Origin of the sequence: Winogradskyella pacifica (genome assembly GCF_013403915.1) — a bacterium.
Taxonomy (GTDB): domain Bacteria; phylum Bacteroidota; class Bacteroidia; order Flavobacteriales; family Flavobacteriaceae; genus Winogradskyella; species Winogradskyella pacifica.
The window spans coordinates 115,343-230,685 of record NZ_JABFDI010000002.1 but is presented as its reverse complement, the minus strand read 5'-3'; the positions used below and the strand labels follow the sequence as shown (position 1 = coordinate 230,685).

Sequence of the window (115,343 nt, the reverse complement as noted above, 5' to 3'; positions counted from 1 at the left end):
CATTAATCAACATGCTAACTGATAGAAAAAGTTTAGCAAAAACTTCTGGCCGACCAGGAAAAACGCAGTTAATCAACCATTTTCTTATTAATGAGAATTGGTACCTAGTAGATTTACCAGGTTATGGTTATGCACGCGTGTCAAAGTCCTCAAAGAAGAAATTTCAAAAGTTTATTACCGATTATTTTGAAAAACGTCAACAATTGGTTTCTGCTTTTGTACTCGTAGATATTAGACACAAACCGCAACCCATAGATTTAGAATTTATGAAATACATGGGAGAAAGCGAAATTCCTTTTGGTATCATATTTACCAAAGCTGACAAGTTAAAACCAAAAGCTATTGAACGTCATGTAGATGAATACTGCCAAGAGCTACTTAAATTCTGGGAAGAATTACCACCTTACTTTGTAACGTCTGCTTCTAACTACATAGGTAAGGATGATGTACTAAACTTTATTGAAGACACCAACGAAGAAATTGAACAACTGAGGTCAAATAATTAAGATTTCACATCCAAAGCATCACGCAAAGCATTACCCACTAACATAAAAGCCATAACCAATAGCATAATACACACTCCAGGAATGAGTGCTAAATACGGTTTACCTAAAATGATATAATTGTAATGGTCTTTTATCATAGCTCCCCAACTTGCCATTGGCGGTTGCGCTCCAATACCCAAGAAACTAAGGCCACTTTCTATTAAGATAGCTGCTGCAAAATTTGCTGCAGAAATAACGATTAATGGTCCAAAAATATTGGGTAAGATGTGTTTGGTGATAATTCTATAGTCATTATAGCCCAAAGCTCTAGCAGCTGTGACGTACTGCATTTCTTTAGCACTGATGATTTGCCCTCTTACCACTCTTGCTACTTCTACCCACATAGTTAAACCTACGGCTATAAACACCTGCCAAAAGCCTTTTCCTAAAGCCAACGTAATAGCAATCACTAATAATAAGGTTGGGATAGACCAGGTTACATTGATAACCCACATAATAAAAGTATCAATCTTTCCTCCATAGTAACCTGCTAAACTCCCCATTATGAGTCCTACAATTAATGAAATAAAGACTGCTACAAAGCCAATAAAGAACGAAATACGAGAACCTATTAAGATACGACTCAAATAATCGCGTCCATATTTATCAGTACCAAAAACAAAACTTTTAGTAGTTATATAAGATTCGTAATTCGAACTTGGAAAACGTGACACCGCAATTTTCTTTTCTTCACCTTGTAGTCCATCTGAAGCATATTCTACATAAGCTAAAACACCATTTTTCACATTATGAGATTGAATAGGAATCTCGGTATCTGTGTTATTATAACCAAAGAATAATTTTGAAAAAAAGTTTTGTTCTGATTCAATACCAGATGGAATCGTTAACATCTCCACTTCAAAACCAGGCGATTTTGAATGAATAGCTAAATGCATTTGATTGGCGTTTTTTGAAGCATCTGGCGCGAATAAATAAGCAAACACAGAAACCAAACCAATACAAATAATAATACTCAAACTAAAAACGCCCCAAAAGTTTTTTTTAAACTTTTGAAGCGCTAAGCTTGTTAATGACTTATTTTGATTAGACATTCATCTTAATTAATTAGTAGGCATCTTGTTTCAGTCATTTAGATTTCACTAAGTAGCACAAAACAAGGCTCTTTTATTACTTTAATTCTTTACAGAATTAGCAACTTTATTTTTTATCTCGTAAGTCATTTTCAAATCATGAAGCACATTAATTGCTTCCTCAACATAGACATCCTTTGCTAAAGCTTTATGCCAACGATCACGTTTTTCTAATAATACAGAATCTTCGTTCATTAGCTTTACTTCGTAAGGCAATGAGCTGAATGTTAAATTCGTTTGATATTCTGAAAGTTTTGTAAAACGCTTCGCTTCCTCTTCATTAATCTCCATTTCCTTTTTATAGGTATCATAGTTTAACGAGTACGACTCACGGTCTCTTATTTTCTTCACCCATTGTGCATTGGCATCAATAAGCTTCAACTGCTCATTACCAGCCATTCTTGCTTTACTTTTACTAATTGTAGTATCGTAATCAAAGTAATTACTCCAAACTTCATAATCAGCAGCATCAATTTTATCCCACGCTAATGGATTGTCTTGATCTTTTTCTCCAATATTAATATAACTGTAACGGTCTGGCACAACAACATCACTCTTTACACCTTCTAACTGTGTTGAACCTCCATTAATTCTATAAAATTTCTGAGTGGTAAACTTTAAAGCCCCCATATCTCCTTTGGTGTTGTTTTTTACCATTCGGTTTAGATCCATCACAGTTTGCACTGTTCCTTTACCGTAGGTTTGCTTGCTACCAATAACAATTCCTCTTTTATAGTCTTGCATTGCTGCTGCTAAAATCTCAGAAGCAGAGGCCGATAATTCATTTACTAAAATCACTAAAGGTCCGTCCCAAACTATAGATGCATCTTTATCACTAAGTACTTCTTTAGCTTCTCCTGTTGTTTTAACTTGTACTACTGGTCCTTCTTCAATAAATAAACCAGCAATATCTACAACAGTTTGTAGAGAACCACCACCATTATTTCTTAAATCCATTACTAAACCTTCAACCCCTTCTTCTTTTAATCTTAAGATTTCTTGTTTAATATCTGAAGCTGCATTTCTTTCATTATAATCTTCAAAACTGATGTAAAATTTAGGAAGATTAATAACACCAAAGGTTTTCCCATCTTTTTCAACTATTGAAGATTTTGCGTACGTTTCTTCAAGTTCTACGATATCTCTTTTTATAGAAACATCCTGAATCGTTCCATCTACCTTTTTTAAGGTTAATGTCACCACAGTTCCTTTTGGCCCTTTTATAAATTTAATAGCATCATCTAATCGCATACCAACAACGTTGATAGCTTCTTTCTCATCTTCTTGTCTAACCTTAAGAATTTGGTCACCCACTTCTAACTCATTAGCTCTCCACGCTGGTCCGCCGCTGATAATTTCATTTACCATAATACCGTCTACTTTCTTTTGTAAACGCGCACCAATACCTTCAAATTTACCTGAAATATCTCTATCAAAGCGCTCCTTATCTTCTGGTGCGAAATAAAATGTATGCGGGTCATACCCTTCTACAATAGCATTTATGTACATTGCAAACCAATCGTTACGTGTTCTATCATCAATGTAATCGTAAAGCTCATCGAGTGATTTTTTTGTCAACAAACGTGCGTCTACTTCTAATTCTTTATCTGATTTTTTAGCTTCCGATTTTTTAGCCTTTGGTTTTTCATTAGCTTCTGAAAAATCAAGATCTGCAGCTGTTTCCGAATCCCCATCAATATCTTGTTGCGAAACCACATCATCAAAATTAACGATGGTAGAAAATTTCAATTGTTGTCTCCAACGCTCTTTCATTTCGCGCTTATTAGACACATAAGTAAGATTCTCATAATTCGCATTGTAGTCTTCGTCTTTAGAGAAATTGAAAGGTTTATCTAACAAATCCTTATACATTTCTTTAGACTCAGCAATACGCTGCAACAACCGTTGATGTGTAAGGTTAAAAAACGACACATCGTAAGCTTTAATTTGATCGTCAATTTTATCCTTGTACGCTTCAAATTCCTTAATATCCGATTCATAGAAATAACGCTTAAACGGATCTAAATTATTTAAATAACTATCATAAACATGTGATGAAAAATCATCGTTAATGTCTTTAGGCTCAAAATGACCTTGACCGAGCAGATACGAAATAAGTTGGATTAACAATTTATCTTTATCTGGATCCTCGAATTTTTTACTCGTAAAACTGCATGAGGCAAATGCTATCAATAAAGCGAGTAACAAAAATTTATAATTCCCTTTCATTTTTCTTTTTTTTATTGTTTTAATTTGGAAAAAATGTGTTCGCCGTGTACACTAATTCTTCAATTGAAGGTTCATCTATGGCTCGGTTCATTTTTCTTTTTTTTATTATTTTAATTTGGAAAAAATGTGTTCGCCGTTTACACTAATTCTTCAATTGAAGGTTTATCTATGGATCGACTCATCTTTTTTTTTACTTATTAATTAAGTAGGTTCTCAATTTTTCACTAAAATAGAAGAAAAAACCGTGCCATAAAAAATAGGTACCCTATTTTTTTGTTAAAGGTGAGTTTGCTTATAAATCGATACCTTTTTTAGTATTTTTACAATTCATTAAATTTTTTGAACAAAATGTCTGCACGCCCTTTAATTTTAGTTACTAATGATGATGGAATAACGGCACCGGGAATTAGAATGCTAATTTCGGTAATGAACAAAATTGGAGATGTTGTAGTTGTGGCTCCAGACAGCCCACAAAGCGCCATGGGACACGCTATTACTCTAAATTCTACATTACATATGGAGAAAATTACAGTGGATGGTAAACAACCAGAGTATAGTTGCTCAGGAACGCCTGCCGATTGCGTAAAATTAGCTGTAAATGAAATTTTAGAAAGACGACCAGACATCTGTGTTTCAGGCATTAACCACGGTTCAAACTCATCCATTAATGTTATTTATTCTGGTACAATGAGCGCGGCTTTAGAAGCTGGTATTGAAAGTATTCCTGCTATTGGATTTTCGTTATTAGATTACAACTGGAATGCTAATTTTGAACATTGCGCGTCTTTTGTAGAAACAATTACCAGACAAGTATTAGAAAACGGGTTACCTGATGGTGTGGTGTTAAATGTTAATTTACCAAACCTAGAAAAAGACGCTATAAAAGGTATAAAAATATGCAGGCAAGCTCGTGCCAATTGGAAAGAGGAATTTGACAAGCGTACAAACCCGATGGGCAGAGACTATTATTGGCTCAGCGGTAAATTTGTAAATATGGATAACGGCGAAGATACTGACGAGTGGGCTTTAGAACATGGCTATGTTTCCGTAGTGCCTGTTCATTTTGATTTAACCGCACACCATGCCATACAGAACTTGAACACTTGGAAATTAAATAATTAAAAAACTATAAAGCTTAGAAACAACAGCATATGAAGAAGGAAATTTTAATAGGTTTTATTGTAGGTGTAATCGCTACAGTTTTCGGGTTTATTTTTGCAATTCAGTTTTTTGGACAATCTGATGATTGGGGAATTGTTATTGAACAAGCCATAGCCGAAGGTTTTTTTACGAAACTTATGAGTATCGGTGCCCTTTTAAACTTGGGAGCTTTCTTCCTTTTCTTAAAGAAAAATAAAGACCATAGAGCAAAAGGTGTTTTAATATCTACAGTTTTAATACTCATTACGACAATGATCATTAAATTTATGAATTAAAATGAAGTATTATATCATTGCTGGTGAAGCCTCAGGTGATTTACACGGTTCTAATCTTATGAAAGCCCTGTTTAAACAAGATGAACAGGCTGAAATTAGATTTTGGGGTGGTGACCTTATGCAGAATGTTGGAGGAGAATTAGTGATGCATTATAAGGAGCGCCAATTTATGGGTTTTGCTGAAGTGATTCTAAATCTTAGAAAAGTCTTAGGACACATAAAGTTCTGTAAATCTGATATTGAAAAATTTCAGCCAGATGTGCTTATTTTTATAGATAATTCTGGTTTCAATCTTAGAATTGCCAAATGGGCAAAAGCACTTAATTACAAAACACATTACTATATATCTCCACAAGTTTGGGCATCTAGAGCAAGTAGAGTCGAAAAAATAAAACATGACGTTGATGCGATGTATTGCATTCTTCCCTTTGAAAAAGAGTTTTATAAAACGTACAACTACGACGTTAATTTTGTAGGCCATCCATTAATCGATGCCATTGCGGATCGGCCACAGGTTGAAGAAACTGTTTTTAGAAAAGAACATAAGCTTAGCGACCAACCTATCATCGCATTACTACCTGGAAGTAGGAAACAAGAAATAACGAAAATGCTTGGTGTGATGCTAAGTTTAGTTGATGATTTTAAAGACTACCAATTCGTCATTGCAGGAGCTCCTAGTCAAGATTATGAATTTTACCAAGGCTTTATAAAAAAGAAGAATATTAAATTCATTTCTAACAGAACATATGATTTACTAAGTATTTCTACTGCTGCTTTAGTTACTTCTGGTACTGCGACATTAGAGACAGCACTATTTAAAGTACCGCAAGTGGTGTGTTACAAAGCCAATGCTATTTCTTACCAAATTGCAAAACGTATCATAACACTCAAATATATCTCATTGGTGAATTTAATAATGGATCGCGAAGTGGTTACAGAACTTATTCAAGGTGATTTAAATAAAAAGCGACTAAAAAAGGAATTAACTTCAATTTTACATCCCGAAAGACGAGAACAACTCTTTTTAGATTATTATGAATTAGAGAAACTATTAGGAGGACGTGGAGCTAGTGAGAATACGGCAAAATTAATTTTCAACGCTATTAGAAATTCAAAATAACAACGACTTAACCTAAATTACACAAATAAACAGCTTACCAAATCTTAATAAAAAATGAAACAACTATTACCCCTTATTTTACTCCTCTTTATTGTTAGCAGTTGCAAATCGAAAAAAACATATTCTAATAAAAAAAACCAAACACATTCTGTAAAGGTTAATACGACTGCAAAACCCACTGCTGAAGCCGAAAGTATTGTTAAATATGCTAAAACTTTTGATGGCACACGTTACAAGTATGGGGGTACTACTAAAAGCGGTATGGATTGTTCTGGCTTAATTTATACGAGTTATAAAAAACATGATGTTAATTTGCCTAGAACAACATCTGGATTAAAAGGTACTGGAGAGTGGATCGATTTAAAAGAGGTTAACGTTGGTGATTTAGTGTTTTTTGCTACTAATAAAAATAGCAGAAACGTAAACCATGTTGGTATTGTAACCAATGTTAGAACTGGGAATGTTGAGTTTATCCATGCCTCAACCAGCAGAGGTGTTATGATTTCTTCTATTGCAGAGAAGTATTGGTACTTTTCTTTTGTGCAGGCACGACGCGTATTGTAATTACAATTTCGCTATCTTAGTAACTCACAATCATGAAGTTACTAAATTTCACCATTATAAAATTAACCATTTGTTTGGTTATTGGGATCCTTCTAGCGCATTTTATTAGGCTAGATTTCCATGTGGTATTATATACAACCATAGGTTTAGTCTTTTGCCTTGGCGTTTACTGGTTACTAATAAAATCTAAAATTAATCGCTCAGCATTTTTCGGAATCCTAGCTTACCTATGTATGGCAGGACTCGGAATGACCTCATACAATCTTCAAGATGAAACACTAAGACCGCAACATTATATTAATCAAAATTCATCTGACCATTATAATGCTATTATTTTTACAATTGAAGAACGACTTAAACCAGACACCTATAATGATAAATATATTGCTTCTGTATTAACTTTTAATAACAAAGACGCCATTGGACATGTTTTGGTTAATATTAGACGTGATAGTGTTCCTGTTCAATTTAATGTTGATGATGTACTCTATGCCAAAACGGAATTAAAAACAATTCAACAACCATTAAATCCCTATCAATTTGACTATAGCAAGTATTTAGAATTAGATCAAGTGTATCATCAGATGTATTTAAATACAGATAACATCTTACAACTTTCAGATTCTAAATCTACTATCTATGGCTATGCTGATGCATTAAGAACTAAAATAAATTTAAAGCTTATCGAAGCAGGATTTAAAAAAGACGCACTCAGTATTATGAATGCGCTTTTACTTGGTCAACGACAAACTATTGATAAGGCTATTTATAATAATTATGTTGACTCTGGTACCATCCATATCCTCGCAGTTTCTGGTCTCCACGTTGGTATTATTTTATGGATTCTTAATTTCTTATTTAGACCACTGCTCTATCTTAAATATGGACATTTTATTAGACCTTTTATTTTAGTTTGCATATTATGGAGCTTTGCTGTAATTGCAGGCCTGTCGCCTTCTGTAACACGAGCGGTAACTATGTTTAGTGTTATAAGTATTGCTATGCACCTTAAACGACGCACTAATATTTATAATACTTTGGTGATATCGGCATTTATTATATTACTGTTTAAACCTACATTTTTGTTTGCTGTTGGATTTCAGATGAGTTATCTAGCCGTGCTAGGTATTGTGAGTGTACAACCAATCATTTATAGACTTTGGAAACCAAAATATTGGATTATTGACAAGCCTTGGCAAATATTTACCGTGACTTTAGCTGCACAGGTTGGAGTTGTGCCGATTAGTTTGTTTTACTTTCATCAGTTTCCTGGTTTGTTTTTTATCTCGAATCTAGTTGTAATTCCGTTTTTAGGTTTGATTCTAGGTTTTGGTTTATTGGTTATTGCTTTAGCTCTGTTAAATGCATTACCCGATTTCTTTGTAATTGTTTACAGTTATATAATTGATAGTTTGAATGGCTTTATCGCTTGGGTAGCTCAGTTTGAAGATTTTCTATTTAGAGATATTCCGTTTACACTACTTCAGGTTATTGTTTGTTATATAATAATTGTGGCTTTGATTCATGTTTATAAATTCCGGAATTTTAAATGGATAGCCATTAGTTTAATTGCTATAATTGGACTTCAAGGTGTTTATTTTTATAATATTTATCAAACGCAACATAATGCTTTAGTGGTATTTAATAAAAGTCGCTATTCAATGATTGGATTAAAAGAAGGTAAAAAAATGACCGTATATCATAATTTAGATTCCGCAAAGCTAAAATCAGAATACGCTCTAACAAATTATAAAGTAGGCGAATCTCTAGACATTATAATTTCGGACAGTTTACAATCTGTTTACCAATACAAGGACAAGATTATTTTAGCCATAGATAGTTTATCTATTTATAAAGGATTATCGTTTAAACCTAATTATATCTTATTGCGGAATTCCCCAAGATTAAATCTTAATAGAGTTATTGATAGTTTAAAGCCACAATTAATCATTGCAGATGCTAGTAATTACAAGTCCTATTTAAAACGCTGGAAGGCAACTTGTGAGCATGAAAAAATCCCTTTCCATCAAACGAATGAAAAGGGAGCTTTTATAATTAAATAATTCGGTTTACTACTCTTTAAACGCTGGAGTAAACGACTTAAAATATTCATTAAACTGTTCTTGCGACGTCATTTCTTTATGTTTATCACTTTGAAAAAGTTTTAAGTACAACTCCAATTGCTGTGGTTTTAAATATCCAGTGATTGGGGAAATAAATCCACCTTCTTCATCAAAAAAGACCATCGTTGGATAGGCTTGTACTTTTAAGTATCGAGAAAATTCGTGCGAACTGTTGCGTCTATTTGCTTTTGTAGCGTCGTAATTTGGATTCTTAAATGTTTGATCCTTGTAAGTCACTTCTTCATTTCCCTCTGCATTAAATTTAACCGCATAATAATGTTCATTGACATAAGCTGCGACATCGGGATTCTGAAATGTATTCTTATCTAACATTTTACATGGACCACACCAATTGGTGTAAACGTCCATAAATATTTTTTTTGGCTCCTTTTCTTGAAGCTCTAAAGCCTCCTCTAAAGTTACCCAATTAATCTCTTGTGCTACTGCTGTTAATGACAATGCAAAAACAGCGATTAATCCTAAGGTTATTTTTTTCATCATATTCGATTTGTTGCAAATAATGAGCCGAACTTACAAAAAATGCTCCTAAACAGGAGCATTTTAGATGTTTTTAACGGTTTTTGTTAACGTACACCGTGCATTAGTTTTTTAAGTAATGGATTTAAAACTACAGAAATTAAACCGACTGCAATCGGAATCACTGCGAAGATTAAAAAGAATACTCCTAAGGAATATTCTTCTGAAATTTTATCAATCATTCCACCCATAGTGTTTGCTACTTTCTGTCCGACAGCAATTGCCAAATACCATACACCAAACATAAACCCAATCATTCTTGCAGGTACTAATTTACTTAGATAGGATAATCCTAGAGGTGATAAACAAAGTTCACCCATAGTATGGAATAAGTAAGCTAATATCAAAAATATCATACTTACAGATGCTGTTTTTGCTCCAGACGGAATATCTGACGCACCATAAGCTAAGATGGCAAATCCTAAACCTAACAGCACTAATCCAATAGCATATTTCATAGCTGCACTAGGATTGTATTTACTTTCCCACCATTTTGAAAACAATGGTGCTAATGTAATAATAAAGAAAGAGTTTAAGATCCCGAACCAAGTTGCATCAACTTTTAAATCTTCAGAAAACGATTTATCATAAATACGATATATCACTAATGCCCAAACACCAATAAAGGCAACAGCCAACATAATATTTGATGCTCCAATTTTAGTAAATGTCTTTTTAAATATTAAGATGATTACATACGTAATGATTATTAGCGGAATCGTAGTTAACAGTCCATCAATAATTTTAAATATGGTAGCTGTATTTCCTACTAAATCTCTATTGGTATAATCACTTGCAAACAATGTCATAGAACCTAAAGACTGTTCAAAGAAAGCAAAAAAGAATACTGTAAACAACGCAAAAATAGAAACTGCAACCAAACGATCTCTAACGATAGGAATATAGCGAGATATACGTCCAATTAATAGCACTAAGAAAAGTACTAAAGCGGTAAGAACAACAATGTTTGAACCACTCATTCCCATAATCTCAAAAGGCAATAGAGAAGTTCCTCCAATCTTCTCTAAAGGATCATTAAAAAGGTAAATAAGTCCACCAACAGATGATAATAATATTAATATTTTATCAAACATGGTAAAAGGATTGAGCTTTATAGCCGCTTCTACTTCTTCTTTAATCACCTCTGGATCTGTAGTATCTTCTCCATCATGTAAAACAACATCGATTTGTTTTGAAGGTGCAGCACCTACTTTACCAAATATTTTATGTGCTAATAAAAACTGAAGCATTCCTAATAACATAAATATTCCGGCCAATCCAAATCCATATGCCCATCCGTAATTTTCAGCTAAATAACCACAAAGCATCATTCCAAAAAAGGCACCTGCATTTACACCCATATAAAAAATGGTGTAAGCTCCGTCTTTTTTAGATTCTCTAGTTTTGTACATCTCAGAAATTATAGATGTAATATTTGGCTTAAAGAAACCAGTTCCAATAACCAATAATGCTAAACCTAAGTAAAATGAAGCAGTTGTTTCAAGCGCCATTGCGGCGTGACCAAGCGTCATAATAACACAACCTATAACTACAGCAATACGATATCCCGTCCATTTATCTGCTATCCAACCACCTAAAATTGGTGTCAAATATAAAAGTGACGCATACGTACCAATTAATGAAAGGGCATGCTCTCGTGGCCAATCCCATCCAGGATTATCACTCATCATTGGAGCCGTTAAAAACAGTATAAGAAGTATACGCATTCCGTAGAATGAAAAACGTTCCCACATTTCTGTAAAAAACAGAATAAATAATCCTACAGGATGTCCAAGAACCGTGTCTTTAAATAGATTTTCAATGTCAGTCTTCATTATTCAAAAGGGTGTAAATAAATTAGTTGCAATTAATCATTAATTAATTCCGTGCATCATTTTCTTCAATTTCGGATTTAAAATCAATAAGATTACCGCAGCGAACATTGGTATAGCAGCAATAATTAAGAAAAAGGTAGACATAGAATACTTCTGCGAGATTTCATCAATATAAGATCCTGTCATACCTGCTATAAAGTTGGCAATTGCCGAAGCTGTAAACCAAAGTCCAAACAGTAATCCTGCTAAACGTTTAGGAGATAGTTTAGATACATACGAAAGTCCTACTGGTGACAAACATAATTCGCCTGTTGTATGAAAAAAGTAAGCCATTATTAACCATACCATACTAACAGATGCACTAGTCGCCCCTTGAGGAATACTATTAGATCCTATAGATAAAACTACAAACCCAATTCCTACTAAAGCCAATCCCATTGCAAATTTCACAGGTCCTGAAGGATTCCATACTTTCTCCCACATTTTACTAAATGAAGATGCTAAAGTGATAATGAAAAAAGAATTCAAAATTTGAAACCAAGACACCGTTACTTCAGTCTGCTCAAGGCTAAATTCTCTATATACTTTCCAGCCACCTAAAAACCAAATAATTAAAAAAGATATCCCTGTGAATATAATGGTTAATGGATAGGTCTTATAAATTTTCTTACCTAAACCATATAGCACCCAAGACACTATTATAATTGGAAAAATAGTTAAAATAGCATCTATCCATTTAAAAATAACACCTGAATTACCTTCTAAAACTCTCTGTGTATAATCTTTTGCAAAAACAGTCATAGATCCACCAGCTTGCTCAAAAGCAAAGAAGAAGAAAATACTGGCAACCATTAGCACACCAACAACCACTAATCTATCTCTTACAATATGAGCAGGAGTTTCAATTTCATCTTCATCATCTGCAATTTTATCTAACTCAGCTTCAAATTGCTTTTTAGGTGTTTCACCAACAACACCAAATATATTACGTCCAAAATAGAATTGTAACATACCAAAAAGCATAAATACTCCAGCCAATCCAAATCCATAGTGCCATCCTATTTTTTCTCCAATGTATCCACAAAGTAACATCCCCAAGAAAGCACCTGCATTAATACCCATATAAAAAATAGTATAACCAGCATCTTTTTTAGAACTTGAATCTGGATATAGATTTCCTACCATTGAAGAAATATTTGGCTTAAACAAACCATTTCCTAAAATCATCATTACAAGACCTGCGTAGAAAAAATTAGGACTAATACCTTCTAAAGCCATGGACGCATGTCCTAAAGTCATAATTAATGCTCCTAATAAAATAGCTTTTCTAAATCCTGTAAATTTATCCGCTAATATTCCACCTAAAAGTGGTGTTAAGTAAACCAAACCAGTGTACCAAGCATAAAGTTGCATAGCATCTGCATTAGTCCATTCCCAGCCTCCTTTACCAATTTCTGTTATTAAAAACACAGTTAATAGTGCTCGCATTCCATAATAACTGAAGCGCTCCCACATTTCTGTAAAAAATAGCACGAACAATCCTGCTGGATGTCCCATTACCATTGCATCATCAATACCTTTTCTATTCAGATGCTTGATTAAAGCTGGATCATTTTCTTGGTTCATAAGTTTAGTTTTTAGGTTTGTTTATTAGTTATGTTTTTATTCTGTCTTTAAAATGTTTTCTGGTAAAAAAAATGAATCAGCACCATCACACTCTCAAAGTTGCTTTTACTTATTTAATTTATCGCCCAATGTACGATGAATAAAATCTGTCATCTTCTTATATAAATGTAATCTTGTGTTTCCACCGTAAATGCCGTGATTTTTATCTGGATAAATCATCCATTCAAATTGTTTATCTGCCTGAATTAATGCTTCAACCATTCTCATGGTATTTTGCACATGTACATTATCATCTCCAGTACCGTGAATTAACAGAAAATCACCTTTAAGTTTATCTACATGATTTATTGGTGAGTTCTCATCATAACCCGTTGGGTTTTCTTGAGGTGTTGTCATATAACGTTCGGTATAAATAGAATCATAAAACCTCCAGCTCGTCACTGGCGCGACCGCAATTGCCATTTTAAAGACATCATTTCCTTTAAAAAGTGCATTACTACTCATAAAACCGCCATAGCTCCAGCCCCAAATCCCAATTCTTGAAGCGTCTATATAATCTAACGCCCCCAATTGTTTTGCAGCTTCTATTTGATCTTCAACTTCAAATTTTCCTAATTCATTTTGAGTAACTTTCTTAAACTCGGCTCCTTTAAAACCTGTTCCTCGTCCATCGATACAAACTACAATATAACCTTGCTGCGCTAGCATCTGATACCAGTAATCATTTGTACTATTCCAGCGGTTAGCCACTTGCTGCGAACCTGGACCTGAATATTGATACATAAATAAAGGATACGTTTTATTCGCATCAAAATCTTTAGGCTTAATCGTCCACATGTTTAAATCATTTCCATTTACGGAAATAGTGCTGAATTCTTTTTCAGACATCACATAGCCCTCGAGTTTCTTGGCTAATTGATCATTATCTTTGATTTGTTTAACAACTTTACCAGATTTAGAACTGTATAACGTGTATTCTTGAGGTGTTGCTGAACTTGAGAACGTATTAATAAAATAGGTGAAGTCAGCACTAAAAGAAGCACTGTTTGTTCCTGCTTTTTCCGTCAAACGTTTTTTGTTTTTTCCGTTTAACTGTATAGAATATACATCTCTATTTATAGAACCATTTTCTGTAGATTGGTAGTAAATAGTATTTGCCTTTTCATTAAAACCATAGTAGTCGGTAACTTCCCAATTGCCTTTAGTAACTTGGTTAATGAGCTTGCCCTCTTTTGAATAATGATAGACATGATTAAAACCATCTAACTCACTCGTCCAAATAAAACTATTATCTTTTAAAAACGTTAAATTGAAAGTCACATCAATATAGGCTTTATCTTTTTCTGCTAAAACTACTTTTGAAAAGTTCGCTTTGGTATCAATCATCCAAAGATCTAATTCATTTTGATGACGATTCATAAACTGAACACTTAACACATTAGCATCGTTTGTCCATTCTAATCTAGGAATATAAAAATCCTCGTAATCTTTAGTAACACTTAACTCCGTAAGTTCTTTAGAATTCAAATCGTACAAATACAAAGACACTTTAGAGTTCGCTTCACCTGCCTTTGGGTATTTAAACACATGTTGTGTCTGGTATAAATCTGAACCATACACGTCCATAGAAAATTCAGGGACCTCAGATTCATCAAATCTTATAAATGCAATTTGGTTGCTATCTGCATTCCAATCAAAAGCTCTTACAAAGCTAAATTCCTCTTCGTAAACCCAATCCGTAATACCGTTAATAATCTTATTCTTTTCGCCGTCTGTAGTTAACTGTTCTACGTTTCCTGATTTTAAATCCTTTACGAATAAATTATTTTCAAATCCGTAAGCCACTTTAGTGCCGTCTGGTGACAATGTTGGTTCTTGTACCAAATCATCCGATACTTTAGTTACATCTTTCGAAGCTATATCATATATATAATATTCACCCAATGTAGAACGTCTAAAAACGGGTTGTGATTTTGTAGTTAGAATTATTTTAGATTCGTCAGCATTAAATGAATAATCAAAAAAACCTTGAATCTCAGAAATATCAGCAGAAGACACTAAGGTTTTTACTTTTTCTAACGTTTTATAATCGTAAATATCTATGGTAGATGTTCGGCTTTGCCTATCAAAATTTAAAACTGAATACTGATTTCCATTCTCCATTGAATGTAAAGCTTGCATGCCTTCTGTTCTAAAAGTTCCACTCCAAATGTCTTGAAGCGTGATTTGTTTTTCCTGACAAAAAACTAATGAGGTCATTAAAAAGCAAAAAACAGCTGCAAGATGTCTCAAATTCATGTGTTTATATTTAGTATTTATAAAAGCTTAGAACCTGCTCGTTATTGATTATTTTCTGAATCAATACTATTTTTAGCATGTTCTTTTCTTAAATTTCATGTTTTAATAAAGCAATGCCAAGTTTACTAAAAATTATGCAAAAAATCGCTATTATTAACAGTAAATCGGCATTTAAAATCGATTAAGGAGACATTTTACACCAATCCTAGTATCTTTGTTTTTACAAAAATAAGAACCTATATGCCTCATACCATTTCTGGCTTTTCTAAGCTTTCTAAATCCGAAAAGATTGAATGGCTTTTAAACACGTATTTCACAGATAAAGATAGCGCAAGAGCACTCGTTAAACAGTATTGGAATACAGATGATAAACTGCAGAAGTTGCACGATGAGTTTATTGAAAACACCATTACTAATTACTATTTACCACTAGGTGTTGCTCCTAATTTTTTAATTAATGAGACGACGTACACCATTCCAATGGCAATTGAGGAAAGCTCTGTTGTTGCTGCAGCAAGTAAAGCTGCTAAATTTTGGTTGGATCGTGGTGGCTTTAAAGCAGAAGTATTATCTACTGAAAAAATAGGTCAAGTTCATTTTATATATAAAGGCGATTTTGATAAACTCGAAGCCTTTTTTAAACATGTTAAGCTAAAACTAATTAGTGAGTCAGCTTTCATAACTAAAAACATGGAACGTAGAGGCGGTGGAATTTTAGATATTCAATTACGAAATAAATCTGAAGATTTACCAAACTATTATCAGCTGCATGCCACTTTTGAAACCTTAGATGCGATGGGAGCCAATTTCATCAACTCTTGTTTAGAGCAATTTGCAACTACTTTTAAAAATGAAGCTTTAGTGTTTGAAGACTTTACGGAAGAGGAAAAGCATATTTCTGTTGTAATGAGTATACTTTCTAATTATGTACCGCAATGTTTGGTACGCGCTGAAGTCTCTTGTAAGATTGAAGATCTAAAAAGTAAAGACATTCCTAATCCAGAAGAGTTTGCAGTAAAATTTAAGCAAGCCGTAAGCATAGCGGAAGTTGAACCTTATAGAGCAGTAACGCACAATAAAGGGATTATGAATGGTATTGATGCCGTTGTTTTAGCTACAGGAAATGATTTTAGAGCTGTTGAAGCTGGTGTACATGCGTATGCCGCAAAAGATGGCAAATATTCGAGCTTGACACATTGTTCAATTGAAAATGGTGTTTTTAAATTTTGGATTGAAATTCCTTTAGCTTTAGGAACCGTTGGCGGCTTAACAAACTTACATCCTTTAGTAAAATTTTCAATGGAAATGCTTCAAAAACCAACAGCAAAAGACTTAATGAAAATTGTCGCTGTTGCAGGGTTAGCGCAGAATTTTGGTGCTGTAAAATCTTTAACGACAACAGGTATTCAAGAAGGGCATATGAAAATGCACCTTATGAATATTTTGAATCAGTTTGAAGCTACAGATGCTGAAAAAATTACTTTAATCGAACATTTTAAGACTAATGTGGTAACGCATAGTGCGGTTGTTGAGGCTATAAAACAAATTCGCGAACAGGAAAATTTCAAATAGTAAAAACTAAATTCCAATGCTTACTCGGATGGAACATCTCGCAAAGACGCAAAGTCGCAGAGCTGCAAAGCCTTAATAACTTAATTACTTAATTTTTTGAACGCTAAACTTTGAACCCACAACCGACAACATACAGAAGTAACGGAAAGCTATTACTCACCGCAGAATATGCTGTTTTAGATGGCGCCAAAGCTTTGGCTATTCCAACTAAATATGGGCAGAGTTTAGTTGTTGAGCCTAATGACTCTAACGTAATTAATTGGAAGAGTTATAATGAACTCAATGAGGTTTGGTTTGAGTGTCGCATATCATTTAATGAGATTACGACGACTGACGAAAAAAGCCAACAGAACAATGACGTTAAAAAAAGGTTGTTACAAATTTTAAAAGCAACTAAAAGTTTAAATCCTGAATTTTTAGCTTCAGATCAAGGTTATGATATTACCACACACCAAGACTTTAATCGCCTTTGGGGTTTGGGTACATCTTCAACTTTAATTAATAATATAGCAGACTGGGCTAATGTTGATGCCTATCAATTACTTCAAAAAACATTTGGAGGCAGTGGTTATGATATTGCTTGTGCTCAAAATAACACGTCAATTACATTTGAATTACAACCCGAACAAAAACCGTTGGTCACATCAGTCAATTTTCAACCCGAATTTAAACATCAACTCTACTTTGTATATCTTAATCAGAAACAAAATAGTAGGGATGGGATTTCAGCTTATAAAACACTTGGGAAAATTAATTCTGATACCATAACAAAACTCAATACAATTACTGATGATATGACTTCTTGTACGTCACTTTCAGATTTTAAACAATTAATTGAGACTCATGAAACTATCATTTCTAGCCTCATAGAACAAAGTCCTATTAAAACCCGCCTATTTTCTGATTTTGAAGGAGCCATAAAAAGTTTAGGCGCTTGGGGAGGTGATTTTGTACTGGTGGCTTCTAAAGAAGACCCAACTGCTTATTTTAATGCCAAAGGTTTTGCTATTGTTTTAAACTATAAAGACATGATTTTATAGCACAAAAAAATGGCTTCACATTTCTGCAAAGCCATTTCAACGTATTCTAATTGCTATAAGGTTAGTAAACCGTTTTAGCTCTATTATCTTCTATATCTGCAGCTTTTTCTAATGCTGTAAACACTTTAGTCTGTACTGTATTTCTACGCTCAGCATTTAATCTGTTTACAATAGCTCCGTAGTTATCTAACTTCGTAGCATCGTTAACTTTAGTTACTCGCACAACATAAACACCTTTTTCACCATCAATAGGTTTAGACGTTGCTCCTTCAGCTAATCCAAATGCTGCACCTACAACTTTAGGCTCAACACCAGCACCTGATAAGGTAGTGTTCTTAATAGTAACAGCAGCTGCTGTTCTAACAGTTTGACCTTGATTTTTAGCGACATCAGCTACAGTCGTTGCTGTAATCTTCTCACGAATCATTTTCGCTTTCTTCTCTTTTCTTATTTCTGGTAATGCAGTAATTGAAGCATCTTCTGTACTCATTAAACCTTTTTCTCTCTTCTCTACAACCTTAGCTACGATAAAACCAAAATTAGATATAGGGAAATTTTTAAAATCACCAGCTTCTGTATCGCTATCAAAAGCCCAACGAACTACTTCTCTTTGACTTCCTAGACCTGGAATATTTTCATCTAAAGCTTCAAATGTAATCGGTTTTACAGTTAAATCACCTTCTTTAGCTAAGGCATTAAAATAACCATCTTTAGCAGCGATTTCAAACTTAGACATTACGTTAAACACATCTTGAAGTGTTTGATCTGAAGGCTCAATTTTACTTGCTATTGTTGCAACTTTCACTGCACTATTAAAACTCTTCTGCTCTAATACTTCAATAATATGGTAACCGAAAGAGGTTTGTACAACATCGATATCACCTTCTTTATTATCAAAAGCAAATGCTTTAAATTCTGGTGCCATTCCTGCTAAATAGTCAAATTCAATTTCACCATCTTGCTCATTACTTACTTTATCAGAAGACAATTCTAATAAATCCATAAATTTAGTACCTGCTTTAATTTGTGCAAAAATACTGTCTGCAGTTTTCTTAGCTTCTTCTGGTGTTTTAGTCACAGACGCATCTGCTCTTTGTCCACCTACAAAAGGAACTAATATATGACGAACTTTTACCGAGTCTGGTAATTGTTGAGTTGCAACAATTTTAGACAATTTATAAAACTCACCATCTTTATAAGGTCCGTAGTAACTACCAACACCTAATTTCATTAACGTGTCTTTAGCTACAGCTGGTAATTGTGCTGCTCTTAAAAAAGCATCATTGTATTTAATAGCTGAATTTGAATTTACAAATTCTTCAACATCAGTAGCAGAATCAAAACCTTGAATCTTTTCTGTATTCTTACTGTTTTCGTTATATTCTGTTCTATCCGATTTTAAAGCTAATAAATCTGCTTTTATTTTATCTTCATCGGCTTTAGAAGCTCCCTCCTTAAATTCTACATAAACAACTTCTGTAGTCGCATCCGTTTTGTATGTATCCTCATGCTTTTTCATATAAGCAGTTATTTCGCTTTTAGAAACAGCAACCGAACTATCTGCAATAGTTGTATAAGGTACTTGAACATAACTAATATCTACTGTTTTAGAATCACCTAAATAATCTTCTTCTGCTTCAGAAACTGTTGTACCGATACCAGCTTTAACCATATTATAATAGGTTTGCTGAATTGCATTTGCAGCAATAGTTTGTTCATTGCTTGTCCAACTTTCATAGTTCACTAAGAAGTTTCCTAAAGGAGCAGTGTCACCATTTAAATCTCTTAAGTTTGCAATAAATGCATTTAAACGATTAACATCAAAGTTTCCGTTTGCATCTTGAAATTCTGGATATGAAGAAAAACTAGTTTTCAATAAATCTCTCATTTCGTCTTTTTCGACAGACAATCCTAATTCATCAAATTCAGACTGTAATACAATTCTACGCACTTCTTGGTTGTAAATAGCATTCATAGATTGTGTAGATGTTTGTCTTCCACCTGATCTATCTTGATAGCTTTTTACTTTTTGCTGAAACTCATTTCGGTTGATATCTGTTCCGTTAATAGTCGCAACCACATCTTGTGATCCTCCTGTTAGGGCATCAGAATTTTTGAATAAATCTCCAATTACGAATGAAAATAACGCTAATGCAATTACTAATATTAATACTAGTGAGCGTTGTCTAATTTTATTTAAAACTGCCATAGTCTTTTGTAATGTCTTTAATTTGGTGTAAATAAGTCTGCGAAAATAGTATATTCTACTAAATAATAAAAGGAGAAGCGTAGTTTTTATAAGCGGAGGAAGCTTTATTCAAAATTTCATTAAAATGTACCTAAATAACTTCACTATAATATGAAGAAATAACTGTAAGATTTTAATTTTTGAAACGCTAAAAATTGATTAATCCACATCGAGAACCTTTAGTATAACTTCATCAATTTTTGTAGAAGATACTTCAGTAATTGTAAACTTGAAATTTTCAATTTGAACGTCGTCATTCTCTTGCGGAATACCTTCTGTAGCATGTACGATTAACCCACCTAAGGTTTCATAATTTTCGCTTTCCGGAAGATTCAACTTATAGGTTTCGTTAATGTAGTCGACTTCTAGTCTTGCTGTAAATTTATAAGTATTGTCATTAAGTTGCTCTTCGACCATTTCAATCGTATCGTGCTCATCTTCAATTTCACCGAATAATTCTTCAACAATATCCTCAACAGTCATAATTCCAGAGGTACCACCATATTCATCAATAACCACTGCTATGCTTCGACGTTTCTTGGTTAAGATATTCAACACATCTTTAATAAGTATGGTTTCGGGCACAAAAGCAACACGAATAATTATAGATTTAATGGTTTCGGGTTTTTTAAACAGCTCAAAAGAATGGACATAGCCTAAAATATCATCGATACTGTCTCTATAAACAAGAATCTTAGTTCTACCAGTTTCTATAAAAAGTTGTCTTAAATTTTCAATAGAATCTAAAATATCTACAGCTGTGATCTCTGTACGTGGCACCATTACCTCACGTGCCTTTACTTCTGAAAACTCTAGAGCATTCTGAAAAATCTGAATTTCACTATCAACATCATCATGATTTTCCACCGACTCCATTTGTTCAGTAATATAATTACCAAGCTCTACTTTAGTCATTGCCAAAACAACATCTTCTCCTTCTGCTTTAAATATGTATTTTAAAACAGCATCCGAAATCCAAATAATAAAATCTGAAACCCACGAAAACAAGATGTAGAAGATATACGTTGGAAAGGCTAATACCTTTAATAAGGTGTTAGCGTAAATTTGAAAGAATACTTTAGGTAAAAATTCTGCTGTAATTAAAATTACTAGAGTTGAAATCACCGTTTGAGTTAACAACTGCAAATCGACAAGCATATAAGTTAGTGCCGGACTATCTGAAGGCAACTTGGTCTGAAACCAACTTACCAAAACCTCACCCATTTTAAAACCATAGATAACCAGTGCTATATTATTTCCAATAAGCATGGTTGCAATATATTTTGAAGGTTTAGCCGTAAGTTTACCCAAAATTCTCCCTAAGAAATCTCCTTGCTTCTTCTCTAACTCAATATGAATTTTATTGGAAGATACATAAGCGATTTCCATACCAGAGAAAAAGGCTGAAAGTATAAGTGTAGTTATAATAATGACTATGTCGGAAGTCATGAATTATTGGTTATTACGATCTTCAAACTTTTTGCTGAAGCGTTTTCTAAAGAAAAACATAAACGTTGCCAAAGCAGCGAATACTAATGACATATAAGCACCGTTTCTATTATCAGACCATTTAGTAATGGCATCGTATACAAATAGCACTGCAAAAATAATATAAGCGTAATGAAAAATCTTCTGTATTTTCATGTGTTGATCTTTATTGGTTTTTATTTATTACATGGAGTTTGCGCATGTCTTCTTTATAAAACATTAGGATTGAGTTTAGCGCTTGGCTCATGTATTAATTAAGCAAACTAATGATGGTGCAAAGATAGTTAATTATCAAATTGATAATCCCCTCCCATTTCTAACATCTGAAACTTCTTAAAGTCTTTATCCGAATCAAATCCAACACCATGTAATGATCCATACAGCCAAGGTTCATTAGTAAATAACCACTCTAACTTTTGGTTGTAGTATAGTTGTTCTGTAAATAACGTATCTCTTTGGTGGCTTGCAATTTGCACATTGCCTCGCAAATCAATGATATCCGTTTCAGAATAGACAATGGCATAATCTGAGGTTATTGTAGTCTTATTTTTTTTATCATCGTAGACATAAAGCACAACTCCATCCGGAAACTCATTAAATGCAAAATTCCGATTAGAATAATCTAACATTTTCGGACTTAGTAAATTGGCGAGTAACCTAACCGTATCTTCTTTTATCTCAGTATATTTTAAATCTATGTTTTCAGCCTCACCAATAGGCTGATTTTGTAATACACCAACTTTTTGAACTTCGTTAAAGTCATTATTACACGAAAAAAACAAAGTCACAACGATTGCTGTGACTAAGTTTTTAATGATATGTAAAAAATGTTTTCTCATTAATTTTTAGGAACCGTTACCGAACGCCCTATCCAACAACCGATTTGGATAACTTCACCTGCACATGTACAGTTAAAAATATCTGTTTTTGAAGGAGCACTTGCTCTATAACTAGTTGCTGACTGAGCTGCTGCACTTCTTAAACGACTATCTACTCGTCCTGCTTTTTCAGCTTCAAGTGCTGCTAACCAAAACACCGCTCTTTTATTAAAGTTAGTATCTCCACAGTTGTTTGCGCTTTTAGCATACATGCTAGCAATTGATAAGTGCGGAGAACCATCTGAAGGGTTAAGTTTTAAAGCTTCCATGTAATATTGTCTTGCTTTTCCGTAGCTTCCTTTAGATTTAAGCTCATTAGCTAAACCTTTGTATAACTTCGCCTTTTTTAAAGGATCTGTTGACAAAGCAATAGTCTGATCTAAATACTTTTGCTCACCTGTAAGAATATAAAGGTAATAAGCAGTATCAGCATTTGGCTCAATAGTATTCTTTTGTTGAACTAATTTTAAGAATAATGGATCTTCTTTACATTCTTTAGCATACATTCTGTTCATAGCACGTTGTAACCACTCGCCATTAGTTTTGTTTGCTTCAAAATCTTTTTCATATAATGGAATTAATACTTCACAAGTTGCTCTTTCCCCAACTTTTTGATCCATACTAGACTTCACTTTATCAAAGGCCGCTAAATTAGCTTCGAAATTAGCTTTGTACTTTGGTTCGTTTTTAGTCAATGCCGTACCAGCTTCCTCCTTTTCTACTAATTTGTTTAGTTTTTCCGTATAAGATTCTTCTATAGATTCAATCATTCCCATAACATCATCATACTTATCAAACATTTGTTGCGCCGTTTTCTTTTGCGCATCAAATAAATCTACTGCTAATGAAAAATAAGTATAAAGCCCGATTGAACTATCAAAATTTTTAGCATCTTTTTTAAACGCTTCATCAAACATGTTATAGACTTGTTCGTCTGACATATTTAACTCTTTTCTGTATTTGTAAGCTAAGTTAGCTTTATCCACTAAGATTTCACCAAGATCGTATCTAGACTCAAAATGCTCTCTACTCTGATCATATAACAACATTAAATCTTTAATGTGTGCTACTTGTTCTGCTCCAGACGAGTTTTCAACTTTATGCTTTAGGATTTTTTCACCATGTACATATATCGCTCTATTAAACTTTGGACATTTTTCTCTAACTATTTTCCATGGTCCATAAGCATCATCGTATTTTTTGCTTTTTACATAACTATCAAAAATTGATAGGTTATTCATACATTCTTCATCTTGCTGAGCAAACCCTAAATTAACACTCATAAAAAGTGCTAAAAAAAGTATTGTAATTCTCGTCTTCATCTTTAGTTAATTTTGTTATTTATACTTCCTTTGTTCAAACCATCGAGAGTTCAAAGATAAACTTACATTTAAATTTATAAAATTCTCTTGAATTAAGTTTTGATTAGTTGTTCCTCGTTTTCCAAATTCTAAGCCTAAATTGGCATTAGAGAACATATTACGAGTCCCTACTGGTAAACCTAAACCAAAAGATATGCCAAACTCCTTTATGGATTCATCTTTTACAACTAAACCAGTATTTGCAAAGTTAAATCCAGCCCTGTAAACTACTCGTTTTAAGTATCCTGAAAACGCATTGTAGTCTGGAATAAAAAAACCACCAACAGCAATCCTTGAAGAATTTTCGAAAGTAGAATTTTGATTAGGAAAAACAGGATTAGAAAAATCAGCTGAGCTTTGATAAGTATATTCTGTACCTACAAACCATGATTTTGGATCTCCGACACCTACACCAAAAGACACTGTTGCTGGTAAAGTTAATTTTGTGCTTTTTTGTTCGCCAAGGTCTGCTTCAATTGTATTAGATACTGATGTGGTTTGAAGCGTAGTAGCATCAACAGTAACTGTTGACAATGTTCTTATATTATCTGAACTAAGTTTATTTCCTGGGGCATACGTTGCTGTAGTAGACAACTCTAACTTATCCGTAATCATGGTCTTGTAATTCAAACCAAAATTAACGTTTAAACCACTTAAATCAGATCTATTAAATTCACTTGTTTGGTACTGTACAACATCACCTTCTGGAGTATATTGAATTTCGAGAGCGACATTCTGTATGTTTCCGAAGTTATAGTTGAAATCCATTCCAACACTCAGTTTTTCTGTCACTTGATACCCCAAACCAGCAAAAACTCTGTTTAGACCACCTTCACCACTAAAACGATTGACAATAACACTGTCATCAGTAATGTCGTCTAGCTTATACCCTACCGAAGTATATGGCAATAAACCAAATCCTAGTCCAAATTTGCCTAAAGGCACTGATACAGCCAAATAATCAAAAATAGTACTATTGGTATTTGCCTCTCCAAAGTTACTTTCTAATGTAGATTCAGTCATAGTACCTGCAACTGTAAATTTCACTGGTCTGCTTTCACCATTGAAATAAGGCCCTTTTAAAGGATTCCCTGCGTAAGACGCCGGATTTTTCAAATTAAAATGTATACTATCTAAGTAAACACTCATGCCTCCCATACTACGGTTCTCTACAGTTCCTTTAAACTTTAGACTTCCAATACCGTAAAATGAGTATGGAGAACCTGTACCTTGTTGTGCAAAAGCTGCAGAACTTATAATTGTAATACATATTACAATAAAACGTTTTATCATTATTTTGAATTATATTCTAGAATGAAATTCAAACCTTCTAAAAGAAAATTTGATTTCGCAAATATGGTATTTTTTAATTGGTTTGACAAAAATTTACTATCTCCACCTGTTAAAATAACTGTTAAATCTGAGTAATTTTCTATATATTGATTAATTACTCCATCAATTTCATTAATTGCACCATAAACAACACCTGAATGAATTGATGACTCCGTTGAGTTTCCAATAATATTATTGGGTGTCTTGGTCTCTAATAACGGAAGATGCGCTGTTAAATTATTTAAAGATAAATACCGCAATCTTAATCCTGGTGAAATAGCACCTCCTCTGTAATGATTTTCTTTTGTAACAAAGTCATATGTAATACAGGTACCTGCATCAATAATTAAAACATTTTTATTTGGAAGCTGATTTACCGAAGCACAAACTAAAGCTACACGATCTACACCCAATGTTTTTGGTGTTTGGTAGTCATTTTTAAATGGAAATTTTAACTCTGATGTTAATTCCATCACATTTAAATCATTTTTTATAAGTTCTACTTCCTCTTTTGACAAGTGACCAACAGATGAAATGATCGCTTTTTTCAACTTTGGAAAGTCTTTTTTTACGATTTCATACTGTTTTTTAAACTCATTTAGCTTAAAACTTAATTTATAAATTAAATCTGCCTTAAAAAAAACAGCAAACTTAACATACGTATTCCCCACATCTACAATAAGATTCATATCAATTTTTGTTATTTGCAAATTTATAAATTCAAATTTTATGTAATTCCTTTTGTTAATAATAAAAATGCTTATATATTTGCACCCGCTTAACAAAGCAATTGGTGCCTTAGCTCAGTTGGTAGAGCAAAGGACTGAAAATCCTTGTGTCCCTGGTTCGATTCCTGGAGGCACCACCACCATAACCTGTAACAGTCTATTTATTAGAAAGTTGCAGGTTTTTTGGTTTTTACAAGAAACCTAACTTAGAGACAACTCACTTTTCTTTGTTATTATAAGAGCCACACACCCCTTTATAATTCCTTCGACAAAAAAATATCTTATTGCTGAATTTTAAGGGTATCTACTGCCTTTACCCTTAAAGAATCTAAATTTATTTTTTCTATTTTCCGTTGCATTTCATCAATTTCATCAATAGTCATCCCCTCACGAATAGAATCCTTTAGCACAGACACCCTTTGCAGTTCTTCTTCCGAATAGCTATCCCCCGTATTCTTAAACTCATCTAAATCTGGGGATTTGCTTCCTAGTTTAATATTAAAATCTTCACTAGTACCATTAATTACAATTGGAATACCAATAACGCCTAATGGAGGTAAACCAATACGCATTTTTAGGTTAAGCATACCGTCTAAAGAGGTTTCTCCTTCTGTTCTTATACGAAAAGGACTAACCTTAAACCTAAATCTTTCCATCTTTAGAATGTTATTTTCTATAGTTGAGTTAATTGCTATTTCTTTTACAGAAGGATCATTTAATTTTCCAAATCCTGATTCTTTAGATATTGTCCCTAAAAGCTTATAGCCCTCAAATTGCAAATCTTGCGCTTTCAGCGTACCCTTTCCTTTAAGAGATGGCATAAGAGGCAGCATTTGATTGTCTAATGACCCTGACATGTTATAACTTATAGAAACACTACCTGAAGCCTTTTCGGCAGCAGGAACCAACTCTTTAAAGAGCTGAATCGTTTCATATCCTTTCTTTATATTAAGATTTTTAGCCTCTATGTCCATTGAAAAAATCGCCTCATTAAGATTTAAGGGGTGATAAAACCCTTCGATTTGCGCGTTACCATCAACCATTTTTAAATCACTACTTTTAAGATAAAGTCCCTGATCCTTAATCCCCAAAACACCTGATAACTCATTAATATTTAATAAATTATATTTAAGCGTATCTACCTGAATTTGAAAAGTGATATCCATATCTTTTGGCACTTGCATTACACCACTAATCACCTCTTCAACTACAGCAACTTCACTATCTAATTCTTCTGCCGCCTGACTAGTTAACTGTTCTTTCTTTGGAAAAAATTCTGTAACAACTATTTTTGAGGATTCCAATTTCACATCACCACGTAAAATACCATTAGAAAATAAAGCATAATTTAGATAATCTTGAAAAAAACCATTCATAGAAACCTGAGTACTCTCATGCTGGATATTTAGATTAGAAAATGCCATTTTATCATCTAAGAACAAAAACTTCCCTCCCTTAACTAAAAGCGGCTGTGGTAACACATCGGTTTCAATTTGTATACTCTCAACAATATCTAGTGTGCCAGAATGTGAGTTCGGCGTCACGTTTGTAGAGTTTTCATCATCTGGATTACTGAGCTGTCCTTTTAAATTTAAGTCAACTTTTAGCGCTCCCTTTGAAATTAAAAAAGGTAAATCAACAACTTGATGAAGTGAGGTAAAATCGATACTACCGACACTGTTGATTTCATATTCAGGTTGGTCAAAATTCTGAAAAAATGCTTTTGCTGCAAATTTATTTTCCAGAAAACTAAAGTTTAGCGCATTGATTTTTAAAGAGGAATCTGAATAGCTATTTCCATTATTTTGAACTAAAGCATCAATATTTATATTCTTAATAGGCTCAGGGTGTCCTGAAGTCTGTACAAACCCATTGGTTAGCTTAAAGCTTCCTTCGGTTTTAGGAAATTTTGATGCTAAGGGCTGATAAACACCCTCCATATTCCAATTAGACCATAAGATACCATTAAATTTAAAATCTGGTAATTGCAAAGTTTCGTTAAGCATCGTCAAATCTACCTTAGACTGAATATTGGATTTTACATAGAGCGAATCTTCTCTCCCCTTTAAAACCAATTTCCCTGCAGTGAGTTCATCTTGTAGTTTAAAATTTAGGTTATCTAAACGAAAATCCATTAATCCATTTTCTAAAGACCCTTTGAATTTTACCTGTATATTTTCCAATTTCTGATTGGCTGTCTTATGTGCTATTTCACCATTATTTATAACCAAATCCAATGACACATGTTCTCTTTTCAGAGAATCGGGAACAGTACCGGAATAGCCAATTAGGTTACACGTGGCATCAATATCACCGTTCATATCCATACTTTTGGACCATTCGGTATATTTTGGAGGAAGGGCGCTTACCACATTTTGTAGCGTGCCGTTTTTTGTATTGAAAACCACATTATAAGAAAGGCCATCATCAAAAACATCTAATCTCCCATTAAAATTGACATTTAAATCATTCAATGAAATAGTATTGTCATCTAATTCTATAGAAAGCGTTTTAGTATCATAGATTGTAAAGGATTTTGCCTTTAGCGTTTTACCTTTTAGGTATTCTACTTTATCAAAAATAACATCGATACTATCAATATCCAATTGTGAACCCAACTCTAAAATTCCTTTATCTAGACCACCTTTGCCTTTATAATTAAAGCCATTGGATTTTATTGTTATGCCATTCTCTTCATCTTTATAAAGTACATTAGCATTTTTAATTTTGAGTTTATCTAGATTCAAATTTAAACCGAGCGAACTAGAATCATCTTGGCTAGATATAGAGTCTACATAAAAGATATTATCATAATTGTTTCTTCCAAACTTATCCTTAACAAGTCGAATATCACAATCCGTTAAATACGTTTCTTCGACCTTCAACTCATTTGAGAAAATTAATTTAAAAATATTAATACCAAAGCCGAGCTCTTTAGCTGTTATTATACGTTCTTTAGAAAACGGTTCAGGCTCTGCTAAATTAACCTCTTCAAAAGAAAAGGTTAACGAGGGAAAGTGACGAAAAAATGATATTTCGGACGTCTTAAACTGTAGTTCTGATCTTAAATTTTCGTTGATTCCTTTTTTTATTTCTTGAGAGATATAATCATTAAATATCTGAGGAATGGCAAACATGAAGATGAGCAAAGCGACGACCACACCTAATAACCATTTCAACACTAAAATAAGAATACCCTTTTTATTATTTGTTTTCACCATTTGAAAATAAATTATACTTTTTGATTTTTATGACTTACTATTTCAAATAGATTACTCTAATGCAATAAATCAATAATACTGTTTTAGGCATTACCAATTAACAAATGATACACCAATGCCAAAGGTACTCTGATAATGATTATAGTCTACTAATGTTTCCCCATATCCTGTAAAAAATTGTGCTTGTACTTGTAAATCCTTATTTATAGGATATAGATAATTGAATTCTAAACTACCATGATTATCCTTTAGCGAAAATGAATTCGTAGCAATTGCGTAAAATGTGTGCTTTTTTAGCTTATAGATAGCCTTAAGCCTTCCATTACCTATATAGTTTGTGATTAACGGATTTTCATCAACCTCATCATTTAATCTAATCCAAGGACTTAGATAGATTTGTAAGTTTTTACTTTCTAACGCTAAATTGAAAATCACTCGATTCCAGCTTCTGGACCTTGGTAGATCTCTACCATTAGATTGGTGATTGAAACTTACACCAAACATCTTTAAAGTGAGTCCTGCAATTTTAATATCTAAAGGGAAATTTAACATAAGTTCTGGCTCATAATTCAACTCTCTAAAGGCTCTAGACAATTCTGTATTATAAATTTGCCAATGCGCAATTTGAGTATAACCAACCCATAAATCTCCTTTTCCAAAAAATAATGATTCCGCCAATTTAGTCTTAAAACTTAACTGAAATTTAGCTTCATAATTATTAAATTCTTTAGGAGTCGTTGAAGAAAAATCTGGATTTTCACTGTAAGGCAATTTATTCGGATTATTAGACCTTCTACCTGCGGTTACATACACGGGTTTATATGATCTTAGCTTAAATACGCCTTGCTTAGTTTCTTTATCTAAATCCCATATTTCTGATAAAGACTTAAGTCCTATTTCATTTTCTTCTAGCTCTTGAGCCTTAGAAATCGAAATTGACAGGACTAGTATAATAAATACAGCTATTTTTTTTAGCACCATTTAAATAAATTTCTATTGATGACCAGAAATGGAATTACACTTTTTAATCAAAAATTCTGCTCTTTATTCTTTACAATCCGTTTTTGATAATGGCATTGTAGATGAGTAATTGACAGAATTCACATCTTTAAACATTGTTCCGGTTTCATCTAATTCGCCATAACCTTCCACCAATTGATTATCCTTAAGCATAAAAGTGACTTGTCTTTTACTTTCGACACCTTCAGATTGAAAAGTATACGTACCAACAAGCTTACCGTCGTTAAACTCTCCTGTGAAGCTACCTTTGTTTTTGTCTTTTTCAGCAAAAGCATAGGTCAAATTAGCCTCTACTGGATTATCGTTTTTTGTAATCTCCATATTGACTAGGCTACCATTTTCGCTATACATATAACAGCCTTTTTCAAGTGTTGGCGTTATTACCACTTCCTCTTCCATAGGAACTTCTTTAATGGTTTCTTCTGGTTTATCCTCTTTATTTTTACAATTAAAGAAAGTAAAGGCAACGAATGTTAAGAGCACTACTTTTCTACTTATAGCACTAAAACTTGTGTTTTTAGAATTTGAATATTTCATAATATTTAGTGTTTAGTTTTTAATCCGTTTTTTTGAATACGATCGTAATTCCTGATGGATTTGATAAGGTTAATCTACTATTTTCAATTGCATATGTTGTGCTACTCTGTAATGCTTTTAAAAATTCGGATTCTTTATTATTTGGTTCACACAACATTTCCGTAGTTACAATATTTGTAAATCGAAGCAATCCTTTTTCAAAAAAAAGCTTACCATTCATTTGGTTGCAGCCAGCAAAACCTGAAAATGTATTTTCGGAAGTTTTAATATCAATCGTAGGAAATTCTTGCTTAAAATCTGCTTTGGTTATTATTTTTCCTTTTAAGGTTTCAAGTATCCAAATATCTTGTAGGCGATAATCAGTAACATAATAACCACAGCCCTTTAGCTTTTGAGACTCCGCTTCAGCCTTTTTATTATAATCAATGGTCACAGAATAAGATGATACTTTTCCAGACATATCATTGACACAATCTGTTTGCGAAATTTGAATAGTCATCTCTGTTGATTCTGTCTCAATATTGTAGCGTTTCACATTAGAATCCTGCGCTAAAATAGGCTCGGCGTGTGGTATATTTATGGAATCCGTTGGCGTTTTAAAAACAATTAACTTCTCATTAATCTCTAATCCCCAGAAAGGTTCCGTACCATTTGCTTTGAAATATTTGCTATCGTTATTAGCAGATTCATCTTTAGACACCTTAGTATTAACTGCGTCAGAATGCTCTGTGTTTTTGGTAACACTTTGTTGTAAAGCCTCCTGTTTATTAGTAGCATTGTTACATGCAGAAAACATAAAGAATCCTACAAACAGAAAGCCATAAATTAGTCGTATCATTATTGTGTTTTTTTGAATCGCATCATTGGTACATCTCCTAACATTAAATTCAGTTTGCCTTCGGCATCAATGTCGTATCCATCTATTTTTTTTATCGTACTCAAGAACTCTTGCTCTCCTTTACCACAAAACATCATAGTAGTAGGCCCTGGTTCACCAAAAGAAATCGATTTACCATCCAAAGTATAAGGCGCTGAATACCCGTTACAACTATTATTACCTGTTGCTTTACTTGTCGTTTTATCAAAAGTAAGTTCAGGTTTTTTACTAGGGAACAAGCCATCGAAAGCAATTCGTGAGCCAGACATGTATTCCAATTGCCAAGTCGCACTATAAAGTTGCTCGTTATTAGACATTTCTTTTTCCGAACCACAAGCTGTAACAAGTGATAAGAAGCAAATAAACAAAATTGATTTAATTTTCATGATACTATAATTTTTATGATTATTGTTTTTTAAAAAATCGAGCTAATAGGTATAAAATACTGAGTAATATCATAACAACAACACTCAACACCAAGAAATTACCGAACACCTTTGTATACCCAATACTTGTAGCGTCAACAAATGGATACGGATAAAAGTCTGAAAAACTTCCTCTAAACATTATGACTATAAAATAAATTAAAGGGTATAAAAGCCATGAAAAAAGCAGTCGTGGTTTTAAATCTTCAAATATTATAAACATAAACCAATATACAAGCACATACATTGGGATAACAGTGTGTAAAAGCTCATCAATTACCATTTGAAAACCTGAAGGTTGCCAAATGGAACGCAAAACAATTTGATAAACCAGACCGACAATAAGGATGAAACCTGTAATGGCCGTTAATGAAGCATTATTTTTTAGAAATTTTAGCGCTCTAATAGTTGAGATTTGGGATGTAAAATAAAGCGCAACTAGCGTATTCGTTAAAATAGTGAAATAGCTAAAAAACCTAATAATGGTTTCAAAAAGATCTGTTTGTCTGTTGATGATAATTAACACTAATTGTCCAACAACTGCAAACCAGCCAACCAAAGCACCTACGACATTCCATATCTTTTTTTGAGTGAAGTTCACTAAGGCAGTCATCTTAAGATTTTTAAGCATTTAAATATTGTAGGTCAAAATTAAACTATTAATGCTTCCTATCAAATTATTCAATATTAAAACAAAATGAATTAGAATGTTTTAGAGCTATTAATTACGTGTTGGTATACCTTCAAATCTTTACGCATTAGTAAATCTTACAAAAAGAATGCAAGCAACTAGAATATTTCATACTCTATTACATAAAAAAATCCCTGTAAAAAATAATTACAGGGACTTAATCTTGCTAAAAATCAATTATTATAAAGCTTCAAAACGGACATTATCTATCGCAAAATTTAATAATACATCTGCGCCTTCAAATGCCATTCCAAATTCTGCATCAACGAGACTAAAATCTGGCACGCCTAGTATTGAACAAGGTATAGAAACGGTTGTCCAACCTTCTGAATCAAATGCCTCGCCTGTATCATTCCATGGTGCCCAATCATAAAAGGCGTCGACTCCATCAGCATCATTAAATCTAATTCTAAACATACCTGCTGTTAATGGCTCTAACGTATTGATATCAAATTTTAAGGAGTAACCCGATAAATTAGAACCTACAGTTGACGCTCCATTAAAAGTTCCGGCATCATTTCTCCAGAACAAATCTTGCCATCCGTCACCACCTGTTTGGAAGTTTGCTCTACCGTAAGAGCTACCATCTAAACTTAGTGAAACATCATTTTCTGCTACAACATTTCCCCACCATGGTCCATTAGCATCCCAATCAAAGAATACTAAAGACGTATCATCTATAGGATCTGGCCCTCCACATCCTGGTGTATCAAAACGCACATTATCTATCGCAAAATTTAACAACACATCTGCTCCTTCGAATGCCATTCCGAATTCCGCATCAACTAAACTAAAGTCTGGAACACCTAATACAGAAAGTGGAATTTCAATCGTTTCCCATCCGTCAGTTGTAAAAGGCTCACCGGTGTCATTCCAAGGTGCCCAATCATAAAAGGCATCTACACCATCGGCATCATTAAATCTAATTCTCACCATACCATCTGTCATAGGCTCTATAACATTCATATCAAATTTTAACGAATAACTACTTAGATTACTACCTACTACTGCTGCACCATTAAAAGTTCCGGCATCGTTTCTCCAAAATAAATCCTGCCAACCTACACCTCCTGTTTGGAAATTTGCTCTACCATACGAGCTACCGTCAATACTTAACGCAGCCGTATTTTCTGCAACAACATTTCCCCACCAAGGTCCGTTTGCATCCCAATCGAAGAATACCATTGAAGGATCTCCTACAGGACATAGTCCGCCTTCACCTGTTTCAATACCAAGAGCACTTAATAATGCTTCTGGGATTAAAACGCGGTTAATCTCATGGATAACACCATTATTGGCTCCAATATTCGCCATTGTAATAGTAGATGGAATTGCATCACCAAAAGACGGTAATAATCTCGCGTTATCACCAGATAAATCTGCGGTAATATCATCACCATATAGTGTAGATATTGTTCCTCCATCCGTCAACTGACTTGCCATTAAACTACCAGCATGAAGATGATAATTTATTAAATCGGTTAATACCGTTAATTCTTCAGGTGTATCAAAATCTGCTAAAGTTTCAAAATTATTTATTGCTGCAAATAGCCCTACAAAAGCATCATTATTAGGTGCAAAAGCAGTTAACTCATCCGTAGACAAACTATTTGTAAGACCCACTTTTTCTACCGCCTCTATAAAGGTTGTAAAACCTCTATCATTAGATCTCTCAACAATATTTAAGGTTGCACTTAATATGCTTTGAAAAACATCTTCTGGTAATAAGACTTTATCAACACCATGCACTACACCATTTACTCCTTGAATATCTACAAGAACAATTTCTGCATCATTATAAGTGGCATCATCTATTAGTGTTCCGCTAATGGAAAATGAATCTCCTTGCATGGAAGTCTGCGTTGTACCATCAACCTCTGAAGAACGTGTGTTAGCACCAGAAACGACATGATATAGTATAATTTGTTGTAATACCGCTTCTGGAATATCACTTAAAGACACCCATCCAAAAGCACCATTAACTTGAGCTATTAAGGCTTCGAATGCTATATTATTAGGAGCAAATAAAGTATAAGGATAATTTTCGTTTTCAGGATCTGATATTGACAATGTTTCACTTAATCCAGATAATGCAATGGCACTTGCTAAACTAGAATAATCAGGATTTGCCATAACATGATCTACAACTGTTGGCGGCATTAAAACAGCATCTACAGTATGAATAACTCCATTGGTCGCCCCTAAGTCGAACCCGTTATCTACCAATGAAGCTACTCCATTAAATATAAGATCACCTTCTGTATTTGTATAAAAACTAATATTATTATCATCTGGACCAGTTGCTAAAGTCGTTAAATAACCCGTTTCCATTCCACCTGTAAAATCAGCTGTAACTGTACTTAATACATGATTTAACAACACATTCTCTAATGCTTCATTTGTTAATGACGTTATGCTTGAATCACTAAAAGCTGAATTGTTTGGCGCAAAAACCGTATAAGTAGTTGTACTACTTAGAGTAGAATCTAAACGCACCTGAGCTAATGCATCAGCAAGCACAGACAAACTCTGTCGTTCGGATACAATTTCTGAAATATTTTTAGGACTACTTGTTGATTGGAATATATCGTCATCCTCTTTACAAGAGTAAAAGCATGTAAAGACAACAAGCAAAGAGATATAAAAGTTTTTAGATATTTTCATTACAAATATTTTTAATAATTAGTTTTTAAACTCCACTTGATTAATTTCTACTATAGAAAACCAAAATCATCTATATAAAAAATGTATTCTGCTAATCCTGTATTAGATGCTTCTTGAAAATCCATTCTAAATATTGTGTCTGGCGCACCACCATTTGGATAAAAATCGGATAAAGGAATCACCACTTTATTCCATACTCCTGGTATAAGTTCTATAGGCTGTACTGTTTGTGCTCCATCAAAATCATTTAAAGCAATTTGCACTTTATCACCTACTGCACCTGTTCCGTATACAGAAACTGTGAGGGCATCATATTCATCAAATGGAATATTTGGTACTAAGAAAGACAGTCCAGACCAGGCTTCTCTCGTACTTTTAATAGAGAATTCACCTAAAGCGACTTCAGAAGACGCCAAGTCATGTGTTCCTCCCCATTCACTTGTCGTCCAATCTGAATGTAAAGCATCAATATAAATAGAGTAACTAAACCCGTATGAATCTGATTGTGCAACAGCACCTCTACTCGTAGCTAAATAAATAAAAGCTTGTTCTATACCCGATGGCACTTCTACCACAACTTCCGTTTGGCTAATAGATAAAATTGTTGCTGGGGCTTCTATTAAGTTTCCATTTTCTTCAGATCCTGACACAAAGGTTACCGTAGACGTATCCGTAAAGTCACCACCCTGAAGCTTAACAACCTTTACACCATCAACTGTCTCTTCAGTGAATCCTTCAATAGTTAATAAAGAAAAATCATATTCAGTAACTCCTTTTAAATTTTCTAATCGCAAAATATTTGTTTGATTTATGTAAGGTGCGTCTAAAGGCACGCTTACAAAAGCAATATTATCTGTTAAAAGTGCTGGATTAAATCCTGCGGGAAAACCGTTAAAGTCTATAGAAAATAACGATGCCAAATTTTCGCCTCTTATAATGTATGTTCCTTGCAAAACACCTTGTGTTACAGGGACGTCTTCTCTAGCTTCGCTTACACTATGAATAATAGGAGGAGCAGTTGCTTCTGGAATAGAATCCTTTTGAAATTCGTTTTCGCAAGATGTTAACTGAAATATCATTAACACCATTAAAAAGAAAGTAGCTATGTTGCTCAATGTGAAATTATTTTTTTTCATAATCTTCTTTTTTATATTTATTCTCCAAAATTATAAGGCACTGGAGGCTGTTGAAGCGCTGGGTTATTTTGAGTCTCGTTTGTTGGATATGGAAATAACATATCGTCCATTGTAGGACTAAACATTTCAGAATTAATTGTAGGAGGCGTTGTATCATTATTAAAAGCTCCTCTTTCTGTATTGCCTAAATAGTTTATTGCAAAGGCAGGCCCACGTCTTACAACATCATACCAAAACTCAAACTCAAAAGCTAACTCAATACGTCTTTCTTGAAAAACATCGTCTATTGTTGGGTTATCTATGTTTCCTAAACCAGCACGTCTTCGCACCTTATTAAGAGACGCTGTACCGTATGCACTTGAACCACCTCCCATAACTGCAGCTTCCGCGTTAATTAATAATAATTCGCCATACCTAAGAATATAAGTATTGTTTGGATAGCTCTGTTGACCTCCACCTCCATTAGTCGCAGCATTACCAACAACGTATTTTTTTATTCCAACATTAGTCCCTTGATGATTAACTGTTGGTGACACCGCATAACCTCCATTTAAGTCGTCATAATAAGAACCAGGATCCATAATTGTAGCGTAATAACGTAAATCTTGTGTTGTGTCTTCGTAAGCTTCTTGCAAATCTATTGAAGGACCAATTGCAGCCCAACCATCCGCAAAACCAGTAACTCCTGCTTGTGCAAAAAGCGATTGTAAACCGTTTCCTTCTGCATATTGACCAGATGTTGACCATTGCAATGCAAAGATTGATTCTGGATTATTATCATTTGCAGTTAAAAACAAATCATAATAACTTCCTGAAGGATCTCCATCTTCTGCATCACCACCATATAATTTAAATTCACCAGAAGTTATAACCTCTTGAGAGAGTTGAAATGCTTTAGTATAATCTTGCTCGTACAAATAAATCTTCGCTAACATTGCCTTAGCTGTACCGCTAGAAACTTTTGCATTTAAGTCATAACTTCCACCTCTAATTTTTTCATAACAATTATCTACAGCAAACTGTAAGTCTCTTTTAATAAACTCATAGACATCAGATTCTGGGTTTCTAGGAACTACAGGCTCTAAAACGTATAGATTATTATCTGCGATAATAGGAATTGGACCAAAAATTCGGACAAGATAAAAATAGGCAGTGGCACGGATAAAACGCGCTTCGCCAATAGCGTTATTAACGACATCTTGCGAAATATCTGGATGTACAAATTCTGGCATTGTATTTATTACTGAGTTTGCCTGAGCAACTACAGCATACAATGATTCCCATGCCTGAGTTAAGGTTCCGTGCTCTCCTGTTATTGCAAAATTAGTAAAGTCAGCATTCCTTGGATCCCACGTACGGCCATTCCCTGAACTTAACTCACCAATACACCAAGAAACATTAGAGATAAAGTTAAACCAAGGCTTAGAATACAAGTGATTCGTCCCCGAATTAACTTGCTCTTCTGTTTGATAGAAGTCTACTACGTTATACGAATCTTCTGGTGGTCTATCTAAAAATTCCGTAGTACATGATGGCAGAAGTAACAATACTGCCAATGTCAGTAAAAACTTAGTTCGTAATAAATTATTCATTATATCTTGGTTTTTAAAATTCAACATTGATTCCTAACGTAAATGTTCTTGGTGATGGGTAACGCCCATTATCCACCCCTAATAAAAGTGCATTTTGGTTGTATGCGCCTACTTCTGGATCGTAACCAGAATAATTAGTAAATGTGTAAAGGTTTTGAATACTTCCATATAGTTTTAACTTACTCAAACCTATCTCTTCAGAAAATTTGCTTGGAAGCGTGTAACCTATAGTTACATTTTGTATTCTTAAATATGAACCATCTTCTATGTACCTATCCGATATATTAATGTTTGGCGTGTCATTTCTTGCTAATCTCGGTGAACCTGAATTCGGGTTATCAACAGACCAGTAATCTAACACTGAAGCCACTTGGTTTGTATAAGTTCTATTTCCTGCGGTTAATGAGCGTCCAATAGCATTGAAGATATCATTACCATAAGACCCTTGCATAAATACGGATAAATCAAAGCTTTTATAAGAGAATGAATTTTGAAAACCAAATGTAAAATCTGGGTGTGGGTTTCCAATAATTGTTCTATCATCTCCATCTATAATTCCATCAGGCACACCGTCTGGGCCACTTATATCTTTATACTTTACATCACCTAGCCATGTTGACCCAAATAAAGCATCTTCATAAGGTCTTCCAAATTGAACTGGAGCTCCATTAATATCATCTAGAGTTCTAAAAATCCCTTCAACCTGATAGCCATAGAATAAACCAATAGGTTGACCAACTTGAGTTATTGTAATATTTTGATTAGAATTATCTAAAGACAAATCCCCATTTATTGTTAGATCACCTAAAAGCTCATTCACTCTATTTTTATAATGCGATACTGTTAATGAAGAATTCCAGTTAAAATTTTTCGCATCTGTTTTGTAACTTAAAGTAACATCAACACCTGTATTTTGCATTTCACCTAAGTTAACCCATGGAGGAGTTATTGCTCCTGGCGAATTACCTCCAGTAATAAAATCGGTGACTGCAAGTTGGTAAAGAAAATCTTTTGAAATTTTCTTATAAACTTCTACAGTTGTGTTTAATCGTGAATTAAATAATGTAAAATTTAAACCAAAGTTAGTTTGTGTAGAAGATTCCCAGGTTAAATCCTCGTTTGCAAAATTCGCATATTCGAACCCTGTTCCTGTACCTGTTGAAATTGTATTTAATCGTGCACCATAAGCGAAATTTGGAATATTTTGATTCCCTACTTCACCATAACCTCCATATAGTTTTATGTTTTCTACAGCAGTGACACCATCCATAAAACTTTCGTTAGACAATCTCCAGGCGGCTGAAACAGAAGGGAAATATCCCCATTTATTACCTTCAGCAAATTTTGAAGAACCATCAGCCCTTAAAGATGCTGTAACATTATATTTATTATCTAATGAATAGATTAATCTACCAAAGTAAGATTCTAACGCTGCGCTTCCTTTGTATTGATCTGTAAAATCATTAGCATCTCCAGTTCCTAAAACTGGAACATCATTACTTACAAAATCTCCATCTTGAGAAATTACACCTTGCCAAATTGACTCTTGGACTTCATGCCCCAATAGGACTGTGAAATTATGTTTCTCATTAAAGGTTTTATTGAACGTCAATAAGTTTTTTACAATCCAAAAATCCGTGTTTTCATTTCTAATACTTAAACTATTTGTTCCTCTATCAATCGCTCCATAATTAAATGTAGGCTGAAATCTATCACTAATATTGTTCCCGAAATCACCACCCATTTCTAATCTATAAGTAAAATTCTCCGATATTTTAAACTCACTATAAATATTTCCTAATACTCTATTTCTAGTTAATTTATTTTTAACGCTTAATGCTTCTGCAATCGGATTTCTTATACCAAAAGCAATTTCTTCAGATGTCACAGGACCCGCAAACGACCCATCAGGATTATAAACTGCAGTTGCAGGATTGTTTAATAAAGAAAGACCAATAAGCCCATTAGTTGAGTTATTTAAGGTTAGGCTTTCATTTGTTCTACTTGTTGTAAAACTGACCCCAACATTAATGGACTTATTTAATTTGGCATTTACATTAGCTCTTACCGAAATACGATTAAATGAAGATCCTATGACAGTACCTTCTTGATCAACATATCCTGTAGACAAAAAGTAATTAATACCCTCGTTGCCACCAGAAAAAGACACTTGATGATTTTGCATCATGGCATCGCTAAAAATCTCCTTTTGCCAATTAGTTCCTGGACCTAAAAGATCAGGGTTTAAAAATTCGACCCTAGGAGTAAGGCCATATATTTCTCCTATTTCATTCTGCAATCTTGCATAACCTGGTAAATCTAAAACCTCAATTAAATTTGTAGGACGTTGTATTGCTATAAATGTATTATATGAAAGTTTTCCTTTTGAATTCTTACCCTTTTTGGTTGTAATAATCACAACTCCATTAGATCCTCTAGAACCATAAATCGCAGTAGCAGAAGCATCTTTAAGTATGTCAATAGACTCTACATCGTTAGGATTTAACGCAGATAAAGGGCTCACACCCGTTGAACCACTGCTCTCACCAATGCCATTATCTGCAATAGAACGTCCACTTGTAGCCACATTATTAGAATCCCCAGACACTGGCACACCATCTATAATATATAAGGGCTCACTAGAACCTGTTATAGTATTGATACCACGAATCCTTACAGAAACAGCACTACCTGGCTGACCAGAATTCTGAGTAATACTCACACCTGCGGCTCTACCTTGCATCATTTGATCAATACCAACTTGCGGTATTGTCTCTAATGCTTCGGTATCTACACTAGACACAGAACCACTTAATTGCTCCTTTCGCTGTGAACCATAACCAATAACAACAACCTCATCTAAACCTTCTACACTTTCATCTAAAGTTACATTAATGAGTTCTTTATTTTTTACTGAAACTTCTTTGGTTTCAAACCCTATATAACTAAATACTAAGGTTGAATTTTCATTAACATTAATGACATAGCCACCATCAAAATCAGTTACAACTCCATTTGTAGTTCCTTTTTCTATCACCGCAACTCCAAGTAGCGTTACTCCATTAGAATCAGACACGGTTCCTTTTACTTGGTTTTGAGCAATAGCAAATTGCCCCATTAAAAGAAGCAGTAAAAATGAATAACAATATTTAGTGCTGCAACAAATGTTTTTAAAATCGAATTTTCGCATATTAATTGATATTAGTAGAAGTTGATTGTTAATTCCCAATTTTTTCACCTTATAATTATTATATAAATAATTTTACAGTTCATTTATTGATGATTCCAAAATTAACAGAATTGTTAACGTAGTGTTAATAGTATTTTGTCATTTACTAATAAAATATATTCGACAATATAAAATAATACATGAAATTAGATAAATTGTACAGATCACAATAAAACCTAACGACGTTTATTGACAGAATATCAGATGCAAACAAAAATTCTTTTACAACCCCACCTAAGACATTTAGTGAAGAAAATTCATAGGATTCTTTTTATACCCGAAAATTCATTTTTGTACTGACTAGGTGTGCATTTTTTTAACTTCTTAAACACCCTATTGAAATTTGCGATATTGTTAAAACCGCAATTATATGCAATTTCAGAGATGCTATTATCTTTTTCCAATAACCACATCGCAGCATAACCAATTCGAACTTCATTAACATAATCTACAAATGTCTTTCCGGTTCTTTTTTTCATAAACCTATTAAAAGACACATTACTCATATTTACAATTTCTGAAACTTGAGATAGTGTTATTTTTTCACTAAAATGCCCTTGGATATATTCATAAACTGTTTTTATTTTATCACTATTCTCAAAATTCTCCCTATATACTGTGTAGGTCGATAGTAAGCGCTGGTTCCTAGAATTGGCTAAATCATGTAGTATTGAAACTAATTCTAAAAAATAATCCATACCATCTAATCGCGATACCTGAGCTATTCTAGCTTGTAATTCTAAAGCTGTTTTTTTAGAAAATAAAATACCATGGACGGATCTATTAAACATATCCCTTATAGGCTTCATAATTCGTCTCCTTAAAAAATCTGAAGCAAATAAATGTTCATCAAACTGAATCGTTATTTCATGAATTGATTTACTCTTACAGTTATGAGTTACCCATCCATGATGTAAATTTGGACCAACCAACACCAATTCAACATCTCCAATCTCCTCCATACTATCTCCAATAATTCTTTTTACTCCTTTACCATTTCTTATAAAGTTCAACTCATATTCAGGATGAAAATGTATAGGGAAATCAAATTCTTCTTTAACCCTGTCGAAGACTAAAAAACTATCCTCAGGAGATAATGGTGTGATTTCTCTATGCGTGTTTTTAATAATATCCATAATAAAGATTTATAATAATGTAACAAATTGATAAAATAATACCAACTATATAAAGCTGGGTTCCCTAAATTTGAAATATCTAAAATTAGTGTGTAATTTTTACATTTTCCACAATTAAAGATGTAAAAATATTAATTAATATAAAATATAATTGTTCTTTTTTAAGAATGCTACAAACGTTAAATTATTATGTTTAAAAAAATTATTCCGATAGTATTAGTGTTTACAATGTTTTCCTGCAAGTCAATTTATACGAGCGATTATAAAAAACCGACTTTAGTTGATGATAAAATATCAGAAAGCTCACAGTTATTAAGAAAAAAACTATTCCTTATTTCACAAAAAGGGTTTGCTATAGGACATCAAGATTGTACATCTTATGGCATGGGATGGAAAAAAGCGGATTATCTCGATGTTGAAAAAAGTGATGTTTTTGATATGATCGAAGACCAACCCTCTGTATACGGTTTTGACATTGGTTGGATAGAAAAAGGATCGGACGTAAACTTAGATAGCGTCCCATTTAATTTAATGAGAAACCTAATTATAGATGCCCATAAAAAAGGAGGCATTATTACAATTAGTTGGCACTCCGACAACCCTGTATCTGGTGGAGATTCTTGGGACCAAACACCTGCAGTAGCACAAATTTTAGAAGGAGGAACCCATAGAGAGAAATATGAACTTTGGATCGGAAGATTAGCCAGCTTCTTTAAATCTTTAAAATATAATGACACAAAAATCCCAATAATATTTAGACCTTTTCATGAAATGAACGGCTCTTGGTTTTGGTGGGGAAAAGGCCATTGCACAACTACAGAATATAAAAAATTATGGCATCAAACAGTCCAACTCTTAAGAGACAAACACCAAGTTCACAACCTATTATATACCTACTCACCCAATAAACTAAACCCAGAGGATAATTATATGACCTATTACCCTGGCGATGATTATGTTGATATTTTAGGATCCGATATTTACGATTTCAACAATACTGAAGAGTACGTAAATTCAGTTGTTAATGATTTGGCCATTGTTAAATCTTATGCAACTCAAAAAGATAAATTGTTTGCGTTTACAGAAACTGGACTAGAAAAGGTTCCAACTAGTAATTGGTTTACTGAGGTTTTGTACCCAAGTATTAAAGATTCTGGAATTAGTTGGATTTTATTTTGGAGAAATCATGACGAAAAACACCATTACATGCCTTACAAAGGACACGTTAACGAACTCGATTTTAAGAAATTTAAGGCACTACCTAAAACATTGTTTTTAAAAGACATAAATCTTATAAACCCATAATTCACATGCAATTACTACACACAATTGACATCCTAATTATCGCTTTATACTTAGTCACAATTATTATCATTGGCTTGGTACTCCGTAAAAAAGCACAACAAAGTAAGGATGATTATTTATTGGGCGGAAAATCTATTCCTTGGTATTTATTAGGGCTCTCTAACGCCTCTGGTATGTTTGACATATCAGGAACAATTTGGCTGGTGACACTAATGTTTGTTTATGGGATAAAAAGCGCTTGGGTTCCATGGTTATGGCCCGTATTTAACCAAATATTTTTAATGGTTTATTTATCTAAATGGCTACGTAGATCTAATGCTACAACAGGTGCTGAATGGATAGGTACACGTTTCGGTTTCGGAAAAGGAGCAAAATTATCTCACATTATTGTCGTCGTTTTTGCATTAGTAGTGTGCTTGGGCTATTTAGCTTATGGTTTTATTGGTTTAGGGAAATTTGTTGAAATCTTTGTACCATGGGAATTAGTAAGTAATTATGTTCCTTTTTCTATTCCACTAGAATATGTCCCGCATTTTTATGGCACCATATTCACGTTGTTTGCTGTGTTTTATTCTTTATTGGGAGGCATGTCCGGAATTGTTTGGGCAGATGTTGTTCAATTCGGAATTATGACAATTTCAGCCTTAGTTATAGGCTATTTAGGGTGGCAAGCTGTGGGAGAATTTGGAGTTGACGTGCCAAAAGACTGGATGAACCCGTTTGTTGGAGGGTTAGATTTAGACTGGAGTAATATCATCCCTGAAGTCACAGATAAAATAAAAAGTGATGGTTACGGCATCTTCACTTACTTCTTATTTATGATGTTATTTAAAGGAGTGCTTGTAAGTGTCGCTGGCCCTGCTCCAACATACGATATGCAGAAAATTCTATCGACTAAAAATCCCGTTGAAGCTTCAAAAATGAGTGGGTTTGTATCCGTAATTTTAATGCCAATTCGCTATTTAATGATTGCTGGTTTTGCAGCCTTAGCTTTAATCTATTATGACAAGCTAGATTTATTAAATGCCGCTGGGCATATCGATTTTGAACTCATTCTACCAACAGCTATTAAAGAATTTGTACCTGTTGGCTTATTAGGCTTATTATTAGCAGGATTAATTGCGGCATTTATGTCCACTTTTGCTGGCACATTAAACGCTGCTCAAGCTTATTTGGTTAATGATATTTATTTAAAATACACAAAACCTGATGCGTCTCAAAATCAAATAAAAAACATGAACTATATCACAGGTATCATTGTGGTTATTATCAGTATTGTTCTTGGTTTTTTCGCAGAAAATGTAAATGCCATATTAAACATTATTGTATCCGTTTTATACGGAAGTTATGTTGGCGCCAATATTTTAAAATGGCATTGGTGGAGATTTAACGGTGAAGGCTTTTTCTGGGGCATGGTCGCAGGATTACTCGCTGCTGCAATAGTACCGCAACTATTTCCAGATGTAAATGCCTTATACTTATTTCCTGTATTACTAATTGTTTCTTTAATTGGAAGTATAATCGGAACCTTCTCTGCTCCTCCAACTGAAGCTGAAGTATTAAAAGAATTTTATAAAAATGTACGTCCTTGGGGATTTTGGAAACCGGTGCACGATCAACTAGCAGCTGAAAATCCAAACTTCAAAAAGAATACTGATTTCGGAAGAGACATGTTCAATGTCGCTATAGGTATAGTTGCCCAAACGGCATTAGTAATTTTACCAATGTATCTTATTTTCAGACAAGAAACTCCGGTCTATATTTCTATAGCGGTATTAATAGTATGTATCATTCTACTGAAGAAATTCTGGTGGAACAATTTAAATCAAAAACTCGATTAACCTTATAAAAACCAAACTATAGTTATGAGCATCAACACTATCGATAAGGCAAAAAAGCATTACGCTAAAACAGTGCGTAGAAAAAACAAACCAGCTAAACTATCTAATGGCATTTATACCAGATATAAATATCCAATAGTCACCGCAAGCCATATCCCAATTCATTGGCGATATGATTTGAATTCTGAAACTAATCCTAATGGCATAGAACGCATAGGCTTTAACGCTACATTTAATGCAGGAGCTCTAAAATGGAATGAAAAATATATTATTTGCGTCCGTGTAGAAGGCAACGATAGAAAATCATTTTTTGCCATTGCCCAAAGCGATAATGGTATAGATGGTTTCGAGTTCTGGGACAAACCTTGTGTCATTCCTCAAACCGAAATACCAGATACGAACGTGTATGACATGAGATTGATTCAACATGAAGATGGTTGGATTTACGGCATCTTTTGTACAGAACGTAAAGACCCAAATGCTCCTTCAGAAGATACAAGTTCTGCAATTGCTAATGCCGGAATCGTAAGAACTAAAGACTTAATTAATTGGGAACGGCTTCCTGATTTAATTTCAACTACAGGACAACAACGTAATGTGGTATTGCATCCAGAATTTATCAATAGAAAATATGCGATATATACACGACCGCAAGATGGATTTATTAGTGTCGGAAATGGAGGAGGAATAGGTCTAGGATTTATCGATGATATGATGAATCCTGAAGTTCAGAATGAAAAAATAATAAATAATAAAATCTATCACACTGTATTTGAGCTCAAAAACGGCTTGGGTCCTGCTCCAATAAAAACAGAAAAAGGATGGTTGCATTTGGCTCATGGAGTTAGAAATACAGCTGCCGGTTTACGCTACACCTTATACATGTTTATGACCGACCTTAACGATATATCAAAAGTGATACACCAACCCGCAGGTCATTTTATGGCGCCTCTTAATAAAGAACGTTTGGGTGATGTATCTAACGTGTTGTTTTCTAATGGATGGATAGAAGATAACGATGGCACTGTTTATATATACTACGCCTCTTCTGACACAAGAATGCATGTCGCTGTATCGTCTGTCGATTTGTTGGTTGATTATGTAACAAACTCACCAAAAGACGGCTACACCTCAGCAAGTTCTGTAGACACCATCGTAAATTTAATTGATAACAATAAAGGATTGTATTAATGTCTAAACCCTACCAACAGCTTCAAAACGAATGTAAAACTGAGCTCGGCAATATTCTAGAGTATTGGTCTAAAAACACATTGGACGAAAAGAATGGTGGATTTTTTGGTCAGATTAATCATTTCAATATTGTTATTCCTGAGGCCTCAAAAGGCATCATACTAAACACGAGAATTCTTTGGAGTTTTTCAGCAGTATCCAATCATTTTCAAACGGAAACGTATAACGACATTTGTGATAGAGCTTACAATTATCTAAAAACTCATTTTAACGATACCTCTTCAAAAGGTGTGTTCTGGGAATTGGATTATTTAGGAAACCCTATTAACAAACGCAAGCAAGTCTATGCGCAAGCTTTCTCTATTTATGCCTTGTCAGAATACTATATTCTTTCAAAAAATGAAGCCGCTAAGGATTGGGCTATTGAACTGTTCGACCTTATAGAAAAACATGCTAAAGATGAACAATCAGGATATTTAGAAGCCTTTAATGAAGATTGGAGTCCTATTGAAGATATGCGATTAAGTGATAAAGATATGAATGCCGAAAAAACAATGAATACGCATCTACATATTTTAGAAGCTTACACATCGTTGCTTAAAATATATGATGATGACAATTTAAAGGATTCCTTAAAAACATTAGTAAACCTCTTCCAAAATAAATTTCTAAATAGCAACAATCACTACGACTTGTTTTTTGATAAAAACTGGAATTTACTAAGCAATACGGTTTCCTACGGACATGATATTGAAACCGCTTGGTTAGTTATCGAAGCCGCAAAAGTTTTAAATGATGATGCATTATTAGAAGACGTCAAAGCGACAGCAATACAAGTTGCTAACACCTTTTTAGAAGAAGCCATTGATAGTGAAGGCGCTGTTATAAATGAAAAAAACCTCAGCACAAATCACACAGACACAGATAGACATTGGTGGCCACAGGTTGAAGCCTTAGTGGGTTTAAAATATGCTAACGACATCAAAAAAGACGAAAAATACATAGATAGCTCCTTAAAAATATGGGAGTTTACTAAAAAGCATATTATCGATCACAAAAACGGAGAATGGCATTTTAGAGTTGATAAAAACGGAAAACCGTATACAGAAGAAGACAAAGTAAGCATGTGGAAAGCTCCATACCATACCTCTAGAGCATTAATTATTTTAAGCAACAACTGTACATGAAAAAACTACTACTAATGAGTTTCTTTTTTGGACTATTCGTCCTCAGTTGTTCTAAAGATGATCCTGAAATCGAAAATGACATTCTAGTAAATATCGCTGCAACGATTGGTTTTGCTTCAGAGCCATCATCTAACGGAGAATTCACATTTACATTAACAAACGCAGTGAGTACAGCGACCACCATTAATTATACAATTAGTGGAACTGCTACAAATGGCACCGATTATCAAACCATTGCTAATTCCTTAAGCATTCCAGCAAATACATTGAGCAAATCAATAACGGTGACTGTTATTGATGATAGCATAACAGAAGGTGACGAAACAGTAACTATAACTTTAAACACAACTAATAACGATGTTATCATAGGCAGTTCGAATGTTGCTACGGTAACGCTTTCTGAACTCCCAGAAGCGTTTGTGCTATCACCTGATGAGACGTATTTATACATGGTAAATCCGAATGCGACACCAGAAACAATTGCGTTATTTTATAATTTAAAAGTACTTTCTAAAACGAAATTTGTCGTCGGACAGCACGATGCTTTCAATAGTTTTTATAATGATAATGTAGGTCCATCAGACATTATGAAAACAACAGGAAGTGACCCCGGTTTATTAGGTTCCGATTTTATGTTTATTACTGATGATAATAATGACGGCACATCGTCTAACTGGTATCACCAACAGGAGGAAATTATAAAATCAGACGCAATAGAAGCCTACAATAAAGGTATGATCAACACCTTTTGTTGGCACATGAGAGAACCCTATGAAGGAGATTATTTTTACACAAGCGAAATGACTCAATTTCAGAAAGACAATGCACTTGCTAGTATTTTACCCGATGGAGCAAATCACGATTACTACAAACAAAAACTTCAGAAAATAGCAGATGTTGCCAATAGTATGGTTGGTAATGATGGAAGTTTAGTTCCTTTTATTTTTAGACCTTTCCATGAGTTTGATGGAGATTGGTTTTGGTGGGGAAAAGACTATTGCACACCACAAGAATTTATAACACTTTGGCAATTTACTGTCACATATTTAAGAGATGTATTACAAGTGAACAATATTCTTTTTGCCTTTTCACCAGATAGCCGTTTTTTCTCAACCGGCGAATACCTTAGTAGATATCCTGGTGATGCATATGTTGATATTCTTGGTATGGATAATTATACCGATTTTAATAATCAAGGTCAAATGGCATTAGATAGCGCCAATGAAAAACTTCAAATTCTTACGGATCTTGCCAAGGATCGCGTTAAGATTGCTGCACTAACAGAATCTTGCTTTTTTGTAACTCCGGGACTAAACAATCCGATTTCAGGCTTTTACGCTGACCATCTTTATAATGCCTTATCAGATAATAATGTAGAAATAGGCTATATGATGTTTTGGACAAACACAACAGACACCTATTGCACTCCAACACCAGGACAATCTAGCACTTCTGACTTTTTAGAATTTGTAAACAAACCGAGATCTGTATTACAAAACGAACTGCCTAATATATACGAATTACCTCAATAAATTTACAATGAAAAACTTCAAGCTCATAATAACAAGCCTTTGCATCACAGTTCTTTTTTCTTGTAAAAGTAAAAAATATGTGTTTGATGAAACTCCAGAGAAATCAGATTTTATAACTGTAAAAGGCACTCAATTTCAAAAAGGAGATCAACCCTATTATTTTATTGGAGCTAATTATTGGTACGGCACATTATTAGGAGCTAAAAAAAGTGGAGATCGCGAACGCCTTATCAAAGAATTAGACTTAATGAAATCTGTTGGTATTGACAATCTACGCATTTTAGTCGGCGGAGAAGGAGATGGTGGTGATTCTAGAGTCTATCCTGCTTTACAGCCAGAACAAGGGGTTTACAATGAAGATTTACTTGATGGTTTAGATTTTTTATTAGCCGAAATGAGACAGCGAAATATGTATGCTGTGCTATACTTAAATAACAATTGGATCTGGTCTGGCGGCATGTCTGAATATTTAAAATGGAATGGCTATGGAGACGTTCCAAACCCTTTCTTAGAAGCCTACTCTTGGGATGAATACATGAACTACACCAAACAATTTCATAGTTGTGAGCCCTGTAAAGACGCCTTTTACAAACATATAAAGTTCATTATTAGTCGTACAAATTCTTATACAAATATTAAGTATGTAGATGATCCTTCTATTATGTCGTGGCAAGTGGCAAATGAGCCTAGAGTTTTAATGACTCCAGACCATGAAGACGCTTTTGCAGGTTGGTTAAATGAAACCGTACGGATTATTAAAGAATTAGCTCCGAATCAATTAATTTCTACAGGAACCGAAGGAAAACATGGTTTTTTACAAGACATAGACATGTACCAAAGACTACATAAAAATGAGAATATCGATTATTTAACCATGCACATGTGGCCAAAAAACTGGGGTTGGTACGATATTAATAACGAAGAAGAATCGACCCAAGTTTCTATAATAAATGCTAAAAAATACATGAATGAACATGTCGTAATTGCGAGCAAACTAAACAAACCTATTGTGATGTCTGAATTTGGATTTCCTAGAGAAAAAGAAAGTCTATCACCTGAAACGTCCATAGAAAACAGAAATACATTTTACAAAGCTATTTTTGAAGAGGTTCAAAAAAGTAAAACAAATCTAAGTCCTATTGCTGGTTTAAATTTTTGGGGATTTGCTGGCTATGCGATTACAGATCCAAATAACGGAAAATGGAAACATGGCGATGATTTTACTGCAGACCCACCACAAGAACCACAAGGTCTAAATTCTGTTTTTGCATCGGATATTTCAACATTAGAATTAATTAAGACATTCAATTTACTATTAACTAAATATCCAACACGTTAAAAGTTCAACAAAAAGATTCGCTTATGAAAGTCACTATTTTCACCATCATGTTTTGCATTCCTTTTTTTATCAGCTCGCAAACGCAGTCTAAATATATTGTAGTGGATCAATTTGGTTACAGACCAACATCAGAAAAAATAGCCATACTAAGAGATCCTATTTCAGGTTTTGATGCAGCAGAATCTTTTGCTCCAAGTTTTTCTTATGCTATTGTTGACGCCACAACAAACACGCAAGTTTTTTTCGGAAATACGGTTCCTTACAAATCAGGTATCGAAGACCCTTCTTCCGGAGACCGTGTGTGGTGGTTCGATTTTTCGGCATTTGAAACTCCAGGGACATATTATGTTCTAGATATCAATAAAAATTTAAAATCATACGACTTTGTTATAGCTGAAGACATTTATACCGACATTCTAAAACATGCCGTTCGCACATTTTATTACCAAAGAGCAGGTTACGCCAAAGACGCAATTTATGCAGGAAGCAATTGGGCAGATGGAGCAAGTCATTTAGGGCCTTTGCAAGATACCCAAGCAAGACGCTGGGATTCACCCAATGATGCTTCAACTGAAAGAGATTTAAGTGGAGGCTGGTATGATGCCGGTGATTATAACAAATACACCACTTGGACGGCCAATTACATTGTTGATTTATTAAAAGCCTATCAAGAAAAACCCGATGCTTGGACAGATGATTATAACCTACCCCATTCTGGAAACGGTACACCAGATATTATTGATGAGATAAAATGGGGAATGGATCATTTATTACGTCTTCAAGAAACGAATGGCTCAATGATAAGTATTGTTGATTTATCGCATGCTTCACCACCATCTTCAGCAACCGGACAAAGCTTATATGGAGCCGTAAATACATCATGTACTTTGGCTTCTGCCGTGGCATTTGCGCTTGGCTCTAAAGTTTTTAATGATTTAGGTAACACAACATACGCTTCTACATTAGAACAAAGTGCTATTAATGCTTGGAATTGGGCAGAAGCGAATCCGAATGTCATTTGGGAAAACAATAGTTCTGCTTATAACTCATTGGATATTGGAGCAGGACAACAAGAAACGGATGACGATGGTCGTTTTGCTTATAAAATGAGAGCTGCCATACATTTATATGAAGCAACGCTAAACACCGACTACAAAACATTTATTGATAACAATTACCAAAACATGCATTTAATATTATGGAATTACGCTTATCCTTTTGAACAAGAAAGTCAAGAAACATTATTGTATTACACTAAAATTCCCTCGGCAAACCCAACAATTGTATCGGCAATTAAAACCACGTATGAAAATGCAATGAACACTGCAGCTAATTTTGGTGCGCTAACCAATGAAACAGATCCTTATCTCGCTCATCTTACAGATTACGTTTGGGGAAGTAATGGCACAAAATCTCGAAAAGGTCTAATGTTTATGGATTACATTAATTACGACATTAATAGCGCTAATAATGTGGATGCTTTTAAAGCCGCAGAACGTTACATTCATTATATTCATGGTGTAAACCCATTAAATTTCTGCTACTTATCTAACATGTATGATTACGGAGCAGACCATGGTGTTAATGAGTTTTACCATACTTGGTTTAGTGATGGAACCGATTGGGATAATGTTCAAAATGATCTATACGGACCAGCTCCTGGTTATGTTGTAGGTGGTCCGAATCCATTTTATGATTGGGATGGTTGCTGCCCTTCTGGTTGCGGCAGTCAAACTTGTGATCCTAATCAAGTTGCTAGAATCAATGGTCAACCCAAGCAAAAAGCTTATGATGATTTTAATACAACTTGGCCAATGAATTCTTGGGAAGTCACTGAAAACAGTAATAATTATCAGGTGGCTTATATTCGTTTGCTATCTAAGTTTGTTGGGGTACAAGAACCGCTTTCTATTAACGAAGTCGCTGATAATTCAAACATATCCTTACATCCCAATCCTTTTAAAAATGAATTTACGATTACCACAGAAGAACCAGCTACTTATCATATTTATGACTTAGCAGGACGCTCTATTTCTAATGGTCGTTTTTCAAACTCTTGTGCTATTGGAAAAAACATTAAGACTTCGGGTATTTACTTTGTAAAAGTAAGTTTGACGAATTCTAGCAAAACATTTAAACTGATTAAAAATTAATTTATTCAAGTACAAAATCGGTTTCTAATACCGTTTCAGAACTTCCTCCTACAAAGACTTTAAAATCTCCTGGTTCAATAATAAAATCACCATTATTGTTATAGAATCCAAGCGTTTCTTTATTCAAAGTGAAGCTAATCGTTTTGGTTTCTCCAGCTTTAATTTCAACCAATTCAAATCCTTTGAGTTCTTTAACAGGACGTGTTACACTACCTACTAAATCTCTAATGTATAATTGAACCACTTCTTTTCCATCTAACTCCCCCGTATTAGTCACATTAACACTCACCCTTACGTCATCTTCTAAAGCAAAAGTATTACCGTTAAGTTCTAAATCCGAATAGCTGAAACTCGTATAACTTAATCCATGTCCGAAAGGATATAGTGGAGTTTTTTCAACATCAGAATAGTGTGACCAAAATACGTTATCATCCTTATCTACTGGACGACCTGTGTTTTTATGGTTGTAATAAATTGGCACCTGACCAACGTTACGAGGAAAAGTCATTGGTAATTTTCCGCTAGGATTATAGTCGCCATATAAAACTTGTGCGACAGCGTTTCCGGTTTGTGTTCCTAATTGCCATGCTTCAACAATTGTTGGAATATGTTCGTCTGCCCAAGAAATGGCCAAGGGACGTCCATTATTTAAAACCAAAACGATGTTTGGGTTTACCTCATAAACAGCTTCTAATAATTCTTGCTGAACTCCGGGTAATTGCAAATCAGTACGACTTCGCCCTTCCCCACTTTGAAATCCATATTCACCTAAAACCATAACCACAACATCTACGGTTTTTGCGACCGCTATAGCTTCAGCAAAACCACTCGTATCTGTTGTATTGAATTGAATTTCTTTAAGGAATGTCGTTTTTTCAGTAGCCACCTCAGCACCTCTAACATAAGTTAAGGTATTACCGGTATACTTTTCCATTCCTTCTAATACAGACACTCCGGTTTCATCGTCTGAAGCGATTCTCCAACTTCCCAAAGGACTCGATTTATCATTAGCTAAATCGCCCATTAAAGCGATTTTTTGACCTTCTTTTTTTAATGGTAACAGTTGATTTTCATTCTTTAATAAAACAATCGACTTTTTCGCCATATCCAAAACAGCTTCATGATGTGCCGGATTTCCTATAGTTTCTTTCTCTCTTGTTTCATCGCAATATCTGTAAGGATCTTCAAATAAACCTAATTCAAATTTCACACGTAAAATACGTCTTACAGCATCGTCTACTATAGATTCTTTAACGACACCATCTTTAACAAGCTGTGCTAATTCCTGTACATAAACATTACCTTCCATATCCATATCAGAACCAGCAATTGCTGCAATTTTAGCCGCTTCTCGCTTGTCTTTAGCATGTCCCCAACTTATCATTTCAAAAATTGAAGCCCAATCTGAAATAACATAACCATCAAAACCCCATTTACCTTTTAAAATATCGCGTTGCAAATACGAACTTCCAGTTACTGGCACTCCATTTATTTCGTTAAATGAATTCATCAAAGTACGTACACCAGCATCTACAGCAGCTTTAAAAGGTGGAAAAACCATATTGTGCAACGTTGATGTTCCTATATCTACCGTATTATATTCTTTACCCGCTTCTGCAAATCCGTAAGCTGCAAAATGCTTAGCACAAGCGGCAATAGTATTCGTTGCAGACAAATCATCTCCCTGAAACCCATGCACTCTAGCCACAGCAATTTTACTTCCTAAAAACGGATCTTCACCTGCTCCTTCCATAACGCGTCCCCAACGTGCATCTCTTCCGACATCTACCATTGGTCCAAATGTCCAGTTAATGCCAGATGCTGCCGCTTCTGCAGCCGCTACACTTGCCGATTTTTTAATCGCTTCCATATCCCAACTCGCCGCTTCTGCTAAAGGAATTGGACTTAAGGTTTTATAGCCATGAATAACATCAAAACCAATAATTAAAGGAATTCCTAATCGGGTTTCCTCTACTGCTATTTTTTGAACAGCTCTCACCTCTTTCACGCCTCTTACAGACAACATAGATCCGACCCAACCTTTTCGTAAATGTTCATATTTTTGTTCGGCGCTACCTCCTTCTGGAGCAGGACCTGTAACATCCCAAAAACCATTATATTGATTCATCTGACCTACCTTTTCTTCGATAGTCATGATTTTTAATAGTGAATCTATTTTGTTTTCTATAGTTGTATTTTTTGTCATCTTCATATTATTTTGGGCCTTACAATTTGCGAATACAAATAGCGTTAAAGCAAAAATTATCGTGTGTTTAGTCGTGTTCATGGTTTAAAATTTATTTTTCAGTAGCAAAACTAGATGCTGGCAATCCTGCCTCATTAAATACATTAGACTGCAAGGCGTTTCCCCATGCAAACCTCACTTTTTGAGGCTGTTTCACTTGGTTAGAATATACTATTATCGTACTCCCTTTTAATTTGGTTTTTGCAGGATAAAACACATTATCTTCTCCTGCTATCTCGAACAAAGAGGCTGTTCCTTTTATAAAAAGACCATCTGCATTTTTAAAATGAATAACTACATTTTCTTTATTATAAACAATGTGTTGTGTTCTAACTCCGGATGTTCAACAAGACTATCTATGGCTTGATACTGTTTCTTCAAAGCTATATTTGCTAATCTTTGTCCTACTGATTTTTTATTTTTTGGTTGAATATCATTTGTAGGAGATATATCCTCATATCTATTTACTGAAGCTGAATACATACTATTCCTTAACTAATACTGATTTAAAAAATGGTTCTAACACATTAGCTATAGTTTTATGCTCTTCTATACTTGGATGCGCATTACAACCGTTTGGATATATCTCTTCAAACTGAAATAATGCTATATCCTTATCGCTTTTTATTTTAAAATGCTCCTGCACGTCCTTTAAGCATGACACTAATAATTGCTGTTTCTCACCGTTGAGCATAGGACTACTTAATAAAGCAACTTGTGTTTTGGGATAGCGCTTATAAATGCTTTCTATAAATTTGATATAGTTATTCGTGAATTTTTCATTATTGAATGGCAGCCGATCTTTAACACCATCGCCATCAGACATATCATTTGTACCTAAACAAATGCTTACTACATCTGGCTTAAATTCTAAATTGAAAGGCTTTGAATTGTCTTTATTTAAATACAAATTATCATAAACCTCAGGCATTATAGCTTCATCAATATTTTCATCATTCCAATTGCGGTACATCCCTATTCCAGAAACAGAACTCACCATAAAATCCGCATTTAGTTGTTTTGCTACTTGTGGCCCATAAGCCAAATAGGCATTGTGTTGATCTTGATATTCACCTTCGTTGCATGGCATATCAGAATCATCAGAAAGTGCTCCGCAGGTTATGGAGTCGCCTATAAATTCAATCTTAAACTGTTTTTCTTCAATTGGTAATAACGCTACTGCATCTACACCATGAAATATAATCTTATCATTAAAAGCTTCTGTAGCTTTATAAATTCCGATTGTATTTTGCTCAAGGTTAGGTAATTTTAAAGCTATTTTTTGAATAGAATCACCTTCAATTTTATAACGTTTTTTATACGTATCATTTACAGAAACAACATAATAATTACGGTTTGAAGATTCTGTTTGAAGATATATATTTACGGAATCTCCTTTTACATTAAACTCAACAGAAGCTGCCGAACCAATTAAGGCTATTGATTGATCTGCCAACACTTCACTTCGACCTGAATGTTTAATCAATTCATTTGAAAGCTGATATTTAAGCATTTGTGTTTTTGCTTCTTTACAAGAAAAAAGCACAATTAAAATAACAGAAAATAAACCGAATTTCAGCACTAGAATACATTTATAGATACATGTAAAAATAAAGTAAACATACTTTTTTTTCTAAGCGTAAATTTTCAAATTCTAATACTATTTACTATTAAGAAGCAGGAAATAACACTAAGAAATTTTGCAAAACCGCTGAACAGATTTAAATTCTGATTTAAACTTACTTGGAGTTACACTTTTAGATTTTTTAAAAAATCTATTAAAATTAGCGATACTATTAAATCCACATTTATAAGCGATTTCTCCAACAGACATATCGGTTTCAATCAGTAATTTTATGGCATGACTAATTCTTTTGTCGTTCATATATTCAATAAACGTTTTTCCTGTACGTTTTTTAATAAATCTATTAAACGAACTCTGACTCATATTCACCAAAGTAGATATTTCTTTCAGTGAAATTTTACGCGAATAATTTTGTCTTATAAATTCTTGAACTTTTTTAATCCGATCACTATTGTCATACTCACTATCTCGTACCACATTAGATGACAACAACCTTTGGCTTTTAGAATCTGCAAGTTCTTCGAGTAACTTTAAGAGTTTAATAAAATCTGTGACTCCATCTGTAGCTGATAATTCTTTTATTCTTGGCATTAACTTCATCGCTGTGTTACCATCGAAAAGCACACCATGTTTAGACTTTGTAAACAAGTCTTGTATAGGTTTGAAATTTTTTAAAGAGAGTAATTTACTATTGAACAAATCTTCATGAAATTGAATTGTTATTTCATAAATACTTTTGCTTTTGCAGTTATGCGTTTCCCAGCCATGTTCTAAATTGGGACCCATTAAAACTAATTCTATATCATCAATTTCTTCCATCGAAGTCCCTACTACACGACGTATACCTTTTCCGTTTAGAATAAAATTCAGTTCATATTCTGGATGAAAGTGAATAGGAAAATCAAACTTTTGCTTCACCCTATCGATGATTAAAAAAACATCATCTGATTTTAATTGGGTTATTTCTCGATTAATATTTTCGCTCATTTTACCTGTAGTTTTAATTAATCATAAGTATAACTTTGTAATTTCTTCTTGAAATATTTACCATGCCTAGACGGCTTATAAGTATTCCAATCTTCGAATAATCGTGGAGCCCATTCGGCATCAAATACCCAAATAACATATGAAATATCTTTTTCATCACAATACGCTGTAATGGCATCACCATAAGATTCATCACTAATTACGGGTGAATGCGCACCTGGATCTTCTGGTCCACAAAAACCAATTTCAGTAAGAATTAAAGGGTATTTTTCTTTAACAAATCCCCAATCTTTGGTCCATTGATCTTCCCAAGGCTTCTCTCTTTTTTGTGGATACGGATGACTGACATACCCAATACCTTCAACATCTAAAGGGTCGTCTAAAACAGGTGTTAAATCATAGGCCCAATTAAAACCAGCAACCAAAGGAATTCCTTCACCTCCATTAGCTCTAATAATACCAATAACTTCTTTATTTATGGTTTTCCATTCCGTCCAAGTAACGGTCCCTAAAGTCCCTTTGTAGGTGGTTGGTTCATTAAAAATTTCGTAAAAAGCAACAGTTGTATTATCACCATATTTAGAGGCTATTGTTCTCCAAAAATCATAGGTTTGCTTTAAAGTTGTATCATATCTGTCTGATTGATACATTTCGGTTTTCAAATTACCTATACTATGCCAGTCGATAATAATATACAAACCCAATTCTGTTGCCCATTGTATACCATCATCTAAAAGTTTTAAATAAGATTCCTTTCCCCTTTCGGTCCAATCGGTTGGATGCACAGGTAGCCTCACAATATTAGCTCCCCAATTTTTTATTTCTTCGAAATAGGCTTTATTCCAATGTCCTTGAGGTTCTAATTTATTCGGATCACTGGCGTTTAGCCCTCTAAACACAAAAGTTGTTCCTTCAGAATTTACAAAACTATTTCCTGCAACAATAAGTCTATCTAAACTACTCACCTGAAAACCATATGATAAGACTGACATTAATAAAAATACGGTAATACTTAATTTTGTTTTTATCAAACTCATCATTTTAGTGATTTATAGCTTTCTTAAATTTATCAGATAAAAATCTAAATATAAAACATTAAGTGTTAAATGATAAAATAGTAAACATAAATGGTAATATAGTATAGGTTATTGAGTTTTGATTGACGAAAAAAGTTACTTTATTAATCATCTCATTTTGATAACACTACTTTATATACACAATCGATAAAGTAGAATTGGCATCCAATATCCTACAAAATTCAATAGCAAACGGAATTAGCCCAGCTTCATTAATGAGAACAATCTATATATCAACAATTTTGATAATCTTGCTATAAACCATAATTACTAGCGCCAACTTATCAACTGACATTTATCATAGTTTAAAATATATTTAAGATATAATTTTACATCACAGATTAAAACATAAAACCATACTAATCAAACTCTTAAGCTTTTTTTTATACAACACAGAACATTAAACATAGTATCCTAACCTTAATATAAAAACGTAATCATGCCAAAACATATTCTTTTACCTACCGATTTTTCAGATAACGCCTTAAGTGCTGCTATATACACTTTAAAACTATACAAAGAAGAACAATGTACGTTTCACTTTTTACATTCTTCAAAATTACATACATCTTCTATGTCTAGTATGTCTAATAAATTAGCACGCGTTTTAGCAGAAAAAGCACGAAAGGAATTAGAAGATTTAAAAGCTAAAATAGAAAGAGACTATGCTAATGAGAAGCACACTTTTGAAGTTATACTAAGCACTAATGACTTACATAGTTTAATTGAAGTAGTCGTAGAAAAGGAAAACATAGATCTTATTGTTATAGGGACTAAAGGGGAAACTAAAGCCAAAGAAATACTTTTTGGAAGTAACACTGTAAATATTATTAAACAGGTAAAAAACTGTCCTATTTTGGTCATTCCAAATAAATATGATTTTGTAAAACCTGAGCAAATAGCCTTTCCAACGGATTTTAACCGCATCTACGGAGATGAATTATTACCACTCAAACAATTAGCTGATCTCAATAGTTCTAAAATTAGAATTGTTCATATCAATAATGAAGATGACATCTCAGAAAGCCAAAAACAAAATTTAGCTTTATTAGAAATGAGCTTAGAGCATTATGATTATGGTTTTAATTGGATGCCTAATTATGATAGAAAAGCCAAAGCGATTCAAGATTTCATTGAAGACTTCAAAATCAACATTTTAGTAATGGTAAATTATAAACATAGCTTTATCGAAAATATAATAAAAGAACCTATAATAACCAATATAAGCTTTCACCCTACTGTTCCTTTTTTAGTCATACCTCAAAACTGATATTAATCCTTTTCATTAAAGAAATCATACTTTAATGTTAACTATATAAAATAGATTATGAGACATCACATATTACTTCCAACCGATTTTTCAGATAACTCATGGAGTGCCATACTTTATGCCTTAAAATTATACGCTAACGAGCCTTGTACCTTTTATTTATTACATACCTGGTCTTTTAAAAACCCAACATCTAGAACATATATCACTTCAAGTTTTATAGACCTAAACAAGGAAGAAACGAAACAAGATTTAATAAACTTAAAAGCTAAAGCAAAGACAGAAAGCACAAATTCTGATCATAAGTTTAAAATTATATATAGTACAGAACCGTTACTAAACACGATTAAAAACACCATAAAAGAATTTAAAATAACCTTAGTTATTATGGGGACCAAAGGTGCCACTGGTGCTAAAGAGTTTCTTTTTGGTAGCAACACGGTAAATATAATTAACAAAATAAGACTTTGTCCTGTTCTAATTGTGCCAGATGCTTATGATTTTGTTGTACCAAAGCAAATTGCTTTTCCTACGGACTTTAATAGATTTTATGGAGATGAGTTGAATCCATTATTAGAATTAACTAAATTATATAATTCCAAAATACAAGTTGTCCATGTCAATGTAAAAGACGGCCTAACTGAAAAGCAAAGTTATAATTTAGCAATGTTAAAAGCATATCTTGAAGATCATCCAAGTTCTATTAATTGGAAGCCTAATTTTGGAAGTAAAGAGCAAGCGATTATCGATTTTATTGACGAATTTGATATTAATATTCTTACAATGATAAATTACAAGCATAGTTTTATTGAAAGTTTTCTAAATGAACCTGTAATTCAGAAAATTGGATTTCATACTATAATTCCATTTTTGGTGATCCCTGAATTTGAATAAACCCTATTCCTTATAATAGTTAGGTCTTTAGTTTTTTGGCTTTAACATAAAAAACCCGATTCATATGAATCGGGTTTCTTTATATTTTAAAATTATATAATTTACTTACTTCCAAAAGCCTTCAATCTCTTCTAAAGATTTTCCTTTGGTTTCTGGTATAAACTTATAGGTTACAAAGACTATGATTAATATAAATGCTATAAATATATAATAAGGTAAAGAGCCATTCCAAGGCGCACTATTGTTTACGTCACTTCCCATTACAACAGGGAACGATTGTGACACTACATAATTAGCAGCCCATTGTGCCGCAACAGCAACAGACATAGCAACACTTCTTATTTTATTTGGAAACATTTCTGACAATAAAACCCATACTACTGGTCCCATTGATAATGCAAACGATGCAATAAAAATTAACACTCCAATTAGAGATAACACTCCTACATTTTCTTGCTGTAGTGTAACTCCTAAAAGTAAAAATCCAATAATCATTCCGATAGAGCCAATATAGAGCAATGGTTTTCTTCCAAATTTATCTACAGTAAACATCGCCACGAAAGTGAATACTAAGTTTACAAAGGCCAATAATATTTGTTGAGCAAGAACATCTTCTTTTCCAAAGCCAAGTGCTTTTTCAAAAATATCTGCACCATAATATAATACCGCATTGATCCCTGTAAACTGTTGCAATACCGAAAGCACCGTACCAATCGCAATAATAGCTAATATGCCTTTAGAGAAATAACTCACTTTAATACCATCATTAGTTTCGTCTAAAGATTTCTTAATATTAACCATTTCTTCGGCGGCTAAGTCATCACCATTTATTTTCTGCAAAACAGCTAAAGCTTCTTTTTCTTTTCCTTTTAAAGCCAACCAACGCGGACTTTTAGGTACTATAAACAATAGTATTAAAAACAAAAGACTCGGAATTAACTCTGACCAAAACATACGACGCCAACCGAATTCTATATTCTCTGCCACGGTTAAATCGTTACCAATAAAATACGTCGCTAAGAATACCACAAAAAAGCCAATTACAATCGCCAATTGATAATAGGTAACCATACGACCTCTAATATTTGAAGGAGCAATTTCTGCGATATACATAGGTGCATTCATTGATGCCACACCAATACCTAAACCACCGATAATTCTAAAAACCACTAACATACTAACGGTTTGAGGAAATAGTTCTGGTAAACCCGATCCATAAGCTGAAACGGTAAAGAATATTGCCGAAATTATTAGAGATTTTTTCCTTCCGATTTTAATACTCAAAGGCCCTGCAATAATAGCTCCTACGAAACACCCCAAAAGTGCACTACCAACAACCCAGCCTTTTAATGCGTCGCTTAAGTCAAAATACTCAGTAAGATAAAATTGCGCTCCATTAATAACACCTGTATCATAACCAAAGAGCAAACCCCCTAAGGCGGAAACCGCTGCGATTAATAATAAAAAAACACTTTTTTTCATTTTATAAATTTATTTAATATTAGTTAGAGTTTTAGTTTATCTAAGTTTTTATAGCTGCAATGTAATTAAAATTTGCAAATGGCTTGAGAGATACTACATGTATCAATTAACAGTTCATATTAAAAAATTATTCTACAAATATGACTTTACTCTTTTCAGAAATTCCGTTTTCGCTAAACGCTTCTATCGTAAAATAATACGGTGTATCACGATCTAAAGAACGCATAAAATGTTCGTTAGTATCATAGACTTGCCAAGACTGATAGAGTTTATCTTTTGCAATTCCCCAACGAATATTATACCCTTGAGATCCTTCTATAGGATTCCAAGAAAATGATACATCTCTGCGATCTTCTTCTCTTTTTACCTCGAATCCGGAAACATTAGCTGGCTTAGCATCTAGCCCTAAACCAAACACCCTAAACTCTGACATTGCAAAGTTTGCACCAGGTACTTTTATATTGTTATAACGGACGTACTTTGCCTTTACAGCTTCATCTAATACGATATAAGCATTGGGTGTATCCTTTTCACTATTACTTCGATCTACTACAGTTTGCCATTTAGTACCATCTTCTGAAACCTCAATAGTAAATTGATGTTTTAATCCTTCGACACGTGTATAAATCCCAGAATCATGATCATGAAAATTTAATTGAAAAGCATTGATATTGCCAGGCTTCTGCATTTCAATTGTTATCCATTGTTTATCGTCATTAGCGTCTGCAACCCAAAATGTTTTAGGGTTTTCATCGGTTAATATTTTAGACGTTATTTCACCATCCGTATTTTTCTCGAGTGGTAATTCGGTGACTTTTACTTCATCATCATTCGACGTAAATTTCATAATCTGCATTAACGAGGATGACACCGTAACATCTCCTTTATAAGAAAGCAACATCCAACCATTGTGGTGTCCTGCTTTTGTAGGATGACTAGAACCAAAACGCGGATAATCCCCATAAGCAGTATTGGTATACATTAAACCATCGGCATCAAAGTAAGTCGGAAACATACACAAACGGCGCTCCCATTGCGCATTAGACGCCAATGCCATTGTTCCAAAATGCCAATATTGCCCATTGGTTTGTTTAACCGTTATGCCATGACCAGCACCATTGGTAAATCCACCAGGCTTAAAACTCATCGGGTTATTTTTCATATATGTAAAAGGCCCAAGTGGTGTATCACCAACATAAACTCCATCGGCATACACATTAAATTGTGTACCAGGTGCTGCGTATTGTAAATAGTATTTTCCGTTGTGTTTGGTCATGGAAGCTCCTTCCATATAGCCTTCTTTTAAGGTCGGGTGGAAATTATTTTCTCCAAAACGTTCCCACCCATGTTCTTCCTCAACAAGATTGAATAACTCTTTCTGAACTCCTGTTTCTAAAAAACGATCGTCTTTATCTAACATTTTTACACGAAGCGGATTCACGTTAGAAGAGCCCCAATATAAATAGGTCTGTCCATCATCATCAATGAACAATTCAGAATCTTGAATATTAGTCGATATAGACGCGGTTGGTTCCCATTTTCCACTTTTTGGATCGTCGGTATAAAGAATACTTCCGTAACCTGCAGGATTCCCAGCAAAGTACACTAATGAATCTTTGTAATTAAAAGCTGTTGGTGCATTACTACCTTCAAAAAACCATTGTTGTGGCTTTATAAAATTCCAATTAATCAAATCGGTAGAATGCCAATACCCAAAAGAACGTGTTACAAACATGTAGTATTCGCCTTTGAATTCTATAACAGCAGGATCGGCTCCTGAACGGTACGATTTATTTTGGCTAGAATTATAAACCATATAGGTATAATCTATATCTAATGGGTTGATATAGGTGTCAAGACCTTTTATTAATTCTGATTTCTCCTTGGTATTAGAAAGTTCTTCTGAACGCTGACTCTTGTCGTTATTACACGAAAAAAGAAATGCTATAGTGAATAGAAAAAGTATGTTTTTCATGATTATTTAGTTCTTATAATTTTTGTTTGAATAACTTCTTTATTTAGCATCGTTTGCTTAAAAAAGTGAAACACTCTCTCCAAATCTTCAAAAGGAATTCGGGCAATCTCATGACCACCACCTTTAACGATATTAAAGGAATATGCGGTATCAAATTCTTCGAGTTGATTCGCTATAACTTCAGAACCATCTAACATCATATAACCGGCTTTCTTTGGATCGCAATAATGATGTGATGCATTAGCAAACGGCACTAATCGATCTTCTGTTCCGTGATATAATACTGTTGGAACGGCATTTTCTTTTGTAATATATCTCGCATCAACCACAGCACCTGCACAAGAAAACACTCCTGCAAATGATACACTATTATAAGCGTTTTTGTCCGTTACAAAATAATCCTTCATATACACGGCATTTAGTATGCCCTCTGCCCCTGCACTACTGCCGCCTGCTATAATTTTAGTAGGATCAATTTGAAGCATCTGAGCGCGTTCAACCAAAAATTTTGCGGCATCTAAATAATCGATTGCAGCTTGTTTAAAGGTTTCCATTTTCTCATCTTTAGTGCAATCGCATCCAAAGCCAGTAGTTTTATTTTTTCTAAGCAAACGGTAATCGATAGAAACACCTATATAATTTTGTTTTTCAGCTGCATATTTTACCAAATTAGTATCATCTGGATACGCACGATGACTACCTGAAAACCCACCACCATGCATCCAAAGTAGTACAGGAAGTGAATCTGTTTTTTTAATGTTTTTCGGCGTAAACACATCCATACTTAAGGTATCATTTCCTTTAATAGAATAGATATAAGTCTCCTTTGTTTGAGCGGAAAGACTAAACGTAATTAGTGTTACGAGTGTGATTAATATAATTTTCATTTAGTTTATTTTCTCAATTAAAATTCCACGTATTACAGTTTCACCTTCAGTTGAATTTAGAGTAATTGTTAATCTATTAAAATAAAGTCTTCAAATCCTTAAATAGCACCTTAAAAATACTGTAATTATTTATTTAGCTTATTGTAATTGAAAACTGTATTTAAATTTAAAATCAGAACTTGGCGCAATAGCGATCTCAAATTCACCAGTCTCTACTCCATAAATCATTTCACTATTATAAAACTTTAGGTCTTCTACTGAAATCGTAAATGTGACCGTTTTCTTTTCTCCTTTTTTCAGAAAAATCTTTTGAAAGCCTTTCAACTCTTTTACTGGTCGTGTGACACTTCCTACTTTATCGTGAATGTAAAGTTGTGCGATTTCATGCCCATCAGAATTCCCTGTGTTTGTAATCGTAATACTCGCTTCAATGGTTTTTGAAAATGTTAAGTTTTCTGAAGACAATTTAAAATCCGAATATTCAAATTCCGTATAACTTAAACCATGACCAAAGACAAACAACGGTGTATTTGGCACATCGATATAATTACTTTTATAATCCTCTTTAGGATTGCTTTCAGGAATCGGACGTCCTGTATTTTTCATGTTGTAATAAATTGGTACCTGTCCCACATTTCTTGGAAATGTAACCGTTAATTTCCCTGAAGGATTAACCGTTCCGAACAATAAATCTGCAGTTGCAGATCCACCCATGGTTCCTGGAAACCAAACTTCTAAGATGGCATCTACCAAGTTTACCTCATCAGAAAGATTCAGAGGACGACCATTCATTAAAACCAATGTGATTTTTTTATTCGGATTCGCTTCTCTTATTTTTTTAATCAATTTTGGTTGAATCCCTGGGATTTTTAAATCGGTTCGTGATGCTGCTTCTCCACTCATGTGATGATCTTCACCCATGACTAAAACAATTTCGTCGGCTTGTTTAGATATTGAAATCGCTTCTTTAAAACCAGAGTCGTCATCTTTTAAAATGTCACAACCTTTGGCGTATAAAATCTGATTAGAATTTAGATATTCTGAAATACCTTCGAACACACTAACTGCTTTTCCTCCACGATCACCTTGTGCCGCCCAATTGCCAATGATATCAGATTCATCTTTTACTAAAGGCCCTATAAACGCTATCTTTTTTGTATGTTTTGAAAGTGGTAAAGCATTATTCTTATTTTGCAGTAACACCGATGATGCTGCGGCAATTTCTCTCGCTTTGGTTAAAAATTCTGGCTTGTATGCTGTAGTCGCTTCACGCTCTTCATCAATATAATGATAAGGATCATCAAACAAGCCCAACTTATATTTAGCTAATAAAATTCGTTTACAAGCCTCATTTATATACGCTTCAGGGACTTTGTTTTCCTCTACTAATTTTTGAAGATGTAAACGGTAAACATGGCCCATCATATCCATTTCTACACCAGCATTCATACCTATTCTAGCAGCATCGATACTATCTTTAGCAAAACCATGCTGAATCATTTCGTTAATAGATGTATAATCTGAAACGACGAAGCCATCATATTTCCATTCATCACGAAGAATATCTCGTAAGGTGAACTTGTTTCCAGATGTTGGCACACCATTCAATTCATTAAAAGCCGACATAAAGGTTTCTACACCTGCATCCACAGCAGCTTTAAAAGGTGGTAAATACACATTTCTAAGTTCTCCCTCACCCATATTAGTGGTATGATAATCTCTTCCGGCTTGAGCAGCTCCATAAGCCACATAATGTTTAGCACAAGCTAAAATGGTATTTGGCTGCGATAAATCGTCTCCTTGAAATCCACGAACATAAGCCTGACCGATAACACTATTAAGATAGACGTCTTCACCCGCACCTTCAGAAATGCGTCCCCAACGTGGCTCTCTAGACACATCAATCATAGGAGCAAACGTCCAATGAATGCCTTCTGCTGAAGCTTCTTCTGCCGCAATTCTTGAACTTTCTTCTACCATTTTAAGATCCCAGCTTGCCGATAAGCCTAAATTAATTGGGAAAATAGTGCGATGCCCATGAATCACATCATAGCCAAACAACAACGGAATTCCCAAGCGGGTTTCCTCTACTGCGATTTTTTGTAAGTCGCGCGTGCCTTTTGCAGACATCGCATTAAGCATGGCTCCCATATTACCTTCACGAATATATTTACCATTATCAGCACCAACAAACGGCCCTGTTTGATCCCAATGACCACCATACATAACGGTTTGCCCAATCTTTTCTTGAAGTGTCATTAATTGCATTAACGAATCTACTTTAACTTCATAGTTTTGAGAAAAACTTTGATTAAAAAGGCAAATAAGTGCGATGTATAGGAATCTTAATCTCATGCTCGATTTACTTTGTTAGTTCAAATTCTTTCATCATTTTAGTATTAGAGTCTGTACCCATAAACACATGGAATTTTCCTGGTTCTGCTACAAAATCTAAATCTGAATTATAGAACTTTAAGTCTTCAACTGTTATTTTGAAGCTTACTGTTTTTGTGTCTCCTTTTTTAATTTCAACTTTCTGAAAACCTTTTAATTCTTTTAAAGGTCTCGTTACAGAACCTACAACATCTCTAATGTAGAGTTGCACCACTTCTTTACCGTCGTAATTACCAGAATTAGTCACATCAACAGAAACCTCAACAGTACCATCCATTCCGATTGCTGTTGTATTAAGATTTAAGTTTGAATAATCGAATGTCGTATAACTTAAGCCATAACCAAAAGCATATAATGGCTCGTTGCGTTCATCGATGTAATTACTTCTGAATTTTTCAAATTTACCTTCTTCATTCATTAAAGGTCTTCCTGTGTTTTTATGATTGTAAAAAATTGGAATTTGACCAACACTCCTTGGGAAGGTTGCCGTTAATTTTCCTGAAGGATTTACATCGCCAAATAACACGTCTGAAATAGCTAAACCTGCTTCACTTCCAGGGAACCAAACATTAAGGATCGCAGGTACATTTTCATGTTCTTCAACCAACTCTAAAGGTCGTCCTGTAAACAATACTAAAACGACAGGTTTTCCTGTTTTAAGTAAGGCATTTAATAAATCTTTTTGAACTTGAGGAATTCCTATTTCTGTTCTACTACTACTTTCTCCACTAAATTCAGCAGACTCACCAATAGCAGCAACAATAACGTCTGCTTTATTAGCGATACTTAAGGCTTCATCTAATAATTGTTTGTCTGTTCTACCATCTCTTGGAATGGTTTTACCGAACATGGTTGCTTTTTGTTCTAATTCTAAATCGTAATCTAGATTACTTCCTTTAGCATATAAAACATTAGCCTTATCGCCAACAACCGTTTTTAAACCTGCTAAAAACGGATTTGATTTTTCTTGGTTTGTCGCCACACTCCAAGTACCAGCCATATTTACGGCATTATTTCCTAATGGCCCGATTAAAGCAATAGTACCTTCTTTTTTTAATGGCAATAGATTGTTTTCATTTTTAAGCAAAACAGTTGACTCAGCTCCCACTTTTCTAGCAAAAGCTCTGTTTTCGTCTGTAAACACTTCGTTTTTTGCTCTATCGCTATCCAGATATCTGTAAGGATCATCAAATAAACCTAACTGATATTTCGCAGTTAACATACGTTTTACAGCAGTATCAATAGCTTCAATTGTAACCATACCTTTATCTAAAGCTCCTTTTAAAGATTTTACAAATGCAGCTGTTGCAATTGGCGAATCACCTGCCATATCCATATCAATTCCTGCATTTAAAGATTGAGCCACCACTTCTTCTTCATTACCCATTCCGTGTGCCATCATTTCATAGATTCCGGTATAATCGGTAACTACAAAACCATCAAAACCCCAATCATCTCTTAATAAATCTGTAAGCAACCATTTGTTTCCTGTTGCTGGTACACCATCAATTTCATTAAACGAAGCCATTACAGAACCTACACCTGCATCAATAGCCGCTTTGTAAGGCTCTAAATATTCATTATACATTCTGATCTTACTCATATCGACCGTGTTATAATCACGACCAGCTTCTGAAGCTCCATACAATGCAAAATGTTTTACACATGCCATCAACGTATTATTCTCACTTAAGTCATCTTGTTGATACCCTCTCACCATCGCTTCTGCAATACGGCTTCCTAAATATGGATCTTCTCCATTTCCTTCAGAAACGCGTCCCCATCGTGGATCGCGAGAAATATCTACCATAGGAGAGAACGTCCAGTTAATCCCATCTGCACTCGCTTCGGTCGCCGCCATACGTGCTGTTTTTTCTATAAGTTCCATATCCCAAGTCGATGATAGACCTAAAGGAATTGGGAAGGTTGTTTCGTAACCGTGAATAACATCCATACCGAAAAGTAATGGAATCTTTAAGCGACTTTCTTCAACAGCAATCTTTTGAACTGCTCTAATTTTTTCAACTGATTTGATATTGAACATACCACCTACTAAACCATCTTGGATTTTTTTACCTACATCAGAGCTCGTACCAAGACCTGTTGTAATATCACCAGAAACAGGAAGATTAAGTTGTCCTATTTTTTCATCTAAAGTCATAAGACCTAAAATAGAATCGACTTGAGCTTCAAATGGATTGTTATTTGTAGAAGCTGTTTTAGTTGCCGTCGAATTTGAATCGCAACTCGTTAACGTGAATGCTATTATAGAAAATGCTGTTAGTTTAAGGAAAATTTGTTTTGTCATTGTGTTATTTTATTTTTGAAAAAAGCCATGTTAATAATTCAGGTTCTGCAAAAGCTGGATCCCAGCTGTTGTGGTTTGCAAAATCGTATAAAGTCAATTTAGGAAAGCCTCCTGCACTTATTATTGCAGAAGTCATGTTTAAAGATAGTTTAGGATCCACCACATCATCTTTTGCTCCGTGTAATATCCATAAAGGGATTGTTTTAGCATATTCCGTTACTGAAGTTGGATCTCCACCTCCACAAATTGGGATAGCTGCAGCAAACATTTCAGATTTGCGGTAGATAATTTCAAAAGTTCCCATGCCGCCCATAGATAATCCCATAGCATATATCTGATCTGTTTTTATGTAAGATTTTGCAACCATCTCGTCCATTAAATCCATCACTAACGCCATTGCAGTAGTTGGTGCCTCATTATATTTATACTTGAATGTGATTGGTTTTGTTGAACGATCTGCTTCTAATTTAGACCAATAATCATTTCGGGGACATTGAGGAAAAATCACAATTGCAGGAAACGAATCTCGTATCGTTTCATTTAAAAATAACTTGCTACCATGAGCGAGTTGCTTTTTATTATCATTTCCACGTTCACCTGCTCCATGAAGCATTAGTACTAATGGATACGTTTTAGATTCATCAAAATCCTTAGGTAAAAGCATTCTGTAATTAAGCGTGTCTCCATCTACAATATGATTTTCATATGAAAATAATTCTTTTGAAGATTCATTTTGCTGCGCATTTACAGCACCTGAACTAAAGACCATAACACTAAATATTAAGGTTAATAATTGATATTTCATATTCAGTTATTTTTATTATTTAATAGTTAAAGCCTAAAGCATCCAAGCCGTTGTGAATATCTTCATTCTGCATAAAAAGATTCCACAGTAAACCAGATCTATAATTTTCGATCATAATAATTTCTGGTCCTTGGTCTATTGCTAAATAACGTTCGGTTACCCAATCGTTATAATGTGGACTAAAGGCATCATAAAATCCTGCAGGCCCCATTAAAATGTCCTTTTTACTATAGAAATAATGCATTGCTGCTAATGATTTCTCTGGAGTATATGGAATAGAACTGATTGCAGCTGTTGGTGAAATAACACCTAAATCATTTTCGGGACTATGTGCTGAATACCCTGTGGAACCATCTGAATTTCGACTATAACTTGCTGTTAAACCCCAACAATCTTCACCATAACCTACGAAATTATTTGGATTGATAACACTGTGTTGATAATTGATATTTGTATGGTTTACATTTAGATCCCAATAATTAGCATACTGATCTGAAAGGTTTGTAGGGTTTAAGCCTAAGAACGAATAGTGTGCCCAAAACAATGGACCAGTACCCGAACCTGCGTGATCTAGTATTAACGGAATACCATATTGGCTTGAAGAAGACACTATGCTTCCATTATTTGCCCAACCTTGATGGTACACTTCTGCCGGAATAGGGAAGTCCGGCGAAGCTGCACCTAAAATAAACGCTATTAGCGTTTCATTATAACCTTTGAGTTCTAAGTTTATTGAAAAGCCATTATTAGGACTCCAATGCCAATACAAGGCATTTTGATTTTGCGTGTACCAATTCCATTCTATACCTTTCCATAATTCATCTGCCTGAGTTGCTAAAGCCGCTTCATCAGCAGAGCCATTTTTAAAATATTCTTTAACACAAATGAGACCTTGAGCTAACAAAGCAGTTTCAACTAAATCTCCACCATTATCTTCTGTACTAAATGCAATTGCGCTTCCGTTAGTTCCATTTATCCAATGTGACCAAGCTCCATGAAAACGATCTGCACCTTCAAAAAAGTCTACAATTTGATTTAATCTATTAAAGCCTTCAGCTCTTGAAATATATCCACGTTCTATGCCTACCAAAATGGCCATTAACCCAAATCCGCTGCCACCAGTGGTTACTATATTTTCACTATTTGTAGGATCATTAGGATGGTAGCGTTCTCTTGCCGCACCAGAGTTAGCATCAGCATAATCCCAAAAATATTTGAAGGTTGTTTCTTGTGTTAAATCCATTAATTCTTCATCCGTCAAGGTTTCAACAACCGGATCATCATCATTTGGATTATAAGGCTCTTGGTAACCAGGCCCATCATCCGAACCACAACTAAAACACATTAAGCCGATTAATACTAAACTAAAAATTCTCATCTTTATCAATCTTTTTATAATTAAAACCAAGTTTATCCAAACCTGATTGTACATCTCTATTTTTCATAAATAAGTTCCATAATAAACCTGTTCTATAATTCTCTATCATTACAGGAATAGGGCCTTGGTCGATAGCTAAATATCGTGGTGTAGACCACTTATGCTCAAAACTAAAAGCATCATACGGGCCGTATTTACCAACAAGACTATCATGGTTTTTATAAATATTTTCTAATACATTCATACTCTCTTGTGGAGTATATGGAAATGATGACAATGCTGCTGTTGGCGACACCACTCCAATATCATTTTCTGGACTATGGCCAAAATAGCCTTTAACCGAATAACTCGATGTAAATCCCCAAAGACTATCTCCATAACCTTTAAAATTCTTTGGATTATCTACAGCGTATTTATAATGGATTTTAGCATGATTTTGAGTTAATTTCCAATAATCGGCATACTGATCAGACAAGCCTTTTGGATTTAAACCTAAATAGGAATAATGTGCCCAAAATAATGGTCCGGTTAAATAATCATTGTGTTCATAATAGTTTAAGATCACCTCTTCATCGTAGAAGGTTTTATCCGAAACAATAGCACCATTTTTAGCCCAACCTTTTTCATAAACCGATTTAGTAATAGCATGTGTTGGTGAGGCTGCAGCCAATACATACATTATTAAACATTCGTTATAACCACCTACTGGGAAATTCATGTCCCAGCCATGCTTTGGTGACCAATGCCAGTACAAAACGTCTTCACCTCCTTTAGTATACCAATCCCATTCTACACTTCTCCACAATTCATCGATCTTAGAAACCAGTTGCTTTTCTTTTTCTGTGTTACCATCAAAATATTCTGCAACGGTTAATAACCCTTGAATTAAAAATGCGGTTTCTACTAAATCTCCTCCATCATCTTTTTTACTAAAAGCAAGTACTTCACCTGTCTCTCCATTTAACCAGTGCGGCCAAGCGCCATGAAAACGGTCTGCTTTCTCTAGAAAATCAACATTTTTGAGAAATCTATCTAAGGCTTCATCTTTATTAATGTACCCTCTTTCTATCCCAACTAAAATCGCCATTACACCAAATCCACTTCCTCCTGTAGTTACTGTGTTTTTCGGAGAACCCGAATAAACATCGTCCATATGCAAACGCTCTCTAGCTAAACCAGAATTTGGTTCTGCACCTTCCCAAAAGTAATTGATGGTTTGTTTTTGGATGGTATCTAGAAGACCATTATTACGTAAATCCACTATTAGGCTAGTCTCATTTTGGTTCACTTCCATGTTACTTACATCGTTCTTTTTATCATTGGATTTACACCCAACAACAAGACACAATAAACAACCAGTGACAAGTGTTTTATATAAGTTCATCATTTAAAAATTAAGTAAGAATATAGCGGCATCTTAGAAAATAAAATGCCGCTAAAAATAAATAAGTGATAATTAAAAAATTATTAGACTAACTCAATTGAATTATCCTTTTTACTGCATACCCTCTATCTCAGCTTGTGTTAAAGCCTTATTAAACAACCTTAATTCATCGATAGCACTCAAATCTGATAAGTGATCCCAGTAACTAAATGTTTCTCCTCCTGCACCAATTGTTATTTCTGAACAACCAGTCCAATCGATACTAGAACTTAAAGCGGAAGACAATTGTTCAACTCCATTAAAATAGATTTTGCTTTCAGTAGCAGAAACTGTTAATGCAACATGTACCCATTCTCCAGCTGTTACATCTATTACACCTCCATCGTTCCAGCTTTCTCCATCACCAACACCAACGTTTACTTTAATACGTTGTTCCGTTGCATTACCTTCTCTAAATAACCTGAAGCCTTGGTTTCTATTTTCTGGTGTGTCATTTCCGACAACTAATATCCCCGAACGATCTGGTGTTCCATCAACTTTGTACCAAAATGCAGCACTAAAAGCATCATCACCAAACAATCCGTCTATAGGGAATGTTAGGTATGAATCTGTAGCGCCTTTAAAAGCATTTCCTCCTTCATAACCTTCACCTAAAAACTCAGTTGCTCCTACCATTGTAGGCTCATTTAAGCTTACAAATTCAGTATTAAATCCGTTGAAAGGCATATAAAATGTTTCACCATCGTAAGTTGGCTCGTATGGATTAGTTACGTTAATCATATTTTGAATTTCATCTTGAGATAACGTTGTATTGAATAAACGAAGTTCATCCATAATACTATCATCAGATTCATGTCCCCAATAACTAAACGTTTCTCCACCTGCACCGATTGTAATGTCGGTAGTCCCTGTCCAATCTATAGGACCATTTGGTGTTACTGTATTTACAGGCAAACCATCAAGGTAAATTACTGTTTCTGTTGGCGAAATTGTAAAAGCAATGTGAACCCACTCTTGAGCAGTTACATCAATAACTCCACCATCATTCCAATTATCTGCATCACCAGTTCCTATATTTAACTTAATACGTTGTTCTGTAGCAGTACCTTCTCTTAGTAATCTAAAACCTTGGTTTCTATTTTCTGGAATATCATTTCCAACAGTTAAAATACCTGATCTATCTGGATCTCCATTAACTTTATACCAAAACGCACCACTCATATTACTCTCAAACATACCTTCTATTGGAAATGTTAAGTAAGATTCATTACTTGCTATGTAGGCATTAGTGCCTGCAAACGCACTATCAGCAAATTCAGGTGTGCCAACTTCAGTCGCATCTGTTATAGATAACAATTCGGTATAAGTGTTATCAAACGGCATGTAAAACACCTCTCCAGAAAACATAGCTTCGTATGGAGGAGCTTTCGAAAAATTTACTGTAGCAGTAGTTGTATTTCCTGCTAAATCCGTACCTGTAACTGTTAAAACATGCTCTCCACTAGATAGGCTATCGTAAATGTATTCTTCATTAACAATTCTATAATCTAAAAACGTATCGAAAGTTGCTATTTCTACTCCATCCAAATTGACAACAATTGAACTAACCTCAATATCATCTTCAACTTTGAATTTAATATTAATTGGCACAATCAGTTCTAAACCAGTAATTACAGCACCTTCTGTAGGATAATTAATTGTTACAACAGGAGCACCTGCGTCTGGCCCTGAATCTACTTCTGTGATTGGATCTATGCCGTCATAACAAGACACCATCATCAGCAATGCAGTAATTGCTACTATATATTTATTAATATTCTTCATTTTCTAATTTTTTAGTTGTTATCAAGTGGTAATAAATCCAATTGCGCTTGCGGATATGGTAAAAGCTCGTCTTCAGCTGTAAATGTCCGTCCTTCGTAGCTTAACTCTTCATATTTATTCAATCGAATCATATCAAAATAGCGTACTCCCCATTCCATAGCAAGCTCTGCAAATTTTTCATCCATAACGTCATCTGTTGTTACACCTGAAAGTGCAGGCAATCCAACTCTTGCTCTTACTACATTAACAGCTTGATCCGCAGAACCAGCAGATCCGCTTGCACCTTGAGTTAAAGCTTCAGCATACATAAGTAATATTTCTGCATATCTGATAACAATGAGGTTTTTTCCAGAACCATATCTTGTTCTTCCTGGAGTTAAATCAATAGAAGGTAAGTAATGTTTACCACTTGCAAACTTAGCTCTAGAATAGTCATTAAAAATATCACCATCTGGTGTAACGTTAGAAACAAAACTCGGTAAGGTAGCATAAGCAGGATCTGATGTAATTTCAGCTATACCACGAGGTGTAAAATTAACACTTGTAATTAATCTCGTCGTTTCACCTCTGTCTAGCATAAATTTAATAAACTTTAAACTTGGCTCGTAAAAACCCCAGCCTTCAGATGCACCCGCTACAACTGGAGTCCAATTAGAAGGACCAAACGGGCCATATTCATGAGAATTTTCTGCACCAGATTCGGTACCGTAATCTGAAAATTGCAACTCAAATAAATTTTCATTACTGCGCTCTCCTTCTTTCTTAAACAGATCATAAAAATCTGGATAAAGATTAAATTTACTAGAATTAATTATTTCACCCGTAACATCCGCTACTGCTTGATAATTCTCTAATTCTAAATTCGCTAAGGCTTTTATAGCCAAAGCTGTATATTTAGTAACACCTCCAGAAACATCTTGTCTTTCATTAGGTCTAGCATCTGGCAAAAACGGAATAGCTTCATCCATTAAATCTGAGATGTATTGCATAACTTCAGCTTTTGTTTTAACACCCTTATCTAGCTCAGCTGTAATATCTGAAGTTCCTATTATAAAAATATCTCCCCAAAGTCTTGACATCTGAAAATGTGTAAAACCACTTAACACTTTACATTCTGCCATGTATTGATCTGCTTTATCTAAATCTTCATCTTCTATTGCAAAATCTTTATATGATTGAATGGTTTCGCGAGAACTTACAATTTTTACGATATCACCATAAAAATTCTCCCAGATTTGGTTGTACATCCAAAACCCATTATCGTAGATAAAAAGATCTGTATCTGCAAACTGAGGTTGATCTCCTAAGCCACCTGCATTAACATCATCTCCCCTAACACCAATAAGTAAAGGATCTTCCCAACCTCTAGAATATACTGCTGAATACGAACCGATAAGCGGTAAAATCATATCATCAGAATTGGTAAAATCGAGATCATCTGCAGCGAGCTGACCATCATTCTCTTCTAATTTATCTGTACAAGAGAAAACCACCGCACAAATTGCCAACATCAGTGTTAGCTGTTTTATTATTTGACTTATATTTTTCATAATAGCTTTTTTTAAATTTTAATATTTACACCAAATGTATACACTGCAGGCACTGCATAAGTTTCGCGATCAATACCATCACTAACTTCTGGGTTAAACCCATTATAATTAAATACAGTTATAGGGCGCTCTGCTGTACATGTAAATCTTATCTCTGGCATATTCTCACCAAGAGTTTTAGCAGGTATAGTGTATGCCAACTGAATATTTTGAACTCTAAAATACGCTCCATCTTCAACAAAAAAGCTACTCATTTTCTGGTTCCATGCTTTTCTTCTTCCTTCAGAAGAAGGGTATGAATTCGTAGTTCCTTCACCATGCCATCTATTTATAGCAAAGTCAGCATCTATATTTGTGTCATTAGTAAAAATAACTTCACCTCTTTTACGGTTCAATATTTTATTTCCTGTTTGTCCTGAGACGGCTACTGATAAATCGAAATTCTTATATGAGACATTTAGATTTCCACCATAAGTAAATGTCGGCAAATACGACCCTAAAACCACTCTATCTTTGTCATCAATAATACCATCATTATTTTGATCTTTATAAATAAAATCACCTGGTATAAGTTGGTTACTGTTTGCTGAAGCTTCATTCTGAGCCGTTGGATCTGCTGCTACTTGATCAGCATTTTGATAAACACCTGCTACCTCCCAACCATAGAAAGCATTTACTGGCTCTCCAACAATAAGTCTCTGACGAAACTCAGCTTCACCTGTATCAAAATAACCTTGTTCACTATCAATTCTAGTTATTTCATTTTTAAGCGTTGCTATATTTCCACCAACAGAGAAACTCCAGTCATCATTAATACGTTGGTTCCAGTTGGCTGCAATTTCTAAACCTTGATTTCGCATTTCGCCAATATTAGTATCCACAACTTCAGCGGTAATTGGTATATCCTTTGGAAGCACTAAATCTTTAGTATCACGGATGTAATAATCGATCTCTAAACTTAATTTATCGTTAAAAAAACGCGAACTAATACCGAAATTTGTTTCTTCTAAAATCTCACGTTTTAAATTTTGAAAAGTATTTGTAGTCAATATACCATTCGTTTGAGTATCACCTATATCTGCTGTTGTTGTAGATACGGTTCTTGTACCTGCACTTCCGCCTAAGAATCCATTAGCCAATTGTCCCCAACCTGCACGTAACTTGAAAAAATTAATTGTATTATTATCTTTCATGAAGTTCTCTTCTGAAACTACCCATCCTAAACCTACAGCTGGTGTAGTCACCCAAATTTCTCTAGGAAATCTTCCATCACCTTCACGTCTTATAGTTGCATTAAGCAAATACCTATCCTTGAAACTATACTCTAACCGACTAAAAAAGGCTATTGAATACTCGCGATCACCGGACTCTTTAACTTGATCATTAAATGTCGTTGGATTTGCAAAGTTTAAGTACCATGAGCTTTCTAAGTCAATTCCTTGTATTTCATTCCCTGTAGCTTCAAAAGAATTATCTTGATAATCTCTATATGAAGAACCAGCAAGAAGCGTTAAACTATGATCTCCAAAAGTATCATTGTAAGTTAATGTATTATCCCATATTTGCTTAGAATAGTTTAATTCTGCTCGTCTAATAGAAGATTGTGCCCTTTGTGATTGTGACGATATAAAATAAGGTAATCTTACATTTCTCTCTGAAATGGTAGAATAGTCATGGCTATAAGATGTTTTAAACTTTAATTTCTCTGGAACCAACTCATACTCTAAAAACATACTTGTTAAGACTTTTCTAATCTTAAGCTGATTGTTATTATACTCCATAGTAGGAAACGGGTTTTGTGTTCCACGGTAACCTAATAGACTTGCATCTGAATACGGCGTAGAAGTTGCTTGTGTATTTGCGTAATCATAAATCGGTAAAATTGGCACTGCAGAATACGCTTGAAACCATGCTCCATTTTCAGGATTATATTGCGTTGCATTACTAAAAATAGCATTAGTTCCAATTTTTAAACGGTCAGATAACTCTATCGTAAGGTTAGATTGAATGTTGAAACGCTCATATTCGTTTTCCATATCTAAAATACCTTCTTGAGAAAAATAGTTAGCATTAACACTATAAGATGTTTTTTCGGAACCACCAGTAACACCAATACCATGACTTGAAATTGGCGCAACGCGCAAAATCTCTTTATACCAATCAGTATTAACATCTGGAATATTAGGATTCACTCTGCTACGTCCAAAACGTTGTATTGCGTTATTAACAAAATCAATATCTGGTTGAGAATTTGACTCATAAGCCATAGTTACAAATTGCTCTGCGTTTGCCATTTTAACAACATTCTGAGCATTTTGGTAACCAGAGTATCCATTATAAGTAAAAACTGGCTTTTGCTCCGTTCTTCCGTTCTTTGTTTCTATGATGATTACACCATTAACACCGGCTTGACCAAAAATAGAAATTGAAGAGGCATCTTTTAAAACCGAAATTGTTTCAATTTGATTACTATCTAAGAAATCAATAGTATCATAAAACATACCATCAACGACATATAAAGGAGTTGCTCCCCCTTTGTAAGAGTTCACACCTCTAATTCTAACCGTTGGTGAACCACCAGGCGAACCACTACTTACAACCTGCACACCTGCCACTTTTCCTTGTATGGACTGCATAATATTACCACTAGGTGTTTTAGCAATATCTTCCGATTTTACAGTAGAAATAGCACCTGTTAAATCCGCTTTTTTCTGAGTACCATAACCGACAACAACAACCTCGTTTAGAGATGCCACATCATCTTGTAGCGTAATATTTATTTGTGTTTGACCACCTACAGTAATGAGCTGTGGAACAAAACCGATATAACTGAATTCAATTTGTTCTCCAGCATCTGCCTTAATTATGTATCTACCATCAAAATCAGTTGTAGTTCCTCTGCTCGTTCCTTTAATTATGACACTAGCACCTGGCAAAGGCATCCCGTCACTTTCACTTGTTACAATTCCATTAATTTCAATCTGCTGAGCAAAAGAACAGACTGAAATAAACAACATCAACAATAGACTAATTTTTGTTTTCATATAGATTGATTAATATTTAATAAATTAGAGTTAGTTTATTTAAAAGTCTAAATTATAATGAAAAGTTAAACTCTGATAACATCTATTTACATTTTAAATACACCACATATTATGAAGAAGCGTGTTAACTGTAAATAAAACCCCATTTGACGTACTCTAAAGCTATAAAAAAAACGTTGTAGTAGAAAGAGAATTAGCAATGTGACGTAGTAATGACGTATTGAAGAACAGCGATAAAGTAAGAAAACACACCTAATTTTTAATATTTAACAAATAATCCATCAAAGAAATATCATTTTCTAAGTTTAATTTCTTTTTTAATCGATATCGATGAGTTTCAACACCTCTAACTGAGATATTCATAAGTGGTGCAATTTCTTTTGAAGATAAATTCATTTTGATGTATGCACAAATTTTTAAATCCTTCGGCGTAAGTTTAGAATGTGTTGCCTTTAAAGCTTCAAAAAATTCATCGTGTACTTGACTAAAATTATTCTCAAAGACTTCCCATTCGTCCTTTAGAACAATTGAATTATCTAACTTCTTTACCAGTTTTTTATATGAGTAATAATTATTGAAGCCATCCTTATTAATCATTAAATCCTTCTTAATGTCTTGTAAGGTTTCATTCTTCTTAACCAAGGCCATAGCATTATTAGCTAGCTGCTTGCTTTTAAGCTTTATTTCGTTCTGTAATGATTCATTTTTAAGCTGAACGATGCGCTTTTCATTTTCTAAAGTTTTTTCTCGCAATAACTTTTGCTGCTCTTTTTGATATTTAATCTTAATGATCCGCTGTTCCTTCGCTATTTTTTTATGGTGAAGTGTGTAAAACACAAATATGATTAAGCCTGCTAAAAGCAAATACAGTAAATATCCTAACGTATCTCTATACCAAGGAGGATACACATCTACTCGCAAAGATTTAATCGATGACACATTACCCGCGTTATCACTAGTTCTAAAAGCAATAGTATAATCACCATCTATAAGGTTTGAAAACTCTACTTTATTACCATCAATTGTATACCATATATCATTCCCTTCATCAACATTTGCTTCTGAAATACGATACTCAAAAAAATGATTTAGAGATTTTGAAGACGATAATTCTACAGCAACACTTTCTTTAAATTTAAAACCTACCAATTCATCTTCAATAGCAGAAACACTAAGAGGAACTCCACTTATTGAAATAGTCTCTATGTTTGGCTTATATAAATTAACGCCTGCAATAGACGTATTATTTATCATCATAAAACCATTATCGAGATTTAAAGCATAAATAGAGTCTTTAATCTTAGAGACGTTTTCGTAACCTACAATATACCTGTTCTTTAAAAAAATATCGTTTAAATAAAAATCGTCCCGAGTAGTATCAAATGATTTAAATTCTATAAAACCACCTTTATTTTTTAAGGCAAAAACATCCGTATTGTCTTCTGAAATAATGTAACTATTCTTACCTAACAAATCATTGAGTAACTCATAAGGGACTATAGAATCTAAAATCGGTTCGTATTTTTGCCAGCCTTCATTAGACTTAAAACTAATATTGTTCCTAATATTATAAACGCGCACATTATAGTTAGAACTTAAGCCTTTGTCATGGTATTCCTTGACTTCAGTGATCTCATCATAATTATCATCAAAACTAATTTTAGACACACCTTTGGTTGCATGAGCCACCCAGGCAGTATTTGGATTTTCAAACACTAAAAAACGTGAAGGAACTGAGGTTTTACCAAGGTGTTTCACCTGCCATTGGCCAGATACCTTTTCAAACCGCACTAAACCAGAATATGTACCTTGTATATACGTATGCTCTCGTTCTGGTACTTTTTTAATGGTCCAACCACCCGTATAAGTAGAGATAGGAATCATTTTATCCTCGTCCACAATAAATGTACCTTCATTATGACCGCAAAACAGTTCATCTTCAATAATCTCCAAATCCCACACCTGACCTTGTGAACCTTCAATAAATTTTAATTTATCGTCTTTATCCAACCTAAAAAGCCCTGTATTGGTACCAATATAAATGACACCTTTATATTTAACTACATCATAAACGGCGCCTAACTTACCAGAAACATCATTAAAAAAATAGTTACTGTTATTAAGTTCAATATTAGCGATACCATTATCTAAACCCAGCCAAAGATTATCTGTTTTATCTATAGATTGACCTAAAACCGTATTATTAAGTAAGCCATTCTCTTTACTTATATGAAACTTAGAGTTCCCATTATTATCCGTTAAGAAGACCCCGTCTTTTATGGTTCCAAAAACCATATCTCCATTACCTAAAATGGAAAATGCATTGAGTTGATGCAGACGTATCTGTTCATCAATTTCAAAATTCGTTGGAATTAGCCGACCATTATCCAAGAAAAAACTTCCTTTTAGTGACGTCATTAATAAAAGTTTATCCTTGTATGTATTGACAGAAACAATTTTAGTATCTAATAATAACTCATTAGAATAAAAAGGTTCTAGTGCCTTTTCTTTCAATTTAAATATACCTTGATTTAAGGTGCTTATATATAAGTTGTCTTCAACGACGCTACAAGAAATTATAACCGAACCAGGACTTAATTGAATGACGTTCTCAAAATCATAGATATAAATATTCAGAAATGATCTAAAGATGATTTTACCGTTAAAGCTTACAACTTCCCATATTTCTTCGTTCGGAGAGATTAAGTCAAGTACACTATCACTTAAAGAATAATATTTAAGATATCCGAATTCATCTTTTTTCCAATACCCGAATTCTTCATAAGATCCTGTATAGACAATATCATCAACTGCCAAAACAGATCTCACGATAGTCTTATTCGGTAATTGATGGAATTTCCAAACCAAACCGTCATATTCTAACAATCCACTATTGTTAGCAACATAGACTTTACCATTATCAGCTCTAGAAATACCCCAGTTTTGATTACCTGCTTTATACTCAGCCAACGTAAAATTATGGATGTTTGGAGAGAATTGACTATAACACTCTGAAGAAAAAACGATTAAGAAAAGTAAAAAAAATAATATTTTTTTCATGTAACAACAATATACAAATTTTATGAAAACGCTTTAAAAATAAGAATTTCATTCAACGTGACTGCACTTAGATACATAATTCGTGATATAAAAAAAAGACCCAACCGAAGTTGAGTCTTTAAACTATTAGTCATTAAATGTTATTATTTCTTAGCCATCAATACATCATTGATAATGTATACTATTCCATTTGATGCATCAACATTTCCTTGAACGACTTGAGATTTTTTACCTCTAGAATCTTGTATCATAAATTGATCACCATCCATCATAGCCGTTAATTCCTCACCACCTACAGTTTTAAAAGTATATTTACCTTTTCCTCCTTTAATAGCTTCCATGAGTTTATCCGAAGTTATTTTCCCAGATACTACATGGTATTTTAAAACATTTTGAAGACCTTCTTTATTCTCAGGCTTCAGCAAGTTATCTACCGTACCTTCTGGCAATTTAGAAAAGGCCTGATTAGATGGCGCAAAAACAGTATAATTTCCAGGTTCTGATAACATTGTTGCTAAATCTGCAGCTTTTAATGCCGCTACTAAAGTAGACAAATCATCATTAGACATTGCTTTACCTGCAATACTGGTTTCCATGGCCATTACTCTCTTTTCTTCCTCCATCTTTTTCATCTCCATGTCTTTCTTCTGCGTAGCCTCCATTTCAACCTTTTCAGCATCCATTTTCATCTTTTCTGCTTCTTTTTTTCCATCGTTACATGCTGTTAAGACTAAAAATAACATACATGTTACGGTTCCTAATATTCTATTCATTTTTAATTTCATAATTAAATTTTATTTATTGGTTATACTATATATACGGTATTTCAGGCTTATGGATTTTTCCAAGCTCGAGTTTAGTATAACTTTAACAAAAAATTAAATCCCTATAACACATACTTTTAGGTGTACTTCGCGTTTTTAAATTTGGATTCTAAAATAAAATGTACAATATTTGATTCAGTATATGAAAAACCAAATTATCAATATCATTTCTATTATTAGCATCGTGATTATTTCGCGAAGCCAAGGAATGTTATGATAAATTAAAATATAGATTTATTTAAAGCCTTCCTTTTCCGGAAGGCTTTTTTTATATAAAAAATTCACATACTTGAACATCATAATAAACAAGACTTAAAATATTGATTAACAGAAGGTTAAATTGATGTTTGTAGTATTGAATTTAGATTAAGAAATAGAATATTAATAACTAAACATAGTATATCAAGTAATTTAGATTTAGCAAATCGATGTTGCACACCTATTTATTATGAGCGAATTAAACAAATACAGTAAAACAGTTACACAAGATCCAACGCAACCAGCGGCTCAAGCCATGCTGCATGCTATCGGATTAACCAAAGAAGACTTCTTTAAACCAATCGTCGGTATTGCAAGTACAGGTTACGAAGGTAATCCTTGTAATATGCATCTTAATGACTTAGCCAAACTGGTTAAAGAAGGTACAAAAAACGAAGATGTGATTGGGTTAATTTTTAACACCATTGGTGTGAGCGACGGTATATCTATGGGAACACCAGGAATGCGTTACTCATTGCCTTCTCGAGATATTATTGCGGATTCAATGGAAACCGTAGTCCAAGCCATGAGTTATGATGGGCTAATCACAGTCGTAGGATGTGATAAAAATATGCCTGGAGCATTAATGGCCATGATTCGTTTAGATAGACCAAGTATCCTAGTTTATGGAGGTACAATCGATTCTGGCTGCCACGAAGGAAAAAAGTTAGATGTTGTTTCTGCTTTTGAAGCGTGGGGAAGTAAAGTTGCTGGAACTATGGACGAAACTGAATATCAAAGTATCGTTGAAAAAGCATGTCCTGGAGCTGGAGCCTGCGGAGGTATGTACACGGCAAATACTATGGCTTCTGCTATTGAAGCTTTAGGAATGACTTTACCTTTTAATTCTTCAAATCCCGCGTTAAGCGATGCTAAGAAAAAAGAATCCGTAAGAGCCGGTGAAGCTTTACGTTTATTATTAGAAAAAGATATAAAGCCTTCAGATATTATTACTAGAAAATCTTTAGAAAATGCAGTAAGACTAGTGACTATTTTAGGAGGTTCTACAAATGCCGTATTACACTTTTTAGCCATTGCCAGAGCCGCGCAAATAGATTTTACCCTAAAAGATTTTCAAGCTATCAGTGATAACACGCCATTTTTAGCAGATTTAAAACCTAGCGGAAAATATTTAATGGAAGATGTTCATGCCGTCGGAGGAATTCCTGCAGTATTAAAATATCTTTTAAAGAAAGGTATGATTCACGGAGATTGTTTAACTGTCACAGGAAAAACAATTGCAGAAAACTTATTAGATGTACCAGATCTTAAAGAAGGACAAGACGTTATAAAACCAATTGAAGAACCTATTAAGATTTCAGGACACTTAAGAATGCTCTACGGAAATTTAGCTACCGAAGGCAGTGTGGCTAAAATTACAGGAAAAGAAGGCTTATGCTTTAGAGGAAAAGCCAAGGTTTTTGAAGGAGAATATGCCGCAAACGATGGTATTAGAGATGGTAAAGTTGAAAAAGGAGATGTGGTCGTCATTAGATATGAAGGCCCAAAAGGTGGACCAGGAATGCCAGAAATGTTAAAACCAACGGCTGCAATTATGGGAGCAGGTTTAGGTAAAGATGTGGCTTTAATTACAGATGGTCGTTTCTCTGGTGGAACACATGGTTTTGTTGTTGGTCATATTACACCCGAAGCACAAGAAGGAGGCACAATCGCCGTCGTAAAAGATGGAGATATTATTACGATAGATGCAGAAACCAATTCAATATCATTAGAAGTCTCTGAAGCAGAACTTCAGAAAAGACGTCAAAATTGGAAAGCGCCAGAATTAAAATTTGAACGAGGAGTCCTTTATAAATACGCTAAAACAGTATCATCAGCATCTAAAGGATGTGTCACTGACGAATTCTAAAATAGCATTAAAAAAAAGAATTTTCTAGTCGATAAAGCAGAAAGCCTTTCGATTATAAGAGAATTAAAACATAAGAATTGAATAACCAATCTAACGTCCTAAGAGATGACAGATTTTAAAATGAGATTCCCAATTTAACGGGAAGTAAAAACATGAAAGAAACTCAAACTATGCAAAATCAAGTTAAAACTGCAGAAACTACAGAACGTATTTCAGGTAGTGAAGCAGTTATAAAATGTTTATTAGCCGAAGGTGTTGATATACTATATGGATATCCTGGTGGAGCCATTATGCCAGTTTATGACGAATTATATAAGTATCAAGATAAAATTCATCATGTGCTAACACGTCATGAGCAAGGCGCCACACATTCTGCACAAGGTTATGCTCGTATTTCAGGTAAAGTTGGTGTCTGCATGGCAACATCTGGACCTGGAGCCACCAATTTAATCACAGGTATTGCTGATGCTCAAATCGATTCTACACCAATGGTTTGTATCACTGGTCAGGTAGGTTCGCATTTATTAGGAAGCGATGCGTTTCAAGAAACTGATATTGTCGGAATCTCTACACCAGTCACCAAATGGAATTGCCAGGTTACTAAAGCATCTCAAATCCCTGAGGCTTTCGCAAAAGCATTTTACATTGCACGAAGCGGAAGACCGGGACCGGTTTTAATAGACATTACAAAAGATGCTCAGTTTGAAGAATTCGATTTTAAATACGAAAAATGTAAAGGTATTAGAAGTTATAAACCAGTTCCTGATACAGATGAAAATTCTCTAAAAGCTGCAGCAGAACTTATTAATAACGCCAAGAAACCATTAGTAGTTTGGGGACAAGGAGTCATTTTAGGAAAGGCAGAAGAAGAATTTAAAGCTGTTATTGAAAAGGCTGGAATTCCTTCAGCTTGGACCATTTTAGGAGCTTCAGCAATTCCTACTTCGCACCCATTAAATGTTGGGATGGTTGGTATGCACGGTAATTATGCTCCAAATGTTTTAACTAACGATTGTGATGTTTTAATTGCTATCGGAATGCGTTTCGATGATCGTGTCACAGGCAATTTAGAAACGTATGCAAAACAGGCAAAAATCATTCATTTTGATATTGATCCAGCCGAAATAGATAAAAACGTAAAAACCGATGTTGCCGTTTTAGGGGATTCAAAAGCCAGTCTAAAAAGCTTATTACCCTTATTGAATGAAAATTCTCATAATGATTGGCATCAAAAATTTAAAGATTTATATAAAATAGAATACGAAAAAGTCATTAAAGACGATTTACATCCTACAAAAGAAGGCTTAACTATGGCTGAAGTGTTGAAAGAAATCAACATTCAAACCAAAGGAGATGCTGCCATTGTAAGTGATGTTGGTCAGCACCAAATGACTGCTTGTCGTTATGCCGAATTCAACAAAACCAAAAGTAATATTACCTCTGGCGGATTGGGAACTATGGGATTTGCTTTACCAGCAGCTATTGGTGCAAAAATGGCAGCACCAGATAGAGAAGTTGTAATGATTGCTGGTGATGGAGGTTATCAAATGACCATTCAAGAATTAGGGACTATTTTTCAACAGAAAGTCCCTGTAAAAATTGTGGTATTAAATAACGAATTCCTTGGTATGGTACGTCAATGGCAACAGTTATTTTTCGATAAACGCTATGCTTCTACCGAAATGGTCAACCCAGATTTTGTAGCCATTGCAAAAGGCTATTCTATTGAAGCACAAAAAGTAACCGAACGTAAAGACTTAAAAGCTGCTGTAAAAGAAATGATTGACTGTGAAGGTCCTTACTTCTTAGAAGTTAGGGTGGAAAAGGAAGGTAATGTATTCCCAATGATTCCAACCGGAGCAAGTGTTTCAGACATAAGATTAGAGTAAAACGAAGAAAATAGAATACAGAGAAAAGAACAAAGTCGAATGAGAGAAAAAAGTAAAATAGAACTAAATATGAGTCTGTTTTCTATTTTCTTTTATCTATAATCTCAAAAAAATGAGTACAGAAAACAAACAATATACCGTTTCAATTTATACGGAAAACAACATTGGATTGTTGAATAGAATTTCTGCAATATTCCAAAGAAGACACATGAATATTGAAAGTTTAAACACATCACCATCAGAAATCGACGGTGTTTCAAGATTTACCATTGTCGTCAATATTACCGAATCTCAAATGAAAAAGATTCAAGGTCAGATTGAAAAGCAAGTCGAAGTTATCAAAGCCTATTATCATACGGAGGAAGAAATCATTTACCAAGAATCTTGCATCTTCAAAATGAGATCTAACTTGTTGTTTGATGAACGTCAAATTCAAAATATAATTAAGGAAAGCAACGCTAGAATTGTCACTGTAAATCGTGATTTCTTCGTTATAGAAAAATCAGGCAGAAAAGAAGAAATAGATTTATTACACAGAGAATTAACCGTTTTCGGAATCATGCAATTTACACGTTCAGGACGCATTGCTGTAACTAAAGACGAAATGAAAATATCAACAATGCTTAAAGCGTTGCAACATTAAATTAAAAAAGAAATAAGAGAATAGAATAAAGAAAATAGAAGATTTAATGACATACAATTACAGTGTCTTTACTCTTTTATCCTTCTTCTATTTTCTCAAAAACAAAAAAACAATGTCAAATTATTTCAACACATTACCATTAAGAGAACAATTAGATCAGTTAGGAAAATGTCGTTTTATGGACGCTTCAGAATTTGAAGATGGCGTAAACGCATTAAAAGGAAAGAAAATCGTTATTGTTGGTTGTGGTGCTCAAGGTCTAAATCAAGGATTAAATATGCGCGATTCCGGATTAGACATTTCTTATACGTTGCGTCAGCAAGCTATTGATGAAAAACGTGATTCTTACAAAAACGCAACCTCTAACGGATTTACTGTTGGTACGTATGAAGAATTAATACCAACGGCAGATTTAGTGTTAAACTTAACACCAGACAAGCAACATACCAATGTTGTAAAAGCGATAATGCCTTTAATGAAAAAAGGGGCAACATTAAGCTATTCTCATGGTTTCAATATTGTTGAAGAAGGCACAAAAATCCGTGAGGATTTAACCGTAATTATGGTGGCACCAAAATGTCCTGGAACTGAAGTAAGAGAAGAATACAAAAGAGGTTTTGGAGTTCCGACATTAACTGCAGTACATCCTGAAAATGATCCTGAAGGAAAAGGTTGGGCTCAGGCTAAAGCTTATGCTGCTGCAACTGGTGGTCATCGTGCAGGTGTATTAGAATCGTCTTTTATTGCAGAAGTGAAAAGTGATTTAATGGGAGAACAGACTATTCTTTGTGGTTTATTACAAACCGGAGCCATTTTATCTTTTGATAAAATGGTTGAAGAAGGTATAGAACCTGGTTACGCTGCTAAATTAATTCAGTTTGGTTGGGAAACGATTACCGAAGCATTGAAGCATGGTGGAATTACCAACATGATGGATCGTTTATCTAATCCTGCTAAACTAAAAGCATTCGAATTATCTGAAGAATTAAAAGGTATTATGCGTCCGCTTTTTGAAAAGCATATGGATGATATTATTTCTGGTCACTTCTCTCAAACTATGATGGAAGATTGGGCAAATGACGATATCAACTTATTAACTTGGAGAGCTGCAACTGAAGAAACTGCCTTTGAAAAAACAGAATTAACTTCAGATCACATTACAGAACAAGAGTATTTTGATCATGGTGTATTACTAATTGCTTTTGTAAAATCTGGTGTTGAACTCGCTTTCGAAACGATGGTAAGCGCAGGCATTATTGAAGATTCTGCTTATTACGAATCTTTACATGAGCTACCACTTATCGCCAATACTATCGCAAGAAAAAAATTATTTGAAATGAACCGGGTCATTTCTGATACGGCAGAATATGGTTGTTATTTATTTGATCATGCTTGCAAACCGTTATTAACGGATTTCATGAAAACGGTGGATACATCTATTATTGGTCAATCATTTTCTAAAACAACAGGGGTTGATAATATTGAATTAATCGCTGTTAATGACGCGATTAGAAATCATCCTATTGAAGCTGTTGGTCAACGTTTGCGTGCGGCAATGACTGCAATGAAAGTAATTAAAACTGATGATGTAAAAGCATCTGTTTTAGCGTAAGAAAAAAATTATCCTATCAGGTTTTATGATGGCTAAGTGTAGTCGAAGTCAAAACCTGATAGGTCTAATAAATAAGAGATTCCCTTTTTCAAGGGAAGTGAGCATGGAAGAAACCAAAACTACATACAGACCAACATTAAAAGCTATTGAAGCTGCAGCAGAAAAATTAATAGGAATTGCGTCAGTAACACCTTTAATTAAAAACGCCAGATATTCTAAAGATTTTGATGCCAACATTTATTTCAAAAGAGAAGATCTACAAGTTGTGCGTTCTTACAAAATCCGTGGTGCTTATAATAAAATAGCCTCTTTGAGTCCTTCTCAAATTGAAAATGAAATTGTGTGCGCCAGTGCAGGAAACCATGCGCAAGGTGTGGCGATTTCATGTAAGCTTTTAAAAATAAAAGGCACTATTTTTATGCCTTCCCCTACTCCAAATCAAAAGATTGAGCAGGTAAAAATGTTCGGAGAAGATTTTGTTGACGTTGTTTTAGTTGGAGATACGTTTGACGACGCTTACCATGCAGCCATGCAACAAAGTGAGGAACTTAACAAAACGTTTGTCCATCCTTTTAATGATGAAAAAGTTATTGAAGGACAAGCAACCGTTGGTTTAGAAATTATTGACCAAGCAGAAACGCATCCCATTCATTATGTATTTGTACCAGTTGGTGGTGGTGGACTCGCAGCAGGATTGTCCTCTGTTTTTAAAATCTTATCACCTCAAACAAAAATCATTAGCGTAGAACCCAAAGGTGCTCCGGCTATGTTAACCTCTATTAGGGCTAATAAAAATACGGAGTTAGACACCATCGATAGTTTTGTAGATGGAGCTGCGGTTAAACGTGTTGGTGATTTAAGTTTTGCTATTTGTAAAGAGACACTACATCGTGTAGTTACGGTGGACGAAGGTAAAATTTGTCAGACGATTTTAGACCTATATAATAAAGATGCTATTGTTGTTGAACCAGCAGGAGCTTTAAGTCTTTGTGCATTAGACCAATTTTCTGAAGAAATTAAAGGTAAAAACGTGGTTTGTGTTATTAGTGGCAGCAATAATGATATCACACGAATGGCAGAAATTAAAGAACGTGCACTTCTCTACGCCAATCTTAAGCATTACTTTATTATTAAGTTTCCGCAACGCGCAGGTGCTTTACGTGATTTTGTAGTTGATATTTTAGGACCTACAGATGATATTACGCATTTTGAATACACTAAAAAAGTCAATCGCGAAAATGATGTCGCAGTCGTTGGTTTACAATTAAAATCACCTGATGATTTAGAGCCATTAATTACTAAAATGAAACTTCATAATTTCTATGGAGATTACCTAAATGACAAACCCGATTTATTCCAGTTTTTAGTATAGCTTAACATATACTTAACCCTCATAAAGGATACAATTAAGTATCTTTATTACTTACCATTAATAGTTCAAAACAAGTTATTATGACTTCAACATTTGTGAATATTCCAGAACAGTTTCAAATTAAAAATTTAGTCGACCAGAACACCTATTTAGTAGACGGAGCACTGATACCTTGGCGCGGAGAAACTTCTAAAGTCTATTCTACAATTTCTTCCACTGAAGATTATAAACCTACACTACTTGGAACTATTCCGACCTTAGGAAAAAAAGAAGCTATAAAAGCATTAGATGCTGCTGTTTCTGCATACAATAAAGGACAAGGGTTGTGGCCAACAATGAAAGTTGTAGATCGTATTGCTTGCATGGAAAAGTTTGTAGAGCAAATGAAAACCAAACGCGAGGAGGTTGTAAAATTATTAATGTGGGAAATTGGTAAAAACTTACCAGATTCTGAAAAGGAATTTGATAGAACGGTTGAATACATTTACGACACCATTGAAGACTACAAACAAATGGATCGCGATAGCGCTAAATTTGTAAAAAGTTCTGGCGTTAACGCACACATTAGAAGAGGACCTTTAGGTGTTGTTTTGTGTCTAGGTCCTTATAACTACCCTTTAAATGAAACTTTTGCTTTATTAATTCCGGCATTAATCATGGGAAATACAGCGATTTTTAAACCCGCAAAACATGGTGTGTTACTAATTACACCTTTATTGGAAGCTTTTAGAGATAGTTTTCCTAAAGGGGTTGTGAATATCATTTATGGTCGTGGAAGAACAGTTGCTGCACCAATTATGCAATCTGGTAAAGTTGATGTTTTGGCTTTAATCGGAAATAGTAAATCAGCAAATGCTTTACAAAATCAGCATCCAAAAAGTAACAGACTGCGTTTAGTTTTAGGTCTTGAAGCTAAAAATCCGGCGATTGTGTTACCAGATGCCGATTTAGATTTAGCCATAGATGAATGTATTGCAGGAACCACTTCTTTTAATGGTCAACGTTGTACAGCTTTAAAAGTCTTATATGTACATGAAGACATTGTTGAAGAATTCAACAAACGGTTTTCAGCTAAAGTCGATGCTTTAAAATTTGGAAACCCATGGGAAGATGGAGCTAAATTAACTCCATTACCAGAACCAGATAAACCAGATTACATTCAAGATCTAATTGACGACGCTACAGAAAAAGGGGCCAAAGTTATTAACGAAAAAGGAGGAGACACTACTGAAAATTACATTTTTCCAGCGGTTTTATATCCTGTTACAAAAGATATGCGCGTCTTTCAAGAAGAACAATTTGGACCTGTTATTCCTATCGTTCCGTTTTCAGATATTGAAGAGCCCTTAGATGATATGGCAGAATCTAATTACGGGCAACAAGTCAGTTTGTTTGGAAACGATGTAAAGACATTAGCGCCATTAATTGATACCCTTGTAAATTTAGTTTGTCGTGTGAATTTAAATAGTTCATGTCAACGTGGACCAGATGTGTACCCGTTTACAGGTCGTAAAGATTCGGCAGTTGCCACACTGAGTGTCCATGATGCTTTGCGTTCATTTTCAATTAGAACATTTGTAGCCTCTAAAGACAACGATTATAACAATGCTATTTTAAAAGATTTATTAGATTCTAGAGCGTCAAACTTTGTGAGTACAGATTATATACTTTAGTGAAAGGTGGTTTGAAGCCACTCAATTTGAATTATTTAAAGTATTTTTTAAAAGAATTATGAATTTGATAAAAATTTCATAAAAGCCCACATATTGAGTCAATATTTAAATATTAATTCTAAATTTACATTATGTTAAGTCAAAGAAATAGAATTGAAAGACCCACACGCTTGTTATTAAACAAGCGACGTCGCTAATGGAATCTACTTTAAACCATTTAGTTAATCAATTTTAATTTTTTTTTACATTGAACAATTCATCACATTTATTTCTTTTTTCAACTATAGCAGCCCCAACTACTAAGCTGGTTTCTGTACGCCATATTTTAAGTCGTCGCCCGTAAGGGTACAATTTATATTAGGAACTTAGGTGTGTCCAGTTCTTCATTCAAAAGAAAATCAAACATTTTATAATCTATAAAAAACAATCACAATGAAAATTGTTATTGCTGATAAATCACATAGCATTTACGCAGAACTTATTTGCGAAACCATTGCCGAAGCTGCTAAAGTTAGAGGTACAGGTATTGCAAAACGGCAACCAGAATACATCATTACCAAAATGGAAAATGGTAATGCTGTTATTGCTTTAGAAGGAGATCAATTTGCTGGGTTCTGTTATATAGAAGCATGGAGTCATGGTAAATTTGTGGCAAATTCCGGTTTAATCGTTCATCCCGATTTTAGAAATCTAGGACTCGCGAAACAAATTAAGAAAGTCATTTTTGAACATTCTAGAACCAAGTTTCCAGATTCTAAGGTTTTTAGTATTACCACGGGTTTAGCAGTTATGAAAATGAATAGCGAATTGGGCTATAAACCCGTTACATTTTCAGAATTAACAGACGACCAATCCTTCTGGAAAGGCTGCCAAACCTGTAAAAATTTCGATGTTTTAACACGTACAGAGCAAAAAATGTGCTTGTGCACAGGGATGTTATATGATCCTGCAAAAGCTGAAACATCAAAACCCAAAGAACGTCCTTACGACAAGAAAGTATGGACACGATTAAAATTGATAAAACAGAATATGTTTTTAAAAAAAGACAAAAAAGATGAGTAAAAAATTAGTTATAGCATATAGCGGAGGATTAGACACCTCTTACTGCGCAGTAAGTTTAAGTAAAGCAGGATATGATGTTCATGCGGTTAGTGTGAATACCGGTGGATTTACTCAAGAAGAAATTAAGACCATTGAAAGCAATGCCTATAAAATGGGCGTTTCAACATATAAGAACATTGATGCTATTGCATCGTATTATGATAAAGTAATTAAGTATTTAATCTTTGGAAATGTTTTAAAGAACAACACTTACCCTTTATCTGTTAGTGCAGAACGTATTATTCAGGCCATTGAAATTGTACAATATGCCAAAAGCATAGATGCCAAATATATTGCCCACGGAAGTACTGGAGCAGGAAACGACCAAGTACGTTTTGATATGATTTTTCAAACTATAGCACCAGAAATTGAAATTATTACACCTATACGAGATGGAAGTTTAAGTAGACAACAAGAGATTGATTACCTTATTGAAAACGGAATCGACATGTCTTGGAACAAAGCTAAATACTCAGTTAACAAAGGACTTTGGGGCACGAGTGTTGGAGGAGAAGAAACTTTAACGTCAGAAAAACCATTACCAGATTCGGCTTATCCTTCACAATTAAAACATTCAGATCCTGAAAAAGTAGTCCTTACATTTTCTAAAGGTGAATTAGTCGCTTTAAATGGTGTTGAAAACAATCCTGAAGTCAATATTGAAGTCTTAAATAATTTAGCATCTGCATACGCGATTGGCAGAGATATTCATGTTGGAGATACTATTGTTGGTATTAAAGGTCGTGTTGGTTTTGAAGCTGCAGCGGCTTTAATTATCATCAAAGCGCATCATTTACTTGAAAAGCATACGTTGACGAAATGGCAACTGCAACATAAAGATTATTTATCTAGTTTTTACGGCATGCATTTACACGAAGGGCAATATTTAGATCCTGTGATGCGAGATATGGAGGCGTTTCTGCAAAGTAGTCAAGATAAAGTTTCGGGTGACGTTATCGTAACACTTAAGCCTTATCATTTTTCATTAGATGGCATCAAATCTAAACACGATTTAATGAATGCCAAATTCGGAAGTTATGGTGAAGAAAATAAAGGTTGGACCGCAGATGAGGCCAAAGGATTTATTAAAATATTTGGCAATCAGAATAAGATTTATCAGCAAGTAAACAACTAAAGAAGACCTCGCAGGTTTCGGTGACTGAGCGCAGTCGAAGTCAAAACCTAGCAGGTCTGAAAAATTAAATTATCCTGCAAGGTTTCAAAAACCTTGTAGGTATAAAACTTAAAATCAGGTTGAATTAAAAAGATTCCCATTTTCGTGGGAAATGGATATGGAAAAATTAAAAGCAGGAATCATCGGTGGAGCAGGTTATACAGCAGGAGAATTAATTAGATTATTGATTCATCACTCTAAAGTAGAAATCGATTTTATTTACAGCACCTCTAACGCTGGAAACAAAGTCAGTAAGGTCCATCAAGATTTATTGGGGTCAACAGATTTAGTGTTTTCAGATGTCATAAATGCAGAAGTTGATGTCCTGTTTTTATGTTTAGGTCATGGCAATTCAAAAGCATTTTTAGAAAACAACAGCTTTTCTGACACGACTAAAATCATTGATTTAAGTAATGATTTCAGACTAGACGCAGATTCAATTTTAGATGGCAAAACCTTTATTTATGGTTTACCTGAATTAAATAAAGAAGCCATTAAAAAAGCGAATTATATTGCTAATCCTGGATGTTTTGCCACCGCGATTCAAATGGCATTGTTACCACTAGCTAACGCTGAAGTATTACAAGATGACGTGCATATTAATGCCGTAACAGGCGCCACAGGTGCAGGAACCTCATTATCGACAACCACACATTTTACATGGAGAGATAATAACTTTTCACATTATAAAGCTTTTACGCATCAGCATTTAGGAGAAATTAATCAAACTGTAAATCAATTACAATCAGATTTTAAGTCCGATATCAACTTTATGCCGAATCGTGGGAATTTTTCGAGAGGCATTTTTGTCACACTTTACACGAAATATGAAGGCAGTTTAGAAGAGGCAAAACAATTATATAGTGACTTCTATAAAGACGCTGCATTTACGTTTGTTTCGGATGACGACATTCATTTAAAACAAGTGGTCAACACCAATAAATGCATCCTTCATTTACATAAACACAACGATAAATTATTAGTCACGAGTATCATCGATAACTTATTAAAAGGAGCATCAGGACAAGCCATTCAAAACATGAATTTAATGTTTGGATATGAGGAAACTGAAGGCTTAAAATTAAAGGCTAATTATTTTTAACACATACTCAAACCTGTCAGGTTTCAAAAACCTGACAGGTCTAAAATCAAATTTAAAATCGATAAAAGTTGTCACATTGAACGCAGTCGAAAGGTCTCGATTAAAATAAAGTTTAACTTAAAGAGATAACCGCTTTCGCGGTTAATAAATATGAACCGAGCATTTTTTAATGCGAACACATTTTACCATTAAAAAAGAATAGAAAAGCAAAATGAAAATAGCAATCATAGGAACAGGCAATTTAGGAAAGTCCATCGCAAAGGGATTAATCACCAACAACGCCATTACCACACTATACTTAACCAAACGAAACTTGAGCGGTATTCAAGATTTAGATGGTTATAAAAATGTCACATTAACAACCGATAATATCGAAGCTGTTAAACAATCTGATATTTTAATATTCGCCGTTCAACCAGCGCATTTTGAGACGATTCTAAATGACATTAAGCCATATTTAACCGAAAAGCACGTATTAATTTCCACAATCACAGGGTTTTTAATTCCAAAAATTGAAGCTATAGTCGGCACAGATCAATTTATCATCAGAGCTATGCCAAATACAGCCATTGCGGTTGGTAAATCCATGACGTGCATGTGTAGTAATGAAAACGGCAAAAAACGCATACCTATTGCTGAAGCTATTTTCAATAGATTAGGTCACACCTTGGCAATTCCAGAATCACAAATGCAAGCCGCAACAGTGGTTTGCGCGAGTGGTATTGCATTTTGGATGCGATTGATTCGCGCAACAACACAGGCTGCTATTCAATTAGGTTTTGATGCTAAAGAAGCACAAGAATTAGCCATGTACACTAGTGAAGGAGCTGCCAATTTATTAATAACAAATGGTAATCATCCTGAAGAAGAAATCGACCGCGTTACCACACCAAAAGGCTGTACTATTGAAGGTTTAAATGAAATGGAGCACAAAGGCTTAAGCTCGTCTTTAATTCAAGGTATGGTAGCCTCATTCAATAAAATTAGTAACATTAAAAAAGAGCAGATATAGTACATTCTGTTGAATCATAAATCTTGCAAGGTCTTTTTTTTGACCTTGTAAGTATATAAATAACAAACTATACCTACAAGGTTTTTGAAACCTTGCAGGGTAAAAAAAAATAACATGAGTTTATTTAATGTATACCCATTATTCGACATCACTCCCGTAAGCGCCAAAGATGTTTACGTTTATGATGATAAAAATGTTGAATACTTAGATCTTTATGGAGGCCATGCTGTGATTTCTATTGGACATTCGCATCCAAAATATGTATCCGCAATTACAAATCAAGTTGAAAAATTAGGGTTTTACAGTAATGCGATTCAAAATCCATTACAAGTTGAATTAGCCGATAAATTAGAAACGCTTTCTGGCTGTAAAGATTACCAATTATTTTTATGTAATTCTGGAGCAGAAGCCAATGAAAATGCTTTAAAACTAGCATCTTTTCACAATGGCAAAAAGAAAGTTTTAGCTTTTAAAAACTCGTTTCATGGCAGAACTTCGGCTGCAGTTGCAGCAACCGACAACCCAAAAATTGTAGCACCTATAAATGCACAACAACAGGTTGACTTTGTAGAATTGGGAGATTTAAATGCTGTGGAAACCATTTTAAAACAAAACGAAACTTGTGCAGTCATCGTAGAATTCATCCAAGGAGTTGGTGGCTTAGACCAAAGCACAACAGAATTCTACCAAGGTCTTGAAACACTTTGTAAGTACTACAACACCGCACTAATTGCCGACGAAGTACAATCGGGATTTGGTAGAACTGGTGACTTTTTCGCATTTCAAAAACACAATATTACGCCAGATATTATTTCTATAGCCAAAGGCATGGGCAATGGTTTTCCGGTAGGTGGTATTTTAATTCATCCTTCAATTGAAGCCTCTTTTGGTTTATTAGGTACCACGTTTGGTGGCAACCATTTGGCATGCGCTGCAACGCTTTCTGTTTTAGATGTTTTAGAAGACGAAAAGCTAATGCAAAATGCTAAAGACATTGCTGATTATTTTCAAGAAAAAGCAAAAGGATTACCAAACTTAAAATCAATTAAAGGTCGTGGTTTAATGATAGGATTAGAATTCGATTTTCCGATTTCAGAATTAAGAAAAAAGCTAATTTTCGATCATCATATTTTTACTGGAAGTGCGACAAATCCTAATTTGATAAGAATTCTTCCACCTTTAACGATTCAGAAAAAACATATTGATGTCTTTTTTGAAGCAACCTGCAAGGTTTTAAAAACCTTGTAGGTTTAAATTAAGTTTAATTAAAAAGTTACCCACTTTCGTGGGCTAAGAGATGAAAAATTACACCAAAATAAAAGATATTTCTAATCTTTCAGAAACCATAAAGGAAGCCATCTTATTAAAGATGAACCCTTTTGAATTTCAAGATTTAGGGAAACATAAAACTTTAGTCATGCTCTTTTTTAATTCCAGTTTAAGAACACGATTAAGCACTGAAAAAGCGGCAAAAAACTTAGGCATGGACGTTATGATATTAAACGTCAATGACGCTTGGAATATTGAATTCGAAGACGGCACAGTGATGAACGGCAATTCGTCTGAACATATTAAAGAAGCCGCACAAGTTATTTCGCAATATGCCGATATCATTGCTGTGAGAGCATTCCCAACGTTGCAAGACAAAGCGAAGGATGAATCCGAATATATCCTCAATAATTTTAAAAAATACGCGACTGTTCCGATTGTAAATATGGAAAGTGCCACAGCACACCCTTTACAAGCTTTGGCAGATGCCATTACAATTTCTGAATTGACCGAAAAAGCAAAGCCTAAAGTCGTGTTATCTTGGGCTCCACATCCCAAAGCATTACCACAAGCGGTTGCGAATTCGTTTGTAGAAATGATGCAAGATTTAGAAGTTGATTTCACAATAACACATCCTGAAGGTTATGAATTAAGTGAAGCCATCACCAAAGACACGCCTATAAATCACAATCAAGAAGAGGCTTTAAAAGATGCCGATTTTGTTTACGTTAAAAACTGGAGTAGCTATAAAGACTACGGTAAAGTCCTGAACCAAGATGAAAATTGGATGATGACGAAAGCCAAATTAGGTGATGCCAAATTTATGCATTGTTTACCTGTAAGACGAAATGTTGTGGTGGAAGACGCCGTTTTAGATAGCGAACAATCTGTGGTGATTAAACAAGCGAATAATAGAACGTATGCGGCACAAATTGTGTTGAAGCAGATTTTGGAAGATTTATAAAAGTAAGCGAATGTCATTCTGAACATAGTGAAGAATCTCTTAGTTTAAGATTCTTCGCTTCTCTCAGAATGACAAAAACAACAAGATGGAAACACTAAAAGTCATAAAAACAGGAGGAAATATTATCGATAATGACGACGCATTAGCAGCGTTCATTACAGATTTTGCAACTCTAAAAGGCCCTAAAATCTTAGTCCATGGAGGAGGAAAATTAGCTACTAAATTAGCGACTCAAATGAATATTCCTGTGCAAATGAATGAAGGCAGGCGTATTACAGATGCGGATACTTTAGATATTATCACCATGGTTTATGCAGGGAAAATCAATAAGAATATCGTCGCACAGTTGCAAGCCAACACCTGTAATGCTATTGGGTTTTCTGGTGCAGACGGTAACACGATTGTTTCAGAGAAACGACCAACAAAACCCGTTGATTATGGATTTGCTGGCGATGTAAAACAAGTGAACACTAAAACCTTAGAAATACTTTTAAAAAACAACATTACACCTGTCTTTTGCGCTATTACACACGACAAAAACGGTCAATTATTAAACACAAATGCAGATACCATTGCTTCAGAATTAGCCATTGGCTTTGCTTCAATTTACAACACAGAGCTTTATTATTGTTTCGAAAAAAATGGCGTTTTAGAAGATGTAAATAATGACGATTCTGTAATTGAAAACATCAACACAGAAAGCTACAAAACATTAAAAGAAAACAAAATCATATTTGAAGGCATGTTACCTAAATTAGATAATTGCTTTCATGCTATAAATAGAAACGTTCAAAAAGTTTGTATCGGAAAATCAGACATGCTTTTCAATACCAACAATAGACACACTACCATAACCCAATGATTGAAAAACTAACCACACAAGCCATTGCTTTACTAAAGCAACTTATAGAAACAGAATCATTTTCGTCAGAAGAAGACAACACAGCGTTGCTTATAGAAGATTGGTTTAAGTCACATAAAATTCCTTTTAAAAGAGATCATCATAACATTTGGTCTACCAATAAACACTTTGATGATAGCAAACCAACGCTCCTATTAAACTCGCATCACGATACCGTAAAACCTAATAACGGTTATACCAAAGACCCGCTTAAAGCTATTGTTGAAGATGGCAAATTATATGGCTTAGGAAGTAATGATGCCGGTGGATGTTTAGTCTCTTTAATTGCGACATTTACTTATTTCTATGACAAGAAAAACCTCAACTACAATTTAGTAATTGTCGCTTCAGCTGAAGAAGAAAGCAGTGGTCCAAACGGACTTAATAGCATGCTAAGTATCATTCCAAAAATTGATGTCGCTATTGTTGGCGAACCTACTTTAATGAATTTAGCTATTGCCGAAAAAGGTTTGGTCGTTTTTGATGCCAAAGTAAAAGGTACAGCTGGCCATGCCGCACATCCGAATAAGGATAATTCAATTTACAATACTATTGAGGTTTTAAAATGGTTTAAAGATTATCAGTTTGCACGAAACTCACCCGTTTTAGGTGATGTAAAAATGACCGTTACTCAAATTAATGCTGGGAAACAACACAACGCGGTTCCTGCTGAAGTTGATTTAGTCATCGATGTCCGTGTGAATGACAAATACACAAATCAACAAATTGAAGAAATTTTAATCAGAAAATCACCATGCACAAGTATTAAAGCGCGGAGTTTACGATTGAATTCGTCTTCAATTCCTATTAATCACGAATTGGTTGAGGCAGGAATTGAATTAGGTAGAGAAACTTATGGTTCACCGACCCTATCCGATCAAGCAGTTTTAACTTGCCCTTCACTGAAATTAGGACCAGGTGATAGTACACGCTCACACACAGCAGATGAATTTATTTATTTGGCTGAAATTGAAGAAGGTGTTGATTTATATATTAAATTATTAGAGAAAGTATTGTAATAAAAAGATAATAGAATCAAGAGACAAGAATCAAGACCAATAGAGCATTCTTATGAGTAAAAAGTCTATGTTCTAGAAGCGAAGCGGTTTTGCATCTTGACTCTAAATTTTAATAAGTAAAATTTATAAGTATGAAGTTGTGGGACAAAGGATTTTCAATAGATAAAAAAATAGAATTATTTACCGTCGGAAACGATAGAGAAATCGATATGCATATTGCAAAATATGATGTAGAAGCGTCGCGAGCACATGCTGTGATGTTAGAATCTATCGGAATAATAACTTCAGAAGAGTTAGAACAATTGAAATCAGGATTAAAAATTTTAGCGGAATCTATCGAGGATGGCACGTTTAGTATTGAAGACTCGTTTGAAGATGTCCATTCTAAAATTGAACATGAGCTCACAAAAACCTTAGGCGATGTCGGAAAGAAAATCCATACGGCACGTTCTAGAAACGACCAAGTTTTAGTAGCCCTTCAACTCTACTATAAAGAGAATCTTGAAATTATAAATTCTAAAACAAAAACATTTTTTGATACGCTTTTAGGTTTAGCCGATACTCATAAAAAACAACTTTTACCAGGTTACACACATTTGCAAGTCGCCATGCCATCATCTTTTGGTTTATGGTTTTCTGCTTATGCGGAATTATTAATTGATGATGTTTACGTCTTAAATGCAGTATCAAAAATTGCAGACCAAAACCCATTAGGTTCAGCTGCTGGCTACGGAAGCTCTTTTCCTATTGATAGAGACATTACCACTAAAGAATTAGGCTTTTCAACCTTAAAATATAATGTGGTTGCTGCGCAATTAAGTCGAGGAAAAAGTGAACGTGCTATCGCCAGTGCTTTAGGCGGATTATGTAATACCATGGCACGTTTTGCTATGGATATTTGCTTGTATATGAGTCAGAATTTTGGCTTTGTGACGTTTCCAGATGAATTAACCACAGGAAGTAGCATCATGCCACACAAAAAGAATCCTGATGTGTTTGAATTGATTCGAGGTAAGTGTAATAAAATTCAAGCCTTACATTCTGAAATGTTATTAATCACCAATAATTTACCAAGTGGTTACCACAGAGATTTTCAATTATTGAAAGAAAATATCATCAATGCTTTTGAAGATGTAAAAGATATTTTAGACATCTTTAATTATTCCATTCAACAAATCATTGTGAAGGATATTGACCTCACTGATGAGAAATACCAATACTTATTTACAGTAGATAGCATCAATAATTTAGTGGTTGAAGGCATGAGCTTTAGAGAAGCATATCAGAAAATTGGGAGTCAAGTACAAGCAGGAACGTACAAACCGGATTTAGGTAAAGAACACTCTCACATAGGAAGTATTCATAATTTGTGTTTGGATGATATTCGAGCTAAGTTTCCTAAGTAAATACCCTCCCTAAGTCCCCTCAAGAGGACACTAGTACTAAAGTTTATTTTGAGGATTGTCCCCTTGAGGGGACTTTAGGGGTGTTTATAATAAATATTTTGAATCTTTATCACGAAAAATAGCATCTGTTTTACAGATGCTTTTTAGTTTCTACTCTAGTAAAAGACTACCCTAGAATTTATAGCAGCAGAAGTATTATTAAATTATAATCCTATTAAATCTCCTTCTTCATTTTTTGTTGCCAAATCCGATTTACCCATTAAGTAAATATCAACTTGGCGAGCCGCTTCACGACCTTCAGAGATAGCCCAAACAATTAATGACTGTCCTCTGCGCATATCACCTGCCGTAAAGACATTAGGAATATTGGTTTGATATTGCCCATAGCTCGCTTTATAATTAGAACGTACATCTCTGTCTAATCCCAATTTATCTGCGATTGTAGATTCAGGTCCCGTAAAACCTAAAGCCAATAATGCTAAATCACATTTCCAAGTTTTTTCAGTACCAGCAACCTCAACTAATTTAGGACGCTCTCCTGGCACCATTTCCCACTCCACATTTACCGTTTTTAAAGCTGTTAATTTACCTTTGGCATTCGTAACAAATTCTTTAGTGTTGATTAACCAGTTACGTTCCACACCTTCTTTATGAGACGATGACGTTTTTAATTGCAACGGCCAATACGGCCAAGGTGTTGCAGGCGAACGATGCCCTGGTGGTTTCGGCATAATTTCAAAATTAACAACCGATTTTGCTCCTTGACGATTCGATGTACCAATACAATCCGATCCTGTATCTCCACCACCGATGACAATCACATTTTTGCCCGTCGCTAATATTTGGTCTTCAATTTTCTGACCAAAAACGACTTTAGTTTGTTGCGTTAAAAAATCCATAGCTTGCACCACTCCGTCTGCTTCAATTCCAGGTGTTGGTAAACTTCGTCTTTCCGTCGCACCACCACAAAGTACTACAGCGTCAAACTTTTTTAAATCTTTTACATCGTAATTAACTCCAACATTCACGTTAGTTTTGAAGACAATTCCTTCTGCTTCTAAGATGGCCAAACGACGATCTATGATGCCTTTTTCCATTTTAAAATTTGGAATACCGTAACGTAGCAACCCACCAACAGCATCATCACGTTCAAACACGGTTACGAGGTGTCCTGCTCTATTTAATTGTTGCGCAGCTGCTAAACCTGCAGGACCAGAACCGACAATGGCAATTGTTTTTCCTGTTCTCGTTTTAGGCGGTTGCGGTTTAATCCAACCTTCTTTAAAAGCACGTTCTACAATATTTTTTTCAATATTTTCTATAGAAACCGGATCTTCAATAATCCCTAACACACAAGCTTGTTCGCAAGGTGCAGGACATAAACGCCCTGTAAACTCTGGGAAGTTATTTGTTGAGTGTAATATCCAAGATGCTTTTTGCCATTCACCTTGGTGTACCATATGATTAAAATCTGGAATTAAATTACCAAGCGGACAACCACTATGGCAAAACGGAATTCCACAATCCATACAACGCGACCCTTGTTCGGCCATGTCTTTATCCTTTAAAGGCACCGTAAATTCATTATAATGCTTCACACGATCCTTTACTGGCTTGTAGGACTCATCTTTTCTTTCGAACTCTTTAAAACCTGTTACTTTTCCCATTTTATTCCGGCGAAAGCAGGAATCTCACCCTAACTTTCTAATTTTAATTCTACTGTAAATTTATTTTTTCTAAGACAATCTGATTATTGAATTATACTGTTTCTAATTCTTCAAACATTTGTTCCTCTGTCTCTAAACGTTTTAAAGCACGTTTGTATTCCGTTGGCATTACCCGAACAAAATTCTTCAAGCTCGTTTCCCAATCTGCTAATAATTCAGCACCTCTTTTACTATCTGTAAATTTCACATGCTTTTCAATTATTGCTTTTAAATCATTAGCGTCTTTCTTCAAAATCTTTTCAAATTCGATCGTTTCGGTATTACATAAGCCGTTTATAAATTTATTTTCAGGATCATAAACATAGGCAATACCTCCACTCATTCCGGCAGCAAAATTTCGTCCTGTTTTACCAAGAACAATGACTTTTCCACCTGTCATATATTCACAACAATGATCACCAACACCTTCTACAACGGCTGTTGCTCCAGAGTTTCTTACAGCAAAACGTTCACCGGCAATTCCGTTGATATACGCTTGCCCTTCCACAGCTCCAAATAAACAAACATTACCAATAATGACATTATCTTCTGCTTTGAAATCTGCTTTGGTAGGCTTCTTAACAATTAGCTTAGCTCCAGATAAACCCTTCCCTAAATAATCATTGGTATTTCCTTCTAATTTGAATGTTAATCCGTGTGCTCCAAACGCTCCAAAACTTTGTCCGGCTGAGCCTTCAAAATTGATATTTAAGGTATCTTCTGGCAAACCTAAATGACCATATATTTTTGAAATTTCATTACTCACAATAGCTCCAACCGTACGATTTGTATTTTTAATTGGATATGATAATGTCATTTGTTCCTTACGATACAATGCGCGATGTGAATCTTTAAGAATCGTAAAATCTAAAACGTTATCTAAATTGTGATCTTGCTTTTCAGTATTCTTCACTGTCATTTTACTGTAAGCTTCTGGTCGGTATAAAATTGAAGATAAATCCAAGCCTTTAGCTTTATAATGCGTAATTGCCTTGTTAGCGTTAATTTTATGTGTCTGACCAATCATTTCTGCCATAGACCTAAACCCTAATTCGGCCATAATAGCTCTCAATTCTTCAGCGATATAATAGAAGAAATTAATGACATGTTCTGGCGTGCCTTTAAAGTTTTTACGCAAGGTTTTGTCTTGAGTTGCGATTCCAACTGGACAGGTATTTAAATGACATTTTCGCATCATAATACAACCCGAAGCCACTAAAGGCGCCGTTGCAAATCCAAATTCTTCCGCACCTAATAATGCCGCAATAGCAACATCTCTACCCGTTTTTAACTGTCCGTCGCACTCTACAACAATTCGACTTCTTAAATTGTTAAGCACTAAGGTTTGTTGTGCTTCGGCTAAACCCAATTCCCAAGGTAAACCCGCATGTTTTAATGACGTTAAAGGAGATGCTCCTGTACCTCCGTCGTAACCCGCAATTAACACAACATCTGCTTTTGCTTTCGCCACACCAGCAGCAATGGTACCTACGCCAACCTCTGAAACAAGTTTGACGTTAATTCTAGCTTCGCGATTTGCATTTTTTAAATCGTAAATTAATTGTGCTAAATCTTCAATCGAATAAATATCGTGATGTGGTGGTGGAGAAATTAAACCTACAAATGGTGTTGAGTTACGCGCTGCAGCAATCCATGGTAATACTTTTTCTCCAGGTAACTGACCACCTTCTCCAGGTTTTGCACCCTGAGCCATTTTTATTTGAATCTCTTTAGCATTCGTTAAATAGTGAGAAGTAACTCCGAAACGACCAGAAGCAACTTGCTTAATAGCTGAATTCCTACTATCTCCATTTACATCGGGTTGAAAACGTTTGCGATCTTCTCCTCCTTCACCTGAATTAGATTTTCCGCCAATTCTGTTCATGGCAATCGCTAAATTTTCATGAGCTTCACGCGAAATTGAACCATAAGACATGGCTCCTGTTTTAAATCGTTTTACAATATCTGTCCAAGGTTCTACTTCTTCAATAGGAATGGGGTCAATATTATTAAATTCGAATAAGCCACGAATAGTCATTAAATTTTCGGACTGTTCATTAATTGTTTTTGCATAAACATCATAACTCGCCTGATCACTTAAACGAACCGCCTGCTGTAATTTTGCTACCGTTGTAGGGTTAAACAAATGCTTCTCTCCATTACGTCTCCAACGGTAATCACCTCCAATATTGAGTCCTAAACGCTTATCAACTTCTGTATTTGGATACGCATACTTGTAGCGTTTATCAATTTCTTTTTCGATTTCATATAAACCTATACCTTCAATTCGCGAAGCTGTATATGGAAAATATTTTTCAACAAATTGAGAGTTGAAACCAACGATTTCGAATATCTGAGAACCTCTGTAAGAATGTAATGTGGAGATTCCTATTTTGTTCATCACTTTTAAAATACCTTTTCCAATAGCTTTGTTGAAGTTATCTACTGCTTTTTGCTCATCCATTCCCGTAATGAAGCCTTCTTTTACTTGCGCTCTGATGATTTCATTTACCATATAAGGATTTACAGCACTTGCACCATATCCAAATAAAGTGGCAAAATGATGTGGCTCACGTGGTTCTGCAGATTCGATAATAATATCAAAATAAGAACGCTTACGTAAACGATTCATCTGATGATTTACATAAGAACATGCTAATAACGACGGAATTGGCGCCATAGCTTTACTTACTCCTCTATCAGATAGAATGATAATATTTGTTTTTCTTAATAATGCTTTTTCAATTTGAACAATAATAGTATCTAAAGCATCCTCCAATCCATTAAGACCTTTATCTTTCTGATACAACATTTCTATGGTTTCAGCTTTAAAGCCTTCCACATTAATATGTCGGATTTTATCTAAATCATCATTTGAGATTACAGGATTCTGAATTTTTAATTTTCTACATTGGCGCTCGGTAATGCTAAAAATATTTCTATCCTTACCTAAAGACAAGCTAATATCGGTTACAATTTCTTCTCTAATTCCGTCTAAAGGTGGATTGGTAACCTGAGCAAATAATTGCTTAAAATAGTTGGAAATGATCTGTGGCTTGTTTGATAAAACGGCCAAAGGCGTGTCAGTTCCCATAGAACCTAAAGCTTCCTTAGAATTTATAGCCATTGGCGTAATAACTTCTTGAATATCCTCGAACGTATAATTAAATAAACGCTGTCTAGTTTTGATATCTAAAGTTTCAATTGGACATGTTTCTCCTGTATAAGGAATATCTTTTAAATGTAATCTCGTTTTATCTAACCATTCTTGATATGGTCTTTCTTTAACAATTTTACTTTTTATTTCTTCGTCATTAATAATTCGACCTTGGTTCATATCTACCAAGAACATTTTTCCTGGCTCTAAACGACCATGACTTTCTACATCTTCTGGTGCAATATCAACAACTCCAATTTCAGAAGACATGATTAATTTACCACTTTTTGTAACTGTATATCTAGATGGTCTTAAACCATTTCTATCTAATAGTGCTCCAATATAATTTCCATCTGTAAATGGCACAGAAGCAGGTCCATCCCAAGGCTCCATAATACAAGCATTATAATCGTAAAATGCTTTTCGTTCTGGAGACATTGTAGCGTGTTTCTCCCATGCTTCAGGAATCATCATCATCATAACTTCTGGCAATGAACGTCCTGTATGTGTTAACAATTCCACCACCATATCCATAGACGCAGAATCTGATTTTCCTGGTAAAATAATTGGAAATAATTTATCTATTTGTGGACCGAAGACTTCACTTTTCATGATTTCCTCTCGCACACGCATTCTACTCACATTTCCACGAAGAGTATTGATTTCTCCGTTTTGACACATAAATCGGAATGGTTGTGCCAATTCCCAAGTCGGCATTGTATTCGTAGAAAAACGCTGATGCACTAACGCTAAACGCGTTACTAAATCTGACTCTTGTAAATCTTTATAATATGGCCCAATATCTTCGGGCATAATAATACCTTTATATATCAATGTATTCATTGACAAACTAGACACGTAAAAATAAGCGCTTTGAGACATCTTTGATTTACGGACTGTATGCTCCGTTATCTTACGCGCTGCATATAGTTTTGCTTTAAAATCAGCTTCAGAAACCTCATTAGATTTCCCAACAAAAAGCTGTTCTATATTTGGTTCTGATGCCAATGCTATTTCTCCAAGTTGCGTAGAATCTACAGGTACTTCTCTCCAACCTATAACAGTAAGTCCTTGCGCGATGATTTCTTTTTCGAACGTATCCTTACAAAATTTATATTGATTTCTGTTTTTTGGCAAGAAAACCATTCCTACGGCATACTTCCCTTTTACTGGCACTTTAAAACCACAAACTCTCTTGAAATAAGCATGAGGAATATCTATTAAAAGACCTGCTCCATCACCCGTTTTTCCATCAGCACTTACACCACCACGATGCTCTAGTTTTACTAGGATTTCTAATGCGTCATGTATAATTTGATTTGTCTTTTCCCCTTTTAGATTACAGATGAATCCTGCCCCACAATTTTCGTGTTCAAATTCCGGTAAATAGAGCCCTTGTTTCTTAAACATATTTCAATAAAATTTCAAGGTTTTTACACCTTATTACTCCTCTAATATATATTCAAAAAATTGATATAAAAAATAGTTGAAACACTTTTCTCATATCGATAGTTAAGCGCATTTAGAATGAAAATATTGCAATAATAACGGTATATAATGATGAATAGACAATTATAAATATTCAACAAAAATCACACTTTATTGCGAAAACACCCAAAACAAGGATACAGAAGTAAATATAATTTAAACATTACAGGTTTTTACTAAATTTTTCAAAATTCCAATTATCGATATAATAAAAAAATAGCTTTATTTAATTTTAACCCAAAATTTTAAAGGGTATAAAATCAAATATTCATAAAAATTACACTTTAAACCCAATTTTTAATAGGGTGTAAATAAAGATTATATAGATTTGACTCGAACTAACTATTATTAAAACTATTATTATGAAAAAATTACTTACGCTTTCAATGTTCTTTATTGCATTTGGTTTATATGCTCAAGAAGAGGAAACTGAGGAAAAAAAATCCTTTACTATTAGCGGTAGCGTTGACGCTTATTACCAAACCTACATATCCGCTCCTGATGATGCTGGCGCAACATTTGGTACTGCTTTCGCAGATAAATCGGGTTTTGCTTTTGGTATGGGTAATATAATTGCCAGCTATGAAAGTGGTAAAGTAGGTGCCGTTCTAGATTTAGTTACAGGACCAAGAGGTGGCGCTGCTACATTTAGCAATGATATTGTTGATGGTATTGTAAACCAAGCATATGTTTACTGGAATGTTTCAGAAAAGACAACTTTAACAATGGGACGTTTTAATACATTTTTAGGATACGAAGTAATTGCTCCAGCTGCAAACTTCAACTATAGCACATCTTACCTATTCTCTAGCGGTCCTTTCTCTCATATGGGATTAAAAGCAGATTTTGCTTTATCTGATGATTTTAGCTTAATGTTAGCCGTTATGAATCCTTGGGACACTAATGACATTTCTACAACTGGTGAATATTCATTTGGAGCGCAATTAGGCTATTCTGGTCAATTCTTAAATTTTTATTATGATAGCGGAAACAATGGCGGATTAGGTTTCGAAGTTGATTACACAGGTGGCTTTGATGTTTCTGATGCTTTTTTCTTAGGAATCAACGCAGCCTACAATGATAATGATGGAAGCGGCTTTTATGGTGCTGCTTTATATCCACAATACGCCACATCTGATGATTTTAGCATTGGCTTAAGAGGTGAGTATTTTGCTTTACATGGTGAGGCTGACAACTTTGACTACCCTAGTGTAATTGGAGTGACATTAACAGGTAGCTACACTGTAGACAGCAACTTAATCATTAAGCCAGAATTTAGATTAGATTCTCTAACCGATTCAGACGGAGGTATACTTGGTGACAGTTTTGTTATTGACAATGACGGCTTAGCAGCTAGTAGCTTAAGTGCATTTACTTTAGCTGCAATCTACTCGTTCTAAACCCACACTAACTAACACAAAAAACAATGAAAAAAATTGAAGCAATTATTAGAAAATCAAAATTTTCTAACGTTAAAGATGCACTTCATGAAGTAGGTGTAAACTTCTTCTCTTATTGGGATGTTACTGGACTTGGTAACGAGCAAGAAGGACATGTATATAGAGGTGTATCTTATAGTACAAGCGATATACAAAGACGCTATTTATCTATAGTCGTTAACGACGATTTTGAAGCTATAGCAATCAAGGCTATTATAGATTCTGCCTCTACTGGAGAAGTAGGAGATGGTAAAATCTTTGTCTCACATATTGATGAAGTTTACAGAATACGAACTGGAGAAAAAGGAGGAAACACTTTAAAATAAAAAAACATGGAATTACTTACAATAAATAATGTATGGATGATGATCTGTACAGCACTCGTTTTCTTTATGCATTTAGGATTTGCATTTTTAGAAATCGGACTAACACGTCAAAAAAATACGCTTAATATTTTATTCAAAAACATATTTATCATTACCGTTGGGTTGTTACTTTATGCATTAGTAGGATTTAATCTAATGTATCCAGGTGAATTTAATGGATTTTTAGGATTCGCAGGTTTTGGATTGGATTCACCATTAACAGCAGAAGGAACTTTAGACTTAGCTTATAATGAAGGCTATACGTATTGGACAGATTTCTTATTTCAAGGAATGTTTGCAGCTACTGCAGCAACAATTGTATCTGGAGCCGTAGCAGAACGTATGAAAATTGGACCATTTATGATTTTCACAATTATTTATGTCGGGATAATCTACCCGATTGCAGGTTCATGGAAATGGGGAGGTGGATTTTTACAAACGCTAGAGACACCATTTTATGATTTTGCAGGATCTACACTAGTTCACTCAGTTGGTGGATGGGGAGCATTAGTTGCCGTTGCTCTTTTAGGAGCAAGAATTGGTAAATTTAAAAATGGAAAACCTCAGGCTATCCCTGGACATAACATTCCATTAGCAACTGCTGGTGTTATCATTTTATGGTTAGGTTGGTTTGGATTTAATGGAGGTTCTGTATTATCTGCTGATCCTGCATTAACATCATTAACTTTAGTAACAACATGTTTAGCTGCAGCAGCTGGTGGAGTTGTTGCCGCCTTAGTTTCTACCCTACGATATAAAAATTTAGATTTAACAATGTTTCTTAATGGTATATTAGGTGGTCTTGTTGGTATCACTGCTGGCGCAGACCAAATGAGTCCAACCGATGCCATTCTAATTGGTGCAATTGCAGGTGCAATTATTGTATTTGCCGTATCATTAATTGACAAACTTAAATTAGATGATCCAGTTGGAGCTATCGCTGTTCACTTAGCATGTGGTATTTGGGGAACTTTAGCTGTTGGTATCTTTGGCGCATTAGCTAGTGGAGCACAATTTGTAAGCCAACTAATTGGTGTTGCTTCTTATGCTGGTATGTGCATTATATCTTCATTCATTATCATATTTGCACTGAAGAAAATAGTAGGAATAAGAGTTTCTGAAAAAGAAGAATTAGAAGGTCTTGATGCCCATGAACACGGAATGGATGCATATCCGGATTTTAGATTAAATGAACACTAAGTTTTAAATTGATTATTTAGCTAATTTAGTTATTAAAAGAAAACCCTCGAAGCCTAACCTTCGAGGGTTTTTCCTTTAATACAGTTTAATATAATTGCATAAAAAAAATCCTCAGAAGTTTAAAACTCCTGAGGATTTATAATATTACAAACTATTTGTTTTTATGCTGAATTACGACTCGCGTTTATATTTCCAAATAAAGAACGTGTCACCATCTTTTCAAAGATTTTAATCTGCTCTTCATCTCGTACCTCAGCTTTTTCAAGCTCTTGAATTTTCTTTAAGGCATATTGCTGAATCGTTAATAACGGTAATACAATAGATTCTCTTACAGCAATTGATGCTTTTCCAGAAGGCTCTTCTTCCATCAATTCTTTATAACCCGTCAGTTTTAAAATTAGACGTTTTGAAGTTTCATATTCTTTATAAATCACATTCCAAAATTCACCGTATTCTTCATCTTCAGACATATAACGTGTTAAGTCGAAAAAAGACTTAGACAGAGACATCATACTGTTTTCAATTAAAGTTTTGAAGAACGCTGATGTTTTAAATAAATGCTGTGCTTTCTCAAACTCACCAATATCTTCATAATGTTTCAATGCTGTACCTACTCCAAAAAAGCCTGGTACATTTTGTTTCAATTGACTCCAAGATCCTACGAAAGGAATCGCTCTTAAGTCTTCAAAAACCAAACCTTCCGATTTACCTCTTTTAGACGGACGACTACCAATATTTGTTTTCGCATAATATTTAAGCGTACTCATATGCTCTAAATACGAGATAAATTTTGGATGCGCTTTGAAATTCACATACGCCTCATAACTACGATTCGCCAAGTCAGTCATAACCTCCCGGTTTTCTGGCTGCATGCTTAAATCGGCATCACTTAAACTGTTACCAATACCAGAACTAATCAATTGTTCTAAGTTATATTGTGAGGATTCTAAAGTTCCGAAATTAGAACTTATCGTCTGACCTTGTATTGTTAATTGTACTTCTTCATCTTCTATTGTTGGCCCTAAAGACGCATAAAAATTATGCGTTTTTCCACCACCTCGTGCAGGTGGTCCGCCACGTCCATCAAAGAAAATCACTTTCACCCCATGCTCTCTAGACACTCTGGTTAAGTTTTCCTTAGCTTGGTAAATCGCCCAGTTTGCCATTAAATAACCACCATCTTTAGTACCATCACTAAAACCAAGCATTATGGTTTGCCTGTTTCCTCGTGCTTCTAAATGTTTTGCGTAATCAGGATTAGCATATAACTCCTCCATCACTTTTGGCGCATTCTCTAAATCGGTAATGGTTTCAAATAATGGCCCAATATCAACCGTTAAATCCTCTTGGAACGCCACTAATTTTAACATTGCAAACAATTGCATCACATGCAAAGTCGATTGATTATTACTAATAATATAACGGTTTGCAGCTTGCTCACCATTTGTTTCTTGAATGGTTTTTATCGCCTTAATCGTTTCTAAAGCCATTAAGGTTTCTTCATCTTTTATTAAAGATAAATCTACAGAACCTTCAACTTTAGATAAAATTTTAATTTGCTCACGTTCTGGTAAGTCGTGATAATTTTTTGGAAAAATGTCACTACCACTCTCAAGTAATGCATTTACCATATCATTAAAAAACTGCTCGTGTTTACGACTGTCTTGTCTGATATCTAAATTCGCAAAATGAAATCCGAATAAGTGTGTTTTGTTAATCAAACTATTCAATTCATCAACATATAAAGATTGATGCTTGTCGATAATAATTTGCTTTACCGCTTTTAATTCTGAAACGAAATACTCTAAAGTTAAGTCAGACGATTCATTCGTTATGATGCTATAAAGCTCACGCTCTAAATTACCCATACGCTCTTCGACACCCTGAAACGTTAACTTTCGTTTTAATTGTCTTACGTTTCTATAATAATTTTTAATAATTGAAAGTCGTAATCTTCCCGCAACCTTCAACGTAATTTCTGGTGTTACAAAAGGGTTTCCATCTCTATCACCTCCTGGCCAGAAACCAATATTAATAATATCGTTACTAATTGGTTTTCCATCAAATATATTCTGTTGAATATAATCGTATATACCTCCAAAAGATTTATAGAATACGTTTTCTAGGTACCATATTAAACTCACTGCCTCATCAAAAGGTGATGGCTTTTCGTGCTTAAAAAATGGTGTTTTTCCTAATTGCGCTAATAAATCATTAATTCTTAATAGATCGTTCTCGCGAATAGCTTCCGTTAAATCCGTAATAATTCCTAAAACGGAACCTGGATAAAACTGTGTTGGGTGTGCTGTTAAAACAATTCTTACTTTAAATTCTTCTAAATATTTCTGAAGTGTCTCTAACTTATTTTCAGCAGAAACAGTTTCTTTCAAACTTCGCAACGTACCGATACCATCCATATTATTTACAATAGGAAAAGCGGCATCCTCAATCGCATCGAATAGAACGACTTGTCTTTCGATATACTGAATAAATCGAAATAACAAATTCACCTGACTTTCAGAAGAACGTCTGGCTTGGTATTTCTTAAAAAACGTATTAACAATTGTTGTAGGATCTTCTTTATTTTCAAATCCTTTATGGCAAGTTTCGTGAAACAAAGGCAA

The 115,343-nt window shown here is 34.4% G+C and carries 80 protein-coding genes and 1 tRNA gene (2 of these 81 running past the window's edge); 36 read left to right on the top strand and 45 right to left on the bottom strand.

Features of this window, described 5'->3' with window-relative positions; all coding sequences use genetic code 11:
• Positions 1 to 506, top strand: the 3' portion of a protein-coding gene (yihA, locus tag HM984_RS02685; RefSeq protein ID WP_179348020.1) for a ribosome biogenesis GTP-binding protein YihA/YsxC. The gene continues 112 nt to the left of window position 1, outside the view; only the last 506 of its 618 coding nucleotides appear in the window; the start codon falls outside the window, past its left edge; its stop codon occupies positions 504 to 506.
• Here yihA and HM984_RS02680 read toward each other — a convergent pair.
• A complete protein-coding gene (locus HM984_RS02680; RefSeq protein ID WP_179348019.1) occupies positions 503 to 1,597 on the bottom strand; it encodes an ABC transporter permease in 1,095 nt (364 codons plus the stop codon). The two genes, yihA and HM984_RS02680, sit on opposite strands and share 4 nt — an antisense overlap.
• Before the next feature lie 81 nt (positions 1,598 to 1,678).
• Positions 1,679 to 3,865 carry a carboxy terminal-processing peptidase gene (locus tag HM984_RS02675; RefSeq protein WP_179348018.1) on the bottom strand — a complete coding sequence of 729 codons (2,187 nt, stop codon included), beginning with the start codon at positions 3,863 to 3,865 and terminating at the stop codon, positions 1,679 to 1,681.
• A 348-nt stretch (positions 3,866 to 4,213) separates the two neighbouring features.
• Between HM984_RS02675 and surE the strand changes: the two genes are divergently transcribed.
• The 5 genes from surE to HM984_RS02650 are packed head-to-tail and all read left to right on the top strand — an operon-like array spanning position 4,214 to position 9,048.
• Positions 4,214 to 4,987, top strand: a complete 774-nt coding sequence (gene surE / locus HM984_RS02670; RefSeq protein ID WP_179348017.1) for a 5'/3'-nucleotidase SurE — start codon at positions 4,214 to 4,216, stop codon at positions 4,985 to 4,987.
• A gap of 29 nt (positions 4,988 to 5,016) precedes the next feature.
• Entirely contained in the window at positions 5,017 to 5,301 is a 285-nt protein-coding gene (locus HM984_RS02665; protein WP_115807846.1) for a hypothetical protein, read from the top strand.
• Between the two features lies 1 nt (position 5,302).
• On the top strand, positions 5,303 to 6,421 hold the full coding sequence (lpxB, locus tag HM984_RS02660; RefSeq protein ID WP_179348016.1) for a lipid-A-disaccharide synthase: 1,119 nt from the start codon (positions 5,303 to 5,305) through the stop codon (positions 6,419 to 6,421).
• Between the two features lie 54 nt (positions 6,422 to 6,475).
• The gene (locus HM984_RS02655) at positions 6,476 to 6,985 is read left to right on the top strand and encodes a C40 family peptidase (protein WP_179348015.1); all 510 of its coding nucleotides are present in this window, start codon (positions 6,476 to 6,478) and stop codon (positions 6,983 to 6,985) included.
• Positions 6,986 to 7,017: 32 nt separating this feature from the next.
• Entirely contained in the window at positions 7,018 to 9,048 is a 2,031-nt protein-coding gene (locus tag HM984_RS02650) for a ComEC/Rec2 family competence protein (protein WP_179348014.1), read from the top strand.
• Positions 9,049 to 9,057: 9 nt separating this feature from the next.
• Here HM984_RS02650 and HM984_RS02645 read toward each other — a convergent pair whose 3' ends face one another.
• The 4 genes from HM984_RS02645 to HM984_RS02630 form a co-directional block, all read right to left on the bottom strand.
• The gene (locus HM984_RS02645; protein WP_115807850.1) at positions 9,058 to 9,609 is read right to left on the bottom strand and encodes a thioredoxin family protein; all 552 of its coding nucleotides are present in this window, start codon (positions 9,607 to 9,609) and stop codon (positions 9,058 to 9,060) included.
• 83 nt (positions 9,610 to 9,692) lie between these two features.
• On the bottom strand, positions 9,693 to 11,480 hold the full coding sequence (locus tag HM984_RS02640) for a peptide MFS transporter (protein WP_179348013.1): 1,788 nt from the start codon (positions 11,478 to 11,480) through the stop codon (positions 9,693 to 9,695).
• Positions 11,481 to 11,519: 39 nt separating this feature from the next.
• Positions 11,520 to 13,043 (bottom strand): peptide MFS transporter, encoded by a 1,524-nt coding sequence (locus HM984_RS02635; protein ID WP_371312045.1) that lies wholly within the window; start codon positions 13,041 to 13,043, stop codon positions 11,520 to 11,522.
• Between the two features lie 168 nt (positions 13,044 to 13,211).
• A complete protein-coding gene (locus tag HM984_RS02630; RefSeq protein ID WP_179348012.1) occupies positions 13,212 to 15,404 on the bottom strand; it encodes a S9 family peptidase in 2,193 nt (730 codons plus the stop codon).
• A 228-nt stretch (positions 15,405 to 15,632) separates the two neighbouring features.
• Here HM984_RS02630 and HM984_RS02625 point away from each other — a divergent pair, with 228 nt between their 5' ends.
• Both HM984_RS02625 and HM984_RS02620 read left to right on the top strand, forming a co-directional pair.
• The gene (locus HM984_RS02625; protein WP_503328563.1) at positions 15,633 to 16,976 is read left to right on the top strand and encodes a hydroxymethylglutaryl-CoA reductase, degradative; all 1,344 of its coding nucleotides are present in this window, start codon (positions 15,633 to 15,635) and stop codon (positions 16,974 to 16,976) included.
• Positions 16,977 to 17,086: 110 nt separating this feature from the next.
• Positions 17,087 to 18,016, top strand: coding sequence for a GYDIA family GHMP kinase (locus HM984_RS02620; protein WP_179348010.1), 930 nt, complete (start codon positions 17,087 to 17,089; stop codon positions 18,014 to 18,016).
• A 61-nt stretch (positions 18,017 to 18,077) separates the two neighbouring features.
• Here HM984_RS02620 and HM984_RS02615 read toward each other — a convergent pair whose 3' ends face one another.
• From HM984_RS02615 to HM984_RS02585, 7 genes are all read right to left on the bottom strand, one after another.
• Positions 18,078 to 20,225: a SurA N-terminal domain-containing protein gene (locus tag HM984_RS02615; protein ID WP_179348009.1), complete on the bottom strand. Its 2,148-nt coding sequence runs from the start codon at positions 20,223 to 20,225 to the stop codon at positions 18,078 to 18,080.
• Positions 20,226 to 20,423: 198 nt separating this feature from the next.
• A complete protein-coding gene (locus tag HM984_RS02610) occupies positions 20,424 to 21,713 on the bottom strand; it encodes a hemolysin family protein (protein WP_115807857.1) in 1,290 nt (429 codons plus the stop codon).
• Between the two features lie 3 nt (positions 21,714 to 21,716).
• On the bottom strand, positions 21,717 to 21,908 hold the full coding sequence (locus HM984_RS02605) for a hypothetical protein (protein ID WP_115807858.1): 192 nt from the start codon (positions 21,906 to 21,908) through the stop codon (positions 21,717 to 21,719).
• 128 nt (positions 21,909 to 22,036) lie between these two features.
• Positions 22,037 to 22,591 (bottom strand): LPS export ABC transporter periplasmic protein LptC, encoded by a 555-nt coding sequence (gene lptC, locus HM984_RS02600; protein WP_179348008.1) that lies wholly within the window; start codon positions 22,589 to 22,591, stop codon positions 22,037 to 22,039.
• Positions 22,591 to 23,952, bottom strand: coding sequence for a tetratricopeptide repeat protein (locus HM984_RS02595; RefSeq protein WP_115807860.1), 1,362 nt, complete (start codon positions 23,950 to 23,952; stop codon positions 22,591 to 22,593). The genes lptC and HM984_RS02595 overlap by 1 nt, the downstream gene beginning before the upstream one ends.
• Positions 23,953 to 23,967: 15 nt before the next feature.
• A complete protein-coding gene (gene bamG / locus HM984_RS02590; protein WP_179348007.1) occupies positions 23,968 to 25,284 on the bottom strand; it encodes a BamG family beta-barrel-assembly machinery protein in 1,317 nt (438 codons plus the stop codon).
• Positions 25,284 to 26,012 carry a type III pantothenate kinase gene (locus tag HM984_RS02585; RefSeq protein ID WP_179348006.1) on the bottom strand — a complete coding sequence of 243 codons (729 nt, stop codon included), beginning with the start codon at positions 26,010 to 26,012 and terminating at the stop codon, positions 25,284 to 25,286. The genes bamG and HM984_RS02585 overlap by 1 nt, the downstream gene beginning before the upstream one ends.
• Positions 26,013 to 26,115: 103 nt before the next feature.
• On the opposite strand from HM984_RS02585, the gene HM984_RS02580 reads away from it, so the two are divergent.
• A tRNA-Phe gene (locus HM984_RS02580) sits at positions 26,116 to 26,191 on the top strand.
• 141 nt (positions 26,192 to 26,332) lie between these two features.
• Here HM984_RS02580 and HM984_RS02575 read toward each other — a convergent pair.
• From HM984_RS02575 to HM984_RS02525, 11 genes are all read right to left on the bottom strand, one after another.
• Entirely contained in the window at positions 26,333 to 29,272 is a 2,940-nt protein-coding gene (locus tag HM984_RS02575; RefSeq protein WP_179348005.1) for an AsmA-like C-terminal region-containing protein, read from the bottom strand.
• A gap of 90 nt (positions 29,273 to 29,362) precedes the next feature.
• Positions 29,363 to 30,253, bottom strand: a complete 891-nt coding sequence (locus HM984_RS02570; protein ID WP_179348004.1) for a phospholipase A — start codon at positions 30,251 to 30,253, stop codon at positions 29,363 to 29,365.
• A gap of 63 nt (positions 30,254 to 30,316) precedes the next feature.
• Positions 30,317 to 30,829 (bottom strand): hypothetical protein, encoded by a 513-nt coding sequence (locus HM984_RS02565; protein WP_179348003.1) that lies wholly within the window; start codon positions 30,827 to 30,829, stop codon positions 30,317 to 30,319.
• Positions 30,830 to 30,848: 19 nt separating this feature from the next.
• Positions 30,849 to 31,667 (bottom strand): META domain-containing protein, encoded by an 819-nt coding sequence (locus HM984_RS02560; RefSeq protein WP_179348002.1) that lies wholly within the window; start codon positions 31,665 to 31,667, stop codon positions 30,849 to 30,851.
• Positions 31,667 to 32,092 (bottom strand): META domain-containing protein, encoded by a 426-nt coding sequence (locus HM984_RS02555; RefSeq protein WP_179348001.1) that lies wholly within the window; start codon positions 32,090 to 32,092, stop codon positions 31,667 to 31,669. Before HM984_RS02555 ends, HM984_RS02560 begins: the two co-directional genes overlap by 1 nt.
• A 19-nt stretch (positions 32,093 to 32,111) precedes the next feature.
• The gene (locus HM984_RS02550) at positions 32,112 to 32,744 is read right to left on the bottom strand and encodes a Pr6Pr family membrane protein (RefSeq protein WP_179348000.1); all 633 of its coding nucleotides are present in this window, start codon (positions 32,742 to 32,744) and stop codon (positions 32,112 to 32,114) included.
• Between the two features lie 258 nt (positions 32,745 to 33,002).
• Positions 33,003 to 35,486 carry a glycan-binding surface protein gene (locus HM984_RS02545; RefSeq protein ID WP_179347999.1) on the bottom strand — a complete coding sequence of 828 codons (2,484 nt, stop codon included), beginning with the start codon at positions 35,484 to 35,486 and terminating at the stop codon, positions 33,003 to 33,005.
• Between the two features lie 50 nt (positions 35,487 to 35,536).
• Complete coding sequence (locus tag HM984_RS02540) at positions 35,537 to 36,622, bottom strand: hypothetical protein (protein WP_115807869.1); 1,086 nt, start codon at positions 36,620 to 36,622, stop codon at positions 35,537 to 35,539.
• A gap of 17 nt (positions 36,623 to 36,639) precedes the next feature.
• A complete protein-coding gene (locus tag HM984_RS02535; RefSeq protein ID WP_179347998.1) occupies positions 36,640 to 38,214 on the bottom strand; it encodes a RagB/SusD family nutrient uptake outer membrane protein in 1,575 nt (524 codons plus the stop codon).
• A gap of 13 nt (positions 38,215 to 38,227) precedes the next feature.
• On the bottom strand, positions 38,228 to 41,404 hold the full coding sequence (locus tag HM984_RS02530) for a SusC/RagA family TonB-linked outer membrane protein (protein WP_179347997.1): 3,177 nt from the start codon (positions 41,402 to 41,404) through the stop codon (positions 38,228 to 38,230).
• 296 nt (positions 41,405 to 41,700) lie between these two features.
• Positions 41,701 to 42,579, bottom strand: coding sequence for an AraC family transcriptional regulator (locus HM984_RS02525; RefSeq protein ID WP_115807872.1), 879 nt, complete (start codon positions 42,577 to 42,579; stop codon positions 41,701 to 41,703).
• Between the two features lie 189 nt (positions 42,580 to 42,768).
• Between HM984_RS02525 and HM984_RS02520 the strand changes: the two genes are divergently transcribed.
• From HM984_RS02520 to HM984_RS02490, 7 genes are read left to right on the top strand one after another with little or no spacing between them, the layout of a single operon-like run.
• Positions 42,769 to 43,884, top strand: a complete 1,116-nt coding sequence (locus HM984_RS02520; RefSeq protein ID WP_179347996.1) for a glycoside hydrolase family 26 protein — start codon at positions 42,769 to 42,771, stop codon at positions 43,882 to 43,884.
• A 5-nt stretch (positions 43,885 to 43,889) separates the two neighbouring features.
• Positions 43,890 to 45,725: a sodium:solute symporter family protein gene (locus HM984_RS02515; protein WP_179347995.1), complete on the top strand. Its 1,836-nt coding sequence runs from the start codon at positions 43,890 to 43,892 to the stop codon at positions 45,723 to 45,725.
• Positions 45,726 to 45,749: 24 nt separating this feature from the next.
• Entirely contained in the window at positions 45,750 to 46,916 is a 1,167-nt protein-coding gene (locus tag HM984_RS02510; RefSeq protein ID WP_115807875.1) for a glycoside hydrolase family 130 protein, read from the top strand.
• Entirely contained in the window at positions 46,916 to 48,103 is a 1,188-nt protein-coding gene (locus HM984_RS02505; protein ID WP_179347994.1) for an AGE family epimerase/isomerase, read from the top strand. Before HM984_RS02510 ends, HM984_RS02505 begins: the two co-directional genes overlap by 1 nt.
• On the top strand, positions 48,100 to 49,635 hold the full coding sequence (locus tag HM984_RS02500; protein ID WP_115807877.1) for a glycosyl hydrolase: 1,536 nt from the start codon (positions 48,100 to 48,102) through the stop codon (positions 49,633 to 49,635). The genes HM984_RS02505 and HM984_RS02500 overlap by 4 nt, the downstream gene beginning before the upstream one ends.
• A 7-nt stretch (positions 49,636 to 49,642) precedes the next feature.
• Complete coding sequence (locus HM984_RS02495; RefSeq protein ID WP_179347993.1) at positions 49,643 to 50,974, top strand: glycoside hydrolase 5 family protein; 1,332 nt, start codon at positions 49,643 to 49,645, stop codon at positions 50,972 to 50,974.
• Positions 50,975 to 50,997: 23 nt separating this feature from the next.
• Positions 50,998 to 53,127, top strand: a complete 2,130-nt coding sequence (locus HM984_RS02490) for a glycoside hydrolase family 9 protein (RefSeq protein ID WP_179347992.1) — start codon at positions 50,998 to 51,000, stop codon at positions 53,125 to 53,127.
• Between the two features lies 1 nt (position 53,128).
• On the opposite strand, the gene bglX (HM984_RS02485) is transcribed toward HM984_RS02490, so the two are convergent.
• The 5 genes from bglX (HM984_RS02485) to HM984_RS02465 all read right to left on the bottom strand — a co-directional run bounded on the left by bglX (HM984_RS02485) (position 53,129) and on the right by HM984_RS02465 (position 58,975).
• Positions 53,129 to 55,414 (bottom strand): beta-glucosidase BglX, encoded by a 2,286-nt coding sequence (bglX, locus tag HM984_RS02485; protein ID WP_179347991.1) that lies wholly within the window; start codon positions 55,412 to 55,414, stop codon positions 53,129 to 53,131.
• 10 nt (positions 55,415 to 55,424) lie between these two features.
• Positions 55,425 to 55,616: a hypothetical protein gene (locus HM984_RS02480; protein WP_179347990.1), complete on the bottom strand. Its 192-nt coding sequence runs from the start codon at positions 55,614 to 55,616 to the stop codon at positions 55,425 to 55,427.
• 240 nt (positions 55,617 to 55,856) lie between these two features.
• A complete protein-coding gene (locus tag HM984_RS02475) occupies positions 55,857 to 56,885 on the bottom strand; it encodes an SGNH/GDSL hydrolase family protein (protein WP_179347989.1) in 1,029 nt (342 codons plus the stop codon).
• A 177-nt stretch (positions 56,886 to 57,062) separates the two neighbouring features.
• Complete coding sequence (locus HM984_RS02470) at positions 57,063 to 57,944, bottom strand: AraC family transcriptional regulator (protein ID WP_179347988.1); 882 nt, start codon at positions 57,942 to 57,944, stop codon at positions 57,063 to 57,065.
• Positions 57,945 to 57,961: 17 nt separating this feature from the next.
• Positions 57,962 to 58,975, bottom strand: coding sequence for a glycoside hydrolase family 5 protein (locus HM984_RS02465; protein WP_218845003.1), 1,014 nt, complete (start codon positions 58,973 to 58,975; stop codon positions 57,962 to 57,964).
• Positions 58,976 to 59,459: 484 nt separating this feature from the next.
• Between HM984_RS02465 and HM984_RS02460 the strand changes: the two genes are divergently transcribed.
• Positions 59,460 to 60,290 (top strand): universal stress protein, encoded by an 831-nt coding sequence (locus HM984_RS02460; protein ID WP_179347986.1) that lies wholly within the window; start codon positions 59,460 to 59,462, stop codon positions 60,288 to 60,290.
• Between the two features lie 57 nt (positions 60,291 to 60,347).
• Entirely contained in the window at positions 60,348 to 61,184 is an 837-nt protein-coding gene (locus HM984_RS02455; protein ID WP_179347985.1) for a universal stress protein, read from the top strand.
• A 105-nt stretch (positions 61,185 to 61,289) separates the two neighbouring features.
• On the opposite strand, the gene HM984_RS02450 is transcribed toward HM984_RS02455, so the two are convergent.
• The 13 genes from HM984_RS02450 to HM984_RS02390 all read right to left on the bottom strand — a co-directional run bounded on the left by HM984_RS02450 (position 61,290) and on the right by HM984_RS02390 (position 84,048).
• Positions 61,290 to 62,666 (bottom strand): sugar porter family MFS transporter, encoded by a 1,377-nt coding sequence (locus tag HM984_RS02450; RefSeq protein ID WP_115807885.1) that lies wholly within the window; start codon positions 62,664 to 62,666, stop codon positions 61,290 to 61,292.
• A 127-nt stretch (positions 62,667 to 62,793) separates the two neighbouring features.
• The gene (locus HM984_RS02445; RefSeq protein ID WP_179347984.1) at positions 62,794 to 64,641 is read right to left on the bottom strand and encodes a family 43 glycosylhydrolase; all 1,848 of its coding nucleotides are present in this window, start codon (positions 64,639 to 64,641) and stop codon (positions 62,794 to 62,796) included.
• A gap of 2 nt (positions 64,642 to 64,643) precedes the next feature.
• Positions 64,644 to 65,528, bottom strand: coding sequence for an alpha/beta hydrolase (locus HM984_RS02440; protein ID WP_179347983.1), 885 nt, complete (start codon positions 65,526 to 65,528; stop codon positions 64,644 to 64,646).
• A 138-nt stretch (positions 65,529 to 65,666) separates the two neighbouring features.
• Positions 65,667 to 67,883: a beta-glucosidase BglX gene (bglX, locus tag HM984_RS02435; RefSeq protein WP_179347982.1), complete on the bottom strand. Its 2,217-nt coding sequence runs from the start codon at positions 67,881 to 67,883 to the stop codon at positions 65,667 to 65,669.
• A 7-nt stretch (positions 67,884 to 67,890) separates the two neighbouring features.
• On the bottom strand, positions 67,891 to 70,230 hold the full coding sequence (gene bglX / locus HM984_RS02430) for a beta-glucosidase BglX (protein WP_179347981.1): 2,340 nt from the start codon (positions 70,228 to 70,230) through the stop codon (positions 67,891 to 67,893).
• A gap of 4 nt (positions 70,231 to 70,234) precedes the next feature.
• The gene (locus HM984_RS02425; RefSeq protein WP_179347980.1) at positions 70,235 to 71,035 is read right to left on the bottom strand and encodes a carboxylesterase family protein; all 801 of its coding nucleotides are present in this window, start codon (positions 71,033 to 71,035) and stop codon (positions 70,235 to 70,237) included.
• A 19-nt stretch (positions 71,036 to 71,054) separates the two neighbouring features.
• Positions 71,055 to 72,413 carry a glucoamylase family protein gene (locus HM984_RS02420; protein ID WP_179347979.1) on the bottom strand — a complete coding sequence of 453 codons (1,359 nt, stop codon included), beginning with the start codon at positions 72,411 to 72,413 and terminating at the stop codon, positions 71,055 to 71,057.
• Positions 72,400 to 73,797: a glucoamylase family protein gene (locus tag HM984_RS02415; protein ID WP_371312042.1), complete on the bottom strand. Its 1,398-nt coding sequence runs from the start codon at positions 73,795 to 73,797 to the stop codon at positions 72,400 to 72,402. Before HM984_RS02415 ends, HM984_RS02420 begins: the two co-directional genes overlap by 14 nt.
• Before the next feature lie 111 nt (positions 73,798 to 73,908).
• Positions 73,909 to 75,621, bottom strand: coding sequence for a LamG-like jellyroll fold domain-containing protein (locus HM984_RS02410; protein WP_179347977.1), 1,713 nt, complete (start codon positions 75,619 to 75,621; stop codon positions 73,909 to 73,911).
• Between the two features lie 11 nt (positions 75,622 to 75,632).
• Positions 75,633 to 77,171, bottom strand: a complete 1,539-nt coding sequence (locus HM984_RS02405; protein WP_115807894.1) for a RagB/SusD family nutrient uptake outer membrane protein — start codon at positions 77,169 to 77,171, stop codon at positions 75,633 to 75,635.
• Between the two features lie 11 nt (positions 77,172 to 77,182).
• The gene (locus HM984_RS02400; RefSeq protein WP_179347976.1) at positions 77,183 to 80,215 is read right to left on the bottom strand and encodes a SusC/RagA family TonB-linked outer membrane protein; all 3,033 of its coding nucleotides are present in this window, start codon (positions 80,213 to 80,215) and stop codon (positions 77,183 to 77,185) included.
• A 252-nt stretch (positions 80,216 to 80,467) separates the two neighbouring features.
• Complete coding sequence (locus HM984_RS02395; protein WP_179347975.1) at positions 80,468 to 83,275, bottom strand: LuxR C-terminal-related transcriptional regulator; 2,808 nt, start codon at positions 83,273 to 83,275, stop codon at positions 80,468 to 80,470.
• Between the two features lie 143 nt (positions 83,276 to 83,418).
• Positions 83,419 to 84,048 (bottom strand): fasciclin domain-containing protein, encoded by a 630-nt coding sequence (locus HM984_RS02390; RefSeq protein ID WP_257018437.1) that lies wholly within the window; start codon positions 84,046 to 84,048, stop codon positions 83,419 to 83,421.
• Positions 84,049 to 84,547: 499 nt separating this feature from the next.
• On the opposite strand from HM984_RS02390, the gene ilvD reads away from it, so the two are divergent.
• The 15 genes from ilvD (at position 84,548) to argH (ending at position 103,364) form a co-directional block, all read left to right on the top strand.
• Positions 84,548 to 86,227, top strand: coding sequence for a dihydroxy-acid dehydratase (ilvD, locus tag HM984_RS02385; RefSeq protein WP_115807898.1), 1,680 nt, complete (start codon positions 84,548 to 84,550; stop codon positions 86,225 to 86,227).
• A 152-nt stretch (positions 86,228 to 86,379) separates the two neighbouring features.
• Positions 86,380 to 88,116 (top strand): biosynthetic-type acetolactate synthase large subunit, encoded by a 1,737-nt coding sequence (ilvB, locus tag HM984_RS02380; RefSeq protein WP_179347973.1) that lies wholly within the window; start codon positions 86,380 to 86,382, stop codon positions 88,114 to 88,116.
• A gap of 112 nt (positions 88,117 to 88,228) precedes the next feature.
• Positions 88,229 to 88,759, top strand: coding sequence for an acetolactate synthase small subunit (ilvN, locus tag HM984_RS02375; protein WP_179347972.1), 531 nt, complete (start codon positions 88,229 to 88,231; stop codon positions 88,757 to 88,759).
• A gap of 112 nt (positions 88,760 to 88,871) precedes the next feature.
• On the top strand, positions 88,872 to 90,371 hold the full coding sequence (ilvC, locus tag HM984_RS02370; RefSeq protein WP_179347971.1) for a ketol-acid reductoisomerase: 1,500 nt from the start codon (positions 88,872 to 88,874) through the stop codon (positions 90,369 to 90,371).
• Between the two features lie 103 nt (positions 90,372 to 90,474).
• The gene (gene ilvA / locus HM984_RS02365; protein WP_179347970.1) at positions 90,475 to 91,743 is read left to right on the top strand and encodes a threonine ammonia-lyase IlvA; all 1,269 of its coding nucleotides are present in this window, start codon (positions 90,475 to 90,477) and stop codon (positions 91,741 to 91,743) included.
• Positions 91,744 to 91,823: 80 nt separating this feature from the next.
• On the top strand, positions 91,824 to 93,416 hold the full coding sequence (locus HM984_RS02360; protein WP_179347969.1) for an NADP-dependent glyceraldehyde-3-phosphate dehydrogenase: 1,593 nt from the start codon (positions 91,824 to 91,826) through the stop codon (positions 93,414 to 93,416).
• A gap of 432 nt (positions 93,417 to 93,848) precedes the next feature.
• The gene (locus tag HM984_RS02355; RefSeq protein WP_092466520.1) at positions 93,849 to 94,478 is read left to right on the top strand and encodes a GNAT family N-acetyltransferase; all 630 of its coding nucleotides are present in this window, start codon (positions 93,849 to 93,851) and stop codon (positions 94,476 to 94,478) included.
• On the top strand, positions 94,471 to 95,652 hold the full coding sequence (locus tag HM984_RS02350) for an argininosuccinate synthase (protein ID WP_179347968.1): 1,182 nt from the start codon (positions 94,471 to 94,473) through the stop codon (positions 95,650 to 95,652). Before HM984_RS02355 ends, HM984_RS02350 begins: the two co-directional genes overlap by 8 nt.
• Positions 95,653 to 95,809: 157 nt before the next feature.
• The gene (gene argC / locus HM984_RS02345) at positions 95,810 to 96,793 is read left to right on the top strand and encodes an N-acetyl-gamma-glutamyl-phosphate reductase (protein ID WP_179347967.1); all 984 of its coding nucleotides are present in this window, start codon (positions 95,810 to 95,812) and stop codon (positions 96,791 to 96,793) included.
• 211 nt (positions 96,794 to 97,004) lie between these two features.
• Positions 97,005 to 97,805, top strand: a complete 801-nt coding sequence (gene proC, locus HM984_RS02340; protein WP_179347966.1) for a pyrroline-5-carboxylate reductase — start codon at positions 97,005 to 97,007, stop codon at positions 97,803 to 97,805.
• 114 nt (positions 97,806 to 97,919) lie between these two features.
• Positions 97,920 to 99,053, top strand: coding sequence for an aspartate aminotransferase family protein (locus HM984_RS02335; protein ID WP_179347965.1), 1,134 nt, complete (start codon positions 97,920 to 97,922; stop codon positions 99,051 to 99,053).
• 49 nt (positions 99,054 to 99,102) lie between these two features.
• Complete coding sequence (locus HM984_RS02330; RefSeq protein WP_179347964.1) at positions 99,103 to 100,038, top strand: N-acetylornithine carbamoyltransferase; 936 nt, start codon at positions 99,103 to 99,105, stop codon at positions 100,036 to 100,038.
• Between the two features lie 85 nt (positions 100,039 to 100,123).
• Positions 100,124 to 100,900, top strand: coding sequence for an acetylglutamate kinase (gene argB, locus HM984_RS02325; RefSeq protein WP_179347963.1), 777 nt, complete (start codon positions 100,124 to 100,126; stop codon positions 100,898 to 100,900).
• A complete protein-coding gene (locus tag HM984_RS02320; protein WP_179347962.1) occupies positions 100,897 to 101,958 on the top strand; it encodes a M20 family metallo-hydrolase in 1,062 nt (353 codons plus the stop codon). Before argB ends, HM984_RS02320 begins: the two co-directional genes overlap by 4 nt.
• Before the next feature lie 131 nt (positions 101,959 to 102,089).
• Positions 102,090 to 103,364, top strand: a complete 1,275-nt coding sequence (argH, locus tag HM984_RS02315) for an argininosuccinate lyase (RefSeq protein WP_179347961.1) — start codon at positions 102,090 to 102,092, stop codon at positions 103,362 to 103,364.
• Positions 103,365 to 103,567: 203 nt separating this feature from the next.
• Here argH and HM984_RS02310 read toward each other — a convergent pair whose 3' ends face one another.
• Both HM984_RS02310 and gltB read right to left on the bottom strand, forming a co-directional pair.
• The gene (locus HM984_RS02310; protein ID WP_179347960.1) at positions 103,568 to 105,031 is read right to left on the bottom strand and encodes a glutamate synthase subunit beta; all 1,464 of its coding nucleotides are present in this window, start codon (positions 105,029 to 105,031) and stop codon (positions 103,568 to 103,570) included.
• Between the two features lie 91 nt (positions 105,032 to 105,122).
• Positions 105,123 to 109,637 (bottom strand): glutamate synthase large subunit, encoded by a 4,515-nt coding sequence (gene gltB, locus HM984_RS02305; protein ID WP_179347959.1) that lies wholly within the window; start codon positions 109,635 to 109,637, stop codon positions 105,123 to 105,125.
• Between the two features lie 440 nt (positions 109,638 to 110,077).
• Between gltB and HM984_RS02300 the strand changes: the two genes are divergently transcribed.
• The 3 genes from HM984_RS02300 to HM984_RS02290 are packed head-to-tail and all read left to right on the top strand — an operon-like array spanning position 110,078 to position 112,719.
• On the top strand, positions 110,078 to 111,115 hold the full coding sequence (locus HM984_RS02300) for an outer membrane beta-barrel protein (RefSeq protein ID WP_179347958.1): 1,038 nt from the start codon (positions 110,078 to 110,080) through the stop codon (positions 111,113 to 111,115).
• Positions 111,116 to 111,141: 26 nt separating this feature from the next.
• Positions 111,142 to 111,480, top strand: coding sequence for a P-II family nitrogen regulator (locus HM984_RS02295; RefSeq protein WP_115807915.1), 339 nt, complete (start codon positions 111,142 to 111,144; stop codon positions 111,478 to 111,480).
• 6 nt (positions 111,481 to 111,486) lie between these two features.
• A complete protein-coding gene (locus HM984_RS02290; RefSeq protein ID WP_179347957.1) occupies positions 111,487 to 112,719 on the top strand; it encodes an ammonium transporter in 1,233 nt (410 codons plus the stop codon).
• Positions 112,720 to 112,880: 161 nt separating this feature from the next.
• On the opposite strand, the gene HM984_RS02285 is transcribed toward HM984_RS02290, so the two are convergent.
• Positions 112,881 to 115,343, bottom strand: partial view of a phosphoenolpyruvate carboxylase gene (locus HM984_RS02285; RefSeq protein ID WP_179347956.1) — the 3' portion only. It continues 117 nt past the right edge of the window; only the last 2,463 of its 2,580 coding nucleotides appear in the window; its start codon lies off the right edge, out of view — the gene reads right to left on this strand; it ends in the stop codon at positions 112,881 to 112,883.

Excerpts from the sequence above, each read along its gene's own strand:
- proC (WP_179347966.1), top strand. The coding sequence starts at position 97,005 with ATGAAAATAGCAATCATAGGAACAGGCAATTTAGGAAAGTCCATCGCA.
- HM984_RS02550 (WP_179348000.1), bottom strand. The coding sequence starts at position 32,744 with ATGACTGCCTTAGTGAACTTCACTCAAAAAAAGATATGGAATGTCGTA.
- HM984_RS02585 (WP_179348006.1), bottom strand. The coding sequence starts at position 26,012 with ATGAATCTTATTGTAGATGTGGGGAATACGTATGTTAAGTTTGCTGTT.
- HM984_RS02400 (WP_179347976.1), bottom strand. The coding sequence starts at position 80,215 with ATGAAAACAAAAATTAGTCTATTGTTGATGTTGTTTATTTCAGTCTGT.
- HM984_RS02300 (WP_179347958.1), top strand. The coding sequence starts at position 110,078 with ATGAAAAAATTACTTACGCTTTCAATGTTCTTTATTGCATTTGGTTTA.
- HM984_RS02405 (WP_115807894.1), bottom strand. The coding sequence starts at position 77,171 with ATGAAAAATATAAGTCAAATAATAAAACAGCTAACACTGATGTTGGCA.
- lpxB (WP_179348016.1), top strand. The coding sequence starts at position 5,303 with ATGAAGTATTATATCATTGCTGGTGAAGCCTCAGGTGATTTACACGGT.
- HM984_RS02410 (WP_179347977.1), bottom strand. The coding sequence starts at position 75,621 with ATGAAGAATATTAATAAATATATAGTAGCAATTACTGCATTGCTGATG.
- HM984_RS02650 (WP_179348014.1), top strand. The coding sequence starts at position 7,018 with ATGAAGTTACTAAATTTCACCATTATAAAATTAACCATTTGTTTGGTT.
- HM984_RS02630 (WP_179348012.1), bottom strand. The coding sequence starts at position 15,404 with ATGAATTTGAGACATCTTGCAGCTGTTTTTTGCTTTTTAATGACCTCA.
- ilvD (WP_115807898.1), top strand. The coding sequence starts at position 84,548 with ATGAGCGAATTAAACAAATACAGTAAAACAGTTACACAAGATCCAACG.
- HM984_RS02495 (WP_179347993.1), top strand. The coding sequence starts at position 49,643 with ATGAAAAACTTCAAGCTCATAATAACAAGCCTTTGCATCACAGTTCTT.
- bglX (WP_179347991.1), bottom strand. The coding sequence starts at position 55,414 with ATGAACACGACTAAACACACGATAATTTTTGCTTTAACGCTATTTGTA.
- HM984_RS02470 (WP_179347988.1), bottom strand. The coding sequence starts at position 57,944 with ATGAGCGAAAATATTAATCGAGAAATAACCCAATTAAAATCAGATGAT.
- HM984_RS02445 (WP_179347984.1), bottom strand. The coding sequence starts at position 64,641 with ATGAAAAACATACTTTTTCTATTCACTATAGCATTTCTTTTTTCGTGT.
- HM984_RS02680 (WP_179348019.1), bottom strand. The coding sequence starts at position 1,597 with ATGTCTAATCAAAATAAGTCATTAACAAGCTTAGCGCTTCAAAAGTTT.
- ilvN (WP_179347972.1), top strand. The coding sequence starts at position 88,229 with ATGAGTACAGAAAACAAACAATATACCGTTTCAATTTATACGGAAAAC.
- argH (WP_179347961.1), top strand. The coding sequence starts at position 102,090 with ATGAAGTTGTGGGACAAAGGATTTTCAATAGATAAAAAAATAGAATTA.
- HM984_RS02350 (WP_179347968.1), top strand. The coding sequence starts at position 94,471 with ATGAGTAAAAAATTAGTTATAGCATATAGCGGAGGATTAGACACCTCT.
- HM984_RS02420 (WP_179347979.1), bottom strand. The coding sequence starts at position 72,413 with ATGAGAATTTTTAGTTTAGTATTAATCGGCTTAATGTGTTTTAGTTGT.
- HM984_RS02355 (WP_092466520.1), top strand. The coding sequence starts at position 93,849 with ATGAAAATTGTTATTGCTGATAAATCACATAGCATTTACGCAGAACTT.
- HM984_RS02415 (WP_371312042.1), bottom strand. The coding sequence starts at position 73,797 with ATGAACTTATATAAAACACTTGTCACTGGTTGTTTATTGTGTCTTGTT.
- surE (WP_179348017.1), top strand. The coding sequence starts at position 4,214 with ATGTCTGCACGCCCTTTAATTTTAGTTACTAATGATGATGGAATAACG.
- bglX (WP_179347981.1), bottom strand. The coding sequence starts at position 70,230 with ATGACAAAACAAATTTTCCTTAAACTAACAGCATTTTCTATAATAGCA.
- HM984_RS02450 (WP_115807885.1), bottom strand. The coding sequence starts at position 62,666 with ATGAAAAAAAGTGTTTTTTTATTATTAATCGCAGCGGTTTCCGCCTTA.
- HM984_RS02535 (WP_179347998.1), bottom strand. The coding sequence starts at position 38,214 with ATGAATAATTTATTACGAACTAAGTTTTTACTGACATTGGCAGTATTG.
- HM984_RS02645 (WP_115807850.1), bottom strand. The coding sequence starts at position 9,609 with ATGATGAAAAAAATAACCTTAGGATTAATCGCTGTTTTTGCATTGTCA.
- HM984_RS02655 (WP_179348015.1), top strand. The coding sequence starts at position 6,476 with ATGAAACAACTATTACCCCTTATTTTACTCCTCTTTATTGTTAGCAGT.
- HM984_RS02500 (WP_115807877.1), top strand. The coding sequence starts at position 48,100 with ATGAAAAAACTACTACTAATGAGTTTCTTTTTTGGACTATTCGTCCTC.
- HM984_RS02635 (WP_371312045.1), bottom strand. The coding sequence starts at position 13,043 with ATGGTAATGGGACATCCAGCAGGATTGTTCGTGCTATTTTTTACAGAA.
- ilvA (WP_179347970.1), top strand. The coding sequence starts at position 90,475 with ATGGAAGAAACCAAAACTACATACAGACCAACATTAAAAGCTATTGAA.
- gltB (WP_179347959.1), bottom strand. The coding sequence starts at position 109,637 with ATGTTTAAGAAACAAGGGCTCTATTTACCGGAATTTGAACACGAAAAT.
- HM984_RS02390 (WP_257018437.1), bottom strand. The coding sequence starts at position 84,048 with ATGAATAGAATATTAGGAACCGTAACATGTATGTTATTTTTAGTCTTA.
- HM984_RS02440 (WP_179347983.1), bottom strand. The coding sequence starts at position 65,528 with ATGAAAATTATATTAATCACACTCGTAACACTAATTACGTTTAGTCTT.
- HM984_RS02460 (WP_179347986.1), top strand. The coding sequence starts at position 59,460 with ATGCCAAAACATATTCTTTTACCTACCGATTTTTCAGATAACGCCTTA.
- HM984_RS02595 (WP_115807860.1), bottom strand. The coding sequence starts at position 23,952 with ATGAAGACGAGAATTACAATACTTTTTTTAGCACTTTTTATGAGTGTT.
- HM984_RS02575 (WP_179348005.1), bottom strand. The coding sequence starts at position 29,272 with ATGGTGAAAACAAATAATAAAAAGGGTATTCTTATTTTAGTGTTGAAA.
- HM984_RS02605 (WP_115807858.1), bottom strand. The coding sequence starts at position 21,908 with ATGAAAATACAGAAGATTTTTCATTACGCTTATATTATTTTTGCAGTG.
- HM984_RS02615 (WP_179348009.1), bottom strand. The coding sequence starts at position 20,225 with ATGGCAGTTTTAAATAAAATTAGACAACGCTCACTAGTATTAATATTA.
- HM984_RS02330 (WP_179347964.1), top strand. The coding sequence starts at position 99,103 with ATGAAAAATTACACCAAAATAAAAGATATTTCTAATCTTTCAGAAACC.
- HM984_RS02475 (WP_179347989.1), bottom strand. The coding sequence starts at position 56,885 with ATGCTTAAATATCAGCTTTCAAATGAATTGATTAAACATTCAGGTCGA.
- HM984_RS02525 (WP_115807872.1), bottom strand. The coding sequence starts at position 42,579 with ATGGATATTATTAAAAACACGCATAGAGAAATCACACCATTATCTCCT.
- HM984_RS02540 (WP_115807869.1), bottom strand. The coding sequence starts at position 36,622 with ATGAAAAAAAATAATTTCACATTGAGCAACATAGCTACTTTCTTTTTA.
- argB (WP_179347963.1), top strand. The coding sequence starts at position 100,124 with ATGGAAACACTAAAAGTCATAAAAACAGGAGGAAATATTATCGATAAT.
- HM984_RS02510 (WP_115807875.1), top strand. The coding sequence starts at position 45,750 with ATGAGCATCAACACTATCGATAAGGCAAAAAAGCATTACGCTAAAACA.
- HM984_RS02530 (WP_179347997.1), bottom strand. The coding sequence starts at position 41,404 with ATGCGAAAATTCGATTTTAAAAACATTTGTTGCAGCACTAAATATTGT.
- HM984_RS02455 (WP_179347985.1), top strand. The coding sequence starts at position 60,348 with ATGAGACATCACATATTACTTCCAACCGATTTTTCAGATAACTCATGG.
- HM984_RS02320 (WP_179347962.1), top strand. The coding sequence starts at position 100,897 with ATGATTGAAAAACTAACCACACAAGCCATTGCTTTACTAAAGCAACTT.
- ilvB (WP_179347973.1), top strand. The coding sequence starts at position 86,380 with ATGAAAGAAACTCAAACTATGCAAAATCAAGTTAAAACTGCAGAAACT.
- HM984_RS02395 (WP_179347975.1), bottom strand. The coding sequence starts at position 83,275 with ATGAAAAAAATATTATTTTTTTTACTTTTCTTAATCGTTTTTTCTTCA.
- lptC (WP_179348008.1), bottom strand. The coding sequence starts at position 22,591 with ATGAGAAAACATTTTTTACATATCATTAAAAACTTAGTCACAGCAATC.
- ilvC (WP_179347971.1), top strand. The coding sequence starts at position 88,872 with ATGTCAAATTATTTCAACACATTACCATTAAGAGAACAATTAGATCAG.
- HM984_RS02425 (WP_179347980.1), bottom strand. The coding sequence starts at position 71,035 with ATGAAATATCAATTATTAACCTTAATATTTAGTGTTATGGTCTTTAGT.
- HM984_RS02490 (WP_179347992.1), top strand. The coding sequence starts at position 50,998 with ATGAAAGTCACTATTTTCACCATCATGTTTTGCATTCCTTTTTTTATC.
- HM984_RS02675 (WP_179348018.1), bottom strand. The coding sequence starts at position 3,865 with ATGAAAGGGAATTATAAATTTTTGTTACTCGCTTTATTGATAGCATTT.
- HM984_RS02545 (WP_179347999.1), bottom strand. The coding sequence starts at position 35,486 with ATGAAAATATCTAAAAACTTTTATATCTCTTTGCTTGTTGTCTTTACA.
- HM984_RS02505 (WP_179347994.1), top strand. The coding sequence starts at position 46,916 with ATGTCTAAACCCTACCAACAGCTTCAAAACGAATGTAAAACTGAGCTC.
- bamG (WP_179348007.1), bottom strand. The coding sequence starts at position 25,284 with ATGATAAAACGTTTTATTGTAATATGTATTACAATTATAAGTTCTGCA.
- HM984_RS02570 (WP_179348004.1), bottom strand. The coding sequence starts at position 30,253 with ATGGTGCTAAAAAAAATAGCTGTATTTATTATACTAGTCCTGTCAATT.
- HM984_RS02665 (WP_115807846.1), top strand. The coding sequence starts at position 5,017 with ATGAAGAAGGAAATTTTAATAGGTTTTATTGTAGGTGTAATCGCTACA.
- HM984_RS02610 (WP_115807857.1), bottom strand. The coding sequence starts at position 21,713 with ATGACTTCCGACATAGTCATTATTATAACTACACTTATACTTTCAGCC.
- HM984_RS02560 (WP_179348002.1), bottom strand. The coding sequence starts at position 31,667 with ATGATACGACTAATTTATGGCTTTCTGTTTGTAGGATTCTTTATGTTT.
- HM984_RS02335 (WP_179347965.1), top strand. The coding sequence starts at position 97,920 with ATGAGTTTATTTAATGTATACCCATTATTCGACATCACTCCCGTAAGC.
- HM984_RS02360 (WP_179347969.1), top strand. The coding sequence starts at position 91,824 with ATGACTTCAACATTTGTGAATATTCCAGAACAGTTTCAAATTAAAAAT.
- HM984_RS02295 (WP_115807915.1), top strand. The coding sequence starts at position 111,142 with ATGAAAAAAATTGAAGCAATTATTAGAAAATCAAAATTTTCTAACGTT.
- bglX (WP_179347982.1), bottom strand. The coding sequence starts at position 67,883 with ATGAGATTAAGATTCCTATACATCGCACTTATTTGCCTTTTTAATCAA.
- HM984_RS02640 (WP_179348013.1), bottom strand. The coding sequence starts at position 11,480 with ATGAAGACTGACATTGAAAATCTATTTAAAGACACGGTTCTTGGACAT.
- HM984_RS02515 (WP_179347995.1), top strand. The coding sequence starts at position 43,890 with ATGCAATTACTACACACAATTGACATCCTAATTATCGCTTTATACTTA.
- HM984_RS02520 (WP_179347996.1), top strand. The coding sequence starts at position 42,769 with ATGTTTAAAAAAATTATTCCGATAGTATTAGTGTTTACAATGTTTTCC.
- HM984_RS02565 (WP_179348003.1), bottom strand. The coding sequence starts at position 30,829 with ATGAAATATTCAAATTCTAAAAACACAAGTTTTAGTGCTATAAGTAGA.
- HM984_RS02310 (WP_179347960.1), bottom strand. The coding sequence starts at position 105,031 with ATGGGAAAAGTAACAGGTTTTAAAGAGTTCGAAAGAAAAGATGAGTCC.
- HM984_RS02290 (WP_179347957.1), top strand. The coding sequence starts at position 111,487 with ATGGAATTACTTACAATAAATAATGTATGGATGATGATCTGTACAGCA.
- argC (WP_179347967.1), top strand. The coding sequence starts at position 95,810 with ATGGAAAAATTAAAAGCAGGAATCATCGGTGGAGCAGGTTATACAGCA.
- HM984_RS02555 (WP_179348001.1), bottom strand. The coding sequence starts at position 32,092 with ATGAAAATTAAATCAATTTTGTTTATTTGCTTCTTATCACTTGTTACA.